Origin of the sequence: Streptomyces sp. 5K101 (assembly GCF_046506645.1) — a bacterium.
Classification (GTDB): domain Bacteria; phylum Actinomycetota; class Actinomycetes; order Streptomycetales; family Streptomycetaceae; genus Streptomyces.
This window is the reverse complement of the sequence record NZ_JBKFFO010000002.1, coordinates 340057-455399: the sequence shown is the minus strand read 5'-3', so window position 1 is coordinate 455399 and position 115343 is coordinate 340057. Positions and strand designations below refer to the sequence as shown.

88 protein-coding genes and 3 pseudogenes (1 of these 91 running past the window's edge) are annotated in these 115343 nt (G+C 72.2%); 38 read left to right on the top strand and 53 right to left on the bottom strand.

Translation table 11 applies throughout. The annotated features are described in order from the left end of the window. From ACLB9X_RS05025 to ACLB9X_RS05015, 3 genes are all read left to right on the top strand, one after another. On the top strand, positions 1 to 1229 hold the 3' portion of the coding sequence (locus tag ACLB9X_RS05025; RefSeq protein ID WP_410358986.1) for a carbohydrate ABC transporter permease. 103 nt of this gene lie to the left of the window's left edge; the window shows 1229 of its 1332 coding nt (coding positions 104-1332); its start codon lies beyond the left edge, outside the window; the stop codon is at positions 1227 to 1229. Then, complete coding sequence (locus ACLB9X_RS05020) at positions 1226 to 2155, top strand: carbohydrate ABC transporter permease (RefSeq protein WP_410358985.1); 930 nt, start codon at positions 1226 to 1228, stop codon at positions 2153 to 2155. Before ACLB9X_RS05025 ends, ACLB9X_RS05020 begins: the two co-directional genes overlap by 4 nt. Positions 2156 to 2405: 250 nt before the next feature. After that, a complete protein-coding gene (locus ACLB9X_RS05015) occupies positions 2406 to 4625 on the top strand; it encodes an NADP-dependent isocitrate dehydrogenase (RefSeq protein WP_410358984.1) in 2220 nt (739 codons plus the stop codon). 192 nt (positions 4626 to 4817) lie between these two features. On the opposite strand, the gene ACLB9X_RS05010 is transcribed toward ACLB9X_RS05015, so the two are convergent. Further along, on the bottom strand, positions 4818 to 5741 hold the full coding sequence (locus tag ACLB9X_RS05010) for a glutamate ABC transporter substrate-binding protein (RefSeq protein ID WP_410358983.1): 924 nt from the start codon (positions 5739 to 5741) through the stop codon (positions 4818 to 4820). Positions 5742 to 6125: 384 nt separating this feature from the next. Here ACLB9X_RS05010 and ACLB9X_RS05005 point away from each other — a divergent pair, with 384 nt between their 5' ends. Further along, positions 6126 to 6515 (top strand): hypothetical protein, encoded by a 390-nt coding sequence (locus ACLB9X_RS05005; protein ID WP_410358982.1) that lies wholly within the window; start codon positions 6126 to 6128, stop codon positions 6513 to 6515. A 135-nt stretch (positions 6516 to 6650) separates the two neighbouring features. On the opposite strand, the gene ACLB9X_RS05000 is transcribed toward ACLB9X_RS05005, so the two are convergent. After that, positions 6651 to 9101, bottom strand: coding sequence for a SpoIIE family protein phosphatase (locus ACLB9X_RS05000; protein ID WP_410358981.1), 2451 nt, complete (start codon positions 9099 to 9101; stop codon positions 6651 to 6653). Positions 9102 to 9244: 143 nt separating this feature from the next. On the opposite strand from ACLB9X_RS05000, the gene ACLB9X_RS04995 reads away from it, so the two are divergent. Both ACLB9X_RS04995 and ACLB9X_RS04990 read left to right on the top strand, forming a co-directional pair. After that, positions 9245 to 9718 carry a VOC family protein gene (locus ACLB9X_RS04995; RefSeq protein WP_410358980.1) on the top strand — a complete coding sequence of 158 codons (474 nt, stop codon included), beginning with the start codon at positions 9245 to 9247 and terminating at the stop codon, positions 9716 to 9718. A gap of 129 nt (positions 9719 to 9847) precedes the next feature. After that, positions 9848 to 10795, top strand: coding sequence for a hypothetical protein (locus ACLB9X_RS04990; RefSeq protein WP_410358979.1), 948 nt, complete (start codon positions 9848 to 9850; stop codon positions 10793 to 10795). Between the two features lie 38 nt (positions 10796 to 10833). Here the strand turns inward: ACLB9X_RS04990 and ACLB9X_RS04985 are convergent, their stop codons facing one another. Then, complete coding sequence (locus tag ACLB9X_RS04985) at positions 10834 to 11031, bottom strand: hypothetical protein (protein ID WP_410358978.1); 198 nt, start codon at positions 11029 to 11031, stop codon at positions 10834 to 10836. A gap of 341 nt (positions 11032 to 11372) precedes the next feature. Here ACLB9X_RS04985 and ACLB9X_RS04980 point away from each other — a divergent pair, with 341 nt between their 5' ends. Beyond that, positions 11373 to 13787, top strand: coding sequence for a SpoIIE family protein phosphatase (locus ACLB9X_RS04980; protein ID WP_410358977.1), 2415 nt, complete (start codon positions 11373 to 11375; stop codon positions 13785 to 13787). 127 nt (positions 13788 to 13914) lie between these two features. On the opposite strand, the gene ACLB9X_RS04975 is transcribed toward ACLB9X_RS04980, so the two are convergent. Next, positions 13915 to 15201, bottom strand: coding sequence for a Tm-1-like ATP-binding domain-containing protein (locus ACLB9X_RS04975; protein ID WP_410358976.1), 1287 nt, complete (start codon positions 15199 to 15201; stop codon positions 13915 to 13917). Between the two features lie 223 nt (positions 15202 to 15424). On the opposite strand from ACLB9X_RS04975, the gene zwf reads away from it, so the two are divergent. The 6 genes from zwf (at position 15425) to ACLB9X_RS04945 (ending at position 24864) form a co-directional block, all read left to right on the top strand. Next, positions 15425 to 16960, top strand: a complete 1536-nt coding sequence (gene zwf / locus ACLB9X_RS04970; protein WP_410358975.1) for a glucose-6-phosphate dehydrogenase — start codon at positions 15425 to 15427, stop codon at positions 16958 to 16960. Further along, positions 16957 to 17901: a glucose-6-phosphate dehydrogenase assembly protein OpcA gene (opcA, locus tag ACLB9X_RS04965; RefSeq protein WP_410358974.1), complete on the top strand. Its 945-nt coding sequence runs from the start codon at positions 16957 to 16959 to the stop codon at positions 17899 to 17901. The genes zwf and opcA overlap by 4 nt, the downstream gene beginning before the upstream one ends. A gap of 586 nt (positions 17902 to 18487) precedes the next feature. Next, positions 18488 to 18706: a type A2 lantipeptide gene (locus tag ACLB9X_RS04960; RefSeq protein WP_410358973.1), complete on the top strand. Its 219-nt coding sequence runs from the start codon at positions 18488 to 18490 to the stop codon at positions 18704 to 18706. Between the two features lie 152 nt (positions 18707 to 18858). After that, positions 18859 to 19665 (top strand): HlyD family efflux transporter periplasmic adaptor subunit, encoded by an 807-nt coding sequence (locus tag ACLB9X_RS04955; protein ID WP_410358972.1) that lies wholly within the window; start codon positions 18859 to 18861, stop codon positions 19663 to 19665. Then, on the top strand, positions 19662 to 21956 hold the full coding sequence (locus ACLB9X_RS04950; protein ID WP_410358971.1) for an NHLP family bacteriocin export ABC transporter peptidase/permease/ATPase subunit: 2295 nt from the start codon (positions 19662 to 19664) through the stop codon (positions 21954 to 21956). Before ACLB9X_RS04955 ends, ACLB9X_RS04950 begins: the two co-directional genes overlap by 4 nt. A 1-nt stretch (position 21957) precedes the next feature. Then, positions 21958 to 24864, top strand: a complete 2907-nt coding sequence (locus tag ACLB9X_RS04945; RefSeq protein ID WP_410358970.1) for an NHLP bacteriocin export ABC transporter permease/ATPase subunit — start codon at positions 21958 to 21960, stop codon at positions 24862 to 24864. A 54-nt stretch (positions 24865 to 24918) separates the two neighbouring features. Here ACLB9X_RS04945 and ACLB9X_RS04940 read toward each other — a convergent pair whose 3' ends face one another. Together ACLB9X_RS04940 and ACLB9X_RS04935 are read right to left on the bottom strand one after the other, a co-directional pair. Beyond that, on the bottom strand, positions 24919 to 25329 hold the full coding sequence (locus ACLB9X_RS04940) for a hypothetical protein (RefSeq protein WP_410358969.1): 411 nt from the start codon (positions 25327 to 25329) through the stop codon (positions 24919 to 24921). Between the two features lie 329 nt (positions 25330 to 25658). Continuing rightward, positions 25659 to 26582 carry a MurR/RpiR family transcriptional regulator gene (locus ACLB9X_RS04935; RefSeq protein WP_410358968.1) on the bottom strand — a complete coding sequence of 308 codons (924 nt, stop codon included), beginning with the start codon at positions 26580 to 26582 and terminating at the stop codon, positions 25659 to 25661. 134 nt (positions 26583 to 26716) lie between these two features. On the opposite strand from ACLB9X_RS04935, the pseudogene ACLB9X_RS04930 reads away from it, so the two are divergent. Together ACLB9X_RS04930 and ACLB9X_RS04925 are read left to right on the top strand one after the other, a co-directional pair. Further along, positions 26717 to 29259: pseudogene (locus tag ACLB9X_RS04930) on the top strand (SpoIIE family protein phosphatase). Next, on the top strand, positions 29256 to 30086 hold the full coding sequence (locus ACLB9X_RS04925) for a uracil-DNA glycosylase (protein WP_410358967.1): 831 nt from the start codon (positions 29256 to 29258) through the stop codon (positions 30084 to 30086). Before ACLB9X_RS04930 ends, ACLB9X_RS04925 begins: the two are co-directional and overlap by 4 nt. Here the strand turns inward: ACLB9X_RS04925 and ACLB9X_RS04920 are convergent. From ACLB9X_RS04920 to ACLB9X_RS04905, 4 genes are all read right to left on the bottom strand, one after another. Then, on the bottom strand, positions 30022 to 32148 hold the full coding sequence (locus tag ACLB9X_RS04920) for a xanthine dehydrogenase family protein molybdopterin-binding subunit (protein ID WP_410358966.1): 2127 nt from the start codon (positions 32146 to 32148) through the stop codon (positions 30022 to 30024). The two genes, ACLB9X_RS04925 and ACLB9X_RS04920, sit on opposite strands and share 65 nt — an antisense overlap. Further along, positions 32145 to 33140 carry an FAD binding domain-containing protein gene (locus ACLB9X_RS04915; RefSeq protein ID WP_410358965.1) on the bottom strand — a complete coding sequence of 332 codons (996 nt, stop codon included), beginning with the start codon at positions 33138 to 33140 and terminating at the stop codon, positions 32145 to 32147. Before ACLB9X_RS04915 ends, ACLB9X_RS04920 begins: the two co-directional genes overlap by 4 nt. After that, the gene (locus tag ACLB9X_RS04910; protein WP_410358964.1) at positions 33137 to 33712 is read right to left on the bottom strand and encodes a (2Fe-2S)-binding protein; all 576 of its coding nucleotides are present in this window, start codon (positions 33710 to 33712) and stop codon (positions 33137 to 33139) included. The genes ACLB9X_RS04915 and ACLB9X_RS04910 overlap by 4 nt, the downstream gene beginning before the upstream one ends. Positions 33713 to 33841: 129 nt before the next feature. Continuing rightward, a complete protein-coding gene (locus ACLB9X_RS04905) occupies positions 33842 to 35461 on the bottom strand; it encodes an FAD-dependent oxidoreductase (RefSeq protein WP_410358963.1) in 1620 nt (539 codons plus the stop codon). A 165-nt stretch (positions 35462 to 35626) separates the two neighbouring features. On the opposite strand from ACLB9X_RS04905, the gene ACLB9X_RS04900 reads away from it, so the two are divergent. Together ACLB9X_RS04900 and ACLB9X_RS04895 are read left to right on the top strand one after the other, a co-directional pair. Continuing rightward, positions 35627 to 35779, top strand: coding sequence for a hypothetical protein (locus tag ACLB9X_RS04900; RefSeq protein ID WP_410358962.1), 153 nt, complete (start codon positions 35627 to 35629; stop codon positions 35777 to 35779). Between the two features lie 46 nt (positions 35780 to 35825). After that, positions 35826 to 36185: a hypothetical protein gene (locus tag ACLB9X_RS04895; RefSeq protein ID WP_410358961.1), complete on the top strand. Its 360-nt coding sequence runs from the start codon at positions 35826 to 35828 to the stop codon at positions 36183 to 36185. 71 nt (positions 36186 to 36256) lie between these two features. On the opposite strand, the gene ACLB9X_RS04890 is transcribed toward ACLB9X_RS04895, so the two are convergent. The 4 genes from ACLB9X_RS04890 to ACLB9X_RS04875 form a co-directional block, all read right to left on the bottom strand. Further along, the gene (locus ACLB9X_RS04890; protein ID WP_410358960.1) at positions 36257 to 36964 is read right to left on the bottom strand and encodes a DUF6766 family protein; all 708 of its coding nucleotides are present in this window, start codon (positions 36962 to 36964) and stop codon (positions 36257 to 36259) included. Positions 36965 to 37051: 87 nt separating this feature from the next. Continuing rightward, positions 37052 to 37465 carry a hypothetical protein gene (locus tag ACLB9X_RS04885; RefSeq protein WP_410358959.1) on the bottom strand — a complete coding sequence of 138 codons (414 nt, stop codon included), beginning with the start codon at positions 37463 to 37465 and terminating at the stop codon, positions 37052 to 37054. A 4-nt stretch (positions 37466 to 37469) separates the two neighbouring features. Then, positions 37470 to 37862 (bottom strand): DUF6479 family protein, encoded by a 393-nt coding sequence (locus tag ACLB9X_RS04880; protein ID WP_410358958.1) that lies wholly within the window; start codon positions 37860 to 37862, stop codon positions 37470 to 37472. 138 nt (positions 37863 to 38000) lie between these two features. Further along, positions 38001 to 39029 (bottom strand): LacI family DNA-binding transcriptional regulator, encoded by a 1029-nt coding sequence (locus tag ACLB9X_RS04875; protein WP_410359146.1) that lies wholly within the window; start codon positions 39027 to 39029, stop codon positions 38001 to 38003. A gap of 400 nt (positions 39030 to 39429) precedes the next feature. On the opposite strand from ACLB9X_RS04875, the gene ACLB9X_RS04870 reads away from it, so the two are divergent. Genes ACLB9X_RS04870 through ACLB9X_RS04845 form a run of 6 tightly spaced genes read left to right on the top strand, consistent with a single transcriptional unit; the run spans position 39430 to position 49011 of the window. Beyond that, positions 39430 to 40728 (top strand): ABC transporter substrate-binding protein, encoded by a 1299-nt coding sequence (locus ACLB9X_RS04870; protein ID WP_410359145.1) that lies wholly within the window; start codon positions 39430 to 39432, stop codon positions 40726 to 40728. Between the two features lie 24 nt (positions 40729 to 40752). Beyond that, complete coding sequence (locus tag ACLB9X_RS04865) at positions 40753 to 41724, top strand: carbohydrate ABC transporter permease (protein WP_410358957.1); 972 nt, start codon at positions 40753 to 40755, stop codon at positions 41722 to 41724. Next, positions 41721 to 42581: a carbohydrate ABC transporter permease gene (locus ACLB9X_RS04860; protein WP_410358956.1), complete on the top strand. Its 861-nt coding sequence runs from the start codon at positions 41721 to 41723 to the stop codon at positions 42579 to 42581. The genes ACLB9X_RS04865 and ACLB9X_RS04860 overlap by 4 nt, the downstream gene beginning before the upstream one ends. Before the next feature lie 36 nt (positions 42582 to 42617). Beyond that, a complete protein-coding gene (locus ACLB9X_RS04855; RefSeq protein ID WP_410358955.1) occupies positions 42618 to 43901 on the top strand; it encodes a glycoside hydrolase 5 family protein in 1284 nt (427 codons plus the stop codon). A gap of 30 nt (positions 43902 to 43931) precedes the next feature. Continuing rightward, positions 43932 to 45950, top strand: a complete 2019-nt coding sequence (locus ACLB9X_RS04850) for an endo-beta-N-acetylglucosaminidase (RefSeq protein ID WP_410358954.1) — start codon at positions 43932 to 43934, stop codon at positions 45948 to 45950. 28 nt (positions 45951 to 45978) lie between these two features. Continuing rightward, positions 45979 to 49011, top strand: a complete 3033-nt coding sequence (locus ACLB9X_RS04845; protein WP_410358953.1) for an alpha-mannosidase — start codon at positions 45979 to 45981, stop codon at positions 49009 to 49011. Between the two features lie 99 nt (positions 49012 to 49110). Here ACLB9X_RS04845 and ACLB9X_RS04840 read toward each other — a convergent pair whose 3' ends face one another. Further along, a complete protein-coding gene (locus ACLB9X_RS04840; protein WP_410359144.1) occupies positions 49111 to 50484 on the bottom strand; it encodes a tannase/feruloyl esterase family alpha/beta hydrolase in 1374 nt (457 codons plus the stop codon). A 114-nt stretch (positions 50485 to 50598) separates the two neighbouring features. Beyond that, entirely contained in the window at positions 50599 to 52068 is a 1470-nt protein-coding gene (locus ACLB9X_RS04835; RefSeq protein ID WP_410358952.1) for a PHB depolymerase family esterase, read from the bottom strand. Positions 52069 to 52325: 257 nt separating this feature from the next. Here ACLB9X_RS04835 and ACLB9X_RS04830 point away from each other — a divergent pair, with 257 nt between their 5' ends. Both ACLB9X_RS04830 and ACLB9X_RS04825 read left to right on the top strand, forming a co-directional pair. Then, complete coding sequence (locus tag ACLB9X_RS04830; protein WP_410358951.1) at positions 52326 to 53606, top strand: streptophobe family protein; 1281 nt, start codon at positions 52326 to 52328, stop codon at positions 53604 to 53606. 219 nt (positions 53607 to 53825) lie between these two features. Next, the gene (locus ACLB9X_RS04825) at positions 53826 to 54305 is read left to right on the top strand and encodes an ATP-binding protein (protein WP_410359143.1); all 480 of its coding nucleotides are present in this window, start codon (positions 53826 to 53828) and stop codon (positions 54303 to 54305) included. A 219-nt stretch (positions 54306 to 54524) separates the two neighbouring features. Here ACLB9X_RS04825 and ACLB9X_RS04820 read toward each other — a convergent pair whose 3' ends face one another. Further along, positions 54525 to 54758, bottom strand: a complete 234-nt coding sequence (locus ACLB9X_RS04820) for a hypothetical protein (RefSeq protein ID WP_410358950.1) — start codon at positions 54756 to 54758, stop codon at positions 54525 to 54527. Between the two features lie 867 nt (positions 54759 to 55625). On the opposite strand from ACLB9X_RS04820, the gene ACLB9X_RS04815 reads away from it, so the two are divergent. The 5 genes from ACLB9X_RS04815 (at position 55626) to ACLB9X_RS04795 (ending at position 62115) form a co-directional block, all read left to right on the top strand. Then, the gene (locus ACLB9X_RS04815) at positions 55626 to 56003 is read left to right on the top strand and encodes a hypothetical protein (RefSeq protein WP_410358949.1); all 378 of its coding nucleotides are present in this window, start codon (positions 55626 to 55628) and stop codon (positions 56001 to 56003) included. Between the two features lie 58 nt (positions 56004 to 56061). Next, positions 56062 to 57465, top strand: a complete 1404-nt coding sequence (locus ACLB9X_RS04810; RefSeq protein ID WP_410358948.1) for an NADP-dependent succinic semialdehyde dehydrogenase — start codon at positions 56062 to 56064, stop codon at positions 57463 to 57465. 3 nt (positions 57466 to 57468) lie between these two features. Then, positions 57469 to 58434: an LLM class F420-dependent oxidoreductase gene (locus tag ACLB9X_RS04805; protein WP_410358947.1), complete on the top strand. Its 966-nt coding sequence runs from the start codon at positions 57469 to 57471 to the stop codon at positions 58432 to 58434. A 154-nt stretch (positions 58435 to 58588) separates the two neighbouring features. Further along, on the top strand, positions 58589 to 60577 hold the full coding sequence (locus ACLB9X_RS04800) for a hypothetical protein (RefSeq protein ID WP_410358946.1): 1989 nt from the start codon (positions 58589 to 58591) through the stop codon (positions 60575 to 60577). After that, complete coding sequence (locus ACLB9X_RS04795; protein ID WP_410358945.1) at positions 60574 to 62115, top strand: hypothetical protein; 1542 nt, start codon at positions 60574 to 60576, stop codon at positions 62113 to 62115. The genes ACLB9X_RS04800 and ACLB9X_RS04795 overlap by 4 nt, the downstream gene beginning before the upstream one ends. Before the next feature lie 54 nt (positions 62116 to 62169). Here ACLB9X_RS04795 and ACLB9X_RS04790 read toward each other — a convergent pair whose 3' ends face one another. The 22 genes from ACLB9X_RS04790 to nagB form a co-directional block, all read right to left on the bottom strand. Beyond that, a complete protein-coding gene (locus ACLB9X_RS04790; RefSeq protein WP_410358944.1) occupies positions 62170 to 63048 on the bottom strand; it encodes a peptidoglycan-binding protein in 879 nt (292 codons plus the stop codon). 25 nt (positions 63049 to 63073) lie between these two features. Next, the gene (locus tag ACLB9X_RS04785; RefSeq protein WP_410358943.1) at positions 63074 to 64621 is read right to left on the bottom strand and encodes a DUF6519 domain-containing protein; all 1548 of its coding nucleotides are present in this window, start codon (positions 64619 to 64621) and stop codon (positions 63074 to 63076) included. Positions 64622 to 64667: 46 nt separating this feature from the next. Further along, the gene (locus ACLB9X_RS04780; RefSeq protein ID WP_410358942.1) at positions 64668 to 66821 is read right to left on the bottom strand and encodes a hypothetical protein; all 2154 of its coding nucleotides are present in this window, start codon (positions 66819 to 66821) and stop codon (positions 64668 to 64670) included. Between the two features lie 22 nt (positions 66822 to 66843). Next, the gene (locus tag ACLB9X_RS04775; protein ID WP_410358941.1) at positions 66844 to 70614 is read right to left on the bottom strand and encodes a putative baseplate assembly protein; all 3771 of its coding nucleotides are present in this window, start codon (positions 70612 to 70614) and stop codon (positions 66844 to 66846) included. Beyond that, positions 70611 to 73790 carry a putative baseplate assembly protein gene (locus ACLB9X_RS04770; protein ID WP_410358940.1) on the bottom strand — a complete coding sequence of 1060 codons (3180 nt, stop codon included), beginning with the start codon at positions 73788 to 73790 and terminating at the stop codon, positions 70611 to 70613. The genes ACLB9X_RS04775 and ACLB9X_RS04770 overlap by 4 nt, the downstream gene beginning before the upstream one ends. Next, positions 73787 to 74164, bottom strand: coding sequence for a GPW/gp25 family protein (locus ACLB9X_RS04765; RefSeq protein WP_410358939.1), 378 nt, complete (start codon positions 74162 to 74164; stop codon positions 73787 to 73789). Before ACLB9X_RS04765 ends, ACLB9X_RS04770 begins: the two co-directional genes overlap by 4 nt. Then, positions 74161 to 74511 (bottom strand): hypothetical protein, encoded by a 351-nt coding sequence (locus ACLB9X_RS04760; RefSeq protein ID WP_410358938.1) that lies wholly within the window; start codon positions 74509 to 74511, stop codon positions 74161 to 74163. Before ACLB9X_RS04760 ends, ACLB9X_RS04765 begins: the two co-directional genes overlap by 4 nt. Before the next feature lie 50 nt (positions 74512 to 74561). Beyond that, a complete protein-coding gene (locus tag ACLB9X_RS04755; RefSeq protein ID WP_410358937.1) occupies positions 74562 to 75089 on the bottom strand; it encodes a phage baseplate assembly protein V in 528 nt (175 codons plus the stop codon). Positions 75090 to 75148: 59 nt separating this feature from the next. Beyond that, positions 75149 to 76288 carry a hypothetical protein gene (locus ACLB9X_RS04750; RefSeq protein ID WP_410358936.1) on the bottom strand — a complete coding sequence of 380 codons (1140 nt, stop codon included), beginning with the start codon at positions 76286 to 76288 and terminating at the stop codon, positions 75149 to 75151. After that, positions 76281 to 76655: a hypothetical protein gene (locus ACLB9X_RS04745; RefSeq protein WP_410358935.1), complete on the bottom strand. Its 375-nt coding sequence runs from the start codon at positions 76653 to 76655 to the stop codon at positions 76281 to 76283. Before ACLB9X_RS04745 ends, ACLB9X_RS04750 begins: the two co-directional genes overlap by 8 nt. 5 nt (positions 76656 to 76660) lie before the next feature. Next, positions 76661 to 77350 (bottom strand): hypothetical protein, encoded by a 690-nt coding sequence (locus tag ACLB9X_RS04740; protein WP_410358934.1) that lies wholly within the window; start codon positions 77348 to 77350, stop codon positions 76661 to 76663. Positions 77351 to 77432: 82 nt separating this feature from the next. Further along, positions 77433 to 78521: a HEAT repeat domain-containing protein gene (locus ACLB9X_RS04735; protein ID WP_410358933.1), complete on the bottom strand. Its 1089-nt coding sequence runs from the start codon at positions 78519 to 78521 to the stop codon at positions 77433 to 77435. After that, positions 78518 to 84889, bottom strand: coding sequence for a DUF4157 domain-containing protein (locus ACLB9X_RS04730; RefSeq protein WP_410358932.1), 6372 nt, complete (start codon positions 84887 to 84889; stop codon positions 78518 to 78520). The genes ACLB9X_RS04735 and ACLB9X_RS04730 overlap by 4 nt, the downstream gene beginning before the upstream one ends. Then, positions 84886 to 85182 carry a hypothetical protein gene (locus ACLB9X_RS04725; protein WP_410358931.1) on the bottom strand — a complete coding sequence of 99 codons (297 nt, stop codon included), beginning with the start codon at positions 85180 to 85182 and terminating at the stop codon, positions 84886 to 84888. Before ACLB9X_RS04725 ends, ACLB9X_RS04730 begins: the two co-directional genes overlap by 4 nt. Then, positions 85173 to 87362: an ATP-binding protein gene (locus tag ACLB9X_RS04720; RefSeq protein WP_410358930.1), complete on the bottom strand. Its 2190-nt coding sequence runs from the start codon at positions 87360 to 87362 to the stop codon at positions 85173 to 85175. The genes ACLB9X_RS04725 and ACLB9X_RS04720 overlap by 10 nt, the downstream gene beginning before the upstream one ends. 33 nt (positions 87363 to 87395) lie before the next feature. Continuing rightward, the gene (locus ACLB9X_RS04715; RefSeq protein WP_410358929.1) at positions 87396 to 88205 is read right to left on the bottom strand and encodes a DUF4255 domain-containing protein; all 810 of its coding nucleotides are present in this window, start codon (positions 88203 to 88205) and stop codon (positions 87396 to 87398) included. Further along, complete coding sequence (locus ACLB9X_RS04710) at positions 88202 to 88921, bottom strand: hypothetical protein (protein ID WP_410358928.1); 720 nt, start codon at positions 88919 to 88921, stop codon at positions 88202 to 88204. Before ACLB9X_RS04710 ends, ACLB9X_RS04715 begins: the two co-directional genes overlap by 4 nt. Next, positions 88914 to 89651, bottom strand: a complete 738-nt coding sequence (locus ACLB9X_RS04705; RefSeq protein ID WP_410358927.1) for a hypothetical protein — start codon at positions 89649 to 89651, stop codon at positions 88914 to 88916. Before ACLB9X_RS04705 ends, ACLB9X_RS04710 begins: the two co-directional genes overlap by 8 nt. A gap of 25 nt (positions 89652 to 89676) precedes the next feature. Then, complete coding sequence (locus ACLB9X_RS04700; RefSeq protein ID WP_159694533.1) at positions 89677 to 90201, bottom strand: phage tail protein; 525 nt, start codon at positions 90199 to 90201, stop codon at positions 89677 to 89679. Between the two features lie 36 nt (positions 90202 to 90237). Further along, positions 90238 to 92088: a phage tail sheath family protein gene (locus ACLB9X_RS04695; RefSeq protein WP_410358926.1), complete on the bottom strand. Its 1851-nt coding sequence runs from the start codon at positions 92086 to 92088 to the stop codon at positions 90238 to 90240. A gap of 785 nt (positions 92089 to 92873) precedes the next feature. Beyond that, positions 92874 to 93446: a transglycosylase SLT domain-containing protein gene (locus tag ACLB9X_RS04690; protein ID WP_410358925.1), complete on the bottom strand. Its 573-nt coding sequence runs from the start codon at positions 93444 to 93446 to the stop codon at positions 92874 to 92876. A 540-nt stretch (positions 93447 to 93986) separates the two neighbouring features. Continuing rightward, entirely contained in the window at positions 93987 to 94772 is a 786-nt protein-coding gene (gene nagB, locus ACLB9X_RS04685; RefSeq protein ID WP_410358924.1) for a glucosamine-6-phosphate deaminase, read from the bottom strand. 126 nt (positions 94773 to 94898) lie between these two features. Here nagB and ACLB9X_RS04680 point away from each other — a divergent pair, with 126 nt between their 5' ends. After that, entirely contained in the window at positions 94899 to 95501 is a 603-nt protein-coding gene (locus ACLB9X_RS04680) for a hypothetical protein (protein WP_410359157.1), read from the top strand. 155 nt (positions 95502 to 95656) lie between these two features. On the opposite strand, the gene ACLB9X_RS04675 is transcribed toward ACLB9X_RS04680, so the two are convergent. The 3 genes and pseudogenes from ACLB9X_RS04675 to ACLB9X_RS04665 all read right to left on the bottom strand — a co-directional run. Then, entirely contained in the window at positions 95657 to 96622 is a 966-nt protein-coding gene (locus ACLB9X_RS04675; RefSeq protein WP_410358923.1) for an alpha/beta hydrolase, read from the bottom strand. Positions 96623 to 96871: 249 nt separating this feature from the next. After that, positions 96872 to 97057, bottom strand: a complete 186-nt coding sequence (locus ACLB9X_RS04670) for a DUF6381 family protein (protein ID WP_410358922.1) — start codon at positions 97055 to 97057, stop codon at positions 96872 to 96874. Between the two features lie 199 nt (positions 97058 to 97256). Then, positions 97257 to 97616, bottom strand: a pseudogene (locus ACLB9X_RS04665) (M24 family metallopeptidase); the annotation flags it as partial. Between ACLB9X_RS04665 and ACLB9X_RS04660 the strand changes: the two are divergent. Further along, complete coding sequence (locus tag ACLB9X_RS04660) at positions 97519 to 97788, top strand: hypothetical protein (RefSeq protein ID WP_410358921.1); 270 nt, start codon at positions 97519 to 97521, stop codon at positions 97786 to 97788. The pseudogene ACLB9X_RS04665 and the gene ACLB9X_RS04660 overlap by 98 nt on opposite strands. A gap of 184 nt (positions 97789 to 97972) precedes the next feature. On the opposite strand, the gene ACLB9X_RS04655 is transcribed toward ACLB9X_RS04660, so the two are convergent. The 9 genes and pseudogenes from ACLB9X_RS04655 to ACLB9X_RS04615 all read right to left on the bottom strand — a co-directional run. Beyond that, complete coding sequence (locus ACLB9X_RS04655) at positions 97973 to 98653, bottom strand: maltokinase N-terminal cap-like domain-containing protein (RefSeq protein ID WP_410358920.1); 681 nt, start codon at positions 98651 to 98653, stop codon at positions 97973 to 97975. Between the two features lie 131 nt (positions 98654 to 98784). Then, positions 98785 to 100455: an AMP-binding protein gene (locus tag ACLB9X_RS04650; protein ID WP_410358919.1), complete on the bottom strand. Its 1671-nt coding sequence runs from the start codon at positions 100453 to 100455 to the stop codon at positions 98785 to 98787. After that, on the bottom strand, positions 100452 to 102425 hold the full coding sequence (locus ACLB9X_RS04645; protein WP_410358918.1) for an FAD/NAD(P)-binding protein: 1974 nt from the start codon (positions 102423 to 102425) through the stop codon (positions 100452 to 100454). The genes ACLB9X_RS04650 and ACLB9X_RS04645 overlap by 4 nt, the downstream gene beginning before the upstream one ends. A gap of 54 nt (positions 102426 to 102479) precedes the next feature. Further along, positions 102480 to 103856: a methylaspartate mutase gene (locus ACLB9X_RS04640; protein ID WP_410358917.1), complete on the bottom strand. Its 1377-nt coding sequence runs from the start codon at positions 103854 to 103856 to the stop codon at positions 102480 to 102482. Continuing rightward, complete coding sequence (locus tag ACLB9X_RS04635) at positions 103853 to 104269, bottom strand: cobalamin B12-binding domain-containing protein (protein ID WP_410358916.1); 417 nt, start codon at positions 104267 to 104269, stop codon at positions 103853 to 103855. Before ACLB9X_RS04635 ends, ACLB9X_RS04640 begins: the two co-directional genes overlap by 4 nt. A 129-nt stretch (positions 104270 to 104398) precedes the next feature. After that, a complete protein-coding gene (locus ACLB9X_RS04630) occupies positions 104399 to 104533 on the bottom strand; it encodes a hypothetical protein (protein WP_410358915.1) in 135 nt (44 codons plus the stop codon). Positions 104534 to 104551: 18 nt separating this feature from the next. Beyond that, positions 104552 to 104815, bottom strand: a complete 264-nt coding sequence (locus tag ACLB9X_RS04625) for a cupin domain-containing protein (protein ID WP_410358914.1) — start codon at positions 104813 to 104815, stop codon at positions 104552 to 104554. A 221-nt stretch (positions 104816 to 105036) separates the two neighbouring features. After that, the gene (locus ACLB9X_RS04620; protein ID WP_410359142.1) at positions 105037 to 105708 is read right to left on the bottom strand and encodes a LysR family transcriptional regulator substrate-binding protein; all 672 of its coding nucleotides are present in this window, start codon (positions 105706 to 105708) and stop codon (positions 105037 to 105039) included. A gap of 57 nt (positions 105709 to 105765) precedes the next feature. Continuing rightward, a pseudogene (locus ACLB9X_RS04615) lies at positions 105766 to 105933 on the bottom strand (LysR family transcriptional regulator); the annotation flags it as partial. Positions 105934 to 106583: 650 nt separating this feature from the next. On the opposite strand from ACLB9X_RS04615, the gene ACLB9X_RS04610 reads away from it, so the two are divergent. Beyond that, positions 106584 to 107150 carry a DoxX family protein gene (locus tag ACLB9X_RS04610; protein ID WP_410358913.1) on the top strand — a complete coding sequence of 189 codons (567 nt, stop codon included), beginning with the start codon at positions 106584 to 106586 and terminating at the stop codon, positions 107148 to 107150. A 76-nt stretch (positions 107151 to 107226) separates the two neighbouring features. On the opposite strand, the gene ACLB9X_RS04605 is transcribed toward ACLB9X_RS04610, so the two are convergent. Beyond that, on the bottom strand, positions 107227 to 107823 hold the full coding sequence (locus ACLB9X_RS04605) for a CGNR zinc finger domain-containing protein (protein ID WP_410358912.1): 597 nt from the start codon (positions 107821 to 107823) through the stop codon (positions 107227 to 107229). Positions 107824 to 107910: 87 nt separating this feature from the next. On the opposite strand from ACLB9X_RS04605, the gene ACLB9X_RS04600 reads away from it, so the two are divergent. The 4 genes from ACLB9X_RS04600 (at position 107911) to ACLB9X_RS04585 (ending at position 111707) form a co-directional block, all read left to right on the top strand. After that, the gene (locus ACLB9X_RS04600; RefSeq protein WP_410359141.1) at positions 107911 to 108480 is read left to right on the top strand and encodes a carboxymuconolactone decarboxylase family protein; all 570 of its coding nucleotides are present in this window, start codon (positions 107911 to 107913) and stop codon (positions 108478 to 108480) included. A gap of 219 nt (positions 108481 to 108699) precedes the next feature. Next, on the top strand, positions 108700 to 109245 hold the full coding sequence (locus tag ACLB9X_RS04595) for an HPP family protein (RefSeq protein WP_410358911.1): 546 nt from the start codon (positions 108700 to 108702) through the stop codon (positions 109243 to 109245). A gap of 37 nt (positions 109246 to 109282) precedes the next feature. After that, the gene (locus tag ACLB9X_RS04590) at positions 109283 to 109897 is read left to right on the top strand and encodes a pyridoxamine 5'-phosphate oxidase family protein (protein ID WP_410358910.1); all 615 of its coding nucleotides are present in this window, start codon (positions 109283 to 109285) and stop codon (positions 109895 to 109897) included. 385 nt (positions 109898 to 110282) lie between these two features. Then, positions 110283 to 111707 (top strand): vanadium-dependent haloperoxidase, encoded by a 1425-nt coding sequence (locus ACLB9X_RS04585; protein ID WP_410358909.1) that lies wholly within the window; start codon positions 110283 to 110285, stop codon positions 111705 to 111707. A gap of 177 nt (positions 111708 to 111884) precedes the next feature. Here ACLB9X_RS04585 and ACLB9X_RS04580 read toward each other — a convergent pair whose 3' ends face one another. Further along, complete coding sequence (locus ACLB9X_RS04580) at positions 111885 to 112271, bottom strand: ArsR/SmtB family transcription factor (RefSeq protein ID WP_410358908.1); 387 nt, start codon at positions 112269 to 112271, stop codon at positions 111885 to 111887. 122 nt (positions 112272 to 112393) lie between these two features. Here ACLB9X_RS04580 and ACLB9X_RS04575 point away from each other — a divergent pair, with 122 nt between their 5' ends. Then, a complete protein-coding gene (locus ACLB9X_RS04575; protein WP_410358907.1) occupies positions 112394 to 114385 on the top strand; it encodes a heavy metal translocating P-type ATPase in 1992 nt (663 codons plus the stop codon). Positions 114386 to 115343 lie beyond the last annotated feature (958 nt).

The window sequence follows — 115343 nt, the reverse complement described above, 5'->3', positions numbered from 1 at the left end:
TCCTCGGTGCGCTCGTCGTCTACCCCGTCTGCTTCTCCGTCGGCCGCAGCCTGTTCGACGCGAGCGGGGACCGGTTCGTGGGCGCGGCGAACTACACCGAGATGTTCAGCGATCCGGCCACGCTCAGGGCCATCCGCAACAGCACCATCTGGGTCGTCGTCGCACCCGTCCTGCTGACCGGCCTCGGGCTGATGCTCGCCGTGCTCACCGAGAAGGTGCGCTGGGCCACCGCGTTCAAGCTGGTGCTCTTCCTGCCCATGGCCGTCTCCTTCCTCGCCGCGGGCATCGTCTTCCGGCTCGCCTACGAGCAGGACCCGGACCGGGGCGTGATCAACGCCGTCGTCGTCGGCGTCCACGACGCCTTCGAGGACCCGGCGGCGTACCCCACGGCCAGGGCCCGCGAGAACCAGGGCCTCGCCGGCGGCGCGGGCGGCCCGTACACCACCGAGGAGGCCGTGCACCCGGGACGGACCGTGACCCTCGGCTTCGTGGGCGTCGCCCCCGACGCCATGCCGGCCGGGGCGAAGGCCGCGGCCGTCAAGGAGCCGGGACCCGACGCGATCGGCGGAGTCGTCTACCTCGACTTCGCGCCGGGCGGCGGCGGTGCGCAGGGCAAGGTCGACCCGGCCGAGAAGGGCCTGCCGGGCATGACCGTCGAGGCCGTACGCGACGGGACGACCGCGGCCACCACGACGACGGCCGCGGACGGATCGTTCCGCTTCGCCGGCCTGGACGACGGCGCGTACACGCTCCGGCTGCCCGCGTCGAACTTCGCCACCCCCTACGAGGGCGTGAACTGGCTCGGCCCCGCCTTCGTGACGCCGGCGATCATCGGCGCCTACCTGTGGGTGTGGACCGGCTTCGCGATGGTGCTGATCGGCGCCGGCCTCGCCGCGATCCCGCGCGACGCGCTGGAGGCGGCCCGGATGGACGGAGCCACCGAGGGCCAGATCTTCCGCAAGATCACCGTGCCGCTGCTCGCACCCGTGCTCACCGTCGTCTTCGTGACCCTGGTGATCAATGTGATGAAGGTCTTCGACCTCGTCTGGATCATCGCGCCGGGACCGGTCCAGGAAGAGGCCAACGTACTGGCCACCCGCATGTGGCTGGTGTCGTTCGGCGGCGGCAACGACCAGGGGCTCGGCAGCGCGCTCAGCGTCCTGCTCCTCCTGCTCGTCGTCCCCGCGATGATCTTCAACGTCCGGCGGTTCAGGAGGAGCGGAGCATGAGCGGCCACAGCACCATCGAGCGCCCGCCCCTGGCCGAGGCTCCCGTCCCCACGGCGGTCCCGGCCGCGCCGAGCCGCCCCGGTCGGCGCGGCCGCCTGGTCAGGTGGCTGAACAGCGGGATCGTCCAGGCCCTGCTGATCGTCGTGGCCCTGGTCTGGATCACGCCACTGGCCGGGCTGTTCCTCTCGTCCCTGCGCTCGGAGCGGGACAACGCGTCCGACGGCTGGTGGACGGCGCTCGCCGACCCCTCCCAGCTGTCACTGGACAACTACACGGCGCTGCTGGAGGACTCCGGCATCACCGCCGCCTTCTGGAACACCGTCCTGATCTCCGTGCCCACCACGGTCCTGGTCGTCGGCATCGCCGCACTCGCCGGGTACGCCTTCGCCTGGCTCGACTTCCCGGGCCGTGACGCGATCTTCCTGGTGGTCGTCGGGCTGCTGGTGGTCCCCGTCCAGATCGGGCTGCTGCCCGTGGCCAAGCTGTTCGGCGCCATCGGACTGTTCGGCACGATCGCGGGCGTCGTCCTGTTCCACGTCGCCTACGGACTCCCGTTCGCGATCTTCCTGTTGCGGAACTACTTCGCCGAGATCCCGCGCGAGATGCTGGAGGCCGCCCGCATGGACGGCGGCAGCGAGTGGCGCATCTTCTCCCGCCTCGTGTTGCCGCTCGGCCGGCCGGCCCTCGCGAGCCTCGCCATCTTCCAGTTCCTGTGGGTCTGGAACGACATGCTCGTGGCGCTGCTCTTCGCCGACAGCGGATCCCAGCCGCTGACCGTCGCCCTGCAGTCCCAGATGCGGCAGTTCGGCAGCAACATCGGCGTGCTGGCCCCGGGCGCGTTCCTCTCGCTGGTGGTCCCGCTGGTGGTCTTCTTCGCCTTCCAGCGGCACTTCGTGCAGGGCGTGATGGCCGGGTCGGTCAAGTAGGACCGTCAGAGGCCGGCGTCGTCCGCCGCCGGGCGGACGACGCCGGCCCCCGCATGCGCCGGCCCCACGTGGGCGCGGGCGGATGGCCTCGGCCCCCGCGTGCGCTCGCCCTACGCGGGCGCGGGCCGGTCGGGACCGCCACCCTCCGGGGCGCCGATCACGACCGTGACGAGGCCCCTGTCGATCAGTGCCCGATCACGAGATATCTTGATGTCGAGCAATGTTGCAGACGTGGAGAGCGGAGCACCCGGTGACTGACTCGACCATCATCTATACGCACACTGACGAGGCGCCCGCCCTGGCGACGTACTCGTTCCTGCCCGTGGTCCAGGCGTACGCCTCGACGGCCGGTGTCACCGTGGAGACCCGTGACATCTCGCTCGCGGGACGGATCATCTCCCAGTTCCCCGAGTACCTCGAAGAGGGCCGGCGCATCGACGACGCCCTCGCCGAGCTGGGCGAGCTGGCCAAGACGCCGAGCGCGAACATCATCAAGCTGCCGAACATCTCGGCCTCGATCCCGCAGCTGAAGGCCGCCGTCGCCGAGCTCCAGGAGCAGGGCTACGCGCTGCCGGACTACCCGGACGACCCGAAGACCGACGAGGAGCGCGACATCCGCGCCCGCTACGACAAGGTCAAGGGCAGCGCCGTCAACCCGGTCCTGCGCGAGGGCAACTCCGACCGCCGCGCCCCCGCCTCGGTCAAGAACTACGCCAAGGCGCACCCGCACCGGATGGGCGCGTGGACCGCCGACTCGAAGACGAACGTCGCCACCATGGGCGTCGACGACTTCCGCTCCACCGAGAAGTCCGCGGTCGTCGCCGAGGACGGCACCCTGCGCATCGAGCTCAAGGGTGACGACGGCTCCACCACCGTGCTGCGCGAGTCCGTCCCCGTCCTCGCGGGCGAGGTCGTCGACGCGTCCGTCATGCGCGTCGCCGCGCTGCGCGAGTTCCTCACCGCCCAGGTCGCGCGCGCCAAGGCGGAGGGCGTGCTGTTCTCCGTGCACCTGAAGGCCACGATGATGAAGGTCTCCGACCCCATCGTCTTCGGCCACGTCGTGCGCGCCTTCTTCCCGAAGACCTTCGCGCAGTACGGCGAGGCGCTCGCCAAGGCCGGTCTCACCCCGAACGACGGCCTCGGCGGCCTCTTCAAGGGCCTCGAGGCCCTGCCCGAGGGCGCCGAGATCAAGGCGTCCTTCGACGCCGAGCTCGCCGAGGGCCCGGCCCTCGCGATGGTCGACTCCGACCGCGGCATCACCAACCTGCACGTGCCGAGCGACGTCATCGTCGACGCCTCCATGCCGGCCATGATCCGCACCTCGGGCCACATGTGGGGCCCCGACGGCCAGGAGGCCGACACCCTCGCCGTCCTCCCGGACAGCAGCTACGCGGGCGTCTACCAGGCCGTCATCGACGACTGCCGCGCCAACGGCGCCTACGACCCGGCCACCATGGGCTCCGTACCCAACGTCGGCCTGATGGCACAGAAGGCCGAGGAGTACGGCAGCCACGACAAGACCTTCGAGATCCCGACCACCGGCACCGTGCGCGTCGTCGACGCCGACGGCAACGCCGTGCTGGAGCAGGTCGTCGGCGCCGGCGACATCTTCCGCATGTGCCAGACCAAGGACGCCCCGATCAAGGACTGGGTGAAGCTCGCGGTCACCCGCGCGCGCGCCACCGGCGACCCGGCCGTCTTCTGGCTGGACGAGGGCCGCGCGCACGACGCGCAGCTGATCGAGAAGGTCACGGCGTACCTGTCGGAGCACGACACCGAGGGCCTGGACATCAGGATCCTGTCCCCGGTCGAGGCGACCAGGTTCTCCGTCGAGCGCATCCGCCGCGGCGAGAACACCATCTCCGTCACCGGCAACGTGCTGCGCGACTACCTGACCGACCTGTTCCCGATCCTGGAGCTGGGCACCAGCGCCAAGATGCTGTCGGTCGTCCCGCTGATGAACGGCGGCGGCCTCTTCGAGACGGGCGCCGGCGGCTCCGCCCCGAAGCACGTGCAGCAGCTCGTCAAGGAGAACTACCTGCGCTGGGACAGCCTGGGCGAGTTCCTCGCGCTGGCGGTCAGCTTCGAGCACCTCGCGACGACCACGGGCAACGCCCGCGCCAAGGTCCTCGCCGACACGCTGGACCGTGCGACCGGCACCTTCCTCAACGAGGACAAGTCGCCCAGCCGCAGGCTCGGTGGCATCGACAACCGTGGCAGCCACTTCTACCTGGCCCTGTACTGGGCGCAGGAGCTGGCCCGGCAGACCGTCGACGGGCGGCTCGCGGAGGCGTTCGGGCCCCTGGCCAAGACGCTGAGCGAGCAGGAGCGGACCATCGTCGACGAGCTGATCGCCGTCCAGGGCTCCCCGGCCGACATCGGCGGCTACTACCAGCCCGACCCGGCCAAGGCCGCGGCCGTGATGCGTCCCTCGGCCACCTTCAATCAGGCGCTCGCCACGCTCGGCTGACGCCGCCGCACCCCGATCCGCCCCGGCCGGCACCGCGCCCAGCCGGGGCGGACCCGTTGCCGGGCGCGGGCGGCTGTGCGCCTGCGACGGGGCGGCTCGTGCGCCACGACGGCGGCCGCACGACGAAGGGCAGCCGCACGACGAAGGGGCGGCCACCCGATGACCGGGTGGCCGCCCCTTCGTGACGGTGTCTCAGTAGCGTTCGACGAGCGGGGTACCGGCGTACTTGGAGCCCGACAGACCCAGCGTCGCGTCGTACGCCTTCTCGTGGTCGCCGCTCGCGTCGTGCGCCTCGATGGAGTCCGACACCGCGTTGCGCAGCGCCTTGTCGTCCTTGGCCATCCCGATGCCGTACGGCTCCTCGGTGAACGGGTTGCCGACGACCTTCAGCTTGTCCGGCGCCTGCGCCGCGTAGCCCATGAGGATGGCGTCGTCCGTGGTCACGGCGTCGACGTCGCCGTCGAGGAGCCGCTTGACGCACTCGCTGTACTTGTTCGTCTCGACGGTCCGGGTGTTGTACTCGGGCTTCTGGATCTCCCGCAGGGCGGTCGCGCCCTTGACCGAGCAGACCGTCTTGCCCTGGAGGGAGTACGGGCCGCCGATGGTGCGGTCGTCCTTGCGGACCAGCAGGTCGGCGCCGGCCATGAAGTACGGGCCGGCGAATCCGACCTTCTTCTTGCGCTCGTCGTTGATGGTGTACGTGCCGACGTACAGGTCCACCTCGCCGTTGGCGATGGCCGCTTCACGGCTGCGGGTGTCGATCGTCTTGAACTGGATCAGACGGGGCGCGAAGCCGAGGTCCGCGGCGACCATCTTGGCGATCTCGATGTCGAAGCCGGACCGCTGGCCGTTCTCGTCCTGGTAGCCGAGGAAGGGCTGGTCGTTCTTGACGCCGATCACGAGCTTGCCGGCCTCCTGCGCCCGGGCCAGGGTCGGGGAGTCGAACGAGACGTCCGTGGCGACCTTGTAGGTGGGCAGCTTGGGCTGGTCCAGGGAACGCGTGCTGCTGGACGGAGAGTCACCGGGGGAACTCTCCTCGCCGCTGCAGGAGGTGGCGGTGAGAGCGACCGCGATCACGGTGATCGCCGCGAACGTGGCCGGCTTACGGGACTTCATGGTGCGACATCCTCTGTTCCAACGATCCGGGGGAGCCTGTGACGCCCGTGGGGGCTGCGTGTTGCTCCCGCACCGAGACCGTGGTCCCTGATCCGCCGCTCTCGATTGTGAGGACCCTAGAGAAGGGGGTGCGGGTTCGTCACCACATCTGAGCTGAAATTGAGGATCACGGTCCGGACACGGCGGGGTGAAACCGGGGCGAACCGTGATGTCAACGGCGCGGTGGTCGGGGTCAAGGAGACGAGTCGCGCCATCCCGGGGAAAGCGCTGGTCGGAGGGTGTGGGCGGGGGGTGGTTCGCCCGGTTGTGGTGTGGCGTGTTGCGGCGGCGTCCGCCGGGCCCCTAAATGAGGCAAATCCCAAAAACCCCCGGATCGGATGGCTCATGGTGCTCACCCACACGCTCGACCGTGGCGTACTGGTCGTCACGCTCCACGGCGACGTCATGATCAGCGACCGCGCCACGGTGTCGCAGCAGCTCGCAGAAGTCGTCCGGTCCCATCTGCCGCGAGCCGTGGTGATCGAGCTCCGGACGTCCGTGATCAGCGCGGCGGCGCTCAGCGCCGTGCTGCGGGCGCACCGGCAGTGCGGCCAGGCGGGCATGACGCTGTCGGCGGTGGCCACGGTGGCGTCGGCGCGGCGGCTGCTCAAGGCCGGTACGGACGGCTCCGGCCTGCGCGTCTTCGCCCGCCGCGCCGACGCCGTCACCGCGGCGCTCACGCCCACCCTTCCCCCCACGCCGACGCCCCCGACGGCCACCCCGGCCCCGGCGTGACGGGCGGGGCCGGCGGGAGGCGATGCCGCGCCTCCGCCGCGACGCCGTCGGCGGCTGCCGTCTCCGTAGCCGCGCTGGGTGTCGTGGCGCGACCGTCGTGCGGCGGCCGCGCGGCCGACGGCGCGCGCGTCGGGGTCACAGGACCGGGCTGCCCGGTGTCGGGGGGAGCAGTTGCTCCGTCCACACCGTCTTGCCCTCGCGCGCATGCCGCGTGCCCCAGCGCTCCGTCAGCTGGGCGACGAGCAGCAGGCCGCGGCCGCCCTCGTCGGTGGAGCGGGCGCGCCGCAGGTGGGGGGAGGTGCTGCTCGGGTCGCTGACCTCGCAGATCAACCGGTGATGGTGGATCAGCCGCAGCGTCACCGGGCCCCCGGCGTAGCGGTACGCGTTGGTCACGAGCTCGCTGACGATCAGCTCGGTCGTGAACACCAGCTCCTCCAGGCCCCACACAGCCAGCTGGTCGGCCGTCAGCCGACGGGCCTTCGAGGGCGCCGTGGCCTCCGCGGTGAGCTCCCACGTCGCGACGAGATCCGGCGAAAGCCTGCTCGTGCGTGCCAGCAGGAGCGCCACGTCGTCACTCGGCCGGGCGGGCAGCAGCGCGTCGACGACATCCTCGGCCATGTCGTCCAGCTGCCGCCCGCCGGACCCGCCGAGCACCGCGCACAGGCGGGCGATCCCCGCCTCCATGTCGTGCTCCTCGCCCTCGACGAGCCCGTTCGTGTAGAGCGCGACCACACTGCCCTCCGGCAGCGTCAGTTCCGCGGTCTCGAACGGCAGTCCGCCGAGGCCCAGCGGCGGCCCGATGGGCAGCTCCGGAACGGTCACGGCACCGTCGGGACCCACCACCGCGGGCGGCGGATGCCCGGCCCGCGCGATGCAGCACTGCCGGGCCACCGGGTCGTACACCGCGTACAGGCAGGTCGCGCCCACCACTTGCTCCCCGGCCGCTCCCTCGTCGTCCGGCTCCTGCTCGCCGGCGAGACGGGTGACGAGGTCGTCGAGATGGGAGAGGACCTCGTCCGGTTCGAAATCCAGGTCGGCCAGGGTGTGCACCGCCGTACGCAGACGCCCCATGGTCGCGGCCGCGTTGATGCCGTGCCCCACCACGTCGCCGATGACGAGGGCCACCCGCGCACCGGACAGGGGGACCACGTCGAACCAGTCGCCGCCGACCCCGGCCGCGCCGCCGGCCGGACGGTAGCGATGGGCGACGAGGACCGCGGGATGCTCCGGCATTTCCCGCGGCATCAGCCGCCTCTGCAGGGCCAGCGCCGTCCTGCGCTGCTGTGTGAACCGGCGTGCGTTGTCGATGGACACGGCGGCCCGCGCGGCCAGTTCGCCCGCGAGCGTCAGGTCGTCCTGCTCGAACGGCTCGGGCAGCCGGGAGCGCCACAGGCTCATGCACCCGAGCACGAGACCGCGCGCGGTGAGGGGCACCACCATCAGCGAGTGCACTCCGCGCCGCGCCGCGGCCTCCGCGCGGCCCAGACCCGCCAGCGCCTTCGACAGGTCGACGAAGGGTTCGAGGACGGGACGCCGTCCGGACAGGCAGCGCGCCTGCGGTGTGCCCGGAGCGAAGGTGGTGAGCGTGCCCACCGGGAACATGATCCCTTCGGATTCGGGTTCGACGCTGTGCAGCGCCGTCCTGCGCACCGCGTCTCCCCTGCTGTCCGGAACCGGCTCCTCGCCGCGGCTGACCTGTTCCAGCAGGTCGACCGAGACGCAGTCGGCCAGTCCCGGCACGGCCGCCTCCGCGAGCTCCGAAGCGGTCGTCCCCACGTCCAGCGTCGTGCCGATCCCCGCACCCGCGGCGCTGAGCAGCGCCAGCCTGCGCCGGGCCCGGTAGCGGTCGGTGACGTCCTCGACCAGCTGGGTGACTCCGAGCACCCGGCCTGTGGAGTCCTCCAGGCGGAACGCGGACACGTCGACCATCCGCTCTCTGGCGGGCGCGGCGAGCAGCCGGCAGGACTGCTCGGTGAAGATCAGCGGCTCGCCGGTGTCCAGCACCTCCCGCAGCCGGTCGTCCACCGTGTCCGCGTCCGCGCGGACGAGGAAGTCCCCGATCCGGAACCCGCGCGCCTGCTCCGCCTCGATGCCGCCGATACGGGCGATCGCCCGGTTGATGCGCAGGATGGTCAGATCGGTGTCGTGGACCGCGAGCCCGATCGGGGACCTGCGGAAGAGGCCGTCCATCACCGAGCGGTCGATCTCCCACTGAACGACCTCGGCCGCCGGGGCACCGACCAGGAACCACTCCGTGTCCCCGCCGTCCCGCGTCACGAACCGGGCGCGGACCCCGAAACCGAGGGTGCGCCCCTCCTTGACGCGTACGGGCACCACCCCGAACCAGCCCCGGTCGCGCACGCACGCCGCCGCGCCCTCCAGGACGACCGCCTCGTCCTGAGGGTCCACCAGCAGTTCGACGGCGTCCCGGCCGAGGGCCTCGCGGGCCGAGTAGCCGAGCAGCGCCTCGGCGCGGTCGCTCCAGCCGGTGACCCGCCCGTGCGGATCCAGCACCACGGAGACTGCGCGACCCAGCGAGAACGGGTCCTCCGGGCTCTCACTGATCAGCGTCACGGATCCGGTCATCGCTTCCATCCTCCGCCGGGACCACGGGCCGCGCACTCGGTGACCCTTCCGGGAGGTCCGGCGGCGGGCGACGATGAGTTCCGGACGGCCGGGCGGTCTGAACCGTCACGGAACCGTCCGACCCACCCGGTCAGGAGAACGACATGCCCAGGATCACGCCCAATCTCTGGTTCGACACGCAGGGCAAGGAGGCCGCCGAGTTCTACGTCTCGGTCTTCCCCAACTCCCGGATCACCCACGTCTCCTACTACGGAGAGGCGGGTCCGCGTCCGGCCGGGACCGTGCTGACCGTGGACTTCGTGCTCGACGGCCAGCCGTACACCGCGATCAACGGCGGTCCCGAGTTCACCTTCGACGAGGCGGTGTCCTTCCTGATCGACTGCGCCGACCAGGAGGAGGTCGACTACTACTGGACCGCGCTGTCCGAGGGCGGGCAGGAGGGCCCGTGCGGGTGGCTCAAGGACAAGTACGGGCTGTCGTGGCAGGTGGTGCCGGCCGTGCTGGAGGAGCTGCTGAGGGACCCCGACGCCGAGCGCGCCCAGCGGGTGATGAAGGCGATGCTCTCCATGGGCAAGCTGGACGTGGCGGCCCTGCGCGCGGCGGCCGACGGAGCCTGAGCGCGGTCTCCCGGAGGCGCGCATACGCCGCACCGCACGGCGTCGGTACGGCGAACCGAGGGCGTGGGCCATCCTGGTCGTGAGCCCTTCCGGACGAGGGCAGGGGGCGACGGGGCCGCAAGGAGGACCGTGGACCTTCAGAGCATCCTCGACGAGCTGTACGGGCTGCGCCCGCAGGACTTCACCGCGGCGCGCAACGCGCGTGCGGCCGAGGCCCGCAGGGCCGGGGACGCCCGCCTCGCGCAGCGCATCAAGGCGCTGCGGCGCCCCACCGTCTCGGCCTGGGCGGGCAACCTCCTGGTGCGCCGCGACCCGGAACGGGTCCAGCCGCTGCTCGGCCTCGGCGAGGGCCTGCGCAGCGCCCACCGCGGCCTCGACGGCGAGCAGCTGCGCGAGCTGAGCCGGCAGCAGCACCTCCTGGTCGCCGCGCTCGCCCGCGAGGCACGCGACCTGGCCGCGGCGGAAGGGCAGCAGGTGGGGGAGGCCGCCCTGCGGGAGATCGAGGGCACCCTGCACGCCGTGCTCGCCGACCCGGCGGCGGCCGAGGAATGGGCGGCGGGCCATCTCGACCGGCCGCTGACGCCGCCCGTGGGATTCGCGGCCGCGGTGGCCGGCCCCGGCGTCGTGGCGGACCGCGCCCGCGCGCCCGAGCCGGGCGGGAAGGCACAGGCCGAGGCCGGGGAACGCACGGCGGGTCGGCGTGAGCGGGAGCGGCGCGCGGAACGGGACGAGGCCCGTCGGGCACAGGAGGACAAGGCCCGTCGCGAGGAGCGGGAGCAGGCCCGTAGGGCGGCCGAATCGGCTGAACAGGAAGCGCGTGACCGCGAGGCGGAGCACGCGCGGGCCGCCGAGGAGAGCGAGCGCGCGGAGGCACGGACAGCGGGGGCGGCCGAACGGGTCGAGGCGCTGACCGAGGAGCTGACAGAGGCCAGGTCTGACCTGCGCGCCGCAGAGAAGGAGGCCCGCGCGGCACGCGACCGGGCCCGTACGGCGGACGCCGCGGCGTCGTCGGCGCGCCACCGGGCCCGCCAGGCGTCGCGGGACCTGGAGCGCCTGTTGACGTCGGGCAAGGGATGAGCCCGGCCGTCCGGGCCCGCCCCGGCTCGCCGTCCGCCTCAGCGCTCGCGCATACGCCGGGGGCCGGGGCCGCCGGCCTCCTCGGACGCGCCGAGCCCGGCGTCGTCCGCACCCGGCTCGGGGTCGTTCGCCAGCTCGATGCGGGTGTGCTGCTGCCGTGACCGCAGGTAGTCCTGCACCTCGTGCTTCATCTCGTCGTCCTTGCGCGGGCTCACGCGGTTGCTGCCACGCTCCATGGAGAGCGCACCTCCTTCGTGCCGTCGTTCTCTGCCCGGCCCGTACCCCAGGGCGACGAACCCCGACGAAACGCCGTGGCATCTGCCGGCCGTACCGGGACCGGGGGCCCTACGCGGTACCCGCCGAAACGCCGATCATGCGCGTGTGCCGCGCGCATTTTCGACGCACCGGCGCGTCGCCGCGTTCGCCGAGCGGCGGCGGGGCCGTTGGAGTTCAATGAGAGGCGCGTGGCACGAGCGCAGAGCCGTCGCCGGACACCGGCCGGGACGGGGCGCCGCCCGAGGCCGGTCGTGCACCGGCACCGGGCAGGGACCGACGGCCCCCTGGGAGTGATCGACGAGTGAGCACCAGCGGCCATGGCCCCGGCAGCGGACCGGACCGCCCGGAGGACGGCGCACTGCTCGTGCTCGACGACGCCGGTACCGTGCTCGCCTGCACGGAAGCCGCCGCCGAGCTGCTCGCAGCCCCCGCAGCCGGGATCGGCGGACGCGACGTCGGCGTGCTCTTCACCGAAGAGGGCGACTGGACACGACTGCGGGGCACCACGCCCGACGACCGCCCCCGCTCAATGCGTGCCTCGGTCCGCGGCCCCGCCGGTCCGGTCCCCGTGCAACTCGATCTGCTGCCGATCGACGGGTCGCTGCCTGCGCGGTTCCTGCTGCGGATCACCGCCGCGGAACACGCCGACCGGCGCGAGGAGAACGAGGCCCTCGTCGGCGCACTGTTCTCCCAGACGGGCATCGGGCTCGCCATCCACGACACGGAGCTGCGCCTGACGCGCGTCACCCCGCTGCCCGGAGACGTGCGGTTCTCGTCGGCGCGGCACGATCCCTCCGGCGGCGCCCTCGGGATGCGGCTCGGGGAGCTGCTGGTGGCCGAGGACGCCGAGGTCGTCGAGGACCGGCTCCGCCGTGTCGCCACGACCGGCGAGCCGCTCGTCGACTTCGTCACCTCGGCGCGGTTCGCCGCAGCCCCCGAACGCGAGCGGACCATCTCGCTGTCCGCGGTCAGGCTGCCGGGCGCCGAGGGAGCCGTGCGCGGCGTCGCCGTGACGTTCACCGACGTGACCGAGCACGAACGCTCCCGCAGACGCGCGGCACTCGTCGCCACGGCGGCCTCCGCGCTCGGCCGGTCGCTGGAGGTCTCCCGCAACGCACAGGTGCTGGCGGACCTGCTGGTCCCGGCGTTCGCCGACCTGGCCGCCGTGGACATCACGGAGACCGTGCTGGTGGGCGAGGAACCGGGCGCCTTCGCGACGGGGGCGCCGCTGTGCCGGGTCGCGGCCGTCGCGGCCGAGGGCGGATGGCCCGACGAGCTGTACCCGCCCGGCTCCGTCATCCGCGTACGGGGCTACGAGAGCGACCGGCTGCGGCTCGGGTCCGCCGTCATCGTCGCCGACCTGGCGGAGCTGCGGCCCAGGATCGCCGACGACCCGGACCGGGTGCGTCTCGTGCTCACCGACCGTGCCGCCTCGTACATGGTGGTGCCCCTGCAGGCCCGCGGGCACGTCCTCGGCGCGATCTCGGTCTGGCGGAGCGGCGACCGGGTCCCGTTCGACGCCGAGGACGCCGCCGTCGCGGAGGACATCTGCTCCCGGGCCGGGCTCGCCATCGACAACGCCCGCCGGTACACGCGTGAACGCCGCACCGCCGAGACCCTGCAGCGCAGTCTGCTGCCGCGCCCGCTGCTGAAGGTGACGGCCGCCGAGACGGCGGGGATCTACGTGCCCGGCAGGACGCTCGCCGGCACCGGCGGCAGCTGGTTCGACGTGATCACGCTCTCCTCGTCGCGGGTCGCCTTCGTCGCCGGTCACGTGCGCGGCCACAGCCTCAACGCGGCCGCCGCGATGGGCAGCCTGCGCACCGCCGTGCGCACGCTCAGCGATCTCGACCCGCCGCCGGACGAGCTGCTGACCCACCTCGACGACCTCGTCGTACGGCTGGCGGAGGACGAACAGTCGGGCGGCACCGAGGGCACCGTCCGCGGGGCGAGCTGCCTGTACGCGGTCTACGACCCGGTCAGCGCGCGGTGCACGATGGCCAGCGCCGGTCACGTGCCGCCCGTGCTGGCCCGGGCCACCGGCGGCGCCGCGCCGGTCGAGCTGCCGGCCGGCCCCGCGCTGGGCAGGGAGGGCGCCCTCTTCGAACCGGTGGAGGTGGAGCTCCGGCCGGGCGACCTCATGGCGTTCACCGCCGGATCGCTGTCCGCGGAGGCAGGCGGCGCGGGCCGGGTGACCACGTACCTGTGCGAGGAGGCCGTCGACGGGGCCCGGGCGGTGCCCGAGATCGGCCGGGAGATGCTCGTCCCGTTCCTGGCCGAGCCTCCGGACGACGACGCCGCCCTGCTGCTGGCCCGGGTGGCCGTCACCCCTCAAGAGGCCGTCGCCACCTGGGAGTTCCCGGCGGACGTGAAGGTCGTGGCGGACGCGCGGGCACAGGTCGCCCGCCGGCTGGCGCGGTGGGGCCTCGACGAACTCGTCTTCACCACCGAACTGATCGTCAGCGAGCTGGTCACCAACGCCATCCGGTACGCGGGCGGACCGGTCGGCGTCCGGCTCATCCGGGACCAGCGGCTGGTGTGCGAGGTGTCCGACCCCAGCCAGACCCATCCGCATCTGCGGCGGGCGCGCCTCACCGACGAGGGCGGCCGCGGACTCTTCCTGATCGCCCAGCTCACGCACCGGTGGGGGAGCAGGTACACCGAGTCGGGCAAGACCCTGTGGACCGAGCAGCTGCTGCCGCCGCAGCCGAACTGAGCCCGTGAACCGGCCGGGACGCCGGCACCAGCCAGGTGCGGCGTTCGGCATGGGCAGCCCGAGCCGGGGCCGCGTCGGGCCGCGATGCCGCGTCGGGCCCGCGATGCCCGGCCGGACACGGGCCCCGTCAGGTCCGGACGGCCGGGCGCTGCATGATCATCCGGTGCATGCGGTCCGCCGCCGCCCGGCCGAAGGACGCGTCGTTGATGTCCGCGTCGATGTCGGTCACCGTGACCGCGCTGCCCCGCAGCCCGGTCACCGTGACCGCGCTGCCCCGCAGCCCCTCCCGCAGCGCGCCGAACAGGGCCGCGTCCGCCGCCGGGTCGTGGTACGGGCCGCCCGGGCCGCCCAGGGTCGACAGGCCGCGCAGCGGGACGCACCCCTCGGCCGGGCCCGCGGCCGCACGGAGCTTCGCGGCGACCCGCCGGCCCAGCTCGGCGCACTCCTCCGCCGTCGTGCGGACCACGGTGATCGACGGGTTGTGCACCAGGACGTGGCGGTCGCGCATCGCGGCCGGAAGCGTGTCCGGCGGGCCGAACTTCAGCATGTCCAGCGCGCCCAGGCTCACCACCTGCGGCACACCGTGGTGCCCCGCGGCGGTGAGCCGGTCGGGTCCCGCCGACAGGATGCCGCCGGTCAGGTCGTCCGCCAGCTCGCTCAGCGTCAGGTCGAGCACGCCGGCGAACAGCCCCTGACCGGCCAGCGACTCCAGCGTCCGCCCGCCGGCCCCGCTGACGTGGAACACCAGGACCTCGTAGCCCAGCTCGGTCAGCCGCGCCCGGGCCGCGTCGACGCCGGGCGTCGTCACACCCGCCATGCTCGTCGCCACCACAGGCCGCTCGCCCGCGGCCAGATCGGCGGGGCCCAACGCCCGGCGGCCCGCCGCGAAACCCTTCGCCATGCCCACTGCCGCGTCGGCGGCGTTCGCGAAGACCGGCGCCGAGACCGAGTTGATCCCGGCGATGTCGACGACGCTGTACATCATCGTGATGTCCGTGGTCCCCACGTACGGCGACACGTTTCCCGCCGCCATCGAGGAGACCATCAACTTCGGTACGCCCAGCGGCAGCCCGCGCATCGCACGGGTCGCGATGGAGGTGCCGCCGCTGCCGCCGATCGCCAGGACGCAGTGCAGCCGGCCCGACGCGTACAGTCGCGCGACGGCCTCGGCCGCCCCGCGGGCCATCGCCGTCACGGCCGTCCCGCGGTCCCCCTGTGCACGCAGCGCGGCCGGATCCGTCCCGGCGGCGCGCGCCACCTCCTCGCGCGGGACGTCCGCGGCGAAGCGTGGCCGGCCGACCACCCCCGTGTCGACGACCACCACGTCGACCCCGCCGTCGATCAGCCGCTCGCGCAGCCAGCCGTACTCCTCGCCCTTGGTGTCCAGCGTCCCCACCAGCACAACTGTCGCCATGGCACGTACTGTTCGGCGCAACGGGCCCAGGGGCAAGAGCGTGTTGCGGGCGGGCGGACCGGCGGCCCGGCGCCGGGCGACGCACCGCGTGTGCCGCCGTTCGGGCCGCAGGGGAATGGATCGACGCGTCGCTGCGCTGATGTAGCCGCACAAGATCGGGCGAGATGCGATCCTCGGAAACGGAACGCACTCGAAGCCGTTCGCTCAAGGAGGCCTGACCCTCATGTCAGAGAACAGCGGCTGGGCGAATCCGCTGCGGGACCCGCTCGACCGGCGGCTGCCCCGTATCGCCGGGCCCTCCGGACTCGTGATCTTCGGAGTCACCGGAGACCTCTCCCGCAAGAAGCTGATGCCCGCCGTCTACGACCTCGCCAACCGCGGACTGCTGCCGCCGGGCTTCTCGCTCATCGGCTTCGCCCGCCGGGACTGGGCCGACCAGGACTTCGCCCAGGAGGTCCACGACGCCGTCATGGAGCACGCGCGCACGCCGTTCCGTGAGGAGGTGTGGCAGCAGCTGGCCGACGGAATGCGGTTCGTCCAGGGAGACTTCGACGACGACGCGGCCTTCGAGCAGCTGAGGGCCACGGTCGAGGACCTGGACAAGGCACAGGGCACGGGCGGCAACTTCGCCTTCTACCTGTCGGTGCCGCCGAAGTTCTTCCCCAAGGTCGTCCAGCAGCTCAAGGACCACGGACTCTCCGACGCGCCCCGCGGCTCCTGGCGGCGTGCCGTCATCGAGAAGCCCTTCGGCCACGACCTCGCCAGCGCCCGCGAGCTGAACGCCATCGTGCACGAGGTGTTCGCCCCGGACGAGGTCTTCCGCATCGACCACTACCTGGGCAAGGAGACCGTCCAGAACATCCTGGCGCTGCGCTTCGCCAACACCCTCTTCGAGCCCGTCTGGAACCGGTCCTTCGTGGACCACGTGCAGATCACGATGGCCGAGGACATCGGCATCGGCGGCCGTGCCGGCTACTACGACGGCATCGGCGCCGCCCGTGACGTGATCCAGAACCACCTGCTCCAGCTGCTCGCGCTGACCGCCATGGAGGAGCCGGTGTCCTTCGACGCCGCTTCCCTCGTCACCGAGAAGCTGAAGGTCTTCAAGGCCGTCAAGGTGCCCGACGACCTGGGCAGGCACACCGTGCGCGCCCAGTACACGGGCGGCTGGCAGGGCGGCGAGCGCGTCATCGGATACCTCCAGGAGGAGGGCATCGCACCCCGGTCGAAGACCGACACCTATGCGGCGCTCAGGCTGGAGATCGACAACCGCCGCTGGGCGGGCGTCCCCTTCTACCTGCGCACCGGCAAGCGGCTGGGCCGCCGCGTCACCGAGATCGCGGTCGTCTTCCAGCGCGCCCCGCACTCCCCGTTCGACTCCACGGCCACGGCGGAGCTGGGCGAGAACGCCCTGGTCATCCGCGTGCAGCCGGACGAGGGCGTGACCCTGCGGTTCGGCTCGAAGGTGCCCGGCACCTCGATGGAGCTGCGCGACGTGACGATGGACTTCGCCTACGGCGAGTCGTTCACCGAGTCCAGCCCGGAGGCGTACGAGCGGCTGATCCTCGACGTCCTGCTGGGCGACGCCAACCTCTTCCCGCGCACGGAGGAGGTGGAGGAGTCCTGGAAGATCCTCGACCCCATCGAGCGGTTCTGGGACGCGAACGGCTCCCCGGCCCAGTACGCCGCGGGCACCTGGGGACCGGAGGAAGCCGACGACATGCTCGCACGAGACGGACGGAGCTGGCGCAGGCCATGAAGATCGACCTCACGGACACCACCTCCAGCAAGATCAACAAGGCCCTGGTCCAGGCCCGCCGCGCCATCGGCACGCCCGCCGTCGGCATGGTGCTCACCCTCGTCATCGTCACCGACGAGGAGAACGCCTACGACTCCATCAAGGCCGCCGGCGACGCCTCGCGCGAGCACCCGTCGCGCACGCTCGTCGTCATCAAGCGCCATGCCCGCTCCCCGCGCGACCGCCACGACACGCGCCTCGACGCCGAGGTCCGTGTGGGCGGCGACGCGGGAGCGGGGGAGACGGTCCTGCTGCGGCTCCACGGCGAACTGGCGGACCGCGCCGACTCCGTGGTCCTCCCCTTGTTGCTGCCCGACGCGCCCGTCGTCGTCTGGTGGCCCGTCGACGCGCCGCCGGTGCCTGCCAAGGACGCCCTCGGCGCGCTCGCCCAGCGCCGTATCACCGACGCGTACGCGGTCGAGGAGCCGCTGCGGGAGCTGGCCGCGCGCGCCTCCGGTTACGAGCCGGGCGACACCGACCTGGCCTGGACGCGGCTCACCCCGTGGCGCTCCATGCTCGCGGCGGCGCTCGACCAGGCGCGGGCGGAGGTCGTCTCGGCCGTCGTGGAGAGCGAGGCGGAGAACCCCAGCGCCGAGCTGCTCGCCCGCTGGTTCGCCGACCGGCTCGGTGTGCCCGTCGAACAGGTCGTCACCGCCGGCCCGGTCGTCACGGCCGTACGCCTGCGCACCGCCGACGGCGAGATCCACATCGACCGTCCCGAAGGGCCCGTGGCCCGGCTCTCCATCCCGGGCCAGCCGAACCGCGTGCTCGCCCTGAAAGTGCGCACCACGGCCGAGCTGATCGCGGAGGAACTGCGCAGGCTCGACCCCGACGAAGCGTATGCCGCAGCCCTGCACGCCCGGATCACCCCGGCTGCACCCGAGATCACCGCGGGCGGCTGATTTCCCTCGCTTTTCCCCACGCCGGGTCCACCCGGTCCGGCATATCCGAAAATGCACCGGCCTTATGAACCGTAATGGCCCGGTGATCCGATTCACCGTCCGAGGGGCGCGGCACACGCGCCGCGCCCCTCGGTGCGTGAACGCCGCGTGACGCCCCGTCAAGTGACCTTCCCCTGTCGCGAATCTGCACAGCGACTGCGCAGGCACCACACCGTCTACTCGTCGTCAGCCCCGCCCTGACCAGCGATTATCTGACTCTGTGGGGGAATGTCCCCTTCGTCGTCGCGGCAGGGAGCGCACGCGTCGACGTCCGGCGAGGCGATCAGGTGAAGAACGTGGCACCGATTCATGGAGGGGCGTGCACGCGGCGGTAATACGACGACCCATTGCGGCGGGATCCCGGCTCCCGGTCGTCACCGCGATTGGCCGCTCAACGCGCTTACGTGTTTTGATCCTTCGCACCGCGGGATTTCATTGGGTTCCCGGATCCGGGAATCTCCCCACCCCGCTGGGCGGCCGGCAACACGCTCATTCCGTGCGACCGGGCGCTGTCAATTCGAAATATCCATCCGAAGGGAAGCTTCTCATGAACTTCGTCCCCACCCAGGAGATCTCCGACAGCGAGCTGGACAACGTGGCCGGCGGTCTGCACAGCGCCACGGTGAGCAACGCCGTCGCCGCCCTTGACACCATCGCCCCGGTCTCCGGCACCGTTGCCACCGCCACCGGTGTCGTCGAGGGTGCCACCGGCATCAACGCCGCCGCGATCACCGGCCCGGTGAACGGCCTCGTCGCCAGTCTGTAAGACTTCTCAAGGCTCGCCGGCCCGCTCTGCCGGCAGTGCCGAGCCGTGTGCCCCGGAACGATCCAGGCTCCGGGGCGCACGGCCGTGCGCAGTTTCCGGCCCCCGGAAAGTCCGGGGACCCGTACCGTTCAGGCAGTTGAGGGAAGAGTGTCGTGCAGTTCCGCCAACAGGCCCTTTCCAAGCTGCAGTCACCGGAGGACATCGACCTCCCGGTGCGCTTCGCGCGACCGCAGGGCCTCCTCGTCCTCGCCGTGACCGTCGCCGTCATGGTCGCCGCCGCCGTCTGGGCCTTCGCCGGGACAGTGACCTCCACCGTCTCCGCACCCGGCATCCTCACCCACGGCCAGGGCAGTTACGTCCTGCAGAGCCCGGTCTCGGGACAGATCACCGAGGTGCTGGCCGAGGAGGGCGACCGCGTCGGGGCCGACGCGCCCCTGCTCAAGGTCCGCACCGCGCAGGGCGACGCCGTCGTGCGCACGATCGCGGCCGGACGGCTCACCACCCTCGTCGCCGCGATCGGCTCCGTCGTCACCACCGGCAGCGACGTCGCCGCCGTGGAACGAGTCGACAAGCCGGACGACCCGCTGATGGCCGTTCTCTACGTCCCCGCGCAGAGCGGCGCGGCCGTGTCCCTCGGCGCCCGCGTCGACCTCACCGTCCAGTCCGTGGCGGCGCAGGAGTACGGCGTGCTGCGCGGCCGGGTCAAGGCCGTCGGCCGCACCGCCCAGACCCGCCAGCGCATCACCGCATTCCTCGGCAGCAGCCAGCTGGGCGAGCAGTTCTCCAAGGACGGCCAGCCCGTGTCGGTGCTGGTCGAACTGAAGAAGTCCCCCGGCACCGAGTCCGGCTACGACTGGTCCTCCTCGCAGGGCCCTCCGTACGCCCTCGAGTCCATGACCCTCGCCGGCGGCAACATCCACCTGGCCGCCCAGCATCCGATCGATTGGCTGCTGCCGTGAGCACACACCGCGACACCGTCCCCGCCCAGCGGCAGCTGCCGCCCGCGGGCCGCCGCAGACACCGCCCCGAGCCGGCCCCCGGCGGACGGCGCGGTACGCGCAGGGCCGCCCCGCCGCCCCGCCGGCAGCAGAAGCAGAAGCCCAAGCCCGTCCGCACGCCGACCGTCCTGCAGATGGAGGCCGTCGAGTGCGGTGCCGCCGCGCTCGCCATGGTGCTCGCGCACTACGGACGGCATGTGCCGCTCGAAGAACTCCGCATCGCCTGCGGGGTCTCCCGCGACGGCTCACGCGCCAGCAACATCCTCAAGGCCGCCCGCAGCTACGGCCTGGCGGCCAAGGGCATGCAGATGGAGGCCACCGCCCTCGCCGAGGTGCAGCCGCCGGCCATCCTGTTCTGGGAGTTCAACCACTACGTCGTCTACGACGGCACCGGCCGCCGCCTCGGCCGCCGCGGCGTGCACATCAACGACCCCGACAAGGGGCGCCGTTTCATGTCCGTGGAGGACTTCGACACGAGCTTCACCGGCGTTGCCCTGGTCTTCGAACCCGACCGCACGTTCACCAAGGGCGGCCGCCGGCCCGGGATCATGAAGGCCGTGCCCGCCCGGCTGCGCGGCACCACGGGCACCCTGCTGGCCGCGCTGCTGGCCAGCCTCCTGCTCGTCGCCGTCGGCGCGGCGGTGCCCGCGCTGAGCCGCACGTACATCGACATGTTCCTGATCGGGGGACAGACCTCGCTGCTAGGGCCGCTGTTCGCCTCGCTGGCGGCCCTCGTGGCGCTCACCGCCGTACTGACCGGCCTGCAACAGGCGAACCTGCTGCGCGGGCGCATCATCTCGTCCACGCTGGGCAGCGCCCGCTTCCTCAGACATCTGCTGAGGCTGCCCGTCACCTTCTTCGCCCAGCGCAGCCCCGCGGACCTGGTCCAACGGCTCCAGTCCAACGACGCGGTGGCCGAGACCCTGGCCCGCGACCTCGCGGCGGCGGCCGTCGACGGCGTCGTGGTCATCCTGTACGCCGTGCTGCTGTGGACGTACGATCCCCAGCTCACGGTCGTCGGCGTGCTCATCGCGCTCCTCAACGTGGTGGCCATGCGCATCGTCGTCCGGCTGCGGGCCACCCACACGCAGAAACTGCGCGCCGACAACGCCCGGCTCACCAACACCTCCTACACCGGTCTCCAGCTCATCGAGACGATGAAGGCGACCGGCGGCGAGGACGGCTACTTCCGCCGCTGGGCCGGCCAGCACGCCACCACGCTGGAGGTGCAGCAGCGCCTCGGCGTGCCGAGCGCCGTGCTGTCCGTCGTCGCGCCCACCCTGGCCACCCTCAACAGCGCGCTGATCCTGTGGATCGGCGGCCTGCGGGCCGTCGAGGGCCACATCACCATCGGCCTGCTCGTCGCGTTCCAGGCGCTCGTCGCCCGCTTCACCGCCCCCATCACGCGCCTCAACGGCGTGGCCGGGCGCATCCAGGACTTCGCCGCGGACGTCGCCCGGCTCAAGGACGTCGAGAACTTCCCCGTCGACCCGCTGTACTCGCGCGACGAGCCCGACCCGAGCACCCGCAGGCTCAAGGGCCACGTGACGCTGGAGAACATCTCTTTCGGCTACAGCCCGCTCGACGCACCCCTGCTCAGCGGCTTCTCCCTCGCCGTCGGGCCCGGCCGGCAGGTCGCCCTCGTCGGCGGCTCGGGCAGCGGCAAGTCCACGGTCTCGCGCCTGATCTCGGGCCTGTACACCCCGTGGGAGGGGACGATCCGGATCGACGGCGAACGGCTGGAGGACATTTCCCGCAGCGCCGTCGCCGCCTCCGTCGCCTTCGTCGACCAGGACATCTTCCTGTTCGAGGGCACCGTCCGGGACAACGTCGCGCTGTGGGACCCCTCGCTCACCGACGAGGCGGTGGTCGCCGCGCTGGAGGACGCCGCCGTCCTCGACGTCGTCCGGCGCAGGCCGGACGGCATCCACAGCCGCGTCGAACAGGACGGCCGCAACTTCTCCGGCGGGCAGCGCCAGCGCCTGGAGATCGCCCGCGCCCTGGTGCGCCGCCCGAGCATCCTCGTGCTGGACGAGGTGACCAGCGCCCTCGACGCGGAGACCGAGCGCGTCATCATCGACAACATCCGCCGGCGCGGCTGTGCGTGCGTCGTGATCGCGCACCGGCTGAGCACCGTGCGCGACAGCGACGAGATCGTGGTGCTCGACCACGGCACGGTCGTCGAACGCGGCCGGCACGAGGAACTCGTCGCCGCCCAGGGCGCGTACGCCGAGCTGGTCAAGGAGCACTGACGTGTCATCCGCACACCCGGACGCAGGCCACACCGCCGCCGCGGGGACGCCGGAGACGACCGACGCGGTGGTCCAGGCCTTCGGGGACCTCGGCGCGCCCGTCGACTGCACCGGCCTGCGCAGCCTCCACCTCGAAGGCCCGCAGGTCCTGTGGCTGGTGCTCGGCGGCTTCCTCGACCTGTTCGCGGTGGACGCCGTCGAACAGGGCCACTGGCACTTCCTCGGCCGGCTCGAACCCGGCACGCTGCTGCTCGGCCCGGTGGAGGGACCGCGCCACACCCTCGTCGGGCGCCCCTCGCAGGAGTGCGTGCTGCGCCGCATCGCCCTGCGCGAGCTGTACCGGGACCCCTACGGCCAGGACCCGTACGCGACCCAGGCCATCCACGTGCCCGACCCGTACGCAGCCCATGACCCGTACGCCGCCCAGGACCCGTACGGCCACGGAGCCTGGAGCCCGTTGGAGCACGCCTTCGCCCTCGGCGTGGGACGCAGCCTCGGCGTCCTGTTCGAGGCCCCGCTCGACGGCCGTCCCGCCGACGCGGGCATGACCGACGAGGACGTCCTGTGGATGCCCGTCGACCCGGGCAGCGTCCGCTACGGCGCCTCCTACAGCGCGGAGGCGGCGGCCGACCTGCTCGTCGAGGGCGCGATGTGGCAGCGGATGGTCAACCAGCAGTACCGGCTGCTGTCCGCCGTCGACCAGTGGATCGAACAGCTGGAGCGTGCCCACGAGGACCGCGCGGCGGCCGGCATCAAGGCGGGCGAGGACGTCCGCGCACGGGCCGACGAGGCGCTGATCGCCTCCATCGGCCGGCGCGGCGGCGCCCGCCGCACGGCAGGCGGGGACAGCGACGACGCCGTGTTCGCCGTGTGCCGCAGGGTCGCCGAGGCCGCGGGGATCACCCTCACCGAGCCCCCGAGAACCACCGACGACGAGGAACGCGTCAGCCCCGTCGAGCGCGTCGCGATCGCCTCCCGCGTCCGTACCCGGCCCGTACGCCTCACCGGCGCCTGGTGGCGCACCGACAGCGGCCCGCTGGTGGGGCACCGCGCCGCGTCCGGGGCACCGGTCGCCCTGCTGTGGCGACGGGGACGCTACGAGGCCGTCAATCCGGTCACCGGCACCCGCACCCGCATCGGCAAGGAGAACGCCGACGACTTCGAGCCGCGCGCGGTCATGTTCTACCGGCCGCTGCCCGAACGGCCCGCGAGCCTGTGGCGCCTGATGCGCTTCAGCCTGCGCGGCACCCGCATGGACGTGCGCAACCTGCTGCTCGCCGGCCTCGTCACGGTCGGCGTCGGCGCCCTGGTGCCGGTGGCCACCGGAAAGGTGCTCGGCGTGTACGTGCCGAGTGCCGAGACCGGCCTGATCGTTCAGATGGCGCTCGCGGTGATGATCGCCGGCGTCGTGTCGGCCGCGTTCATGCTCCTGCAGAACCTCACCATCCTGCGGATGGAGGGCCGGATCGAGAGCGCGCTCCAGCCGGCCGTGTGGGACAGGCTGCTGAGGCTGCCGACCCGCTTCTTCACCGAGCGCTCCACCGGCGAGCTGGCGAGCGCGGCGATGGGCATCAGCTCGATCCGCCGCGTCCTGTCGGGAATCGGTCCGGTCGCCGCGCAGTCGAGCACCGTCGGCGCCATGAACGTGGTCCTGCTGCTGTGGTACAGCGTGCCGCTCGCCCTCGCGGCCATGGGCATGCTGCTGGTGATCGGTCTCTTCTTCCTCGGGATGGGCCTGTGGCAGGTGCGCTGGCAGCGGCGGCTGGTGGAGCTCGGGAACAAGCTCAACAACCAGGCGTTCCAGACCCTGCGCGGGCTGCCCAAACTCCGCGTGGCCGCGGCGGAGAGCTTCGCGTACGCCGCGTGGGCGCGGGAGTTCGCCCGGTCCCGCGAACTCCAGCAGCGCGTCGGGCGCATCCGCAACCTCACCACCGTGATGGACGCGGTCTACCTGCCGCTGTGCTCGCTCATCATGTTCATGCTGCTGGCCGGCCCGGCCCGCGGCAGCATGTCGGCCGGTGACTTCCTCACCTTCAACGCCGCCGTGACGATGCTGCTGACCTCGGTCACCCAGCTGACGGGCGTACTGGTCTCGGCGGTCGCCGTGCTGCCCGTGTTCGAGCAGGTGCGTCCGATCCTCGACGAGACGCCCGAGGTGCGGGGCGCGAGCGCCCAGCCGGGCGTCCTGTCCGGTGAGATCGAGGCGCGCAAGCTGTCGTTCCGCTACACCGAGGACGGCCCCGCGGTGCTCGACGACGTGTCGCTCCAGGTGCGGCCGGGGGAGTTCGTCGCCGTCGTCGGCCCCAGCGGCTGCGGGAAGTCCACCCTGCTGAGGCTGCTGATCGGCTTCGACCGGCCGGACGCCGGCTCGGTGCTCTACGACGGCCAGGACCTCTCCGCCCTCGACCGCGCCGCGGTGCGCCGCCAGTGCGGCGTCGTCCTGCAGAACGCCCAGCCGCTGACCGGTTCGATCCTGGACTGCATATCGGGCGCCGAGAGCTTCTCCCAGGAGGAGGTGTGGGCCGCCGCCGAGATGGCGGGACTCGCCGAGGACATCAAGCGGATGCCGATGGGGCTGCACACCGTGATCGCCAACGGCGGTGCGATCTCCGGCGGGCAGCGCCAGCGGCTGATGATCGCGCAGGCACTGGTCCGCCGCCCGCGCATCCTGTTCTTCGACGAGGCGACGAGCGCGCTGGACAACGAGACCCAGCGGACGGTGATGGACAGCACCCGCAAGCTGAGCGCCACGCGCGTGGTGATCGCCCACCGGCTCACCACGGTCATGGACGCCGACCGGGTGCTGGTCATGTCCGACGGCCGGATCGTGGAGGAGGGCCGCCCCGCGGACCTGCTCGCCGACCCGAACGGGCGGCTGTACGAGCTGGTGCGGAGGCAGATGGCCTGACGGCGGCGGGGCGGGACGCCGGTCGGCTGCGATTCCCGGCCGGGAGCCGCGGGGCTACGACGCGCGCTGAACGGGTGTGCGCCTGCGCGGCGCGGGAATGGTGCCCTCCGCGCGCAGCGCGTCGGTGACGAGCCTGACGCCGCGCGCCAGGCGGTTCAGCTGGTCCAGCTCGACGGCGTACATCCGGATGCTGTTCTCGATGACCGCTTCCGCGAGGCCCAGTGTCGGCAGCTCGGCACGGGCCGTCTGGAGCGCCACGTGCACGGTGCGCACCTCGTGCTGCAACTGGAGCTGCGCGTGGCGCGCGAGCAGGACGGGGTGGCGGGTGAGCGGCGAGTATCCCGCGTATCGGGCCGGCAGCAGGTCGCGGAGCCACCGGGCGGCCGTGCGCTCCCAGTCGCGCGTCCCGGGGGCCTTGACCTGGCAGGGCCAGTCCGGTCCGAGGGCGGGGAAGGTCTGGGACATCGTCGTCGCTTCCGGGTCATGCCGACGGGCTCTGATCGAGAGGCTTGTGGCGGTCCCGGCCCAGGGGTTGACCGGGACCGCCAGGGGCATCCGCGGTACGGCGGGTGCCCGGATTGAACACCAGAGGCCGGTGCGAGGAGGGAGCACCGTCTCGGGATGTTCGGTTCACGGGGCAGGGGCGTGCTCGTGATCGCGAGGACCCGCTGCCAGGAGTAGTAAATATATATACCGTCGAGTAAGCAAGGGTATGAAAAATTTCATGCAACGACGGTCGTGAAAATGTCCGGGAAACACACGGGTCACACGGAAAGTCGTCGCCCGCCGGGCCGTCAGTCCTCAAGGAAGAAGTCGTGCTGCTCGGCGACCTGCTCGTACCCCTCCAGACGGGACTGGGTGCGCTCCGGATCCGCGTCCGCCATCGCCTGGAGCACGGCCGCCGACAGCACGCCCGGCGCCGAGTAGGAGTCGAAGACGAGCCGAGAGCCGGTGCCCGCCGTCAGCGACACATCGGCCTCGTCCACGAGCGGACCGAGCGTCAGGTCCGTGATCAGCGCGACGCGAAGTCCCGTGCTGCGCGCGGCCCGCAGCGCCGCGAGCGTCTCGTTCGCGTGCCGCGGCATCGCGTACGCCAGCACCCATGTCCCGCCCGCCTCGCGCGACTGCAGCAGCGCGTCGTAGGCGACGCTGCCGCCACGGGTCACCAGCCGCACATCGGGGTGGATACGGCGTGCCGCGTACGCGAAGTACTCGGCCAGCGACACCGAGATCCGCAGCCCCAGCACCGTCAGCGGCATCGAGCGGGCCAGCTCCCGGCCCACGTCCAGGACCCGGTCGGTGTCGGCGAACACCCGGCGCAGGCTCTCCAGGTTCGCGATCTCCGCGTCGACGGCCGCCTGGAGCTCGTTGCGGCGGAGCTGCTCGCGCGTCTCCTGGGCGCCCGCGACCGCGCTCAGCGCGATCGGCTGGAGCGCCTCACGCAGCGCCGGGAACCCGCTGTAGCCGAGGGATGTGGCGAACCGGGTCACCGACGGCTGGCTGACGCCCACCCGCTCGGCGAGGTCCGTGATCGACAGGAACGCGGCCTCGGTCAGGTGGTCGATCATGTACTGCGCGATACGGCGCTGTCCCGGAGACAACCGGTGGCTTCCGAACAGGGCCCGGACCCTGTCCGCGGGCGCGGCCTCGGGCACCGGCGACTGCCGGCCCGGGGTGATGGCCGCCGCCTGCGCACGCGCCTGCTGCCCTGATGGCACCGTGTGCCTCCTTGTCGTCCGGATCGGGCTCAAATCTAGCTCAACCGCCCGGAACCCAGGGCTGTCGCGATCCGGCCGCCCGCCCGGGGGCCACGGAGATGCGCAGCACGGCCGTCGGGGAGCATCCTGGCAAGGTGACCTGGAACGGTGCGGGCAGGCGCCACCCGTCCGGCCGGGCCGGAGCAGTACCCGCGGCGGCGGACGGGGGCGGCCGTGCGCCGGGGGAGCTGTCCATGGTGCTGGCCCAGGCGGAGGTGAGCGCGATCGAGGCCGTCGGCGGCTTCGCCGGCGGTCTCTACATGCGCTCCCGCAGCCCCGAACTGCTGCGTCTCGCCGTGCTCGCCGGCCTGCCCGCGAAACTGTTCCAGCACTGGGGCCGGATGCACGTGAACCGGCCCTTCCCGCACTCCGACGTCTACCGTTCGGGCCGGCCCGTCTACCTCCACGACGCGGAGGAGGCCATGCGCCGCTACCCGCAGCTCATGGCCGGCCTGCCCTTCCCCTTCGCCTCGCTGTACGTGCCCGTCACCCACGAGCGGGAGACCTTCGGGGTGATCGCCGTGGTGCGCCCCGCCACCCCCGGCCTCCCGGTCGACGAGGGCGACCGCCGCCGCCTCCACGAGGTGGGGGAGACCCTCGCCGCCACCCTCGCCGCCATGGAGACGGCCGGGCCGCGCATCGAGTGGGACGACGAGCCGATGCCGGTCACCCTGCCCTCCCTCACTGCCCCACCGGTACGGATCGGCTCCTTCGACTGGGACCTGGAGGCCGGCACGGTCACGGGCGACGAGGGCTGGTGCGCGATCCTCGGCACCACACCCGACCGACTGCCGGTCACCGTCGAGGCGGTGGCCGCGCGGATCGAGCCGGAGGACGCGTACGGGCTGTGGGCCCTGGCCCGGCAGGCGGCCGTCTCGCACAGGCCGGTCAGCCGCCGGATGCGGCTGCAGGGCGCCGACGGACGACCGCATCTGCTGGAGATCACCGGCCGGCGCGGCCGCCCGCGGGACGGGCCGCCGGGCACCCACCTGACCGGCTTCCTCATCGACCTGGGTGCGGGACCCGTCGTCGCCGAGGCCGCGGACCGGCTCCCGCACGGCGTCTGCAACGTCGACCGCCTCGGCCGGGTCACCTACCTCAACCACCAGGCCGAGACCCTGCTCGGCCTGCCGCGCACCGCACTCGTCGGCCGCGTGCTGTGGGAGGCGGTGTCCTGGTTCGGGCAGGCCGCCTACGAGGACCACTACCGGGCCGCGCTGCTGTCCAGCGATCCCGTGCACTTCGTCGTCGACCGGGGCGGGGACTGGCTGTCGGTCTCCCTCTATCCCGGGGCCGACGGACTGACCGTGGCCCTCAGCCCCGGTGACCACCCCCCGTACGCCCCGGAATCCCTCGTCGCCCCCGGCACCGGACTCGGCTCCCCGGCCGACCGGGCCGTCGCCCTGTACCGCCCGGTCGCGCTCGCCATCGCGCTCACCGAGGCGGTCACGGCCCGTCAGGTGTCCGCCGTGGTCACCGAGGAGCTGCTGCCGGCCTTCGGCGGCCGGCAGCTCGCCATCTACCTGCTGAGCAGCCGTCACCTCTATCTCGCCTGGGAGACCGGATTCCCCCGCGGTTTCCTCGACCGGTTCGACGGCGTCGCCCTCGACGCCAGGCTTCCCGGTGTCGAGACGCTGACCTCGGGCCGGCCCCTGTTCTTCGAGTCCATGCAGCACCTGGCCGCCGCCTATCCCGGCATCCCCCTCGACGCCCATGTCGGGGCCCGCGCCTTCCTGCCGCTGATCGCCTCCGGCCGGCCGGTGGGCTCCTGCATCCTCGGCTTCGACCAGCCCCGCGGCTTCAGCCCGGAGGAGCGCACGGTCCTCACCGCCCTCGCCGGACTCATCGCCCAGGCCCTCCAGCGCGCCCGGCGCTACGACTCCGAGGCCGCTCTCGCCCGCGGACTCCAGGACGCGCTGCTGCCGCACCGGCTGCCCGTGGTCGACCACCTCGACACCGTCGGCCGCTACCTCCCCGGCACCCAGGGCATGGAGGTCGGCGGCGACTGGTACGACGTCGTCGAGCGGGCCAGGGCATCGCCATCGTCATCGGCGACGTCCAGGGACACGGCGTCTCCGCCGCCGCCACCATGGGCCAACTCCGCAGCGCCGTCAGGGCCCTGGCCGTCAGCGGACACCGGCCCGAGGAAGTGATGAGCGGCACCAACCGGCTGCTCATGGACCTCGACCCCGGCCAGTTCGCCAGCTGCTGCTACATCGTCCTCGACCCGGCCACGGGCATGGCCCGTGCCGTCCGCGCCGGCCACCTCCAGCCCCTGCTGCGCCACCCCGACGGCCGCACGGACGTGCTCGACCTGCCCGGCGGGGTGGTCCTCGGCGTGGACGCGGACGCCGCGTACCCGGGCACCGACCTGCGGCTCGCGCCCGGCGCCGTACTCGCCCTGTTCACCGACGGTCTCGTCGAGCAGCCCGGCACCGACATCGACCAGGGCATCGAGAGCCTGCGCCAGACCCTCTCGGACATGGGCGCGTCCCCGCTCGCCGACACCGCGGACCGCCTGATCAACGAGGCACGGCGGAACGCCGACCGCCCCGACGACATCGCCCTCCTCCTCGCCGCCCGCTGGTCCGAGCCGTCGGACGCGTCCCCTCGGCCGACGGCCCGGGGCACCTGGTGACTGCCCGGCACGGGCGGCCCGCGCCGGGGAACGACGACGCCGGTGCCCCGGACTTTCCCGCCCGTACCGCGCCGCACTGCGCCGGCCTCGGCGAACTCGACGCGCAGGTCGCACGATGCCGGGCCTGTCCGCGTCTGGTCGCCTGGCGGGAAGGCGTCGCCGAGGAGCGGCGGGCGGCGTTCCGGGAGTGGGAGTACTGGGCACGGCCCGTCCCGGGGTTCGGGCCCGCCGACGCGGCCCTCGCCGTCGTCGGCCTCGCCCCGGCCGCCCACGGCGGCAACCGCACCGGCCGCATGTTCACCGGGGACGACTCCGGGGACGTGCTCTTCGCCGCGCTGCACGCGGCCGGGCTCGCGTCACAGCCCACCTCCACCCACCGCGGCGACGGGCTCACCCTGCGCGGCGTGCGGGTCACCGCCCCCGTCCACTGCGCGCCGCCGCAGAACCGGCCCACCCCCGAGGAACGGGACACCTGCCGTCCGTGGCTCGCCACGGAACTGGGGCTGCTGACCGGGCTGCGCGGCGTGGTCGTCCTCGGTGCCTTCGGCTGGCAGGCGCTGATGCCCGTGCTCGCCGCCGCCGGACACCGGCTGCCGCGCCCGCGCCCCCTCTTCGGGCACGGCGCCCATGTGACGCTGTCCGCCGAGGACGGACCGCGCGAGCTCCACCTCTTCGGCTGCTACCACCCCAGCAGGCGCAACGTGTTCACCGGGCGCGTCACCCTGCCCATGCTCGTCGAGGTGTTCCGCCGTGCCGCCCGCGTCACCGGCCTGGACCCGGCGCCACCGGCGTCCGGTGCAGATGCGCCAGGACTTTGTCCGGAGTGAGGGGCGGCTCCCGCAGCCGTGCGCCGACGGCATGGTGGACCGCGTTGCCGATAGCCGCCGCCGTGCCGACGATGCCGATCTCCCCGATGCCCTTGCTGCCCATCGGGTTGAGATGCGGGTCGTCCTCCTCGACCCAGTGCGCCTCGACCGCCGGCACGTCGGCACAGACCGGCACGTGGTAGGAGGCGAGGTCGCACTCGGCGAAGTCACCGAAACGTTCGTCCATGGTGCTTCCCTCGGTCAGCGCCATGCCCAGCCCCATCGTCATGCCGCCGACGAACTGCGAACGCGCGGTACGGGGGTTGAGGATCCGGCCGGCCGCGAACACGCCCAGCAGCCGCCGCGTCCGCACCTCGCCGGTCACCGCGTCGGCCTGCACCTCGGCGAACACGGCCCCGAACGCATGCCGCGCGTACGGCGGTTCCTCGGCCGTCTCCGCCTTCGTGTCGGCGGCGACCGTCAGCCCCTCGGCCGGCACACCGCCCGGCAGCCCGGCCAGCCGCGCCGCGAGCTGCGAAGCGGCCTTGTGCACCGCCCATCCCCACGACGCCGTACCCGCCGAGCCGCCCGCGAGCATCGCCGCGGGCAGTTCGCTGCTGCCGATGTCGACCCGTACCGCGTCGAGCGGTGCACCGAGAGCGTCGGCCGCGATCTGGGCCAGCACGGTCCGGGCACCCGTGCCGATGTCGGTCGCGTTGACGGCGATCCGGTACGTGCCGTCGGCGGCCGCGTACGCCGTGGCGCGCGAGGGAGCGATGTAGAAGGGATAGGTGCTCGCGGCGACGCCCGTGCCGAGCAGCAGACCGCCCTCCCGCCGCACGCCGGGCCGCGGATCGCGATCGTGCCAGCCGAAGCGGCGCGCCCCCTCGCGCAGGCAGGCGACGAGACCGCGGCTGCTGAAGGGGCGGCCGCTGTCCGGCTCCGTCTCCGGCTCGTTGCGCACCCGCAGCTCCACCGGATCGATCCCGGCCGCCTCCGCGAGCTCGTCCATCGCGGACTCCAGCGCGTACATCCCGGACGCCTCTCCCGGTGCCCGCATCCACGACGGCGTGGGCACGTCGAGGGCGGCGACCCGGTGCACCGTACGGCTGTTGGGGGAGGTGTACATGATACGGGCGGGCACCGCGGCCTGCTCCACGAACTCCCGCACCCGCGAGGTGTGCGTGACCACGTCGTGGTCCAGCGAGGTGATCACCCCGTCGGGACCGGCTCCGATCCGCACCCGGTGCAGCGTGGGCGCGCGGTGCCCGACCACGGCCGCCAACTGCCGCCTCGGCAGGGCGACGGTGACCGGCCGTCCCGTGTGGCGCGCGGCCATGGCGGCGAGCACCACCTGGGGCCGGGGCGTGCCCTTGGACCCGAAGCCGCCGCCCACGTGCTCGGAGAACACCGTGATGTCGTGCCGCTCCACCCCGAACATCCCCGCCAGGACGTCGCGCACGGTGCCGGCCCCCTGGCTCGAGTCGTGCACGATCAGCCTGCCGTCGCGCCACTCGGCGGTCGACGCGTGCGGTTCCATCGGGTGGTTGTGCAGCGCGGTGAGCGTGTACTCGGCATCCACCCGCACCTCGGCCGCGGCGAACGCGCCGTCGGCGTCGCCGCGTTCACGCGTGCCCGGATAGCCGCCGTTGACCTCATCGGGCGTGTACAGGTCCGGACGGTCGCGGGTCAGCCGTACGTCGTGGGCCTCGGTGGCGTATGTGAGGCGTACGGCGGCGGCGCCGGCGCGGGCGTTCTCCAGCGTGTCCGCCACGACGAGGGCGACGTACCAGCCGCGGTGCGGCACGCGGGCGTCCTGCATGAGGGAGAGCGTCGGGTCGTCGGAGGGCGTCAGCCGCGGCGCGTTCTCGTGGGACAGGACGGCGAGGACGCCGGGCATCGCGAGTGCGGCGCTGCCGTCGAGCGCCGTGACGCGGCCGCGGGGCACACCGGCGGCCACGGGCCAGGCGTGCGCCCGCCCCGCCGGACGGGCCTCGGCCGCGTAGCGGGCCCGCCCCGTCACCTTGTCGCGGGCCTCCCGGCGGACGGTGTCCGCGCCCAGGGCGCGGGTGGACAGCTTCATGACGCCTCCTGTGACGGCACGAGGCCCGACAGCACGTCGACGCCGACGTCGCCGGCGAGCCGCACCTTGAACGCGTTGTCGCGCAGCGGCTCGGCCGCGTCGAGCTCCGCCTCCACCGCGTGCTCGAACGACGCCGCGGTGGCCGGCGCGCCCAGCAGGCGTTCCTCGGCCGTCCAGGCCCGCCACGGCCGGTGCGCGAGCCCGCCGAAGGCGAGTGCCGCATGCCGGATCCGGCCGTCCTCGACGGCGAGGACCGCCGCGACGGACACCAGCGCGAAGGCGTACGAGGCGCGGTCGCGGACCTTGCGGTACCCGGAGCGGGCGCCCGCCGGCGGGGGCGGCAGCTCCACCCCGGTGATCAGCTCGCCGTCCTCGATCACGGTGTCCCGGTCGGGCCGGTCGCCGGGCAGCCGGTGGAAGTCCGTGACGGGGACGGCACGTTCGCCGCCGGTGCCGCGCAGCCGGACCGAGGCGTCGAACGCGGCGAGGGCAACCGCCATGTCGGAGGGGTTCGTCGCGACACAGTGCTCCGAGTGCCCGATGACGGCCAGATCCCGGTGCACCCCCTCCCTGGCCGGGCATCCCGTCCCCGGCACCCGCTTGTTGCAGGGCTTGGACACGTCCTGGAAGTACGTGCACCGGGTGCGCTGCAGCAGATTGCCGCCGGTCGTCGCCGCGTTGCGCAACTGGCCCGACGCACCGGCGAGCAGAGCCTGCGACAGGGCCGGATAGCGGGTGCGCACGGCCGGGTGGGCGGCGAGGTCGCTGTTGCGCACCGTCGCACCGATCAGCAGGCCCCCGCCGGGCGTGTCGTCGACCGTGTCCAGCGGCAGCCGCCGGACGTCGACCAGCACGTCGGGTGCCGTGACGCCGAGCTTCATCAGGTCGACGAGGTTGGTGCCGCCGGCGAGGTACTGGGCGCCGGGACGGGCGGCATACGCCGCCACGGCCTCCTCCGCGCTGGTCGCGCGGACGTACACGTACGGCTTCACGGCTTCGCCTCCCCGACGACGTCCTCGACGGCGGCCACGATGTTGGTGTACGCACCGCAGCGGCACAGGTTGCCGCTCATCCGCTCGCGGATCTCCTCGCGCGTGAGCGGGACGGGGCCGCCGGTGTGGTCACGGGCCGTCACATGGGACGGATGACCGTCCGCGGCCTCGGCCAGCATGCCGACCGCGGAGCAGATCTGGCCCGGCGTGCAGTACCCGCACTGCAGGGCGTCGCGTGCCACGAACGCCTCCTGGAGCGGATGCAGCCGCCCACCGTCGGCCAGCCCCTCGGCGGTGGTGATCCGCGACCCGTCGTACGCCACGGCGGGCAGCAGACACGGCAGCATCCGCCGGCCGTCGACCAGCACCGTGCACGCCCCGCACTGACCGTGGTCGCAGCCCTTCTTCGGCCCCGTCACGTCCAACCGCTCGCGCAACGCGTCCAGCAGGGTCGTGCGGTGGTCGAGGGCGATGGTGTACGCGACGTCGTTGACATGAAGGGTGAGGACGGAGCTGTGGGTGTCCGCCGCACCGGCCGTCCCTCCGCCCCCCTGTGGGCTGCTAGGATCCACGCCTGGCACCTTTCCGTGTCGCGTCCGCCGCACCGCGGGCCGCCGGTCGTCGGTTCTTCCAGCCTGTGGCGGATCGCGCCGTCGCGCTCGCCGAGCGACGTCGAGGACGCGCTGCCCGTGCGGTCCGGCTCAGGGCTGCTCCGTGTCCTCGGTGCCCGGCGCGTGCGGTTCCTCCGTGCCGTCGGCGCCGGTGGTGCCCTCGATGTCGCGCTGTTCGAGCGGGCGTACGGCCGGACCCTGGAGCACCGACCCGTCGACGCCGAACCGGGAGCCGTGGCAGGGGCACTCCCACGTGCGTTCGACTGCGTTGAACGACACCAGACACCCCAGATGGGTGCAGCGGGCCGACACGGCGTGGCACACGCCGGTGTCGTCGCGGTACACGGCGCTGCGCCGCCCGGCGAGCCGGACGACCGCTCCGGTGCCGGGCGGGATGTCGTCGGCCGAGTCCACGTGCGTGGTGCGCAGCCGGTCGCCGACGAAGTGCTGGGCGACCTCGGCCTGCTGGGAGAGCATGGTCGGCGCCTCCCGCAGGGCGCTCCACAGCCGGCGCGGGTCGTACAGCCGCGTCCACGGGGGAGTGACGGCGCAGATCAGATCGGTGATCAGCCGTCCCGCCATGACACCGCTGCTCATGCCCCATCCGCCGAAGCCGGTCGCCACGAAGGTGTGGCGGGCGCCCGGGTGGAAGGCACCGACGAGCGGGACCGAGTCGCTGGGGTCGTTGTCCTGCGCGGCCCAGCGGTAACGCGTCTCGGTCACCGGGAAATGCGTGTGCATCCAGTCGTCCAGCCGGCGGAACCGCTCGGCCGCGTCGGCGGCGCCGGGCGTGAAGGACTCGCCGGTCACGATGAGCAGCCGATGGCCGTCGTCGAGCGGCGCGGTGCGCACCGACCGCTTGGTCCCCTCTTCGCAGATGTACAAGCCGCCCGGATCGCGGTCGGCCGGCACGGGACCGGCCACCACCAGCTCCCGGCGCGGCGACATCCGGGTGAACAGCAGCGCCCGGTCGAAGACGGGGAAGTGGGTCGCCACGACGACGTCGCGTGCGGTGACGGTGTACCCGTTCTCCGTGGTGACCTGGCACGGCGTGCCCTCCCGCAGCCCGGTCACACGCGTGCGCTCATGGACGGCGTTGCCGTACGCCGTCAGGTCCGCGGCCAGCGCGAGCAGGTACTTGCGGGGGTGGAACTGTGCCTGACCGTCGATCCGCACGGCGCAGGCCACCGTGAACGGCAGCCCCGTCGTCTCGACGTACGAGGCGTCCAGGCCGGCCGCCCGCGCCGCCTCCGCCTCGGCGCGCATCGCCGGGCGCTGCGCGCTGTCGCGGGAGTAGGTGTACGCGGGGAGGCGCTCCAGCTCGGAGTCGACACCCAGTTCCGCGCAGATCTCCGCCACGCGCTCGACCGCTTCCTGCTGCGAGCGTGCGTACAGCTCGGCGCCCTCCGCGCCGCGCGTGCGGCGGAGCCGGTCGTACCGCAGCCCGTGCTGGGCGGTGAGCTTCGCGGTCGTGAAGCCGCTGACCCCGGAGGCGATGCGGTCCGCCTCCAGGACGGCGACCGAGCGTCCCGCCCGCGTCAGCTCCCAGGCGGTGCTGAGGCCGGCGATCCCGCCGCCGACCACGACGGCGTCCACCGTGGTGTTCTTGGCCAGTGGCGGATACGACGTGCTGTCCGTGGTACGCAGCCAGTGCGACTCCGTGGTGCGCGGCGGAGAACTGGGGGGCGGGGTGCGGGGGTCGTTCGACATGCCGTGCGAGTGCCCCGGGCGGCGCGGCCGAAGCATCCCCTCCGCGGCCTTTCGCCCGCCCGTCACGACTGCCGCGCCGCGTTCCGGGTACCCGCAGGTCACACGAACGTGAGACACCGTTCCGGCCAGGTCGCCGGTAGCGAGGGAACAGAGGAGGTGTCAGCCGTGGACCCTCACGCCGACACCGAACCGATCAGCAGCGAGATCCCCGAGCACGAACGGGTGCGCACCTGTCTGCCCGCCGTCGTTCTGCAGGGCGCGGAGACGGAGCGGGGCGAGGGCGGCACCGAACTGACCATCGTCCGGGGCGAGGACTGACCGGGCCCCGGGAGAACCGACCTGACTGCGTTGGGAGGCGCGGGCCATGGACGGAGCCGGACTGTCGCAGCGGGAGCGCGCGATACTGGCCGGGATCGAAGAGCACCTGCGGGCCGACGCGCTGCTCGACCGCCGCCTCAGGACCATGCGCCCGGGGCTGTCGTTCACCGAGGCCCGGGGCGTGCTCCGCGGGCGTCTGCTCGCCGTCGGCACCGGTCTCGGGGCGGCCGTGACGGCGGTGCTGCTGGTGATGGCGGCATCGTCCTCGTCGCCCGCCCTGATCTGGGCGTTCGCCGCGACCTGGGTGGTGACGCTGACCGGGTTGGGTCTGCTGGTCTGCCGGTGGTCACGGGGGCTCGCCGCCGGTCACCAGGAGCCGGACCGCCCCGACGGCGGGAAGGACTGAGCCCGGAGCGGTACGGCTCCGGGCCTCGGCGTCAGCCCCTGACACCCGTCGCGCTCGCCAGCCGTCTCGCGTCAGCCCTCGACGCCTGTCGCCTCGTGGGACGACCCCACCGGCTTCGACTCCGGTGAACCCCGCTGGCGGAGATAGACCGACAGGATGACCATCGAGGCCACCGCCAGCAGCTCCGACTGCCAGTTCTGCAGGGTGCGGTCCCAGAAGTCGGCCGACATGACGTACTGGCCCCAGCTCATCGGCGCCTGCAGCCCGCGCAACTGCTCCTCGTTGAAGGCGACCAGGCCCGTGATCGACTGGGCGGCCCACGAGGCGATGAAGATCGTGCCCATGACCAGGCCGAGGGAGCGGGAGTACAGCGCCTGGCGCAGGTCCCCGACGAAGGCCGAACGGGGCGAGTCCGGCCGCGCGAAGGGGCCCATCCGCTGCTCCCGGTCCGATTCCGTGCCCGCCTTGTGGAGCTGCTTGGACTCCGGCGAGCCCAGCTGCAGCAGCCAGACGGTGAGGAAGATGAACAGGAAGAACTGCAGGTACTCCGACTGCCAGTTCTCCGTCACGTCCACCGCGAACCGCGACGAGGCGATGTACTGCCCGAGCCCGATCGGGTGCAGGTGCTCGGCGACGAGCTCGCTGTTGAACTTGGCGTGTCCCGCGAACGCCTGGCCCACCAGCGTGAGCAGGAACGCCGTGCCGAAGAACAGGGTCAGACCGTTCTGCTGCAGGGTCCTGAGGAAGGCGCGGCGCGCGGCGGCTTGCTGGGCGGTCAACGGTGCAGCACCCCCAACGCGATGAAGTACGCGAGCCCCAGCCCCACCACGGCGAGGCAGAGGACGAACAGAAACCGTGTCACCCGCTCATTCCCCCTTCACCTCGCAGCTGTAGGGCAGGCCGCCCGTCCGGGGCTCGCAGCCGGCCGCCGTGATCCGCCAGCCGTCGGGGAAGACGGACAGGAAGAGGGTGTCGTGCCGCAGGACCACCAGGGCCTGACGGCCGTAGACGTCGACACGCTCGACCGCGCCGCCCGCCGGCACCCCGGCGTCGCTCAGCGCCGCGGGGCACGCCGTCTTGGCGGAGTCCTCGAGCTCCGCCACGGTCCCGGGGGCGAGGACGGCGCACGCGCGCTCGGCCTGTCCCGCCTGGAGCGCCGCCTCGAACCGTTGGACGGCACGGGAGGCGGCGCTCTCGCGCTCGGTGACCGACGCGCACCCGCCCAGTACGAGGAGCCCCGCCGCCGCGGCGGCGGGGATCAGGAACGGCCGTCTCGGCACCGGGTCAGCCGCCGTGGCCGCCGCTGCCGAAGGCGCCACCGCTCTGGTCGGAGTCGCGCGGCGGCTCCTTCTCGGGCGCGAGCCTGGACGGCATGTTCCCGTAGCCGTGCAGTTCGTGGGGGGTCAGGCGCCCGGGAGCCTGGTGGCCCTGGGTGGGGTCCACCTCGTCCGGCTCGAGACGGCTCTCGTAGTGGGTCTGGTGCTCGGGCGGAACGGGCTGCTCCTCCCGTGCCGGGGGAGCGTCGCGCCGCCTTCTGGCGCCTACCTGCCAGACGATCCAGACCAGCAGGACCAGCAGGCCGATCACGACAAGGAGGAAGACGATGACCGCCACCGCTCCCTCCTCCGCGGCGAGCACCGTGGCGGCGTCCTGAGCCGTTTGCATGTAAGTGGCCATGACCATCGGGTACCCATTCTGGCTGTCTTATGAGCCAGTATGGACCCGGACGCCCTAATTGATGCCGCGGGGCGGAGCCCCTGTGTCAGGGCCCACGGGATGCGCCGGCTGTGACGGTCCGGTCGGCAGTCGGGGGCGTCAGCCGTGGACAGGAGCCGTGCTCTCGCGTTCGACCGGAGCCGTGCTCTCGCGTTCGATCAGCTCGGGCAGCGGCACCTGCACCGAGCGCGCCGTTCCGCCGTCGAGCAGCGCCGTCAGCTCCTGGGCCGCGATCCGGCCGAAGACGACCGGATCGCGGGAGAGGGCGGTGAGGAAGGGGTGCACCATGCGGCAGAGCACGGAGTCCTCCCACGACACGATCGACACGTCCGCGGGCACGGCCAGGCCCAGGCCCGCCACGACGGCGGCACCGGCGGCGGCCATCACGTCGTTGTCGTAGACCAGCGCCGTTGGCGGGGCCTCGGACGCCAGGACGCGCCGGGTGACGGCGGCGCCCTCCGTGTCCGAGTAGTCCGTGGTCACCGACCGCACCTCCGTCAGACCCCGCCGCTCCGCCTCGTCGCGCAGCGATCGGATGCGCCGGTCGGTGTGGGCCAGCGAGGGCAGCCCCGCGATGTGCACGATGCGGTGGTGGCCCAGCTCGTGCAGCCGGCCCACCACGTGCGCCATGGCGCCGCTGTCGTCGGCCCGCACCTCGGAGAGGTTCGGGTGCCGGTCGGGCAGCCCGCCGATGACGACGCCCGGCAGCCCCAGCTCGTCGAGGAGGGCCGGCCGCGGGTCGTCCGTCCGGGGATCGACCACGAGTACGCCGTCCACTCGGTGCTCGGCCCACCAGCGGCGGTAGACCGCGCACTCGGCGGTCACGTCGTCGACCATCTGGAACAGCAGGCCGAGCTGACGCTCCGCCAGTACCTCCTGGATGCCGGAGATCAGCTGCAGGAAGAAGGAGTCCACGCCGAGCGTGGTCGCAGGGCGGGCCACGACCAGGCCGACGGTCGCCGCGCCTTCCCCCGACAGGGCGCGCGCGGCGGTGCTGGGGCGCCAGCCGAGCTGCGCGGCGACGCGGCGGACGCGGTCGCGGGTGATCTCCGAGACGCCCGGGCGGTCGTTGAGCGCGAAGGACACGGCGCTCTCCGAGACACCGGCCCGCTGCGCGATGTCCTTCATCGTCGGCCGCCGGGCGGGAGTGCGCCTCGGCTGCGGAGTGTCCCCGGCGGACGGGGTGTTGGCAGCCACCCGGACCCCCTTCCCAAGTCTCCGTGCCCGCGGGGGCAGGCCGGTACGCGGGCATCCTATGGGCTGCGCCCGGGCCGGTCACAGCAGGTGCGGGTCGATCACTAAAGCGCTTGAGTCTCACTACTCTAAAGCGCATTAGTCAATCTCGGCAAGAAGGGCACTGGATACCTTCTGACCTGCTCTGATGTCCTCACAGTGGAATTTGTTCGACGAATCTGTTGACTTTCTCCGCCGCCCCCTGCAAGGTCTGCTGGGCGCGCAGCCGGCCGCCGTCTTCGAGCCGGCCGCCGTGTCCCTCATGCGTCTGTGCCGAGCAAAGGAGCCGTTCACCGTGCGCATCAACCGCAGGGCCTTCGCCGCTGCCGCCGTCATCGCCGTCGTCCTGCCGCTGAGTGCCTGCGGCGGCGGTTCCGGTCCGGGCGCGGCCGACGGCTCGGGCAGGATCGAGGGCAAGGTCGAAGGCGAGATCACCTTCCAGACCTGGAACCTCCAGGCCAACTTCAAGGACTACTTCAACGGCCTCATCGCCGAGTTCGAGAAGCAGAATCCGGGCACCGACGTCAAGTGGGTCGACCGGCCGGCCGAGGGCTACGCCGACAAGATCAGCGCCGACGCGGCCGGCGGCACCCTGCCCGACGTCGTCAACGTCTCGCCCGACCTGGTCGCCCCGCTCGCCAAGGCCGGCCTCGCGCTGGACCTCGACAAGGCGGCGCCGCAGTACAAGAAGGAGTACCTGCCGGGCGCCTGGCAGGCCCACGAGGTGCCGGGCGTCGCGGGCACGTACGCCTTCCCCTGGTACCTCAACACCGGTCCGCTCTTCTACAACAAGCGGCTCCTCAAGGAGGCCGGACTCGACCCCGAGAAGCCGCCGACCACCTACGGCGAGGTCTTCGACTACGGCCTGAAGATGGCCGAGAGGAGTAACGGCAAGGTCGCCACCCTCGCGAACGTGCCCACCATCGAGGACTTCGGCCGCTACGGCGTCCCGCTGATGAACCAGGAGGGCACCGGCTTCGCGTTCAACGACCCCAAGGGCGTCGAACTGCTCACCCGCTACAAGGAGTTGTTCGACGCGGGAGCCCTGGACGCCCAGGCCCTGACCGCGACCCCCGAGTCGGCCGGTCACAAGTTCCTCACCGAGTCCGTCGCCATGAACCCCGGCAGCGCGCTCGACCTCGGCAAGTTCAAGAAGGAGGCCCCGAGCCTCTACCGGAACATCGGCATCACCGACCAGATCACCAGCACCGGCAAGGCCAACATGTACGTCATGGGGGTGATGGTCAACGCCCGGACCGAGCGGAAGCCCGCCGCCGTCGCCTTCGCGCACTTCGTGACCGACGCGACCCGCCAGATGGACTTCGCGAAGCAGGTCGCCATCTTCCCGAGCACCGCCGGCTCGCTCGACGACCCGTACTTCACCGAGGAGGACGGCACCGACGAGACCCGGGTGCGGATCGCGGCGGCCAAGTCGCTGAAGACCGCGGTCAATTACACCCCGGTGCTGTTCAGCGAACAGATGAAGACCGAGCTGCGTAACGCCGTCGCCCGCGCCCTGCAAGGGAAGCAGAGCCCCCAGGAAGCGCTTGACAACGCTGTCAAGGCATGTGACCGGCTGCTCGCGCAGAGCTGACCGACCGAGCCGACCGACACCGCCATGAAGACTTCCACCGCCTGTGAGGCGATCTCGTCCGACCCGGCCGCGTCCGGCCCGGCGCCCGGGAGCCCCGGCTCCCCGGAGCGCCGGCCCGGGGGGCCCGTCCGCCGCCATCTGCCGTCCAGCCCCTGGCTGTTCGCGGCGCCCGGCCTGCTCGTCGTCGGCGCGTTCGTCCTCTATCCGTTCCTCAGCACCCTGGTCAACGCGTTCACCGACCGGCGCACGCTCGTCCCCGGCCGGTTCGTGGGTCTCGCCAACTTCCGCGAACTGCTCGACGACGAGATGTTCTGGATCGGCCTGCGCAACAGCACCCTCTACGTCCTCGGTGTCGTGCCCGCGCTGGTGATCCTGCCGCTGCTCCTGGCGATGCTCGTGCAGCGCCACATCCCCGGCATCACCTTCTTCCGATCCGCCTTCTACACCCCGGTCGTCGCCTCCATCGTCGTGGTCGGCCTCATCTGGGTGTGGATGCTGGACGACCGCGGGCTGGTGAACGCCGTGCTGGAGGCGGTGGGCGTCGGCCGGATCGGCTTCCTCAGCGACCAGTGGCTCCTGCTGCTGAGCGCCATGGCCGTCACGGTCTGGAAGGGCCTCGGCTACTACATGATCATTTACCTGGCGGCGCTGGCCGACGTCCCGCGCGAGCTGCACGAGGCCGCCGCCGTCGACGGAGCCGGGCCCGTACGCCGCTTCCTGTCCGTCACCGTCCCCGCCGTCCGCTCCACCATGGTCCTCGTCGGGGCGCTCTCCGCCGTCGCCGCCTTCAAGGTCTTCTCCGAGGTCTATCTGATGGCCGGGCCCGCCGGCGGACCCGCGGGCGAGGACACGACCCTCGTCATGCTCGTCCAGCGCGTCGGCACGGGCCTGTCCGGACGCGTCGGCTACGCCTCCGCCCTCTCCGTCGTGGTCTTCGTCGTCACCGTCGCGCTCATGCTCCTCGTACTGCGCGCCGACCGGAAGGAGGACGCGTGAGCAGCCGGGGCATCACCGACGCCGAGGGCAAGCGCATCCCCGCCGCCCAGCTCCTCCTGCGCTACGTCCTGCTGCTCGCCGTGCTCGCGCTGACCGTCGGGCCGTTCCTGTGGCAGCTGTCCACCTCGCTCAAGGGCCCGCACGAGGACATCTTCAGCTCGCCGCCGCGATTCCTGCCGAGCGACCCGACGTTCGGCAACTACACGCGCGTCGCCGAGACCATCCCCGTGTGGGACTACGCCGTCAACTCGCTCAAGGTCGCCGTCGCCAACGTCGTCACCAACTGCGTCGGCGCCGCCCTCGCCGGCTACGCACTCGCCCGGCTCAGGTACCGCGGCCGCAGGGCGGCCACCCTGGCGTTCGTCCTCGCGATGCTCGTCCCGGTCGAGGGCATCATCATCGCCCAGTTCACCACCATGCGGGACCTCGGTCTCCACAACACCCTGCTCGGTGTGCTGCTGCCCGGCTCGATCGCCGCGCTGAACGTCCTGCTGATGCGCAACGCCTTCCTCAACGTCCCGCAGGAGGTGGAGGACGCCGCGCTCGTCGACGGCGCCAACGTCTGGCAGCGGTTCGTGTGCATCGCGCTGCCGTCGGTCCGGGGCACCCTCGCCGTCGTCGCGATCTTCGCCTTCATGGGCGCCTGGGACGACTTCCTGTGGCCCCTGATCGTGCTCAGCGACCCGGAGAACTTCACCCTCACCATCGGCCTCAACTACCTGCACGGCACCTTCGCCAACGACGAACGGCTCGTCGCGGCGGGCACGATCATCGCCGTGCTGCCGCTGATCGTCCTCTTCGCCTGCCTCCAGCGGTTCTTCTTCCGCGGCGTCGGCGAGGGCGCCGTCAAGGGCTGACCGACACCACGACGAGACTTGGGACACCGCCTCTCCATGAGCTCCGCCCCCCTGCGCTTCGGCGCCAACTACACGCCCAGCGAGGGCTGGTTCCACCACTGGCTCGACTTCGACATCGACGCCGTGTGCGCCGACCTCGACTCCCTCGCCGGCCTCGGCCTCGACCACATCAGGGTCTTCCCGCTCTGGCCGCTGTTCCAGCCCAACCGCACCCTCATCCGTCCGCGCGCCGTCGAGCAGCTCGTGCACCTCGCCGACGCCGCCGCCGAACGCGGCCTCGACGTCAACGTCGACGGACTGCAGGGACACCTGTCCAGCTTCGACTTCCTGCCCGCCTGGACCCGCACCTGGCACCGGCGCAACATCTTCACCGACCCCGATGTCGTCGCCGGACAGGCCGCCTACCTGCGCACCCTCGCCGAAGCCCTCGCCGACCGGCCCAACTTCATCGGCATGACCATCGGCAACGAGATCGCCCAGTTCGCCGCCGGGCCCCACCCCGACCCCGACCGCGTCACGCCCGGGCAGGCCGGCGACTGGCTGGAGCGGCTGCTCGCCGCCTGCGAGGAGGGCGCGCCCGGCCGGATGCACCTGCACGCCGAGTACGACGCCTCCTGGTACCAGGACGACCAGCCCTTCACCCCCGCCCACGCGGCCCGCATCGGCCCCGTCACCGCCGTGCACTCCTGGGTCTTCAACGGCACCGCCCAGCGCCACGGCCGCACCGGCACCGCCACCGAGCACCACGCCGCCTACCTCATCGAACTGTCCAAGGCATGGGCGCTGGACGCCCGCCGGCCCGTATGGCTCCAGGAGGTCGGCGCGCCCGCGCCGCACATCCCGGCCGAGCACACCGCCGCCTTCACCGAGGCCACCGTCGCGAACGCGCTGGACTGCCCGGACGTGTGGGGCGTGACCTGGTGGTGCTCCCACGACGTCTCCCGCTCCCTGGCCGACTTCCCAGAACTCGAGTACAGCCTCGGCCTGCTGACCAACGACCGGCAGGTGAAACCGGCCGGGCAGACCATCGCCGGCATCACCGAGGCATGGCGCGGCCGCGCGCACCGCCCCGCGCCCCGTACGACCGCCCTCGTCGTCGACGCCGGCGACGAGGACACCGCGCCCCGGCGCTCGGTGTGCGCCCCGGGCGGCCCCGTCTTCGAGGCGTTCGCCCGCCTGACCGCCGACGGCGCACGCCCCACCACCGTCCTCGCGAGCCGCGTCGGCGACCGGACGCATCTCGCCATGCGCGGCATCACCGAGGTCGTCACCCCCGAACAGGCCGGCGTCACCCCCGCGCCGGTCAGCACCGCACCGTAAGCCGTCCACGACACGATACGGAGCACCGTCATGACCCCCCGCCTGAGCAGACGAGCCGTCCTCGCGGCATCCGCGGCCGCCGCCCTCACCCCGGTCTCCGTGCCCGGCACGGCCGCCGCCGCGAAGAAGAACGAGCTCGGCGCGCCCTACGCCTCCTACTGGTACCCCGACTCGCTGCCCTCCGGCAGTCCCGGGGACGGCATCACCTGGCGCAGCCTGAAGTCCTGGCGGGCCGAGCAGGACACCGACCTGCCCTTCAACAGGTCCGCCGTCCCGCTCGCGCGCCGGTTCACCCCGACCCCGGTGAACGGCACCGCGCGCGCCGGTCAGGCCCGCATCCAGTCCCTCGTCTCCTTCGCGCCCACGGCGTCCAACCCCTCCCAGGGCGCGCCCACCGCCGACTACTACGCCACCACCCACTGGGGTTACGTCGACGAGCTGGTCTTCTGGGGCGGCTCGTCGGGCGAGGGCCTGATCCTCGCGCCCAACGCGCCCGTCGTGGACGCGGCCCACCGCCACGGCGTACCCGTGCTCGGCAACGTGTTCCTGCCGCCCGTCGCCTACGGCGGTCAACTCCGCTGGACCCGCGACCTAGTGCAGAAGGACGCCTTCGGCCGCTACCCGCTGGCCGCGCAGCTCGTCGCGGTGGCCGTGGCGTACGGCTTCGACGGCTGGTTCGTCAACGCCGAGACGAGCGGCGGCAACCGGGCGCTCGCGACCGACATGCGGGGCTTCCTCGCCGAGCTGAAGCGCCTCGGCACCGCGAAGGGCCTGCGCGTCACCTGGTACGACGCGATGACCGTGGACGGGTCGGTGGACTGGCAGGACGCCCTGAACGACCGCAACCGGCCGTTCTTCGAGGCCGCCGACTCCATGTTCCTCAACTTCAACTGGACGCGCGTCGACCTCACCTCCTCCGGGCAGCTGGCGCAGCGGATGGGCCGCAGCCGGTACGCGCTGTGGGCGGGCGTCGACGTGGAGGCCAGCGGCTGGAACAAGTCCGTCGACTGGGACGCCGTCCTCCCCGAGGACACGGACGACGTCGTCTCGCTGGGCTTCTACCGGCCCGAGTGGACCCTGGGCCATCTGCCGGCCGGCCGCACCCCGGCCCAGTTCCACGCCGCCGACGACCGCTTCTGGAGCGGCCGTTCGCTCGACCCGGCACGGCCGGACACCTCCGACACCTGGCGCGCCCCGGCGCTCGCCGTCGCCGACCGCTCGACGGTCGCCGCCCTGCCGTTCGCGACCACCTTCAACACCGGACACGGCCTGCGCTGGTACGAGGCGGGCCGGGCGGTCTCGGACACCGCGTGGAACCACCTCGGCCTCCAGGACCGCATGCCGTCCCGCCAGTGGGTCGTGCGCACCGAGGGGACCCGGCCGGCGGTCGGGTTCGACTTCGCCGACGCCTGGCACGGCGGCAGCAGCCTCCGGGTCGACGGCGCCCTCGACGCGCCCGCCGTGCTCGACCTGTACGCGACCCGGCTGCCGCTCGCCGCGGACACCGTCGTCGAGCTCACACACCGTGCCGACGCGGGCGAGGTCGCCGTCGAACTGGCCGTCGCCACGGCGGAACCCGCCGGACCGGGCCGGCCCCACCCGTACACCTACCTCCCCGCGGGCACCGCCGGACCCGGCTGGACCACGCGGACCGTACGGCTCACCGGCCTGACCGGGACCGTGCACGCCCTCGGCGTACGGCTCACCGGCAGCGGCGGCCCGGTCGCCTGGCGGCTCGGCGCCCTGGCCGCGCGCGACGCCGGGACCGTACCCCGGCCCGCCGCCCCCACCGCCCTGCGCGTCACCGACGCCTCGGCCGCGGGCCTGCGGTTCACCTGGCGGCCCGCGCCTGGCGCCGTGCGCCACTACACCCTGCACCGCCTGCTGCCCGACGGGACGCGGCGCTTCCTCGGCGCCACCTGCCAGCGGGCCTTCTTCGTCCCCGGCCAGAAGCCCGAACAGGGCGAACGGGCGGCCCGGTTCGAAGCCCGCGCGGTGGGGGAGCTGTACAGCGTGTCCACCGCCGCGACGACCGACCACCCCTGGTAGATCACCACCGACCCCCGGAGCACCCCTCATGCATGACGACCGCACCCTCGTCGAGGCGCGCCTGAGGCGCGTCCTCGACGAACGCATCCGCCCCGCCGTGTACCCCGCGTCCGTGCCGCTCGACGTCGCGGTGTGGAACGCGCCGGGCGAGCCCGTCCCGGTCGCCGAAGGACTCGCCGCGACGCCCGCGCCGATCGCCGTGGGCGACCGGTGGGGTGCTCCGTGGGGCACCAGCTGGTTCACCGTGACCGGGACCGTGCCGGCCGAATGGGCCGGCCGCACGGTCGAGGCGATCCTCGACCTCGGCTTCGACGAGAACATGCCCGGGTTCCAGTGCGAGGGTCTCGTCTACCGCCCCGACGGCACCCCGGTGAAGGGCCTCAACCCGCGCAACCAGTGGGTGCGCGTCGGCGCACCGGTCACCGGCGGTGAAGAGGTCCGGCTGCACCTCGAGGCGGCGTCCAACCCCGTGATCCTGGACTACCACCCCTTCGTGCCGACACCGCTCGGCGACAAGGAGACGGCGGGCAGCGAACCGCAGTACCGGCTCGCCCGCATGGACCTCGCCGTCTTCGACGAGACCGTGTGGCAGCTCGTGCTCGACCTGGAGGTGCTCGGCGAGCTGATGCACGAGCTCCCGGCGGACGGCCCCCGCCGCCACGACATCCTGCGCGCCGTGGGCCGCGCGCTGGACCGCGTCGACCTCCAGGACGTGAACGGCAGCGCCGCCGCCGCCCGCGCCGAGCTCGCCGGAGTGCTCGCCACCCCGGCCGAGCCCTCCGCGCACCGCATCAGCGCCGTGGGCCACGCCCACATCGACTCGGCGTGGCTGTGGCCGCTGCGCGAGACGGTCCGCAAGGTGGCCCGTACGACGTCCAACATGACGGCACTGCTGGAGGACGAGCCGGACTTCGTCTTCGCCATGTCGCAGGCGCAGCAGTTCGCCTGGATCAAGGACCACCGGCCCGAGGTCTACGCCAAGATCAAGAAGGCGGTCTCGGACGGCCGGTTCGTGCCGGCCGGCGGCATGTGGGTCGAGTCCGACACCAACATGCCCGGCTCGGAGGCCATGGCACGGCAATTCGTGCACGGCAAGCGGTTCTTCCTCGACGAGTTCGGCGTCGAGAACGACGAGGCATGGCTGCCGGACACCTTCGGCTTCGCGGCCGGGCTGCCCCAGATCATCAAGGCAGCGGGCTCCAAGTGGCTGCTCACCCAGAAGATCTCGTGGTCGCAGACCAACACCTTCCCCCACCACACCTTCCTGTGGGAGGGCATCGACGGCACCCGCATCTTCACGCACTTCCCGCCCGTCGACACCTACAACTGCTCGATGAAGGGCAGCGAGATCGCCCACGCGGCCAAGAACTTCAAGGACAAGGGCGCAGCGAGGCACTCGCTCGCGCCGACCGGCTGGGGCGACGGGGGCGGCGGCACCACCCGCGAGATGGTCGCCAAGGCGGCCCGGCTGCGCGACCTCGAAGGGTCGGCCACCGTGACGTGGGAGACCCCCGCGGAGTTCTTCGCCAAGGCCGAGGCGGAGTATCCCGCTCCGCCCGTGTGGGTGGGCGAACTCTACCTGGAGCTGCACCGCGCCACCCTGACCAGTCAGGCGAAGACCAAGCAGGGCAACCGGCGCAGCGAGCACCTGCTGCGGGAGGCCGAGCTGTGGGCGTCGACCGCCGCCGTACGGACCGGATTCACCTACCCTTACGAGCAGTTGGACCGCATCTGGAAGACCGTCCTGCTGCACCAGTTCCACGACATCCTGCCCGGCTCGTCCATCGCCTGGGTGCACCGCGAGGCGGAGAAGACCTACGCGGCCGTCGCAAAGGAGCTGAACGGCATCGTCGACGCGGCCCAGCGGGCTCTCGCCGGGGACCCGGCGGCCGGCGGCGAGCTCGTCTTCAACGCCGCCCCGCACGAGCGCCACGGTGTCCCGGCCGGCGGCGCGGCGGCACCCGCCACCGACGGCACCGCGACGCTGACCGAACGCGACGGCGGCGGCTTCGTCCTCGACAACGGCCTGCTGCGGGTGGAGATCGACGCCCACGGCCTGATCGTCTCCGCGTACGACATCGCCGCCGAGCGCGAGACGGTCGCCCCCGGCCAGGCGGCCAACCTGCTCCAGATCCACCCCGACTTCCCGAACATGTGGGACGCCTGGGACGTCGACGCGTTCTACCGCAACACGGTCACCGACCTGACCGACACCGACGACGTGTCCCCGGTCGACGCCGGCGCGTCCGCAGCCGTGCGTGTCGTCCGCAGCTTCGGCGCGTCGAAGGTCACGCAGGTGCTCACGCTCACGCCGGGGGCGAAGCGCCTCGACATCGACACCGAGGCCGACTGGCACGAGACGGAGAAGTTCCTCAAGGCGTCCTTCCCGCTCGACATCCACGCCGAGCGGTACGCATCGGAGACCCAGTTCGGCCACTTCCACCGGGCCACCCACACCAACACCAGCTGGGAGGCCGCCAAGTTCGAGGCGTGCAACCACCGCTTCGTCCACATGGCGGAACCGGGCTGGGGCGTCGCACTCGTCAACGACTCCACGTACGGCCACGACGTGACCCGCACCGTCCGCGCGGCCGACTCCGGCACCACGACCACCCTGCGCATGTCCCTGCTGCGCGCGCCCCGCTTCCCCGACCCGGAGACCGACCAGGGCGTGCACCGCTTCCGCCACGCCCTCGTGCCGGGCGCGTCGATCGGCGACGCCGTCCGCGAGGGCTACCGCATCAACCTGCCCGAGCGGCGCGTCGCGGGTGACTCCGAGGTCGCACCGCTGGTCACCGTCGACAACGACGCCGTTGTCGTCAGCGCCGTGAAGCTCGCCGACGACGGCAGCGGCGACGTCGTGGTGCGGGTGTACGAGTCGGCGGGCGGCCGCGCGAGGGCGCGGATCGTCCCGGGCTTCACGGTGAGCTCGGTCACGACGACGGACCTGCTGGAGCGCCCGCTCCCCGACACGCGGCGGTACGAACTGGCGGAGGGCGCAGTGCGGTTGCACCTGCGCCCGTTCGAGCTCGTGACGCTGCGGCTGACGCGCGGCGCCTGACAGCCGCGCGCACGGCCCGCCGCCTCGCGCTCCCAAGGAGCCGTGAGGCGGCGGGCCTGAGCGCAGACGGACCGGCAGGCTACGCCGAACAGGCCCTTGTCACCCGTCCAGCGAACAGCGGCTCAGCAGATCGCGTCCGTCGCCCTCGCCTGACCTCGGCAGCGGAACGGTACGGCTGGGCGCGGGCGGCCTGCCCTCGCCGATCCAGTCCTCCAGAGCCGTGAACGCCGAGCGGTGGCAGGGTGTCAGGGGCCGCAGCCGGTCCGGGAAGGCGTCGTAGAGCGAGTCCACATGCGTGCCGCCCTCGACGCGGTAGTAACGCAGCAGCTTCCCGCGGCCCGCGTCGCGGACCATCCGCGCGTACACGTCGGAGTCCTTCGCGATGGGCAGCAGCACGTCGAGCGTGCCGTGCAGCGTGATCATCGGCTTGCCGATCCGCCCGGTCAGCGCGATCCGTTCGACCGCGTCGGACACCTCGCGGGGCCGCTCCCCGTACACGTAGTCGGCGTCGCACGCGGGCGTGCCGGGGGCGCAGAACGGGGTCCCGGCCTCCGTCGCACCGTCGAAGTGCGGATCGAGCTCCTCGCGGTAGATGCGCTGCGTCAGGTCCCAGTAGTGCCGGTGGTGGAACGCCCACAGGAACTCCGACCCCGCCGGGTATCCGGCCGCCAGCATCTCGCGGTGCGCCCGCTCGGCCCCCTGGCCGCCCGTCGCGTACACGGGATAGCCGCGCAGCGCCGGCGGCAGGAACGTGAGCAGGTTCGGGCCCTCGGCACGCCAGAGATTGCCCTCCCAGTCCACCCCGCCGTCGTACAGCTCCGGATGGTTCTCCAGCTGCCAGCGCACCAGGTAGCCGCCGTTGGACATGCCCGTGGCCAGGGTGCGCGACGGCGGCCGGTGGTAGCGCTGGGCGACGACCGCGCGGGCCGCCCGGGTCAGCTGGGTGACCCGCTCGTTCCACTCGGCGATCGCCTCGCCGGGCCGGTCGCCGTCACGGTGGAACGCCACGCCGGTGTTGCCCTTGTCCGTCGCGGCGAACGCGTAGCCGCGGGACAGCACCCAGTCCGATATGGCCCGGTCGTTGGCGTACTGCTCCCGCACACCCGGCGAACCGGCCACGACCAGACCGCCGTTCCAGCGGTCGGGCAGCCGGACGACGAACTGGGCGTCGTGGTTCCAGCCGTGACTGGTGTTGCCCGTCGAGTCGTCGGGGAACCAGCCGTCGATCTGGATGCCCGGCACACCGCTCGGCGTGGTCAGGCCCGCGGGAGTGAGCCCGGCCCAGTCCGCCTGGTCGGTGTGGCCGGAGGCGATGGTGCCGGCCGTCGTCAACTCACCCAGACACGCAACCTCCTGGTGGCCGGCGCCCGGCACGCGCAGGGCGCCCATCCGGGCGCAGTGCCCGCCGCCGGAGTCCGGGGCGGCCGCGGCCGGGACGGCGACGGACCCGACGAGCAGGGCGGTCAGGGCCATCGCGCGCGCGGCCCGGTGGGACAGCGCGTGCGCACGGCGGCTCGGGCGGACGGATGCGGTGCGTGGCGGCGGGGCGGACAGCACGGACGGGCCTCCTGGGGTCGGGGGAGCGGGTCAGGGACAGGAGCCGTCGGCGACGACGAAGTAGCCGGCCGGCGACTCCTGGAGCGTGTGGGTGACGAACGTGTTGTTGAGGCCCATGTACTGGCCGGATCCCCTGGCGTAGGCGTAGCCACCTGCGGTGGTCGCCCGGCCCGCCTGGACGTGCGCGTAGTTGCTGCTCGTCCAGCAGGCAGCGGCCTGCCCCGTGGTCGTCGCCGTGACCGCGCCGGAGCGGGCGCCCTCGACTCCCTGCGCGTCGCGCGCGGCCACGCTGTAGGCGTACGCGGAGCCGGCGGCCAGACCCGTGTCGGTGTACGAGGTTCCGGCGGGAGCGGCGATCCGGACGCCGTCGCGGTACAGGGCGTACCCGACCGCCCCGTCGACCGCGTCCCAGCGCAGGGACACCGAGCTGTCGTCGGCTCCCGTGGCCGCGAGCCCGTCCGGTGCGGGCAGACCGCCCGGGTCCGGATCGCCGCCGCCCGTCAGACCGAAGAACTCGCTCACCCACAGGCTGGAGCAGATCGAGTCGATGAAGTGCGGTGTGCCGGTCGCGCCGCACTGCTGGGGGCCGTCGCCCGGATCCACCGGCGTGCCGTGCCCGGTCGACGGCACCCGGTCCACCTCGACGGCGACCTCACCGCCGTCCAGGTACTGCTCGCGCCGCGTCCCGTTCGGCCCGATGACGCCGGTCCGGTCGGGGACCTGGCCGAGCCCGTGCACGGCCGTCCACTGGTCCCTGAGTTCACCGGCGTTCACCGGGGCGACCGTGGTGTCGTCGTCCCCGTGCCAGATCGCCACCCGCGGCCACGGCCCGGTGTACACCGGGTATGCGTCGCGCACCCGCTGGGCCCACGCCGCGGGCGTCCGGTCCGTGCCGGGGCTCATGCAGGTGAACGGTCCCGTGTCCCTCGTGCAGTCGTACGGGATGCCGGCGATCACCGCGCCCGCCTCGAACACGTCCGGGTAGGCGGCGAGCATGACCGCGGTCATCGCGCCGCCGGCCGACAGCCCGGTGACGAACGTGCGGGACGGGTCGGCGCCGAAGGCGCTCTCGGCGTGCGCGACCATCTGCCGGACGGAGGCGGCCTCGCCCTGCCCGCGGCGGTTGTCCGCCGCCTGGAACCAGTTGAAGCAGCTGTTCGGGTTGTTCGACACCGCCGTCTGGGGCAGCACCAGCAGGAAGCCGTGGCGGTCGGCGAAGGCGGCGAGGCCCGAGTTGTCGGCGTAGACCTGGGCGCTCTGCGTACAGCCGTGCAGGGCTACGACGACCGCGGGCGCGGCCGGGAGGGAGGCGGGCCGGTGGACGTACATCGCCAGATTGCCCGGGTTGCCGCCGAAACCGGTGACGCGTTCCAGGGGGACGGCCGCGTGCGCGGCGGGAACGGGAACGGCCGACAGCCACCCGAGCAGCACGGCGAGCACCGCGACCAGCCGTCCGGCGGACAACGGGCCCCGCGTTCGAGGAGTCTTGTGCGGCGACATCCGGACCTCCCGCGGTCGGTGATGCCGCTCACCGTAGAAACGGCCGCACGCGGGAGGAATGGTGAGGCGGCCCATAGCCCGGCTCGCCGCCGACGGCTCACCGCCCCTTGCGCCGGGCCCAGTTGTGCGCTATCGATCCCCTGGCCGGGTGGTGCCACTCGGCCGAAGGTGTGAGACACCTCGGCCACATCGGGCCACGGGTGCGCGGTCGGCCCACCCGGGGCGCGCGGCGGTCCGGGCCTGCTTAGCGTGGCAGCGTGAGTCAGCAAGCAACGACGAAGCCGGCCGGCACGGCCCGCGCTGCCCACGGCTGGCCCCACGCGCTCCTGGCCGTTGTCGCCGCTCTCGTGGCCATGGCCGTCACCGCCGCGCTCGGGCTGTGGGCGGCCGGTGCGGCCGACCTGCCCGACGGCGCCTTCGTCGACGTCCTGGCGGCCACGGTCGTCATGGCCGTCGGCGGCTCCGTCGAGATCTTCGGCGAGGCCGGGTCGATCGCCGAGACGGACGCCTCCCTCACGGCCGTGCCCCTGTCCGTGACGGTCGTCGGGGCCCTCACCATGGCCGCCGGGTTTCTGCGGCCACTGCGCCACCGGGCCGTCGCCTCCGCGCCCGAACTCGCGGGCTGGGCCCTGCGGTTCGCCGTGTTCTGGCTCCTCGCACTCGTCGGTCTCGCCTTACTGGCCCGCCACACCTTCACCATCGCGTTCGAGGACCCCACGGGCGGCCTGATCGAGGACGCCTTCGACCTCACCCCCCGCGTCGGCTTCCGCGCCGAGGTGCCGCAGACCCTGGTCATCGGACTGCTGTGGCTCCTGGGCGTACTCGCCCTGGCCCTGCTCGTCTCCCGCGGCGCGCCCCTGCCCGCCCGTCTGCTGCGCTTCCAGGAAGCCGTGCGCCCCGCCGCGTACGCCGTGGTCGCCCTGCTGCTCGCCACCCTCGCCATCGGCATCGTCATCGGCCTCGTCGTCGCCGCGACCCGGGGCCACCCGGCCGACACCTTCGCCCTGATCCTCCTCGGGCTGCCGAACCTGATGTGGCTGGCGTTGACGATCGGCCTCGGCGGCTCGTGGGAGGGCACCGTGCAGGGCCCGTTCGGGCTGCCGATGCCGGGACTCCTGGACGAGGTGCTGCGCAACGGGGACGTCGCCACCCTGGACCTCGGTGTGCTCACCGAACGCGACGGCCGGGCCTGGTGGCTGCTCGTCGGCGCCGCGGTGCTCGTCCTGGCCGCCGCCGTCCTCATGGCGGTGCGCTCACCGGCCCGGACGCGGCCCGCCGAGCACGCCCTGCACATGGCCGTCGCGCTCGCGCTCACGGTCCTGAGCGTCTGCCTGCTCGTGCGCCTCACCGCGCACTTCGGTCTGTCCGTCATCGGCCTCGGTGACCTCGGCGGCGACCTCGCGGGCGAGGTGTTCCTGCGGCCCCACCTCTGGCAGTCGGTCGGGCTGGGCGCCGGCTGGGGGCTCGTCGCCGGGTTCGCCGGGGGCCTGCTCGCCTCGCGACTCCCGCGTCGCGGCGAGGTCCCGGCCGAGCGGTGAACGAGCGTTCGACGCGCACGCCCGCGGGTGCGCTCGGGCGTCGTTGCGCCGGGCGGGCGCCCGCCGCGCGTGTTGCGGGTTGCACCGGCTGCAGGCACCCTGATGGTGACCCATAAGCGACAATGGCTCACTCTTCGTACTCGGGGGCCAACCTGCGAATGAGGGCCGTCGCGGTGAGGAGCCACGGACATGAATGTTCCGGTTGCCTGCGACTACAGAATGGAAGTGGCGGCATCGTCAGAGCGCATTCCCCAGATCCGGCGCATTCTCGCGGCGCATCTGAGGTACTGGAGCCTTGAGCACCACGTGCATCCCGTCTGCAGCGCCGTCGACGAGCTCGTCGACAACGTCGTGCAGCACGTCAGCGGCGACAAGACCTGCGTGGTCGAACTGCGCTGGACCGGTCGCCGGCTGATCGCGTCCGTCTCGGACCGGGACCGGCGCCTGCCGCCGGTGCGGACCTCCTCCCCGTCGCGGGGAGGGCTCGCCAAGGTCGCCAGGCTCAGCGACAGCTGGGGGACGTGCGGCACCGAGGAGGGCAAGGTCATCTGGTTCAGCAGGCGGGTCAAGGAGGCCGAGCGGATCCTGACCGGCCCCCGTGCCCCGAGGCGGCCCGTCGTCGAGTTCAAGCCGCTGCCGCTGGCCCTGCCCGTGCACCGGTCCGACGCGCCTGCCTTCGAGGTGGAAGCCGTGCGGTGACACGTCCGCGGTCCCTCACCGGCGCGCGTGCGGTGCACGCGCGCTCCGGCGACGGGCCGACGGACGCCGACATGCCGTCACGCCGGTCACTTTGCGCCATACGCCCTCGCATGCGAATTCCCCGTCCGGCGAGACGGACCGCGACAGGCCGGCACCCCGTGCGGCCGGTCGCGGGTACGCGCACCCGGGACCGGCCGCACGGGCGAACGGGCCGCCGTCTCAGGCTGCGCTTCTGTCCTGCCCGGCGGCCGCGTGCAGGTCGGCCACCAGGCGGAAGAATCCGGCCTCGTTGCCTGCCAGTCCGACCGCGCTGAGCGCCTCGTCGGCCTCCGCCATGGGGGCGGACAGCACCGGAAGCGCCGTCGGGGCCCGGCGGGGATCGGCGAGCACGGCCCTGGTGGTCTGCAGAAGCCGTACGTACGCCTGCGCGGCGGCGAGCTCGGGATCGTTCATCTCGCGGTTCCCCTCGTGAAGGTGTCGGACCGTCAAGCATGTCGTGCCGCACTGACAACGCCCTTGTGCCGAACGTATGGAGGTGCCGCCGACGCGGCTGACGGGGGTGCCCGAAGGCGGTCAGCGCCTCGGTGACCGCCGGGCCGAGATGGTGCCGCCGGTGTCCCGAGGGACCCGCTTCGGCGGCCCGCGGCGGGGGCGGACCCTCAGCCCCGTGCCGGCGCGGAGGCCGTGTCCCGGCAGCGTCACGTCGTGCTCCACCGCCGTGCCCGCCCGTGCGCACACCGCCGTGTACGCACGGAGGCGTGCCAGGACGCCCTGCCCGCGGCAGTAGCTTCCCTCCGGGCGGCGCGGGGAGCACGTACCGCACTCGGGTGTCCGTCACCGCCAGGCCCGCCTGGCGGCCGGACCGGTCGATCGGCATCACGTGGGCGTACGCCGGCGGCGTGCCCTCGGCGTTCCGCACGTGGCCGTGGAAGCCGGCCGGCAGGTCGGCAGCGGCAAACGCGGGACCGGCCGCGAGCAGCCGCGGGCGGCCGGCCTCCTTGCGCGACGCAGGAACACCGCGTACACCGGCCCGGAGCCGGCACGGCGCCCACGGCGATCAGGAACGCCGGCCGGAAGCCGAGCATGCTCGGCACCTCGACGGCGCCCGCGCGCACCGAGGTGTGGGCCGGCACCGGCGCACCGGCATCGTCACCCGCCGCCTGGGTACCCGACGCCCCCGGCGGCCGTCCCCCACCGCCCGGACCCGGCCCGCTCGCACCGCCGCAGCCGGGGAGCGAGGCTTGAGGAGACGGGAAGGGCCGCGCCGGCCGGCGCGGGAACACCGGCCCCACGGGACAGGAACGGAAGGCGGGAATCACGGTGAACACTGCACAGGAGCACACGGAGTCGGTCGTCGTCACGGTCACCGGCTGCTCCAGCGAGGACGCGGACGCCGTCTTCCGTGCTCTCGGCCGCGCGTACCCCTCGGACCGCGACGAGTCCGAGGTGCCCCGGCACGTCAAGGAGGGGCACGAGACCGTGTGGACGACCACGTTCGACGTGTCCCACCCCCTCGGCACGACCGAGCCGGTACGGCTCGCGGCACCCGTGACGGTCGAGATGCAGGGCGGCTACTGGGCCGTGGACCGCATGAAGGAGATGCTCGCGGCCAGCTTCGACGTCAAGGAGGAGGGCATGGCGGCCGGCGACCAGGAGAAGGACGTGCAGCTGCGGCTGACCAGCGGCATCCATCAGTGACCGGCCCGGCCGCACGCACCGGCGACCCACCCGGCACCCGAGCCCACGAGGACAGTCCATGCCCATCGCCACCGTCAATCCCACCACCGGGGAGACGCTCGAGACCTTCGACGCCTTCGGCCCCGAAGAGATCGACCGGCGCGTCCAGCTCGCCGCCGACGCCTTCGCGCGGCACCGCACGACCTCCTTCGCCGAGCGGGCCGGCCTGCTGAACCGCGCCGCCGACCTGCTGGAGCAGGACCAGCAGGGCATCGCCCGCACGATGACCACCGAAATGGGCAAACCGCTCGCCGCCGCCCGGGCCGAGGCGGCCAAGTGCGCCAAGGCGATGCGCTGGTACGCGGCCCGGGCCGAGGAACTCCTCGCCGACGAGCACCCGCCGGAGGCCGACGTGACGGACTCCGGAGCGGCCAGCGCCACCGTGCGCTACCGGCCCCTCGGCGTCGTCCTCGCCGTCATGCCGTGGAACTTCCCGCTCTGGCAGGTGGTGCGCTTCGCCGCGCCCGCCCTGATGGCGGGCAACACGGGGCTCCTCAAGCACGCGTCCAACGTGCCGCGGACCGCCCTGTACCTGGAGGACCTGTTCCGCCGGGCCGGCTACCCGGAGGGCTGCTTCCAGACGCTGCTGGTGGGCCCGGACGCCGTCGAGAAGATCCTGCGCGACCCGCGCGTGGCCGCCGCCACCCTGACCGGCAGCGAACCGGCCGGACGCTCCGTCGCCTCCGTCGCCGGCGACGAGGTCAAGAAGACCGTGCTGGAACTCGGGGGCAGCGACCCGTTCATCGTCATGCCCTCGGCCGACCTGGACCGCGCGGTCGCCACCGCGGTCACCGCCCGCGTGCAGAACAACGGCCAGTCCTGCATCGCGGCCAAACGGTTCATCGTCCACGCCGACATCCACGACGCCTTCCGCGACCGGTTCACCGCCGCGATGCGCGACCTGACCGTGGGCGACCCGATGGACGAGTCCACCGACGTCGGCCCGCTCGCCACCGAGAAGGGCCGCGAGGACCTCGAACAGCTCGTCGACGACGCGCTCGCCCGGGGCGCCACCGCACAATGCGGCGGCCGGCGCCCGCCCGGCCGCGACCGCGGCTGGTTCTACGAGCCCACCGTGCTCACCGGCGTGACCGACGCCATGCGCATCCACCGGGAGGAGGCGTTCGGACCGGTGGCCACGCTCTACCGCGTGGCCGGCGCGGACGAGGCCGTCGCCCTCGCCAACGACTCGCCCTTCGGGCTCAGTTCCAACGCGTGGACCCGGGACGAGGCCGAGATCGAGAGGTTCTCGCGGGACCTCGAAGCGGGCGGCGTCTTCTTCAACGGCATGACCGCCTCCCACCCCGCCCTGCCGTTCGGAGGCGTGAAACGGTCCGGCTACGGACGCGAGCTGTCCGGGCACGGGATCCGGGAGTTCTGCAACGTCACCACGCTGTGGCACGGCAAGGACAAGGAGGCGTAGCGCATGGTGCGCATCGGATACACGATGATGACCGAGCAGGCCGGGCCCCGTGAGCTGATCGGCCATGTGGCCGGGGCCGAGGCGACCGGCTTCGACTTCTCCGTCATCTCCGACCACTACTTCCCCTGGCTGGACTCCCAGGGCCACGCGCCGTACGCCTGGACCGTCCTCGGCGCAGCCGCCCAGGCCACCTCGACGATCCCGCTCATGAGCTGCGTGACCTGCCCGACGACCCGCTACCACCCGGCCGTCGTCGCCCAGAAGGCCGCCACCGTCCAGCTGCTGTCCGAGGGACGCTTCCGCCTCGGCCTCGGCTCCGGCGAGAACCTCAACGAGCACGTGGTGGGCGGCGGCTGGCCCAGCGCGCACGAGCGCCTGGAGAAACTGGAGGAGGCCACGGACATCATCCGCAGGCTCCTCGACGGAGAGCACGTCAACCACCACGGACCCCACTTCGACGTGGTCGACGCCAAACTGTGGGACGTGCCAGAGCAGCCCGTTCCCATCGGCATCGCCGTCTCCGGCGACAGCTCCTGCGAGGTCGCCGGGAACTACGCCGACCTGGTGATCGCCACCGAGCCGAACAAGGAACTGCTCGACGCCTTCGACCGGTACGGCGGCGCCGGCAAACCCCGCGTCGGCCAGCTCCCCGTCTGCTACGACACCGACCGGGACGCGGCCGTGGCCCGCGCCCACGACCAGTTCCGCTGGGCGCTCGGCGGCTGGCGGGTCAACGCCGAACTGCCCGGCCCGAAGTCCTTCGAGCAGGCCACCGCGCTCGTCACCCCCGAGGACGTCGCCGGACAGATCCCCTGCGGCGACGACGTGGACGCCTTCGTCGACGCCGTACGCCCGTACGCGGAGGCCGGATTCACCGAGGTCGCCCTCGTCCAGATCGGCGGGGACCGGCAGGGGCCGTTCCTCGACTGGGCCGGGAAGAAGCTGCTGCCGGCGCTCCGCGAGCTCTGACCTCGGCGCGCCCCTGCCCGCGTCACGGTCGAGCGGCAGCCGGCACTGGCGTCCACAACCCCCTGCCGAGCGGGCGTACGTCGGGTAAATTCCCTCTGTGCACGGCGAGTTGATCTCATGACGCGCGGCTGGCAGGGGGAGGCGGGGGAGCGCCATGGGCGGGAGACTGTACGGTCAGCAGGCCCTGCAGGAGGACTTCGTCCCCCGGCTGGTGGGACTGCACCCCAAGAACGCCTATCAGGTCGCCTTCGCCTATCCCAAGGGCGCGCCCGTGGTGCGGATCGTCGGCGGGCGCGGCAGCGGCAAGACCGCGCTGCTGGGGGCCGTCCACGACGCGTACAACGGCCGGGTGCCGCTCGCGCGGGTCGACCTCGGCGCCCCCGGATTCGGCGAGCCGGGTGTCGCCGAGCTCCGCGACGACGAGGTCCCCAACGCCTCCCACATCACCCACCTGCTGTATCTCCTCGCCTACAAACTCGGCCTCGACGTCCGCCACTTCGGCCGGCCCATGGCCTTCCCCAGGCTGTCGCTCGGCCTCCTTGTCGTCACCGCCTGGCGTCCCCTGAACAGCGACGAGACCGATGTGCGGCCCCCGGACCTGCGGCGGGCCGAGGCCGACCTGCGCACCTTCATCACCGCCGATGACCCCGACGTACGCCGCCGCAGGGAGAGCCTCGGCCGCTGGTTCGACATCGTCGCCGACAACCTCCCGCAGGTCCTGTCCGCCGTCCCCGGCCTCGACTCCATCGCCGGAATCGTCCTCGACACCGCCCGCCGGCAACTCGTCAAGAACGAGCCGGACAAGGGCGCGCTCGCCTGGTGGGGCGCTCGGCTGCACCGCTCCCAGGGCTACCAGGGCGACTCCCTGCAACGGCTGTTCCAGTTCGTGCGCGGCTTCCGCAGGCTCGACGACCGCCGGCGCACCGCCGAGCAGCACCTCGTCGCGGCGCTCCTCGACGACGTCGACGCGGGCTACGGCAGACTGCGCCGGCTCAACAGGAAGCCCAGACCGCTGCTCCTCCTCGACAACGCCCACACCGACGTCGGACTTACCTTCCTCGGCCTGCTCGACGCCGGCTACGACACCCCTTGCAAGGACCCGACACGGCCCGTCACCCTCGCCACTCTCCTCGGCAGGGGCGAGGAGCATCCGCTGCTGGGCGAGGTCGGCGGCGACGCCGTGCCGCGGCAGCGGCCCCTCGTCCTCGCCATCCCCGCCGTCGAACCGGCCCACATCGCCGAGATGCTCAGCTCCGTCGACTACCCCGACCACCTGCCGCGCCTCGTCGCCCGCTACAGCGCAGGCCGCGCCGCCGCCGCCCGGATCCTCGCGGACACGGCCGTCCGCCGCGTCCAGGAGACGGGCACGCTGCGCAGCCGGGACCTGCTCGACGACGCCGCACCCGCGCTCCTCGCCAAACTGCTGCCCGACCCCGTGCTGCGGGACCGTCTGGTGCTGCTGTCCGCCGCGGCCGATCCGGGCACCCGGCGCGGACTGTGGACCTTCGCCCACCCCGAGGACCACTCCGACGACCTGGTCGCCGTCCGCGTCCGCGAGGCCGACGACTACCGCGCCCGCTCCTGTCTCGACGGCGACCGCGCCCTCGACCTGCTGCTGCGGCACCGGCTGGCCGCCACCACCACCCACGAGCGCTGGCGCGACACGCAGCTGCGCCTGCGCTCCCTGTGCGACCCGCGCGGCGACACCTATCTGCACCACACGCTCGCCCTCGGCCGCGTGGACGAGGTGGTGTGCGTGCTGCACCACCGGTTCACCGTCACCCCGCCCGCCGAGTGGCTCACCGCGCTCAACCTGATCTGCGCCGCCCCCCACCCCCGCGAGGGCTACGAGCCCCCGGCCGGCGGCCCCGCCCTGTCGTGCACGGCCTGCGGCAGCGACGCCCCCGGGCGGCACCACGAGGCCGTCGCCTCGCTGGTGCCCCTGCTGTGGCGGCTGTCCGACCCGCTCACCCTCGCCCCGCGCGAGGACGAACTGACCACCGTCCGCATCGCGTTGGAGACGCTGTACGGCAACAAGGCCGCGCACGGCCCCTACCGCGAGGCGTCCGCCGCCTGGCCGGCCCGGCTGAGAGCCGGCACCCAGGCCCCCGACCTGCCCGTCCAGGAAGGTGCCGCGTCATGACGTCGTTCCTCGCAAGACTCCCCGGCGGACCGCTGACCAAGGCGGCCGCTCTCGTCGTCGCCCTGGCAGTGCTCGGCGCCGCCGTGTGGACCGGCATCGTCGTCTTCGGGCCCGACCCGGCCTGCGGCAAGGGCATCGAGGAACGCGGCCCCGAGGGCGACCGGGAATGCACGGGCGTCACCGACGGCAGCTATGTCTTCGCCGCCAACCTCAAGGAGGTCAGCGCACGCATCAAGGCGGAGAACGACCGGATCGCGGACGAACCGCACGTCTCCGTCGCCGTGATGCTGCCCATGGCGCCCGCCCAGGGCTTCGAGCAGGAGAAGACCCTGCACGAGGTGCAGGGCGCCTACCTCGCCCAGTACCGCGCCAACCACGACTCCAACAGCAAAAAGCCGGCGATCCGGCTCCTGCTCGCCAACCCGGGCCGCAGCCACGCCCACTGGCGGCCCGTCGCGGAACAGCTCGGCGAGATGTCCGAGTCCACGACCGACAACCTCCGGGCCGTGATCGGCTTCGACGTCTCCACCGCCACCACCCAGGCCGCCATCGGCTACCTCACCAGGGAGCGCGGCATCCCCGTCGTCGGCGGCCCCATCACCGCCGACGACTCCGGCAACAGTCCCGAACGGCCCGACGCCTACCCCGGCCTCGCCCGGGTCGTGCCCACCACCACCGACCAGGCCAAGGCCCTGTCCCACTTCAACAAGGACATCGACCCCCAGCACACCCTGGTGGTCGAGGACATCCGCACCGGCGACAACTACGTCGACGCGCTCAAGCGGGCCTTCGCCGAACGCACTCTCGGATCGCCGCGCGCCCCCGAGCAGTACCGCGCACCCGACGAGTTCCACGACGAAGGCACCACCGCCAACGCCTTCGACCAGATGGTCGACACCATCTGCACGTCGGCCGCCAAGGTCATCTACTTCGCCGGACGCCCCGTCCAGCTGCGGCAGTTCGTCAACGAGCTCGGCAACCGCGGCTGCACCGAGAAGAAGTACACCGTCATCACCGGATCCGGCGCCTCCACGCTCTCCTCGGACAAGCTCCTCGACTGGGACACCTTCCGCAAGGGCGTCACCCTCCAATACGCGGCCGTCGCCCACCCCGACGCCTGGACCGGCCCACAGGCGCCCGCGACCGGCGGCTCCGCGGCCGCCTACCGCACCCTCGCCCAGCTCGCACACAGCAAAGAGGTCGGCGACATCGGCCCGGTGGAACTCACCGACTCACGGACCATCACCTTCTACGACGCCGGCCTCACCGCCGTCACCGCCATCCGGATGCGGGACGACGGCGACCCCGTCGTCCCGGCTCTCAGCCGCATCAGCGACGCGTGGCTGCGGCTGCACGGCATGGGCAAGGTGGACGGCGCGAGCGGCTGGATCTGCCTCGACAACTACGGCAACCCCTACAACAAGGCGGTCTCCGTCGTGGAACTCGCACCCGACGCCCCCGGCCGCATCCGATTCGTCGGACTCGCCTGGCCGACCGGCAGGCCCACGCCCGCCGACTGCACCGCGAGCCGCACCTGACACAGGGCGGCGGCCGCCCACCCCCAGGGGTGTGCGGCCGCCGACACGGTCACGTCAGACGTTGGGCACCTTCAGCTTGTCCCAGCTCGTCCTGCCCGGGATGCCGTCCGCGTCGCTGCCCGAGTAGCCGAGCTTGCGCTGCCAGGCCGCGTAGGACTTGCGGTCGGCATCCGTCCACTCCGGGCCCGGCCCCACCTCGTAGCGGCCGCAGCCCTCGGCGACCAGCCGCTTGCCCATCGCCGTGATGATCGGGCTGCGCCGGCCCGCCTGGAAGAACGCCGCACCCGGGAACGGCTCGTACCGCGGAGCCGGCGGCGGCGTCGCCGGGCCGTCCGGACGGCCGCCCAGCCGCTCCCTGATCCGGCTGCGCATCGAGTCCATCGTGAACCCGCGCGGATCGACCTTCCCCGGCTGCCACTCCTTGTGCCCTATCACCGAACGGTGCGTCCAGCCGTGCGCCCGGCATATCGCCGCGGCCGCCTTCTCGACGGCCTCCAGCTGCGCCGCCGGCCAGGGGTCCTTGCCGTCACCGAGGTTGATGCACTCGAAACCGTAGAAGTACCGGTTGCCGTCGGTGTTGGCCTCGTTGTCGGGGGGCAGCGACGCCGACTCGTTGACGACCGCGCGCAGGACGTCGTCGTCGCCGAGCCCGGCATGGTTGGCGCGGCCGTTGCCGACGAGGTAGACCGTGCCGTCCTTGGCGATCACACCGTGGCACAGCGGTCCCGGCAGGCTGGAGTGGCCGTTGTAGCAGAGTTCGACGGAGCTCTCGGTGCCCCTCGTCACCGTGTGATGGATCATCACGCCGTTCACCGGGCCCCAGGGCCCCTTGTGGTTGCGGTTGTGCGTACGCCAGCTGCGGTGCTCGACCACGCGCAGTCCCTCGTTGCGCAGCGCCTTCAGCAATCTGTCGGCCGACAGCGGTGTCGCCATGGTGATGCTCCTTCCCGGGAGTCCGTCAGTTCTCCGGCCGTCCCTGGTCGTCCTGCCCGGTCTCCGCGCCCGCCGAACCGCCCTCGGCGGCACGCTCCGCGGCCACGGCCTCCTCCTCCGCGCTCGCCTCGGCCGCCAGCGCCTGCGCGTCCGCGGCCGGGATCGGCGCCGCCAAGGAGCCGAAGGACAGCCGCAGATCGGCGACCGACCCCTCCCCGAGCACCCACGCCAGCGGCGCGTAGTGCACCTCGACACCCTGCGGCGCACCCAGCAGCGGACGCCGCGCACTGTCCGTCGGCCACTCCACATCGCCCGTCGCCGTACGCGCCGCCACGGTCCAGAAGTCACCGGACCGGTAGGCGCGTCCGGGCTCGAAGTACACGAACACCCCGTCCTCCAGGGGCAGCCAGACACCCTCCTCGATCCGCAGCGCCCCGCCGCGCGCCTTCGCAGCGCCGCCCTTGCCCCGGCCCGCGGGCGGCCGGTGGTCCCAGCGCCGCAGATACGGGTGCAGCTCGGGACGCCGGCCCACCGACGGGTGCGGCTCGTCCGACAGCCGGACCCGGCGGCCGGGCAGGTCCAGTTCCTCGACCCGCAGCAGCGGCAGCGGCTCGCGGCGGCTGGTGTACGCGGTGTCGGCGAACTCGACCCAGTCACCCACGTTCAGGTCGAGCTTGTCGTCGCCGCCGAGGGACGCCAACGCGACCCATGTGCCGTCGAGTTCGTCGACCGGGAAGGTTACCGAACCGTTCTCCCGCGACCACTTGAACGTCGCGTCCTTCGCCGCCCCGCCCTCGTGGATCTCCACCCGGTACAGCTGGTTCTCCGGTCCCCGGTAGCGGGCGTCGGGCGGCACCGGACACGGGTCCTCGTCCGCGCGGTCCGGGCGCTCGCTGCGCGCCGCCATCCGCGCCGTCGGAGCCTGCGCCCCCGCCCACGTGTCGAACGCGGCCCGTACCTGGTCCTTCGTCGCCCCGTCCGCCAGCTTCAGCTCGGAGCCCGGCACCGGAACCACCTGCCAGACCACCTTCACCCGCGCCGCGGTGTCCGGCATGGCCGAGCCGAGCGCCACCTCCCGCAGCAGCGGGTCCTCGGCGGCGGTCACGACCCGCTCCCACACCTTCAGCGTCGCCAGGTACGGGAACTGCGTGGGCAGCCGGTCACCGGGCCGCTCCGGGTCCCGGTAGCCGTCCGGCTGGTCCCAGTACGACCAGGTCGCAGGCGGCGCCGGACGGTCGGCGGCCTCACCGTCGGCGGTCGGTTCCGTGACCGGCACGCCCGGCGCGGGACGCGTCGCGTCGACGAGGATGCCGTCCACGTAGTACCGGCCGCCGCCGATCGCCAGATCGTCCAGCTCCCGGCTGCCGCCGAGGAACTGCACCGCGAAACCGGTCGCGCCCGCGGGGCCGCCGTGCTGCCCGATCAGGTCGCGTGCGACGGTCCGGGCCCGGTGCAGCTGGATCGCCGTCTGCTCGTTGGCGTCCGCGTCCAGCTGGACCCGGCCCTGCTGGGCGAGCACCGCCGAGTAGTGCCGCTCCGGCCGGAAGGTGACGCGGGAGATGTCTGCGTGCATGAGTTGGGGTCCCCCTCGGGAAGTTCAGGCAGTCGTGAAAGTCGTGTCAGGTGACGGGGATGATCCCGGCGTCCGTACCGGCCGGGGTGTACTCGGCGAGCCGGGCCCGCAGGCTGTCCTCGCGCTGCGGTTCGTACAGGTCGTGGAAGACGCCCATCTCGGAGCCGTCGTCGGCGCCGCGCCGGATCTCCGGCGGGCACACACCGGCGAGCCGGCCGTACGCGGGCGTGCCGTACCGCTCGCTCGCGAAGAGCGGACGGACCGGCTCACCGCCCGCCGGGTCCGGCTGGCAGCGGTGCCGCCGTGGGGTGCGGGAGCCGGGCGGCACGTACGAGTACCGCAGGCAGCCGATGCCGCGCCGGGCGACGCGCATCCGCCCGGTGAAGACGCTGTTCTCGCCGATCTCCACGGCATGCGTGTGCACTTCGCCGATCACCGTGGTGCGGTGTGCGTGCAGCACCGCGTGCGCGAGCCGGCAGTCCGGAGCGGACAGCGCCGCACGGTCGTGACCGGTCGCGTCGAGGATGCTGTCCCTGATGTGGAGGGACAGCGGATCGTGGCCGACCTCGTCCCCGATGACCTCGATCGTCCCCAGGATGCTGTGCTCGATCTGCACACACGCAGTCGTCCGCTCCAGCACCAGGCTCGGCTCCTCGGGGGAGTGCGGGTCGCACTCGGGCTCCAGCGACCAGCCCGGGACCAGCGTGCAGTGCCGCAGCACCACCGCGCCCACCGGGCCGCTCACATGCAGTCCGCGGCCGGTGACCAGCAGACCGTTCAGCACGATGCGCGGCGCCTCGGCCCCGCAGTCCTCCTCGCGCGCCCGGATGTTGAGCGCGTCGGGACGGTTGCTGTACCAGTCGAGGAGACGTATGACCGGACGGCAGCCCTCCGCCGCCCGCAGCTCCAGCCGGTCGCCGCGCTCCAGATCGAAGTCCAGCTGCTCCTGGTACGCACCGCTGTGCGTGATCTCGATGACGCCCTCGGGCCCGCACCGGCCCGCCCTGCGGTCCTCGCGCCACTCCTCGTACGCGTCCATGATCTTCTGGTGGCCGCCGCCGGGGCCCACCCGGTAGACCTTCGCCGCCGGTGAGGTGTCCCGTTCCCGCGGGTACTCGCCGCCGCCGATGTCGTCGCCGAAGGCGTGGTGGTACGTCACCCACACGCCCTGCCGGGGCGCCGAACGCGACCCGAACGCGATGCGTCCCAGCACCGGGTCGACCGCCACCTGGCCGCGCCGCGGCCGGTAGCGCCACTGCGACAGGTCCGCGACCACGATGTCCGACATCGGCACCGGTTCGTCCTGGCCGTCCCGCCAGATCGTGAAGCTCTTGCCCGGCCCGTAGTAGTCCGCGAGCCGGTCGGCGAGCTGCCGGCGCCGGATGCACGCGGGCACGTTGTCGATCGTCGCGATGTGCGTCGCCGACGGCTCGGGGACCGGATTGGTCACCAGCGGGGTGTCGTTGCCGAGGATCGAGAACGTGTACAGACTGCGCGCACGGTCGATGCAGTAGGCCGGGGCCCGGTCGAGGTGGTACGGCTTCAGCCGCCACACGAACAGGCCCACCCCCGCGGGCGTGTACCCGCCCGTGCGCCGCGCCGAGCCCGCCCTGCGCACGTCCACCGTCCGCGCGGTGCTCCCGAACGGGCCGCCCGCCAGTTCGAGTTCCACGCCCTCCCGTACGTCGGCGAGCCGGCCGCGCCCGGCCCGGCGGACGTCGGCGGCAGCCGGTCCGGAGCCGTACAGCTTCACCGGCTGGTGGTGGGAGACGAGCCGGGAGAACTCCACGGCACGCGCCGGCCACCCCCCGATCTCCTGCGCCAGCTCCTCCAGCAGGTGCAACGTGCCCTTGCGGCGCCGGTTGGCGACCGTGGCCGCCACGTCCCGGCGCGGCGCGAGGGCCTCGGCGAGAGCGCCGCGCGAGGCGTCCCGGCCCGCGTCGCCCAGCCCGTCGGTGCGCACCCTCTCGTAACCGGGCAGCGGCCGGTAGCCCACCAGGTCGCCGATGTACGGGAGCACCCAGGGCGCGGCCGTCTCGACGAACAGGTCCTCGTAGCCCTGCTCCACCCGGTCGCGCACCAGGTCGGCCTGCTCGGCGATCACCGCGAGGAGCGCCCGCAGTGGTTCTCCGGCCTCGGCGTCCCGGAGCCGGTGCCACTGGGGGAGCAGCTCCGCGAGCCCGTCCGGTTCCCTGCTCATGCGGCGCTCCTTTCGTGCGTGTTCATGCGGTGACCTCCGTGAGAACGAGCGTGTCCGCCACGTGCGGGGACAGCAGGACGAGCTGGGCCGGGCGCACCCCGCGGAAGACGCACACCGCGCGCCCCTTCGCCAGCCGCCGGGTGTCGGTGATGTCCGGGTTGAGGCGCAGCAGTTCGGACAGCGGGATGCCGTGCCGGGCCGCCACGTGGGTCAGGGTCTCGCCCTCGTCGGCGGTGACCCGGTGCACGTCCTCGTCGTACGCGGCGAGCCGTGCCGGGACCGTTGGGCGCACCTCGGCGAGCCCCTCCGCGAGGCGGGTCAGGCCGTCGGGCGTGACCGACGCCGGGACCCCGCCGAAGACGTCCACGTCGACGAAGTCGACGCCCGGCACCCGGTGCGCCGTCGCCAGCACGTCGGACAGCCGGGCGGGACTGCCCAGTTCGCGCCGGCCGGGGCCGAACTCCCGCAGCAGGGCCTGCCGCAGCGCCGGCTCCACCACCTGCCAGCTGTGGTCCGGCGCGACCTTCACCTTCGCCGCGATCAGCAGCAGCACCAGCTCCCGCACGTCCACCCGCACCGGCAGCCGCGAGTCGCCGTACTCGGCCAGCGAGGAGCGCAGGGCGCGCAGCACGTCAGAGCCCTCGTCGACCGGGATGTCGTCCACCCCGGCGACCGTCACGTGCAGCACCTGCCGGCGGCCGTCGAAGACCTCCCGCGCCACCGCCCGGCCGATCCCGGCCCGTGACCGGGCGAAGTCCTCGTAGTCCGCGACCGACACGAGCCGGTCGAGCGCGGACACCGCGAGCGGCACCGTGCGGCGGGTCAACGAGGGCCCGTCGGCGTCCGCACCGCCCGTCGCGGGCTGCGGATTGGTGACCCCGGTGACGCCCAGCGGCCGCGTGACGGCCTGGGTGATGCGGTTCGCCCTGACGTTGGCGGCGCGGCCGGTGCCGAAGCGGTAGCGGGCACGGACGTTCTCGCTGCCGCTGGGCAGACGCGCACCGTGCACCCCGTCGCCGAACGTCACCGTCGTACGGCCGTCGGCCGTCGTGCCCGTGACGTACACCCGCTCGGTGGGGCCGCGCCCGGCGAGACTGTCGACCTCGTGCCACAGCAGCCCGTCGACACGGACCTCCAGCACGGGCGTCGCCCCCAGGGGAGTGTCGGCGGGCAGCCAGGTCATGGGCGACTGCCACAGGGCGAACGTCTGGTTGGGCCGGTTCGCGTCGCCGCTGCCGATCGGCTCGTCACGGCTCTCGCCGTGCGTTGCCGGCACCACGTTGCCCAGCACGCGCACCGTGTCGCGGCGGTAGCGGTGGGCCAGCTTCGACGTCAGCGACAGCCGCGTGTGCACGTGGTCGCCGGGCAGACGCCGATCGACGACCTGTTCCACATCCGCGATCACCACCAGTTCCGTGCCCATGACCCCCGAAGCCGCCGAGGACTGCGGCAGCACGTCCGTCCGCTCCCCGGACACCACCAGGTGCCGGCCCGGCCGCAACCCGTCGTACAGCTCGGCGAGTTCGATCTCGTCGCCGTGCACGTCCTCGCCGAGCGGCTCACCCGCGAGCCGCAGGGCCTGACCGCCCGCGTGCACCGTGGTGTCGCGAATGTTGGACAGCAGCACGTCGTGCTCGTCGAGCCACGGGTCGGCCAGCGTCAGCTCCGTGCCCCGGCCTGTGATGCCGTAGTTGGTGTACACAGCCGTGCGCACGGCCGTCACCCGGGTGGTGACGAAGCTCAGCCGCGGATCGCCGGGGATCCCGTCCGGCCCCGCCGCGCCCTTGCGGGGACGCCCGATCGCCACCCAGCTGCCGACGGTCACCGAGTCCTGCACCGAGTCCAGCGGCAGCACGTGACGGTTCGCCGGCTCCGGCACGGTCGCGATGCCGACGACGACGTTCGCCGGCTCACTGCCCACCGTGTAGCTCACGGTCAGCTCCATGCCCCCGTGCCGGACCTGGCGGCGCTCGCCCGGGGCGAGCCGCCAGTTCACCGGCTCGCCGTTCTGCACGGCCACGTGCACGCGGCCGTCCTCACTGGGCCGGGACACGAACAGCGTCCACTCCGGCAGGCCGTCGGACAGCTGTGCCGTCACGCCCGGCTCCTGCGAGTCCGCGGGCCGCCTGCTCAGCCAGCTCAGATCGTGGTCCTGGCCCGACCGCGTGCGCAGCGCGATCCGGCCGGGCCCCAGCTCGAACGACTTCTCCGCCGGCAGGTTCTCGGCCACCTGGACCGACGACCCCGTCTCGGTGTGCTGGAACTCGGCACGCTGCGGCATCCGGCCCGACGGGTCGTACACGATCCGCATCGTCGTCAGCGCCGCGCCGGTCAGCGGCCAGTCCGCCTGCCGGACCACCCGGCCCCGCTCGTCCTGCACCGGCCGCAGCGGAGCCGTCGCACCGAACGGCGCCGCCGTCACCCGCATCGCCTGCAGCTCCGTCAGCAGCGCGGGCGAGGTCGGGGCGGACCGCCGCCACGCCGCGTACATCCCGTCGGCCACCCGGGGGTCGAGCGCCGACAGCAACTGGGCGCCCAGCTCCGAGCCCGCCGCCGGGAGCCGGTCCGCGGGCAGCGCCCGACCGCCCGTGCCCGGCCGCACGTCACGAGTCCGCAGCGCCGGCAGCACCGCCCCCAGCGCCCGCAGGGCGGCGGCGCCGCCGGACACCTCATCCTCCGGACGCGGCGCCGGCCGGGACGGCTCCAGATCGGCCGCCCGCTCGCGCAGCTCCCCGACCACGGCCTCCAACTGCTCGAACCAGGCCGCCACGTCCTCGTACGCGGCGGCCACCGCCTGCGCCTCGGCGAGCCGTTCGTGCGGACCGGCGAGGAGCGACGCGAACGCGGCCGGTGTCGTGACGGTGTCGAGGCCGGCCCGCAACGGGGCCAGCACCTGAGCGTCGAACTCCTCGATGTACCGGCTGACCGGACGCGGATTGGGGTTGTCCGGCGCGGGATCGCCGTCCTCCGTGGCCCGGTCGTCCTGCGTGATCCACCGGCGCAGCTCGTCCACCAGCTCGCCGAGCGTCGGCGGCGCGGACCGCGGCAGCGCGACGGCGGTCACGTCGTCGTCGCGGTCCACCCGGGTCCTCGCGACCGGCAGCAGCAGCCGCTGCCCCGCCGGCCCGCCCTCCTCACCGGCGAACACGAACAGCAGCCGGTCGCCCGTGTTCAGCCCGGTGGACGTGCCTGCGAGGAAGATCTCCGACCGCCGCCCGAGATCCTCGGGCGTCAGCAGCGAGGGCCTGCGCCGGCGCACCGCCAGCTCGTTCCACGCCGCCCGCGCCACCAGGTCCTCGCTCGTCTCGAACACCTGCGACTGCTCGTCCGAGGAGGTGGGCACGCTGTTGCTCCGCGCGCCCCGCGGGATCACCACCGAGAGATCGGGCTCCCGCGGATCCCGGTCCAGGGTGTACGCGAGGTGCGTGTCCGCCGCGATGCCCGGCCGCGGCCGGTGCCCCACCAGCCTGCCCAGCAGCGCCGGCGACCGGTGCTCGTTCGCGGTGCGCAGATACGCCTCGTCCGCGATCCGCTCCGAATGGAACGTCAGCAGATCACCGACGACCGCCCACGCGTCCAGCAGCCCGATCGCCGGATCGTCCGGCGTACGGACCGTCAGCCCGCGCAGCGCCGGGTAGGCGGGCGAGGCCAGCCGGTCCAGCATGGCTGCCAGGAACGAGCCGTACTCGCCCACGCGGTAGTCCAGCGCGTCCCGGCCCGGAGGGTTGTACAGGGCGCGCGGGGCGCGGCGCTCGTCGTGGCCGCCGCAGCCGCAGCCGCACGTGCCGCTCATCGCGCACCTCCGCCGATCTCGATGGACAGCAGCCCGTTCTCGGGCCGGTCGGGGTCGTTGTCGCAACGCGCGATCTCCAGCGGGCCGAGCCGCAGCACGCCTGCCTCCAGTGCCGTGTCGTCACTCTCGTGTGCGGGCCCGGCGTCGAAGAGCCGGGCCAGCCTGGTCACCCGTACGCTCTCCACGCCCCGTACGGCCGCCGCCGCGGCGACCAGGCGGCTCAGCCGCACCGGTTCGCCGAACGACAGCGCGTCGGGGTGGAAGAAGCCGAGCCGCCCGCCGGGCAGCCGCCGGCTGCCCAGCAGCCGGTGCAGCTCGGCGAGGATCTGCCCGTGCTGGTGGCCGGGCGCCGCGCACACCTGCAGCGCGATGTCCAGCGGCACCATGCGCGCCGGGCCCACCACCAGGTCGTGACCGATCCGCCGGTACGCCTCCAGCGCGTACGCCACCGAGTCGAGCAGCCGCTGCGACGGTTCGCCCGCGCCCAGGGCGTCCACGGCCACATGGGCCTCCTGCACACTGCCCGTCCAGCGGATCTCCGCAGCCGCCCGCTGCACGCCCGGCAGCGCCGACGCCAGCGCGGCGTAGTCGTCGGCGGTCACCGCGCGCAGCCGCGTACGCCGCAGGTCCAGCGGTGCGAGCTGCCGCACCTGCTCCATCGGCTCGGGCTCGGTGCCGCCCACCGCGGGAAGCGGATTGCGTACCTCCGCCACCGGCATCACCTCGCCCGCGTCCACCGCCCGCGGATCCCGGCACAGCACCAGGTGGTTGATGGCCTCCGCGCCCACGTTGCCGGCCGTGCCGCCGCCGAGCCGGTAGTGCAGCTCCAGCCGGGCGCCCGGCCGCGGCCGGGCCCCGTGCCGCCCGTCACCGAACCGCAGCGCGATCCGGCCGTCGTCCTCCAGCTCCCCGACGACGTGCCGGTCCCGCTTCCCACTCGCCAGCAGGTCACGCCGCGCCGTCCACTCCTCGTCCCGCTCCGCGTCGACGACCCGCACCGCGGGCACCGCCTGACGCGGGTCCTGGACGAGGGCCGCCGCGGGGCCGCGCAGCTCCGGCTCGTCCGGGTGCAGCCCCGCCGCGTACGCCGGACCCCACGTGTGCGCGACCTCCCAGGCGATCCCGCCGTCGAGAACCGCGCCCGCCCGGGCCCGGGCCGTCAGCACTTCCAGCCGGCGCAGCTTCGCGGCCAGCAGCCGCTCGCTGCGGTGCAGCAGCTCCCGCAGGGCGGGCACCGGCCGGCGGCGCAGCTCCAGCCGTTCGAGCACCGCCAACCCGAACAGCACGGTCAGCTCGGCGATCTCCGCCTCGGACAGACCGTCGCGGTCACGGGCGCTGCGCCACAGCTCCACCAGTCGCTGCCGCACCCGCTCCGGAATCGCCGACAGCCGGGCGGCCTGCCCGCCCGACACGTGCGCCGGCAGCGGGAACGGCACCGACTGGACCACCGGGGAGCGCTGCAGCACCGGACGGAACCGCGGGCGGATGCCCGGATACACGACCTGCGCCAGCAGCGTCTGAAGCGCCTCCGCCTGCTCGTACGCGGTGCCCGGCACGACCTTCTCGCGCCGCCGGCCCGCCAGTTCCAGACCGAGACCGGCCCGGCCGGTCTCGGTCTCGCCGACGACCGCGAACAGCTCTCGTATCTGAACTGCCGTCAGCAGCCTGCCGTCCCGGGTCTGGTCCAGCCGCGCACCGATCAGGTCCGCGACCGCATTGCCCGCGTCCCGGTCCGGGCAGCCGAAGCCGGACGGTTCGCACGAGCCGAGGACGGCGGGCTCCGCCGGCACGGTCACCGTCTCCGCCGTGCCCTCGCAGAACGTCAGGGAGCGCCCGTGGTCGACGAGCACGACGTTGCCGCGCGCCACGCTCACGTCGGCCACCGGCTCGCAGTCCCTGCCGCCCCGCGTGGACAGGCACACCGGGAACGTGAGCGCGTCCTCCTGCGCCCACGTGACCTCCAGCACCGGCTGGTCGCACAGGGCGTCCACCACCGGGGTGACGGAGGTGAGCCGCACCGCCTGCCGGTGCGACGGGTCGGCGTCACCGGGCGTGCCCGAGACCGGCCCCCGCACCTCCTCGATCAGCAGCAGGTCGCCCGGCGCGAGACACAACTCCCTGACGGAGCACTCCTCGTCGGCCCACGCGTCGCGCAGCGTCGCCGACGTCGCCCCCTTCGGCAGCGAGCACACCTCGCCGCCCCAGGTCCAGAACCCGATGGTGTTGTGCGCCGGGCGCAGCACCAGCGGCTCGGCCGCCACGACCGGCTCGAACACCTCGACCGACCCGCGCTCCCCGAGGACCGCCAGATCCCGGTCGTCGATCACCGTGCCGATCTCCGGCCGGTCCCTCGGGCCGAGGCGCGCGACGTCGACCGCGGCGAAGCGGAACGTGCCCGGCGGCAGGGTCACATCCCGCGCCGCCTCGACGGTGACGAACGCCCGGGCGTTGCAGCCGTCGTGCATCGGATAGTCGATCAGCCGCACATGCCGGCGCACCGACACCCGCCGCCGCGCGGTGTCCAGATACGCCTCCGTCGCCACCGCGTCCTGCTGGTAGCTGATCCGGTCGGCAATGTGCGCCAGCAGCTCCACCAGCGTGACACCGAGATCGGCCGGGTTGCGCTCCACCCAGTCGGGAGTGGTCAGCGCGAGCCGGTCCAGCATCAGCCGCCGGATCGTGTCGTAGTCGCGCGCCGTGTAGTCGACGACGGGCGCGGCCGGGAAGTCCGGCGGACAGTCGTCCGGCTCGTCCTTGCAGTCGAACGGCGTCGGGCAGTCCGGCCGGAAAGCGAACCCGGCCGAGAAGTACCGCTGGTCGAAACCGGGGAACGGCTCCCTCCCCGGCCGCCCGTAAGGATCGGTGTCCACCACCGACAGCCGGTACCGGCTCGTGTCCCCCGTGCGGTCCAGCGTCACCAGCAGCCGGTCGTCGAGCTCCGGGTCCTCCTCCCGTTCCACGACGACGTCGACGGCCTCGATCCCGGTCACCCGCCGCCCGCCGTCGATGCGGATGTTCTCGGGGCACAGCCCGTGCGGCGCCTTGCCGAGGAACGTGACCGTCAGCGTCAGCCCGTCGTCCCCCACCTCCACCGCGTCCACGCCGCCGAGCTGCGCCGCGCGCACCCTCCCCCGCCTGCCGTCGCCGCGGCAGACCAACTCCTCCACGCCGCTCATGCGGGCCAGCTCCCCTCGAACACCTCGTCGCGCAGGCTCCCGGTGGCACGCACCGAATAGCGCAGATACACCCGGACCACGTTCTCCTCGCTCACCACGTCCAGCGACTCCACCTCGATCAGCTCACCCAGCCAGCGCTGCAACGACGCCTGCACCGACAGCTCCAGCGCGGAGGCCAGTTCGGGGCTGTTCGGGGTGAAGACCAGGTCCAGCAGCCCGCAGCCGAAGTCGGGACGCATGACCCGCTCCCCGGGGCTGGTGAACAGCAACTGCTCGATCAGATCGCGCACATGCTCGTCGTACGCGGCATGCGCGGTACGCCCCCGCCGGTCGCCGCGGAACGGGAACGCGATGTCACTGCGTACGGCCCTCATCGGCACATCACTCCCTGTCGTCCGGCGGAGACGGCCACCGGTCCCTGCGGCACGAGCGCGGCGCCCAAGCACTGCGCGGCCGTGGTGTCCAGGAGCACCGGCACGCCGTCCACCAGCACACCCCCGGCGTGCGGATCGAAACGGGCGCTGGTGCAGGGCTGCGGCACACCGTCCACGGTGTGCGCGCAGCCGGTCACGGCGAACACGTCCGAAGCCGTGTGGACGGGATGCCCGTCGACGCGCACCGCGCCGGCCGGCGACGCGGCGAACACCCGGCCGCCGTGCGGACAGTGCATCGCCGAGGCGGTGCTGATGCAGAGGCCGGAGTTCCCGGAGTGTCCGGACAAGACGTCTCTCCCCGTTGTGTCGTCACTGCCGCGCGTGGTCACTGCCGCGGTCACTGCTTGCCCGGCACGATCAGCCGGCCGTCGTTGATGTTGACCTCGGCGCCGTTCAGGACGACCGACGCGCCCTGGCCGTTGGCGATGGTCACGCCCTTCTCGTCGACCTGGATGTACGCCCCGGTCGCGGCCTGGAGCCGGATCCCGTTGCCCCCCGGCACGTCACCCATCACGAACTTGTGCTGGTCGGAGGTCTGGATCACCACGTTCTGGTGCGCCGGGCCGCCCGTGAGCGCGTCCGGCGGAAGTTCACCCCTCTCCCCGTACCAGCACCCCGTCCAGATCGGGTAGCTCGGGTCCCCCTGCTCGAACTCCACCCACACACCCGCTCCTTCGGCGGGCACGACGTACTGACCCGACCCGCGGCCCGTGAACGGCAGACAGGGCAACGCCCACGTGGAGGTCTCGCCTCCCAGCACGTCCGGCACGTTCACCGTGATGCGGCCGATCTTCAGCGGGTCGTCGTTGCTCACCACCCGCCCCCGGAACTTGCCGAGGAACCGGTTGTTCCCTCCTGCTGCCATGCGCTGTTTCCCTGATCCTTCCTGCGGCCGGTCCCGTGCTTGTGGTCCTGTGGCCGCTGCTACGGCCGGACCGTGCTGCTCCGGGCGATCAGTCCCTCACGCGACAGCGTGAAGTTCTGCTGGTACGAGCCGGGCCTGATGTTGTGGGTGACCGACTTGACGTAGTAGTCGCCGTCGTACGTCACCCCGGCGCCGCGCACCCCGACCAGCTCGCGCGGCCGCAGGATGTACCCGTGCCGGTTGACGTCGAGCGACCCCGAACCGGAGATCGCGTCGGCGGACAGCGCGGCCCGCGCCAGCAGCTCCGCCTGCGCCTGCTCGGACTCCTTCTTCGCCGTGCCCGACAGCGTCCGGCGCTTGAGCGCCGGCGTCGCCCGCCGCCCGAGCGGCGGGCGCAGCGGCCCGATGTCCGGCTGCGGCAGCAGCACCGAGTCGCGGGTCGCCGGGTTCTGCACGCGGGCCTGCGGCTCCTCCCGCGCGGTCCCGTCGTACGCGAACGTCAGCTGGTCCACAGTCGAGTTGACGTCCATGTTGACGTTCAGCGCGTGCTGACGGTCGCCGATCCGCTTCTCCGGACCCCACACCGCCGTGGAGACACCGGGCCGGGGGCCCGGCTCCAGGTAGAAGACGAAGCCGTTGGCGCGCGCCAGCTCGTTGACGTAGGCGAGGTCCGTCCCCGTCTGGTACTCGACCCGCAGCTGCTCGCGCGGCGGCTGCTCGATCTTCTCCTGGAACACGCGCGGCTCGATGCCGTAGTCCGCGTACTTGGCGAGGATGCGGCCCACCCGCTGGGACGGACGCAGATTCGGATAGCGGTCGGTGCGCTCCTCGAGATCCATCAGGATCGTCAGGTCCTCACCGGTGACGGTGAGCGTCGAATGCCCCGGCTCGTTGCTGGCGCCGACCTCCTGTCGCACGACGAGGCCGTCCAGCAGCACCTGCGCGGTCCCCTTCACGCTGACCGAGAGGATCACCCTGGTCTTCGGATCGAAGAACCCCTCGGGCAGCAGTCGCCGCGACAGCGCGCCCCGCTTGGTGAGGTCGAACGCCAGCTGGAAGCCGCTGCGTTCGCCGGCGGTCGCCGTGATCTGCGCCGACAGCAACGCCTCCATGACCTCCGGCGGCGCGGGCCGGGTCAGGCGCGGCCCCGTCTCGAGGGTGATGTGAACGGGCCCCCGCCCGACGGGCTGCTCAGACATACCGGTCTCCCGGCACCGGGAACCCGCCGGCGTGCGGGACCCGTATCTCCCGGCCCGCCTCGGCGGTCAGCTCGGCCGGGTCCAGCACGGGATTGGCGTCCGCGATCTGCCACCACTGGCCGGGGTCGCCGATGTACCGCTGGGCGAGCAGATCGGGACGGTCGCCGCTGCTGACGGTGTGCGGCGCGGTCTCGTCGCCCGTCGAGTCGAGGGGGGGCAGCAACCGGCGTTTGGCGTACCGCACTTCGGTGCCGTCCGCCGCGCGGTGCACTCCGATCTCCGCGTCGTGGTACCGGCTCGACCGTGGGTAGGGGTGGGCGCCGGGAATCGCGTCCAGGGCATTCTCGTACGGCTCGATGTCTGCCATGTCCTTCAGCTCCTCCCCATGACGCCGCCGCGCCCGCCGATCCCCAGCGCGGCGAGCCCCCCGCCGCTGCGCGCGGCCCGGGCGAGCCGCTCCTTCTGCGCCAGATGCGCCATGTACAGATCGGCCCCGCGGTGCCCGGCCGGCAGATCGCTGACGCTGAGCACCTTCATGCCGATGCTCAGCGAGGCCCGGATCGGATTGAGGTTCACGTCGAACGCGGACTCGTTGACGGACAGTTCGGTGAGCCGCACGGGCATGACGCGCTTGCTGCCCCAGGTGAAGAGAGTGAGCGGCATCTCGATGGGACTGATCTCGATGGTCCCCTTCTTCGTCAGCCGGGAGGCCTCCCGCAACTGCGCGGTCGTCGGATGCACGAGCATCTCGAGGGTCGCGAGCTCGGGATGGATCCCGTCGGGAGCGGCGACCTCGAACTGGTCGGTGGCGTCGATCTCGGCGGTGAACTTCCAGGTCTCCTGCGCGGGCCCCTTGAGCCGCAACGCCTCGTTCCGGTCCCCGTTCCCACTCCCGCCCCCGCCGGCATCACCGGTCCCTCCGGCGGCCTGTGGCGAGAGACTGCGCTCGAGGGTGTCGGGGTTGAACTGAAGCACGATGATGCGCTGAGGCGTGCCGCGCTCGGGGTCGACGACGACGATGCCAGAGCGGATGGGCTTGGGAATGTCGGGGTAGCGGGTCACAGGTTTCTCTCCTGTCTTCCGTTGCGAAGGCGCTGCTGACTGCGCATGCATTGGTGGGATCGATGTGTTTTACATGGGGCGCTCAACCGCACGGGATTTCCTGGAGATGCCCCCATCGGTAAAGAGCACCCAGTGCGAATCGCCTTTCGTTCACCAAGTGCGCCAACTCCTGCTGCTGCTCCCAAAGAATCGCGCCCTGCACGTCAATTCCTGTCCTGTTCTGCAACTCATCGGTGAGCTGTCCGATGAGCCACGTGTCGTCACTGTGCCTCAGCGTCTCGACCAACTGGGTGATGTCGACAGGACGACCGGCTCGATAGCAGATTCCCCTGCTCATGGCTGACGCAACGGGAGCCCACTCGCGCCGCGCCACATTCAGTTGGTCCACATCTCTGGGCTCTGTTCCTAGAAGTCTCCACAGGTACGACATGGCGGTCTGACTCACGTCGTGTTCATCGGATTGCGCCATGGCCTGAAGGGTCTCGTAGCTTTTCAGGTCACCCAGGAGGAAGAGTGGTTTCGCGGCCAGTACGGCAAAAATAGGAGATGGGTCGCGCGAGACTGTGGCAAGCGTCTCGATCATGCCGTCAGTGACTGCCACCTCCAGAGCCTGAACAGCTTCCTCCTGTGCTTCGGAGTCAGGATTTGACGCAATTTCGAGCAAGAGGGGTGCACGTGAATGATCGCCGTGTTTGGCCAGTGCTACCACTGCCTTGATCAAGAGGGACTGCGGCTCTTCCTCTTCAGCCACCCGCGCAGCTTGGCGGTCGACCGTCTCTCTGAGTGCAGCCAGCACGTCGCTATCGGCATGAGCTCCCAGTGCCGAGGCCGCCAATGCTCGCCGAGTCTCGAACCTGTCCTCGTCTGTGAGGATCTCGACGAGGTGCTGGATTGCCGCCTGATTTCCTGATGCGCCTACTGCTTCCATGGAATATCTGGCGAGCGGGAGGGAGTCGGATTCCAGATTTCCTAGGTGGACGGAGACTGCTTCCGGGCTTCGGTTCCGACGGATCACCTCGGCCAGTCCTGGACTGTTATAAGGGTCGACTGCGAATGCTGTGACGACCTTGTCAAGGACAGTGGCCCCCAGGCCGAGCAAGCGCCGGATGGCGACCGCGGCGTTCTTTCCGCCTGGTTGTGCCAGACGGAGGAGTTCCTCAGTGCTACTCACGATTTCCGGCTCTCTTCTTCCTTGTCCAGTTGGGCAAGGATCTGCTCTTTGGTCGTCTCGAACCATGTGGTGATGGGGTGATGATCTTCCTGGATGATGTAGATCATGTTCTGTACGTCGTTGCCGCCTCCCCAATTGGTAGGATTGATGTGATGCTCCTGCCAGCCGACCGCACTTCGGGGCGTGCCGCCCTTGCCATTGAGATAGAGGTCTCGCCAATCCATTCCCCAATACCTCTTCTCAATAACTGCCTTCGCCCAGTTTTCATCGTGCCTGTTGTTTCTTGGGACGGTCCGGTCGGTTGGCTTACCGTTCTTCTTGATCTCCCGCTTTTCTTTGTCTTTCTCTTCTCTTATGTAGCTCCGCCATTCCTCTTTGCGTTCTTTCACGGCTCCTTCGTTGTCCCGGCCTGGCTCTACGTGATACTTCCCTTTGGGGCGGGGTACGCTTGTCGGACGGTTGAAGTGGATGTTGGCTGGATGCCAGACGTTGGCCTGTAGTGGGGTGTAGCTCACCCATTTCCAATTCGGGAAATTGCTGTAATCTCCGACGAAGGATTTGGGTGCCGTTCTTGTTGCCTTGAATTCGTTCTTGTATTTCTTTTCCTTCTGGGGCTCGTCGTAGTCGACCCGATCGCCTGACTTTGCGTCTCGTTGCTGATGGACAGTCTCGACGTCTTTGGGGCCGGGATTCAGAGTTGCGCGGATCGTTATGTCGGGGGGGCCGGTTCCTTCGAGCTTGGACAAGCGGTACCAGAGGCGCATTTCAGTGAGCATCGCCTGGAATGAACTGTCGGGCATTCCATGCTTGGTTTTCGACTTGATGCGCGGCCGGATACGGGCGATGATCTTGTCCAGTCGGTCTTCCTTCGACTCCTTCGAGTTCTCGTCCTTCTTTGTCCGGTCCTTGTCCGACGTGGACTTGGGCCTGCCTGGGCCACTCCTGTCCGGCCTTGACCTGGGACGGGCAGGAGTGGCTGTGCCCGTCCTGGGCTTGGTCTTGCCGTCGCCGTCCTTGTCCGTCTTCGGCTTGCCGGGCGCGTCCTTGTCGTTTTTGGGCCGGCCCGGACCTTCTTTGTCGTCCTTCGGCTTGCCCGGCCCCTCCTTGTCGGTCTTCGGCTTCGTCGGGGCCGTGTCCTTGGGCTTTGTCGGGTCCGTGTCCTTCGGCTTCGACGGGTCCGTGTCCTTCGGCCGAATCGGATCCGTGGCCTTCGGAGGCGTCGGAGTCTTGTCCGTGGGCTTCGGCTGGGGCGTGGTGTCCTGGTCGTTCTTCGGGCCGGTCGGAGCGTCCTCTTTCGGCTTGGGCGTCGGGGCCGTGTCGGGCTTCGGCTTCGGCGGGGGAGCCGGCGTCGGCTTCGGCTTGGCGGGCGGGGTCGGGCGGGTGTCCGGCTTCGTGCCGTCCGCGTCCTTCGGCTTGCCCGGGCCCGTCGGCTTCTTGCCGTCCGTCGGGGTCTTCTGCGTACCCGGCCCCGGCTTACCGGGAGCAGGCGGGTTCTTCGCGGGGCCGGGCTCCCGGCGGGGCGTCGTCGGCCGCGGAGACGGCGTCGTCGGGCGGGCCGGCGCGGCGGGCGCCGGCTGGTCCTTGCCCGGGCCGCCCTTGTCACCGGGCACCGCCGGCGTCGCGGCCGGGGTCTTGCTCGGCCCCTTGTCCTTGCCGAGGTTCGCCGCCACGCCCTTCAGGCGCTGCCCCACCTTCGTCACGTACTTGCCGATACCGCTCAGCAGCGCTTCATAGGCGAGTTCGAGCAGCGCCACGATGCCCGCCGCCACCGCCTTCGCGAAGAGGACGCCCGCGCCGCCCTGGCGGACGGCCTTCAGCCAGGTGATGACCGCGCCGATCGCACGCAGGATCTCACCGAGCGCTCCGATGGCGACGCGAATGGCGTCGATGACGGCCATCGCCCAGCCCGCACCGGGGATCAGCTTGGCGATGACCTTGGTGATCACGATCTCGCCGATGATGAACGGGAGTTGGGGGACGATCGCGTCCCACGTCTCCTTGACGATCTGTTCCAGGGTGATGCCACCCTTGATCAGTTTGTCCAGGATGGCCTTGGGGACGCCGATGATCTCCTCGATCTTCGACTGGAACCACGACTTGACGGCTGCCTGGACCTCCCGGAACAGGTGGTTCTTCGCGCCGTCCACCGCGGAGTTCTTGGCGCCGCTCAGCCAGCCGCCCGGGTCGGAGAGGAAGTCGACGGCGATGAGCATGAAGTCGCCGAGCGCGCTCAGGAGTTTGGCGGCGAAGTCCAGGACCGTCTTGATCGCGTCCACCACGGCCTTGATCACGTCCTGCAACATCTTCTTCAGGATGTCCAGGATGCTGCTCAGCAGCTTGCCGATGGCGTCCAGCAGATCGCTGATGATCTGCTTCAGCATGTTTGCGAGCTTGTTGACCAAAGCGATCGCGGCCGCGATCAGATCGGTGATGAACTTCCGGATGCGGTTCGCCAGCTCGATGACGGCCCGCACCATCGCCTTCGCGAACTCGATCAGGTCGTTGATCAGGTTCTTGATCGTGTCGACGATGAACTTGCGCGCCTCGTTGATCCAGCGCTCGACCGTCTCCTTGAAGTTCCTGATGAAGCCGATCACCGCGTCACGCGCCGCCCGGATGACCCGGACGATCGCGTTCTTGATCTCGATGACCTTCTGCTTGATCCAGTCGAAGGCCTTGGTGACCCAGTTGCCCGACTCCTGGACGCTGTCGTCGCGCTGCTTCTCCGCGTCCCTCTCGGCCTTGGTGTTCTCGTCCTTGATCTTCTTGTCGCCGTCCTCCTTCTCCTTGGTGACGTCCTCGTCGGTCTTCTCTTCCTTGTCCTTGACGTCCTTGCGGACCTTCTCGTGCCGCTCGGTCTTCTTCGTACCGAGCTTCTTCAGCTCCGCGTCCTGCTCCGTACGCCAGTCGGCGCGCTGGGCGGTGACGTCGCTCATCGCCTTCTCGCGCTCGCCCGCCTGGCTCTCGGTGTTGGACGCGATCTCGGCGTCGACCTTCTGCTTGTGCTTCTGCTGCGAGTCGCGGAAGTCCCTGTCCTTGGTCTGCCGCCCCTCGGACATGCCCTTCTGCCCGTCGCTGAACGCGGCCTGGAACTGCGGCCCGCGCTCGTGCTCGGCCACCTCGGACGCCGCCTCCGGCGGCACGACTCCGGTCGGCGCCCCGCCCGCCGGTGCGCCGCCGCCCTTGCCGCCCTGGCCGCCGGGGACCTTGGCCTGCATCTGCTCCTTCGGAGCATTGGGGTGGACTTGGTCCTCACCCATGGCACGAGCGGAGTCGTCCCGGGCCGTGGTGACGGCCTCCTGGCCCTTGGCGTCCACGGCGGAGCCCTGCTCGCCGGCCGTCTGCTCGGCCGCGCCCTGCATCTCGACGCCCGGTGCGTTGCCCGCCTGGGCCTGCTTGAGCGCCTCGTCCTTGGTCGGCAGCCCGGCGAACTTGGCCGCCAGCTCCTGCGCGTCGACCTCGAAGCCGACCCAGCTCAGCACCTTGCCGATGCCGAAGCCGAGGGCCATCTTGAAGGTGTCCCAGCCGCCCGGCTCCTCGGCCTTCTCCGCCTGGATCTGCCCCTCGGGCTCCTTGGCGCCCGTGACCTCGGCCTTCTCGTCCTTCGGGGCCTCGGACCTCTGCGCCGGGTCCTGGGAGTACTGAGCCGGCGCGTCGGCCTTCGGCTTGCCCTCCAGCGTCTGCGGAGCGCCCGCCGGACGCTGCATCGAGGGCGGCGCCGCAGCCAGCGCCTTGTGCTCGTCGCCGACCGTGCGGTCGACGGACCCGCTCACGCCGCCCATGGCCTGGAGTGCGATGTGCGGCTTGAGCTGTGCAGCCGTCGCCAGGCCCGCCTCCGGGGCCACCCCCGAGAGATTGGGGGCCGGCGCGGAGTCCTTCTTGCCCTTCGCCGGTACGGACGCCTTGCCGCCTCCGCCTCCGCCGCCACCTCCGCCACCGCGCGGCGTCTTGGGGGCAGGCGCCTGCTTCGGCGCGGACTCCCGCCTCGGCGTCGCGGCCCCGGACTTCGGGGCCGGCGCGGCGGCCGGGGCCTTGGGGGCCTTGACCGGCTCAGGAGCGGCGGGTGCCGGCGCCTCGGGCGCCGGGGGCTCCGCAGGCGTCGGCCGACCACCGTCCGACGACCCGCTCTGCGTCCCCGCGGCGGCATCGCTCGTCGCGACGCCGGGCCTGTCCGCGTTGGACCCGCCGGACACATGGGAGTCCCGTGCGGGCGAGGAACCCTGCGCGTCCGCCGCGGGCTCGCTTCGGCCCGCGGGAGCGGAGTCCGCCGTCCTCTGCTCCTGCTTGGCCGCGGACCCCGGCCCCGCGGCCGTACCGCCCGCCGCCTGCGGCGAGGACTTCTCCTGCCCGGCCCCCGCCTTGTCGGCGGCAGGGGTGCCCTTCTCCTCCTTGGCGGCCGCCTCCTTGCTGTCGCTGCCGTCCTCGGACTTTCCGGGTGCCTCCTGCACCGCCGTCTGTGCGGCGACGGGCCCGGCCTTCGGATCGGCTCCGCTCTTCGGGTCCTTCGACATCGAGCCCGGGGCGGGCGGCGTCGAGGCGGCCTGTTCCAGGGCGAGAGCACTGGACGTGGCGGGGGCGCTTTCCTCCAGCTCGGGCTCCGGCTCCGCACCGGCCTGCGCGTCGTCGGGCTCCGCCTCCGCGTCCTGCTCGGCCGCCGCGTCCTCGGCGTCCTCCGCGTCCCGCTCGGCCTGCACCTTGTCGGCCTTGGTCACCGGGGGAGCGGGGAACGAGGGGACCGCCGGAGCGGCGGACGACGACGGGTCCAGCGTGTCCGCGGTCGGCACCCCGGACACGTCGAGGTCCTGCTCCGGAAGGAAGTCCTCGGGCTGGAGCTTGATGTCCCAGGCGCTCTTCTCGCCGCCCCCGACCTCGACGTCCGACTCGCTGCCGGAACCGAACGGGTCCTCCTCGGCCTTCTCCTCCGGGTCGAGATCCTGGTTGCGTACGCCGTCGAGCCTGCTGAACGGGCCCGGGTCCTGGGTGCCCTTGCCCGACACCGCCGGCGAACCAGCCGGCCTCTCCTGCCCGAACCTGTCCTCGGGCTTCACCTGACGGCCCGCCACGAGCGCGTCGACCGCGCCCGGACGGTTCCTTGCCGCGGACTCCTCCTCGCTCGCGGCCGGGGCCTCCTGCTGCTCCGGAGCCTCCCTCTCCTCGGTGCCCGCGGACTTCTTCTCACCGCCCTGTGCCTGCCCGCCCTCGGACTTCCCGCTGTCAGAGGCCGTTCCGCCAGGAGTGGACGCCGGCTGCCGCGCCTCGGGAGCCTGAGCGGCACCCCCGCCGTCGGCCCCGCCGCCACCGGAACCGTCCGGCTCCTGCGCCTGTTCGCCACCGCGTGGAGCCGTGCCACCGCGTGGGGCTTCGCCGCCCTGCGGCGTCGTCCCGTCCTCCCGCGTCCCGCCGTTCTGCGGCGTACTGCCCGCGGCACCGCCCGTGCCGGTCTGCTCCTTCTCCGGGCCCGGTGCGACCTGTGGCCGGTCCGTCTCCTCCTGCCGTTCGTCGGCCGACTGCCGTTCCCTCTCGCGCTCGAACGACACCTCCTCGAAGAGATCGGACTCGACGGCCGGCGCGTCGAGCGAGCTCTGCTCCAGCTGCTCGTCCGTCTCCTCGTCGATCTCGATCTCGTCGACGAGGTCGAGCACCCGCTCGTGCTCGGAGCTCAGCAGCCGCGTCTCCAGCCGGTCCAGGACGGCGTCCTGCAACTCCTCGGGCAGCCGCGCGAGTTGCATACGGGTGCGCTTGGAGCGGTCCTCCGGGTCGCCGCGCAGCGAGCGCACGACCGAGTTCGCCAGGCGGTCCACGAGCGTCGCCGGATCGATCTGCTCCAGCCGGTTCCGGTCCGCGTCCACCGTTGCGTACCGCAGCCAGCCCGGCGTCGCCCGGCCCTCCTCGACGGCGGTTGCCGGCTCTCCCTCCCGTACAAATTCCTGCGCCGCCGACTCCGCCTCGCGTTCCGTCGCCTGCTGCGGCAGGCTCACCGCGCCCAGGTCACGGCCCGCGCGCAGCGCGCCGAGACCGTGCGGGTTCTGCACCGTGTGCAGCAGCTCGTGCGCGAGCAGCCGCCGGCCGTCGGCCGTACCGGGCCGGTAGGCGCCCTCACGGAAGAAGATGTCCTGGCCGACGGCGACCGCGTCCGCGCCCAGCATCTGGGTCAGCGCGCCCGCGTCCCGGTCGGTGTGCAGCCGTACGCGGCCGAAGTCGTGCCCGAGCTGCTCCTCCAACTCGCGCCGCACGCTCATGTCGAGCGGCTGGCCCGCACCGCTGACGATGTTCTTCGGCTCGGGCGCGCGCGAGACGGACCGGTCCTTGCGCTTGCGGCGCTTGGCGGACTGGTCCGGCCTCGACTCCTGGGAGTGGGCGGTGCTCATCGTGTCACCTCGCCCCTGCCCGCCAGGCCCGTGTGCACGGCGCGCGCCAGCTCCTGGCCCAGCCGGCGTGCCGAGGCGGTCGCGGGCAGCGGCGGCAGGCCCGCCAGGCCGTCGAGCGCACGGCCCCCGTCCGCGGCGATCGGAACGCCCCGTTCCCGCACCAGCCGGGCCAGTTCGGCCTGGAAGGCCGCCGACACCCGCTCCGGGTCCACGCCCCGGCCGAAGCCGTCGAGCACCAGCTCACCGATGTCCACCCGCACCGCCGTCTCGCGCGGTGCCTCGTTCAGACCCATCCGTGGACCTCCGAGGGTGTCAGGGAGCGGTCCAGCTTGAGGTACTCCGTGCGCGCCGCCTCGAGCATGTGCCGCATCTGCAAGCGGTCGCCGTCCTCGGCGGCGAGGAACGCCCCCGACAGCGCGATGTTGCGGATGGAGCCGCCCGCGACCGTCAGCCGCGCCAGCAGCTGCGGGTCGACGTCCTTCATCGGGGCACGTGCGGGCAGCACACGGCGCCAGATCTCCGCGCGTTCGCTCTCGCCGGGGAACGGGAAGTCGACGACGAAGCGGATACGGCGCATGAACGCCGTGTCCAGCGCCTGCTTCATGTTCGTGGTCAGGATCGCGAGACCGCGGTACGCCTCCATCCGCATGAGCAGGTAGCTCACCTCGAGGTTGGCGTAGCGGTCGTGGCTGTCCTTGACCTCACTGCGCTTGCCGAAGAGCGCATCGGCCTCGTCGAACAGCAGCAGCGCGCCGCCGCGTTCGGCCGCGTCGAAGACCCGGCGGAGGTTCTTCTCCGTCTCGCCGATGTACTTGCTGACCACCTGCGACAGATCGATGATGAACAGGTCCAGGCCGAGTTCCTTCGCCATCACCTCGGCGGCGAGCGTCTTGCCGGTGCCGGAGCCGCCGGCGAACAGCGCCGTGACGCCGAGTCCGCGGCGCAGGGTGTCGGCGAAGCCCCACTCCTGGTAGACGGTGGGGCGCTGCCGTACGTGCGCCACGATCTCGCGCAGGGTCCTCAACTGCCGGTCTGCGAGGACGAGATCGCCCCAGTCCGCCTGGGGCTCGATCCGCCGCCCGAGTTCGTCCATCCCCATCCGGGCCTCGGTGAGACCGGCGCGCCAGGCGAGGCCCGTGGCGTCCAGCTCGTCCTCGCCGGGCAGGTCGCGCGCGACGGCCGCGCCGGCGGACCGCACGAGGTGCGGCGGCAGCGAGAACTGGGCGACCAGGTCGCGCAGATCGTCCTCCGACACCTCCGGTATTCCGGCGAAGGCGTCGGTCCAGACGCCGAGTTGCTCGTCGGCGTCCAGCGGCGGTACGACGACGCGCTCGCCCCGCGTACGCGCCGTCCGGCGCGGCTCGGGGCCCGACACGACGAGCGGTACGGCCGCGCTCTCGACGAACGCGTCGACCGCCGACGCCTGCTCGTGGTCCAGGTCGCCCACTTCGAGCAGCAGCGCGGCTGGCAGCAGGACCGCCTCCCGCTGCCACAACCGGGCCAGCCTGTCGCGCTCGGCGGCGCCGGTGGGGATGTCCTCCGCGGCCATCTCGTACAGGCCGAGCCCACGGCGGCGGGCGGCCGTGGCGGCGATGTCCGCGCGGGTGCGCATGTCCCCGCCGACCAGTTCGACGCGCAGCGGCGCACCCGCCCAGCCGGCCGCGACGCGCTCGGCCGCGAGGTCGTAGGAGGCGGGCAGCGAGTCCGGTACGGCGGCCCGGCGCAGCATTCCGTGCAGCCGGGCGTCCAGATACGGCGAGCCGGCCAGGAAGTGCAGGATGCGCTCGTCGATCCGGAGGCGGGAGGTGGTCAGCCGGGTCTCGTCGTCGAGTTCGACGATGCGCCAGCGCCGCAGGGGGGAGACGGGCGTGAGCGCGCTCCAGTGGGGGTCGCGCAGGGCGGCGAGGGCGAGGGAGAAGGTGGGATACGCCCGCTCCGGATCACCGCAGGCGGCGGCGCACCGGGGGCCGGTGGTCGGTTCGAGCTCGGCGGCGGCCGTGAGCAGCACGACGTCGCGCTCGAACGGACTGAGCCCGAAGCACGCGACGAGCGCGTCGAGCGCGGCGGGTGCGGGGGCGACGGCGGCCATCGCCGCGCCCCCGTGCACGTCACGGCGACGCCGGGCCCGGCTGCCCTGGGCGTCGGCATCTGCGAGCCCGGCACCCACACGACGATCGCCCTCGCCACCCCGACCGGGCGCACCTTCGCGTGCGGTGGGCCCTGCCGTGGCGCCGCCCGCGGCGGTGGGCCCTGCCGTGCCGTCGCCGGGCACGGCGCTGTCCGACTCGTCGGCCGGCGCGTCGCCGTGCGCGCCTTGTCGGCGGGCGGGGCCGCCAACTCCACCGGCCCCGTTCCCGCCGCGCTCCGCGCGGCCTACGCGGCCCGCGCGCGCGTGTGCGTCGACGAGGGACAGGACCTCGTGGATCGCCGACGTCAGCGCGTGGGCCTCCCCGGCTCCCTCGTACGTACCCATGTCTTCACCCGCCCCCGTGGTCGGCACTCCGGCTCAGCTCTTTCCGCCCTGCTTCGGCACACCGGGCCCACCGGCCTTGCGGGCCCGCGGCGTCGCGGCCGTCCGCTTCACCGGTGCCGTGCGCGCGGTCCGTTTGGCCGGTGCCTGCTTCTCGGGTGGCGCCGCGGGCTCGGGGGAGGCCGTCTCCTCGGGAGCCGGCGGCTCCACGGGGCCCGGCGGCACCGGTGCGCCGGGCGCACCGAACGGCAGCACCTTGACCGTGCGTTCCTCAACCGGCTTCGCCGGCGTGGGCTGCTCCCGGCCCTCCAGCAGCACGAGCGACGCCTGGTAGGCGACCGACAGCGAGTACGGCGTCTGGTGCAGCATCCCCCAGAGCTTCGACGTCTCATCGATGTCCATCACGATCGGCGAGAAGCGCACCTTCTGCGGCGACTCGGCGAGGTCCGAGCCGGCCAGGTGCGGCCGCTCCGCCGCCAGTTCGATCACGTCCTTGGGCAGCACGGGGATCTCGTGCAGGGTACGGACCACGCACCCGATGAGCCGCTGCCCGACGAGCTCCGCCTCCTCCCCGTACGCGCTGATCAGGTAGTGCAGGTCCAGCGCGGCCGCCGCGCGCTTGCGCAGGGTGCCGTCCGCGGCGCGGGTCGGCAGGTCGGCGTTGCGCATCGAGGGGTTCGGCGTCACCTGGTACAGGAACACCGTGATGGTCGGTTCGGCCGGCGGCTCGTTCGGCGGCTTGCGGGTCTCCACCTTGACCGCGATGTCCATCTCCGGGCCGAGGTTGCTCTCGATGAGCAGGGCCAGGGCCTGGGTGACCGTCGCGACGGCGAGTGCGTTGCTCATGGTCGGTCCTTCCTCTCGCCGCGCGACAGGTAGTCGTCCAGGGTCAGTACGGGCCCGGGCCTGCCGCCCCGCCCGGCGGGCCGCCGGTCGGCCGCCTGCGACGGCGCCGCCGCGCTGACCTCCAGCCGTCCGATCTGTACGTGCACGACCCGTTCCGCGGGCTTCTGCCCGCGCCGCCCGGCCGCTCCGAGCGCCGCGCCGCGCACCGCGGCCGCGTCGGACCGGCGGGGCACGGGGACGGCCGCCGGGGCAGCCGTCACGGGAGCGGCGTGCGCCCGCGCCGCCGGGGCCGCGGACCGCGGGGCCACGTCACCCGTGTCCCGCGCCGCGCGGTCACGGCGCGCGGTACGCGGCGCCTGCTCCGCCGCCGGCCGTACCGGCGACGGCACGGGCGCGGCGGGCCGCAGCAGGGGCTCCGGGGCGGGCCGGACGGGCACCGGATCCGCTTCCGGGCCCCGCACCCGCTCCGTGCGCACCAGCGTGCGGTTCTCCGTCCGTACGTCGTGCTCGTGCCGCACCGTCGCGGCGGGGGCGGGCGGCGGCACCTGCGCCGTCGGGATCAGGGCCGCCGGCTCGTCCGGGTCCGGCGGCCCGTACCGCAGCGCCTCCACGCGCTCGAACGGACCGGGCAGCCGCGGCCGCACCCGAGTGGGCGCGCCGGCCGCCGCGCCCACCGGCGTGTACCGGGCCAGCAGCCGGTCGAAGTAGTCAGACATCTGCGCACAGCTCCAGGTAGTAACGACGCCGCAGCGGGCTGAGCGCCAGGATCTCCGGCTCGCTCCACCCGTAGGCGGAGGCGAGGAGATGGACATCGAGCAGCAGATCGCGGGCCCAGGTGTCGAGTTCGGTCCACAGATAGGAGGTGATGTCCAGCTCGGCCGGGGTGGCCTCGCCGCACTCGGGGCAGGCGACGTTGAGCGTCACGTCAGCCGTCGGGTCGGCCTCCGCCGCCTTCTCGGCGATCAGCTTCTCCACGCGTTTGGGGAGGAGCGATGCCAGCTCCTCGGGCGCGACCGGTTCGCCGCCCCGCAGCGCACGGACCGTGCAGCCGGTCACCAGCCTGCGGCGCGCCTCGCCCGGACCGGACGCCGTCGCGGCCGCTGCGAGGTCGGCGACGGTCGGCAGCCGGAACTCGACCGCCCACTCGCCCTCCGCCACGCTCAGCGGCCCCTCGGGCAGCGCGCTCCGCGCACCCAGCACGCCCGTGTCGAGGTCGAACTCCATCGCCTCGCCGCACGCCCCGCACTCCACCCGCACCTGCATGCGCTCGCCGAACAACGCCCGGCGCAGCGCGAACAGATCCGCCTCGCGTTCTCCGACCGGCACCGACAGCAGCTCGTCGGCGGTGGCCGCCGGGCGGGCGGCCCGGTGCAGCAGCAGCGATCGCTCCGCCGCCCGCTGCGCCAGGCCGGCCTCCCAGACGGCCAGCAGCTCGGTGGGTCCCACCCCGACTCCCCGTCGCGCCCGGCGGTCAGGCCGGGTGCGTGAAGGACGGTTCGACGGGCTCCGGCACCTCGTAGTCCCGCTCCCAGCCCTCGCATTCGAGCTTCACGCTCTGGATGGCGACGGCGTTGGCGTTCGCGTCGAGCTCGCCGAGGACCTGGTACTCGCTCACCCAGGCCCGGTACAGCTTGTGCGAGACGGCGACCTGCCCGGCCTCGTTGAGGACCTGGATGATGATGTCCTTGCGGAAGTCCCGCAGCGACACCTCCGAGCCGAGGCCCGCCCCGACCTGCCAGACCTTGTTGGCCCAGCGGTCGAACTCGGGGTCGTGGGTGACACCGCGCTCCAGCGTCACCCCCTCGAACTCGGAGCGGCCCGGGGACTTGCGCGGCGAGCTGGGGTCGCCGCCGTGGCGGTGCTTGACCACCTCCGTGGTGCGCTTGAGCGGACTGATCTTGCTGATGCCCGCGACCGTTCGACCGTCCCACAGGACCAGGAACTTGAAATTCTTGTAGGGGTCAAAACGATGGGCGTTTACCTGGAACTCAGCCATCGGTTTCCTTTGTGTTCCTCTTCCTCGGGCCTGCGACTACGACAGGTCGAACTGGCCGGCCATCTGCTGGATCTTGACGATCACGAACTCCGCGGGCTTGACCGGAGCGATTCCGATCACGACATTCACCACACCGCGCTCGATGTCGGCTTCGGTGGTGGTGTCCTTGTCGCATTTCACGAAGTACGCCTCGCGGGGCGTGCCGCCCTTGAAAGCGCCCTGCCGGAACAGGTCGTTGAGATACGCCGACGCCTTCAGCCGGATCTGCTGCCACAGTTGCTCGTCGTTGGGTTCGAAGACGACCCACTGCAGGCCGCGGTACAGACTCTCCTCGATGTGGAGCGCGAGCCGGCGCACCGGCACGTACTTCCACGCGCTCTCCAGCGCGTCCGCACCCGCCAGCGTCCGCGCACCCCACACCAGGGGTCCCACGACGGGGTAGGTGCGCAGGCAGTTGACGCCCAGCGGGTTCAGCAGGCCGTTGTCACGGTCCGTGAGCCGTACGGTCAGCGAACGCACTCCGGCCAGGCGTGCCTCGGTGCCCGCGGGCGCCTTCCACACGCCGCGCTCCCCGTCCGTGCGGGCGATGACCCCCGCGACGGCGCCGGACGGCGGGAAGGCCCGCTGCCGGCCCGTGAGCGGGTCGGTCAGCTGCAGGTGCGGGAAGTACAGCCCCGCGTGGTCGCTGCGCACGCTGTCGAACGCGCCGATGCCGGCGCGCGCGGCGTCGACGCTGCCCCAACTGGAGGGCGAGTCGACGAGCAGGAAGATCCGCCGCTCCCGGCACAGCTGCTGCGCCGCGGAGACGACGGTGACCATGTCCTCCGTCGACTCGTAGGCCGCGAGCTCCGGCAGCGCCAGCAGATTGACGTCGTCGACGTCCCGCAGCGCCTGCAGACCGGTCTTGTCGGCCTCGCTGCCGATCAGGTCGCGCGGGCCGGGGGCGTCGCCGTCCTTGCCGCCCTGGAGTGCGAAGACCGGCGGGTTGACCGAGGCCTCCAGCCCCAGGTCGTTGGCGCATTCGCCGACGAAGCGCACGACGTCGTCCGGATCGAGGGACCCGGCGACGACCTGCAGCCGCCGTCCGAACGCGGTGACCTCGGCGCCGGCGTAGGCGTGCTTGCCCGGAGCGTCGGGCAGGGCCCGCAGCTTGCGCTCCAGCAGCAGGGCCAGCTCGGTGACGTCCGTGGGCGGCTCGCCGTCGCGGTCGGGCTCGTAGAGCGTGAACTCCCGCTCCACGTCACCGATCTTGACCTTCAGTTCGACGTTCAGGTCCGGCAGGTCGGCGGCGAACGGCCTGGACACCGTGCCCGAGGGGTCGGGCCGGTCCTCGTCGAGTGCCTTCACCCGTACGAGGGAGGACCCGGCGTTCACGACCGTATCGACGAAGCGGCCGTGCCCCGAGTGCATCGACAGGCCGGTGAACGACTCCCGGGCGTCGCCGCGGGCGTCCAGGACATGCAGGTTGAACGTCTTGTCCGGGGTACGGGTGTCGTGGTCGACGGCCACCCGCAGGCCCGAGCCCCATACGCCGGGCTCCTTCGCGTGCACCTCCAGCACCGGGCACTCGCTGCGCCCCTCGGTGGACTCGAGCGTGACGCAGGCCTCCTCGCCGCTGCCGGCCCTGGCCACGCGGACGACGACCGCGACCGTGCCGCCGTTGCCGAAGAACTGGTGCACCGCGTAGCCGACAGCGCTCAGGGCGGTCAGACCGCCGAAGCGGCGCTCGAAGTCCGCGAAACTGGTGATGCGGACCGGTTGGTTGAGCGGACCCCGGCGGGTGTGGCCCACGAACGCGGTCACCGACGTGGTGACCGAGGCGATGGTACGGACGCTGCTGGGAAGTTCTTCGATGTATACGCCGGGATAGCCCATGTGCGTCGGCATTCCCCCTCCATTCCCTTTGCGCACCAAGAGATGGGAGAGGACGTGAAGCAGATGTCCGGGCATGCCCGGACACAACGAACGAGCTCTTCACTTTCCCCCGCCACACACCCCGTGCGATATCGGTCTCAGGGGCCATACGCATGCGCATGCGTATGTGGCCCCTGGTGCATGAGTGCCTGTGCCTCTGCGAGTCTGGTTCGTCCCTCAAGTGCCGGTCAAGGGACCGATTCGGTCATCCACCCGAACGCAATCGTGAATGAAGCGGTCGGTTAATCGGCATGGTCAGCGCCATGTGGGTGAACGGATATGGAGGGTGATTCACAAGCACTTCACATTGTTCCGGCGGCCGTGGACGGAATCCGGCCGATCGAAAAAAGCTCCGGCGCGCCGCCTTGTGTCCTCGATGCGGCGGATTGTGGCGGAATTCCGTCCGGAGCGGCTGCGCCGGCCCGCGTGCGCCCCCCGGAAGCGCTCCTCCTGCGCCCGAATCGGCTTTCCCGGTCTGGCCACATCACACTCAACCGTTCCGACGTGCCGACCGGATCACACCGCGGGACGCCGCCGGAGGGAAGCGGCTGTCCGCACGGCCGGAAAGCGATCATCCCGTGGGGCGGTGCGAGGAGTTCCTTCCCCGCAGTGGCTGTCGGTCCGGGGATGCCGGGCGGACAGCGTCACCTCGGACGCGACGGCGTGCAGGAAGCTGCTCCCCCACGACGACGCGGCCCCGCCCGAGGGGGCGGGGCCGCGAGTGCCGAACGGTCCGGCAGGACGGTTCAGAAGGCGGATCAGTAGGCCGAGTCGACGTTGTCGATGGAGCCGTACCGGTCGGCGGCGTAGTTGGCGGCCGCGGTGATGTTGGCCACCGGGTCGGTCAGGTCGTGCGGCGTGCCGTCGACGTGGTAGGCGTCGAAGGTCGGCTGGATGACCTGGAGAAGGCCCTTGGACGGCGTGCCGTTCTGCGCGTTCACGTCCCAGTTGTTCTGGGCGTTCGGGTTGCCGCTGGACTCCCGCATGATGTTGCGGTGCAGGCCCTCGTAGGTGCCGGGGATGCCCTCGGACTTCATGATGTCCAGCGCCTCCTTGATCCAGCCGTCGAGGTTGTCGGGGTAGACCTTCTTGGCCTTCTTCGCGTTGTCCTTCTTCGGGTTGTCCTTCTTGGGCTTGTCCTTCTTCGCCGGTGCGAGCTCGGCCGTCGCCAAAGTGGCCTTCGACGCGCCCTCCGTGACCGGAGCGGCCTGTGCCGACGAGGGAACCAGGGTGAGCGCGAGTGCTGCGGCGCCCGCCGTGGCCAGGCCGGTGACAGAGAGCTTGCGGAAGCGGGCGGTGCGGGTGGCGGTGGTCTGCGTGGCGGCGGTCATGCGGAAGGAACTCTCCAAACGGGGGACGTCATGGGGAGGCCGACCACGGTGGCGATCGGCGGGCGGCGGAGAAGGTCTCCGCCGGGGCCGGAGCGGTCGACCGGGCGGGTATTCGCCCGGTCCCGGCGCTGGCTCCCCGGAACGTCAGCCATGGTTAGGGGCGGTTCGGGACCGGTGCAAGAATGTGACCTACTACCCCACTACAGAGCAATGTCGTGGAGAGGCACTTCTGTCGCATTTGCCCCGGGGGTGCCAGGGGTCTGAGGTCCACTACCGCCTTTAGGACGTGACGTGGCTCCTATGCGCGGCATCACAAGAAGGGCGGTGCTGAGGGGTAGCTGCGCTACTCGCAGTGAGCGTGCGTTGCGGCCGGCGCGCTGCCGGAGTGGCCGGCGATGCACGCGCCGGCCAGGGCGAATACGGGTCGCCTGGGTGGCCCGCGGTGGGCGGCGGCCGGCCGGGGCGCGTGCGGGCCGCCGAAGCCGGAAAGGAGCGGGCCCGGCCGATCCGGCCGGGCCCGCCCCTTCTTCACCTGCGGGCTTACAGCCCCTGCCACTCCGGCTTCGCCGCGTACGTGGCCCGGAAGTAGTCGGCGAGCTTCAGGCCGGTGGCCGCGGCCTCGTCGACCACGACCGTCGCGTGCGGGTGGAGCTGGAGGGCGGAGGCGGGGACCAGGGCGGACAGCGGGCCCTCGACCGCGAGCGCCACGGCGTCCGCCTTGGCCTTCCCGGTCGCCAGCAGCACCAGGTGGCGGGCCTCCAGGATGGTGCCGATGCCCTGGGTGATGACGTGGTGGGGGACCTGCTCGATGTCGCCGCCGAAGAAGCGGGCGTTGTCGACGCGGGTCTGCTGGGTGAGCGTCTTGATCCGGGTGCGCGAGGCGAGCGAGGAACAGGGCTCGTTGAAGCCGATGTGCCCGTCCGTGCCGATGCCCAGCAGTTGGAGGTCGACCCCGCCGGCCTCCGCCAGAGCGCGGTCGTACGCCAGGCAGGCCGCCGCCACGTCGTCGGCGGCTCCGTCGGGGCCCAGGAAGGCGGCCTCGCTCAGACCGAGCGGCTCGACGACCTCGCGCAGGACGACGGACCGGTAGGACTCGGGATGCCCGGCGGGCAGGCCCACGTACTCGTCGAGCTGGCAGATCCGGGCGCGGGAGGCGTCGACCTCCTTCGCCGCGACCTTGGCCCCGAGGGCTTCGTAGACCGGCAGCGGGGTCGACCCCGTGGCCACGCCGAGGAGAGCGTCGGGCTTGCGTCGCAGTAGGGCGGCCATGGCTTCGGCGATGAGCTCGCCGCCCGCGGCGGAGTCCGGGACGATGACAACTTCCACGAAGATCCCTGTCTCTGAAGCACTCAGTGGTGTAGACCAATCTACCCGGCGGGAGGGATCCTGTCTCCCGGAGAGGGCGGTTACGCGCCGGTAATCCGGCGGGTGGGGCGGGCGTCCCGTCGACGCATGGCTGCGCCGCGTGTCCACGAGAACACGCCCGAGCCGGCGAACGAGCGCAGCGCGATGCACGCACCGTCAGAACAGCGGCAGCTGCCCCGGGAACTCCGGCACGAAACTGCCGTCCAGCGACGGCTGGAGCGCCGGGGCGACCGGCGCCTGACGCCGCGAACCAAGGCAGGAGACCAACTCCGCGCCGGCACGGGCGCCGGCGGGGTCATGACGCGCGAACCGTCCCGCCACGACGGCGATCTCACGGCGGCGGCGGCCACCGGCAACGCGGCCGGCTACTGGTTCGCCGGCTTCTTCCTGGTGAGCACGTTCTTCCGGCCCGCCGGCGCGTACTTCACCCAGCTGCGCCGCCGCCTCGGCGTGCTGCTGAAGGACGTGACGCACCCCCGCGACGACGTCGTGGAGCTGCGCGCGCAGGTCGCCCGCCTCCATGCCGGGACGAGGGTCCTGGAGGAGAAGGCCGAGGAGCAGTACCGCGCCATCGCCGAACTGCGGCGCTCGGTCGACGCGTTGGGCGTGTCGGTGTTCGCGCGGGCCGCGAGGCCGATAGGAGGATCGCCGCGATGGGGCGCGAGTTCGAGTCCGCCGTCAACCGGCTGACGGACAACGAGGAGATCATCACGGGACTGAAGGCGTTCCTCCGCATGCTCCGCACGCCCGAGGCGACGGGGACGTGACCGCTCAGCCCACGGCGACCCGCCGGGCGCACGCGACGACGTACCCCTCGTAGCCTGTGCTGGAGTGGCAGGACTGGGTCACGCGGTGCCGAGGGCCGTGCGCAGGGTGGTGACGGCCTGGTGGATGGCGGCTTCGGCGGCGTGGGTGTCGCGCAGGGCGTTGAGCATGACGAAGTCGTGGATGATGCCCTGGTAGCGCACGGCCGTGACGGGAACACCGCCTTGGCGGAGCTTGCTCGCGTATGCCTCGCCCTCGTCGCGCAGCACGTCGGCCTCGCCGGTGATGACCAGGGCCGGGGGCAGGCCCCGCAACTGGTCGGTGGTGGCGCGCAACGGTGAGGCGGTGATCTCGGCTCGCTGGTTCTCGTCGGTGGTGTACTGGTCCCAGAACCACTGCATGGCGTCGCGGCGCAGGAAGTAGCCTTCTGCGAACTGGTGGTAGGAGCCGGTGTCGAAGGCCGCGTCGGTGACCGGGTAGAAGAGCACCTGCTGTACGAGCGGTACGTCGCCGCGCTCCTTGGCCATCAGTGTCAGTGCGGCTGACATGTTGCCGCCGACGGAGTCGCCGGCCACCGCGATCCGCGTGGCGTCCAGGCCCTTGGCCGCGCCCTCGCGGACGATCCACTGGGCGACGGCGTAGTTCTGCTCGATGGCCACCGGGTAGCGGGCCTCGGGAGACAGATCGTATTCGGGGAAGACGACGGCTGCCCGGGCGCCGACGGCCAGTTCGCGCACCAGTCGGTCGTGGGTGTGGGCGTTGCCGAAGACCCAGCCGGCGCCGTGGATGTAGACGATCACCGGCAGCGTCCCCTCGGCGTCGGCCGGCCGGACGATGCGGGCCCGGACCGATCCGGTGGGGCCGCCCTGGACGGTCACCCACTCCTCGGCGATCTCCGGCTTGCCGATCTCACCGGACTGCACCTCGTCGACGGTCTTGCGGCCCTCGGCCGGACCGAGGTCGAAGAGGTACGGCGGGTTCGCGGTGGCCTCGGCGAAGGCGGCGGCGGCCGGCTCCAGCACCGGGCGGATGGTGGTCTCGGACATGGGGTGCTCCTGGAGGGTCCGTCCGTGCCGCCCTCGAAGGCCACGGTGGCGGACGGTCGTTCGGGGTGGGTCGGGGTATCCGACCGTGGTCGCGGGCAGCCACTGCTCCGCGCTCGCACGGAGGAAGACGGGGCTGGTCCCGGTGCCGGGCGCGGGCGGGTGCAAGCCGGACCGCGGTCTGCACGGTGATCGTACGACCGGCGGCCCCCGAGCGTCACACTGGACACCAGGGACCGCCGGCTGCGGCTGCTACATGGGGTCGACGTCCTCGCCCCTGCGGTCGGCCTGCTTGCTCTGCTCGCGGAGCCTGCGGGCCTGGTCCTTGAGCCGTCGGCGCTCGTCCGGGTCGGTCGCGCGTTCTGCGGCTTCCTGCAGGTCCTGCACTTTCTGACGCATCTGCTCGGCACGACCGCCGGGATCACGTGCAGCGCTCATGATCACTCCTTGATCTGGGGAAGAGCGGGCCACCTCAGCGAAGCAACGCCCGCGGGCCGGCGCATCCGGTACGGTCACCCACCGCGATCCCTGCAGCTCAGCAGCCGCCCGTACGCAACACGTGCCGGGCAACGCCGCCGTTACGTGGCGACCGCTCCGGCGTGCTCAGCGTCGCGGCGGTCCCCTGCCCGGAACAGGGCAGGGTCAGAATGCGGGGGCCCTCGTCGGTGATGGCGACCGTGTGCTCGATGTGGGCTGCCCGGCTGCCGTCAACGGTGTGCAGAGTCCAGCCGTCGGTGCCGGTGCGGTAGTCGTCGTGTCCGCCGGCCATGAGCATGGGTTCGATGGCGAGGGCCAGGCCGTGGCGGAGGGGGAAGCCGCGGCGGGGGCGTCCTCGGTTGGGGACGTGGGGGTCTTCGTGCATCCGGCGGCCGATGCCGTGACCGCCGAAGTCGTCGGGCATGCCGCAGCCTGCCTTCCGGGCGACGGCGCCGATGGCGTGGGAGATGTCGCCGATGCGGTTGCCGGGTCTGGCTGCGGCGATGCCGGCGTCGAGAGCTCACACGGCCGCGCTCCACTGCATCGATGCCGCCCCCACCGATGCCCTGTTCATCGACGACACCCCAGGCCACGTCGCCACAGTCCGATCGCTCGGTATGACCGGTCACGTGCACATGAACACCGAGGACACCCTCACCCGGATCAAGGGTTTCCTGCGATCTCCGCGCTGAGACTGGCACACGGCCCCGCGGCTTCATCATTCGTCGTCGCTCGTTACGCGAGGGACCTGTGTACTCTCCACCGGCCGGAAGCCGCTTCCCGTCGGACGCCGGGCCCACGGTGCTCATTCGACGCCCGGCGCCGCCCCGCGGTTATGGGGCCGGCCCCGAGCCCGGTCCGGACGCGGGAGCCGGTTCAGGGGACGACGGCCAGCAGGCCTCGGCATTCGGCGCCGTGTGGCAAGCGCCATCCGGCGGTGACGTATCCACGGGGAACCGTCCCGTCGGCGGGGGAATCCTCCGGGCGGAGGATGCGGGGCACCCGGATGGTGAGACGTCCGGTCGGCCCGCTCCGTGGGCCGGCCGCGGTGGTGGTCTCGACGGCGAGGTCTGTGCCGTCGGGGCCGTTGGTCACCACGGTGGAACTGACCAGAGCCGAGCCGATGGTCCCGGAGAAGTGACGGGTGACGGAGCGGTCAGCGGCGTTGCTGAGGCTCTGGGCCTGTGGCTCGGCGTGGCCCAGGACGAGGCCGAGCAGTTGCGTCACGAGAACCGGGTCGTGGGCTCCGTCGTAGATCCAGCGCCGTCCCAGCACTCCGTGCTCGGCGGTGCCGATGAGGGCGTGCTCGGCTCCGTCGAGTGGTGCCCCGCGGTAGCTGAGCGGCACATGGTAGGTGAGTGGTCGGTTGCCGGATCCGTCGGTGACCACCATGAACTCGATCCCGACCTCGCCCTGCGGGTCGTCGAGGCGGAAGCCGCCGGCGTTGGTCAGTTCGGGACGGCGCCCGGTACCTGCGTACCACGGCTGGACGGGCAGCCAGGAGGTGAGAAGCTCCAGCTTGCTGGGCGTCATGGTCGTGCGGTGGATGACCGCCATGTCTCCAAATCCCTCTCGTCGGCGTCGGCTTGGCTCGTTACGGTCTCACATGGCCCCGTGGCCCGGGGCGCTCTGGTGGTCCGTCCCGGCGGCGTTCGGTCAGGGCAGGCAGTACGCCGCCGGGACGGGGCTCAGTCGGCTGCCGTGGTGCGCAGGACGGCCCGGCGGGTCTTGCCGGAGGACGTCTTGGGCAGCCTGTCGGTGAAGGTGACGGAGTGAATGTGCTTTTCGGCGGGCAGACGGGCGTGGGCTGCGGCGAGTACGGCCTTGGCCGTCGACTCCTCCGGCGGCCATCCGGCGGCGGGCACCAGGAAGGCGTGCGGTACCCATTGCCCGATGGGATGCGGTGCCGGGACGACGGCCGCGTCGGCCACGGCGGGGTGGGTGCGCAGCGCATGTTCCAGTTCCAGGGGCGAGATCCGGTGGTCGAAGGACTTGAACATGTCGTCCGCGCGGCCGATGTACGTCAGGTAGCCGTCGGTGGACCGTGTCACCAGGTCACCGGTGCGGTAGTGCCCCTCGGCGAAGGCGGCGTCGGTGCGGGCCGTGTCGTCGTGGTAGCCGGCCATGACGCCGGCCGGCCGGTCGGTGAGATCGACGCAGAGCTCACCGATGGCGCCGTCCGGAACGGGCGTCCCGGCCTCGGGGTCGAGGACGGCGATGCGGTAGCCGGGCAGTGGCAGTCCCATGCGGCCGGGGGCGGCCGGCCGGCCCGGCGGGTTGCCGATCTGGGCGGTGGTCTCGGTCTGACCGTAGCCGTCGCGGATGTCCAGGCCCCAGGCGTCCCGAACGGCCCGGAAGGTGGCCGCATCGAGCGGTTCGCCGGCGCTCGTGGCCTCGCGCAGATGGGCGGGTGCTCCGGCCATTCCATGCGCGACGAGTGAGCGCCAGACGGTCGGTGGTGCACAGAAGCCGGTGACCGGGTGCCGGCGGAGGGCATCGAGGATGTCCGTGGGGGTGTCGGCGCCGGGGACGAGGGTGAGGATGGTCGCTTCGGCGTTCCACGGGACGAAGAAGGAGCTCCAGGCGTGCTTGGCCCAGCCCGGGGCGGAGATGTTGAGGTGGAGGTCGCCGGGGCGCAGCCCGTTCCAGTACATGCCGGAGAGATGGCCGACCGGGTAGCTGAGGTGGGTATGGCGGACGATCTTCGGCCGGGAGGTGGTGCCGGAGGTGAAGTAGTAGAAGAGGGTGTCGTCGGACTGCGTGGGCTCGGGGGGCCGGAAGACAGGGGTGTGGCCGTGGGAGTCGTGGTAGTCGAGCCAGCCCACGGGAGGGGGGCCGACGGTGATTCTGGTGACCGACACGCCTGCCGCGGCGTCGACCCGGTGGGTGAGCCGGCTCTCGGCGATGACGTGACGAATGTCCGCACGGCCGATCCGGTCGGTGAGGTCGTCGACGGTGGCAGTGGTGTAGGTGGGGACCACGACCGCGCCGATCTTGATGGCGGCGAGCATGCTCTCCCAGAGTTCGACGCGGTTGTCGAGCAGCAGGAGGACCGGGTCACCACGCCGTACGCCGTGGGCGCCGAGCCAGCCGGCGAGCTGGTCGGACCGCTGGGCCAGCTGGTGGAAGGTCACGGCCTGGTCCTGGCCGCGCCCGGTGATCCGCAGCGCGGTGCTGTGGTTGTCCCGTGCGATCGCGTCGAACCAGTCCACGGCCCAGTTGAAGTACTCGGGCCGTGGCCAGCGAAATCGCCGGGAGGCGCCCTCGGGGTCGTCGCGGTGGGCCAGCAGGAGGTCACGGGCCCGGCGGAACTCCCGGCCGGCCGGTGACATGCCGCCCGGCGGCAGGGCGGCCTTCATCGCTGGGCCGCGTGGGCTCGGGCCGGGGCCGTACGAGGCCGGGCCGGGTCGGCGAGGAGGTCGGCGGCGATGGCGTCGGCGTCCTTGTAGAAGAGGGTGCTGACGCCGGGCCGGCTGCTGCCGACCTGGGTGAACCAGCGGGTGTGCTCGGTGGGGATGCCGATGGCGTAGAGGTCGGTGAGGACCTTGCCGTCGCGGTCGATGACGTGGAACGGAGCGGGAGTGACGGCCATGCCTCCGCTGTCGAGACGCTGGCCGTGGACGAGGTCCTCGACGACGTATTCGCTGACGATGCCGTCGTCGAGGAGCCGGCGCATGAGCGCAGAGGTGTCCCGGGCGAGGGCGGGGGTGGGGATACGTGCCTCGATCAGGGCGGTCAGGTGGTGGCCGGAGCCGTCGACCCGGGGCGAGTGGATGTGGAAGCGGCCGGCCTGCTCGTCGGCGGTGAAGCGGGCGTCGGGGCCGGCGATGTCGACGAGGCCGGCTTCGATGAGCGCGAGCAGCTGCTGCACACGCTCGCGGGGCGGCCCGGCCGAGAGCAGCGCGTTGACCGGAAGGAAGTCGGTGAGGAAGGCGTGCCGGTGGGACTCGGGCAGCAGGCCGCCGTAGTCGACCGCCTCACGCACGACATTGCGGATGTCCCGCAGGACGTCGAGGGCGGCCTTGAGCGGGCCGTCGTGGTTTCCGAGCTCTGCTTGGTCGAGGTCGTACCTGATGTACCGGAGCAGTTCGCTGCGGAAGGCGGCGGGGGAGGAGAAGTGCCGGTGGGCGAACGGCCGGGCCAGCCGGAAGATGTCGAGCGGTTCGACGTCGGGCAGGCCGGTCTCGGCCAGCAGTGCCCGGACTGCCTGCGGGTCGCCGGCCGCGGCGAGATGACGACGGGCGAACGCCGCCGCGGTGGCCTCGCCGAGACGGGTGCGCACGTGTGTCGTGCAGTAGACGTGCTCGACCTCGCGCAGCAGCAGCGGCAGCACGTCCTGGGCGAAGTCCAGTCGGGGGCTGCCGCTGACCTGTTCCCGGTGGTGGCGCGCGTCGGCCAGCGCCGCGCGGGTCAGGAAGCGGGCCGCGTGGCTGTACTGGGGGCTCTTCTGGTTGCGGCCACGGGCCGGGATGGGCAGACCACTGCGGGATGCGGCGACGATGTGCGGTTCGGCACCGCTCGGGCGGTAGGTCAGCGAGCCGTCGGTCGCGGTGACGAAGGTACCGCCACGGCCGACGGTGAGGCTGAGCATGACGTCGTAGAAGGACAGGCCCATGCCGCGGATCCCGACCGCCGTCCGGGGCGGGACGGCGGCGAGGGAGAGGTCCATCTCGGCGGCGGAATCGGCGGCCACATAGTGCAACTGCGGGTGGCGGGTGGCGAAGTCGAGCAGTTCCTGCTCGGCGGCCGTGGGGGCGTTGGTGGGGTGGCCGGTGGCGAGGACGACCCTGTCCACGGTCAGACTGCCGAGGCCGAGGCCGAGGCCGTGGTCGAGTTCGAGGTGGTAGCCGCCCGCGGGGCGCGGGCCGAGGGCGGTGATCCGGGCGTGTACGGGCAGCAGTACGGCGCCGGGCGGCACATGGCTGCGGATCGTGTCGAAGACGAAGCGTAAGTACTGGCCGTAACGCTGCCGGGAGGCGTAGTCATCCGGGCCGAGGGGCTGCTCGCCGTGGGTACGGGACCGCTCGGCGGCCCATTGGCCGAGCGAGGGCCCGGCGCCGGGCCGGGCGGGGCCTCCGTCCGGACCGCCGGAGTACATGGTGACCTGGCCCACGACCGTGTTCATGGTGAACCAGCCGGGCTGATCGGTGCGCCAGACGCGGCCCGCGCCGACCTCGACGGCGTCGATCGCGTAGATGCGCACCGGATGGTCGGATGGGCCGCGGGTGTTGAGGCGGTGCACGAGGCGCTCGAGGACGGATATGCCCCGAGGCCCGGTGCCGATGACGGCGATGGTGAGCGGGCTCGCGCGGTGGGCGGCTCTGGTCACGGTGGTTTCCCTTGCTTGCCGAGATCGGGCTGGTGGTGGCGGTGGCGGCGCCCGTCAGGGGTCTGCCGAGATCGGGCTGGTCGTGGCCGTGGCGGCTGCCGGCCGGGCAGGGTCGGGTGCGGACAGGTGGCGGGCGCGCAGGCGCTGCGCAGTGAGCGCCTGTCGGTCGAAGGCCCCCTGGACGTGGGAGAGCATGCCGAGCAGGTCCTGGGCCCGCAGACGGGGCGTGCCGGCGGGCCGCGGGACCGTCAGCGGCATGTGGCCGACGGCCAGCCAACGAAGCCGGCCGTGGGTGTCGATGTAACTGCGGGCCCGCTGGGCGTTGTCGGCGTGCAGGCAGTACGGGACGTCGAGGATGCCGCGCCTGAAGGCTTCGGTCAGTGCCCGCCCGATGTCGGGGTGCAACTCGAGCACGGCGTTGATCAGTGCGCTCGCCTCGTGGTGGACGGCCAGGCCGAGTTCCGGCTCGCCCTCCTGGTCGTCTGCCGCCGGGGCGGCGGCGCGGGGCACGGCTCGTGCGGCGGCCCAGGCTTCCTCCAGGGCCTCCACGTTGTCCTCGATGGTGGGGATGCGGTGTGCCTCGGCGGGGGTCTTGACGATGAGCCGCTCGGTGCCCGTGTGCGCGGCCAGCCGGGCACTGCGGCGGAGCAGCTCCAGGGCGCCGTGGGCGGTGCGCGGGAAGACCCCCATGTAGGTGTAGAGCACGACGTGCCAGTCGGTGTCGGCCAGATGCTGGGCCGCCAGCCGGCGCAGGGCGCGGACGGCGTACATGTCCTGGGTGTCGTCGGTCTGCTGGGCGTAGCTCAACGAGATGCTCCGCAGGCCGTGTTGACGGAAGAACAGTCCTTCCAGCACCGACAGCGCCACCAGGAGGGACGGTGGGCACAGCTGGCCCAGCATGCAGCCGCCGAAGCTCTCCATGTGAGCACCGGAAACGCGGTGTGCGAGGAGTTCACACGCCTCCGCCCACGCGCGGACGGCCTCGCCCAGCGGAGTACGGCTGTAGGGAAGGCAGTAGGAGACGGGCCCGCCCTCGGTCGCGTCCAGGCCCGCGTCGACCAGAGCGCGGACCACGCCGAGGGGCAGCGGGGTGCCGTGGCGGACCTGGATGGGCAGGCTCCCGGCCCACGCACCGGCGATCATGGCGCGGGTGGCGCCGGCCCCGTGGGCGACGATCGGAAAGCCGTTGAGGTCGGCGCCCGCGGCCAGGGCCCGGCGGGCGGAGTCGTGGTCTCCCACGCGGGTGTAGCTGTCGAGGGTGATCGTGCCGACCGTACGGGCCCGGGCACGGGCGACCGCCCGCAGCCCGGAGCCCATCCCGGTGAGCGTGGGAAAGCCCATACGGGGCTGGACGAGGAGTTCACCGGCGTCACGGGCCTGGGCGACTGCGGTGGCGAACCGCCCCAGACGGACCGGGGGATGGGCGCTCATGACGCGACGCAGCCGGAGACGAGTGCCCTGGGGTTCTCCAGATACCGCTGGAACTCCTCGACGCCACCGGACTCGTCGAAGACGGCGTCGAAACCCGCGGCGAGCAGGCCGGCGCCCAGGGCCCCGTCACCCGGGCCCTGGGTGCCGAGCTTGCCGCCGATGACGACCGGTAGGTCCGCGAGGTCGGCCTCCGCCCGGAGACGGGCGATGAGCCGACGGCCGTCCAGGTAGCCGTGGCCGTTCACGCTGCTGATGACGACGAGGTCCGGGCGCAGCCGCCGGCACTCGGCCAGCAGCAGGTCGTCCGGGACGCAGGCGCCGAGGTTGGCGACCTCCGCCCCGGTCTCCTCCAGAAGGAGCTGCAGGAACACCAGGTTCCAGGTGTGGGAGTCGGAGGAAACGCTCGAGACCACGACACGTCGCGCAGGCGGTGCGGGGCGTACCGGTGTTGAGGTGGGAAGGACGGGGGCGGGCATGGCGGAGCCTCACAAGCTCGGTCGAACGGGACGGCTGGACGAGAGGGGCTGGACGAGGCGATCGGTTCAGGCGCCGGCGGCCGCGCCGACGGGGCGGATGGCCCGCTCGGGGGTACGGGCGGCGGCGGGACGGGTCCGGATGGCCAGCACGGTGCAGCCCGTACGGCTGGACATCTGGTGCTGCGTCCCGGGTCCCTCCACGACGAGGTCGCCTTTGGCCTAGCTGGCGCCGTCGCTGTGGTCGAGCGTGCCGTCGAGGACGAGCATCAGCTCGAAACCGAGGTGCTCGTGGTAGTCGCCGTGCGCGCCGGCCGGGAAGCGGAGCAGCAGGCCGACCGAGTCCTCGCCCTGAGCGGCGTCCGGCGCCCAGAGAACGTGGTGCTCGACGCCCACGCGTCCGGGCTCCTGCCACGCCACCCAGTCCACCTCGTCGATTTCGAAGCCATTGCGAAATACATTCTGGATGTACTGGACGCCGTTCATGCGACTCTCCCGGTTTCGAAAGGACTGTTCGATTGCGTATTCGCGCTCCTCACCCTACGGTCGTGTTCCGCCGCTTGTTTTCGGTAAGAGCCGATAACAGAAATCGGCTTTTTCGAGATCTCCGGCGCGGTGCCGAAATCCGGGGAGCCGGAAAGACGTCGGCCGGTGTGCCGTCCCGTGGGGGACGGCACACCGGCCGGTGAATGCCGTACAGCGGTCCGTCAGACTCCAAGGGCCTGTCTGGCGGCGGCGCCGGGAGTCTTGCGGACCAGTTCGAGGAAGGCGGAGACGGCCGGCGGCAGCCATGTCGTGCCGGCCCACAGGGCCTGGACGTAGGCGTCGGTGCGCGGCAGGTCCTCGACCACGGCCAGGCCCTCCCATCCCAGGTCCTGCTCGACGGCCACCTCGGGGACCATGGCGACGCCCAGTCCGGCCCTGGCCAGGCTGATGGCGCTGCGGGTGGAACCGGCCTCCATGATCGGCGGGTTGATACCGCGCTCGGCCCTGAGGTGGTGCAGCAGGACCTCCTGGGAGACGCAGTCGGGGTCGACGACGAGCACCCGTCCGACCTCCGGGTCGGAGCCGGGGGCCGGCAATGGGTCCCCGACCGGCACGAGCGGCACCTTGAACAGGGACTGCCGGCTGATGCCGGGGACACGCGGAACCTCATCGGCCGGATCGATGGTGAGCGTGAGGCCGATGTCGACCTCGCCGGTGGCGACCGCGGTCTCGACCTCGGTGGCGGTCATGACTTTGGGGGAGACCTGAACGCCGGGATAGCGGTACCGGCACTCACGGACGAGCTCCCCCATCTCGTACTCCATGAGCAGCGCGGTCGACCCCACGACGACGCGCCCGGTGGCCTCCCCGTTGGCCTTGAGCGCCGCGGACATTTCGTCCACGACGGAGAATATGCGGCCGACGTATAACTGGAATACTTCCCCGGCCGCGGTCAGGCGGACCCCGTGCGGAAGTCGCTGGAACAGTGATACGCCCACGCGATTCTCAATCGTGCGGATATGTGCGGTGACGCTCGACTGGGCATAGCCGAGATTCCTGGCGCTTTTGGTGAGACTTCCCGTTCTGGCGACTTCCCAGAAGGTTCTCAGTTGGTACATCGTCAAATCCATTGCTCTCCCCCCATGGCAAAGGCCACCCACCCCCATTCTAATGAATGAGGTGACATCTTGCCGTTAGGGATGCTGGCATGGGGAACGTGCCCTTGGCAATACGCGACTCGCGGGCGACGCTGGACCGCACGGGTCCGTATCAATCACCTTCAGTGACAGTGCGCTTTCGGAGGATCGGCCCTCCTGTGGGGGCCAGGTGCGGAGGCCGGGATTCCCTCCTTAGCTATGGCGAGGAGGGCCGGACCGACGGAACGCGGGCCGGCAGATGTCACGCAGCATCACGGTCCGCCGGATTGGCCGGATCGGTACTTCCGGCGCGCGGGCAAGTGTTCACGGGACCGTTGGGTCTGCGACACGGGGGCCGGGGTCATCGCGTAGGCGGATCGGCCGGACCGATGGCAGGCATCCAGGACTCGAGCGGCGGAGACCTCAGTGGCTGACTAGCGTCCTGGAGGCGAAGGACGCGCGGCCCGCCCGCGACCGGTCCGCCGCCGCCGCCGTCCGGCGGACGCGCTGGTGGCCGATACCCGGCCCCGCCGCCGCCTCGTGACCTTCCCGCGGCCGCACGGGCGTATCTGCCGTCGGCCGCTCTCCTGCATTCCGGCTTACACATCCCGAACGACCGAAGGACGGGTCGCATGAACTCTGCCCTGGAACGTTCCCGCCGACGCGTGGCGGCGGGAACGGAGGCCCTCGCCGCGCGCTACCGCCCCTTCAGTGACGTCGCCCTGCGGATCAGCGTAGGAGTCGTCTTCACCTGGTTCGGCATCCTGAAATTCGTCCCGGGCACGAGCCCCGCGGAGGACATCGCCACCCGGTGCATGGGAGTTCTCTCGTTCGGGCTGGTGCCTGCCGAGGTCAGTCGGCCCCTATTGGCCGTCATGGAAGTCGGCATCGGCCTCGGTCTGATCACCGGATGGCTGCTGCGCACGGTGCTGGCGGTGTTCTTCGTCCACATGGCGGGCGTGTTCGCCACTCTGGTCATCGCGCCGGATGTGGTGTGGGCCCATGGCTCACCGCTGCTGCCCACGATGGAAGGGCAGTACATCATCAAGAACATCGTGCTGGTGACGGCGTGCCTGGCGGTCGCGACCCGCCACGGATCGCGCACCGGCACCCCTGGCGCTCCGCCGGCCACGGCCGCTCCGCGCCGCGTGCTGTCCGGTGCCGGGCCGGCCGGGCGAGGAGTTCCGCCGGCCTCCTGAGCGGTGACGGCAGCGCAACGCCGGCCCCGGGAACGGCCACTCGGCCGATTCCCGCCGGAGGGCCGGCGTTGCGGTGTCAGGGGGTCTTCCGGGTCCGCTCGTAGTGACGTGCTGCCCGGGCGCGGTTGCCGCAGGCCGCCGAACACCACTCCCGCCGCGGGTGGTCCTTGAGGAAGTAGAGCACGCAGCCCGGTGCGTGACAGGCCCTCAGCTGTGCGATGTCCGAACCGCCGAACAGGTCGACGGCTTGCTGGGCGATCTCGGCACGAGCTGTCGCCAGCCGGTCGACCGATCCGCACGCCAGTGCCCGCGGTCCCCCGCCCCAGGACAGCTCGCGCCAGCGCGGCGCCGCCCGCACCTGCTGGTTGACCGTCTCGACCGCCTCCTGCGGTGCGTCGCCACCCCCGACGGCGACGCCGGTCAGGGTGCGGATGGCATCCCTGAGGGCGCGGGTGGCCGCCAGGTCCCGGTCGTTCGTGCGCAGCAGGTCCCTGTCGTCGAGCGGCACGGCGAACCGGTGCCGGTTGTCCCGGAACCAGGCGGCCACGTGCTCGACCGTCTGCAGCCCGTCGACCAGCTGGCCACGTACCGCATACGTGGCGTTTCCCAGTTCGATCGGCAGCGGCTCGCCCAGCGTGGGGGCGCCACCGCCCTGAAGATCTTCCAGTTTCACCCCTTGATGGTAAGGCCGCCTTGCAACCGTAAGAAGTCTGTGTCATGGTTCTAACGTCAGAGACGCGAAGCAACCGTTACAAGTGTGATGGTTGTCGATTCCCCGGAGGACCACATGTCCCGCCTGCCGATCATTGAGCCCGAGACCGCCCAGGGCTCCGCGGCCGAGCTCCTCGCTGCGGTCCAGAAGGCCCTTGGCGTCACCCCGAACATGACCAAGGTGATGGCCAACAGCCCGGCCGTGCTCAAGGCCTACCTCGAGTTCTCCGGAGCGCTCGGCGCCGGCACCCTTCCGGTCGGCATCCGCGAAGGCATCGCGCTCGCCGTCGCCCAGGAGAACTCCTGCGACTACTGCCTTTCCGCACACACCTACATCGCCACGAACCTCGCCGGCCTGAGCGAGGCGGAGGCGGCGGGCGCCCGCCACGCCAAGTCGGGCGACGCCAAGACCGCCGCCGTTCTCAAGCTGGCCACCGCCCTGGTCCGCACGCGCGGCAGCGTGGAGGAGAGCGACCTCAAGACCGCCCGCGAGGCCGGTCTGAACGACGCCGAGATCACCGAGGTGATCGGCAACGTGGCGCTGAACGTGTTCACCAACTACCTCAACAAGGCCGCCGAGGTCGACATCGACTGGCCGGTGGTCAGCCACGCCGGCTGAGTAGACCGGGCCGAGAGGGCGCGCGGCCCGCGGCCCGTGGCCGGAGGCCAGGCGCGCCCCGGCGGCGGCCCGGCCGCGCGCGATTCCGCGGGCGACCGGGCACCCCCGGGCCCGGTCGCCTCTTCCCCCGCCCGCGAGTGCCGCCGTTCCCTCCCGTGCGGCGGTACTCGCGGGCACACCCCTTCGCTCCGTCCCGCCCACCCTGCTGGAGAAGAGTCGATGTCCGACCAGACCGTCACGGCCACCCCCGCGACGCCCGACGCGACGACCAAGAAGCGACGCTTCGCGAGCCGAGCCCCCCAGCGGCCGGCCCTGGCCGTCATCGCCGTCGCCACCACAGGTTCCGTGCTCGCCCTGCTCGCCCTTGTCGGGCTCGGCGCGCTGCTGGACCAGGTGTGGCTGATCCCCCCGCTGGCGGCCAGCGCCGCCCTGGTCTTCGGCGCACCCGCACTTCCCCTGGCCCAGCCGCGGAGCGTGATCGGCGGTCAGTTGCTCTCCGCGCTCACCGGATTCGCGGTGCTGGCCGTGGCAGGTGATTCCGCCTGGGCCGCGGCAACGGCCGGCGGCCTGGCCCTCGGCGTCATGGCCCTCGGCCGCACACCGCACTCGCCCGCCGCCGCCACCGCGGTGATCGTCGTCGCCCAGGAGCCGTCAGCGATTCCGTTCCTGCCGGTCCTCGCGGGCGCGACGGTCGTCCTGGTCGTCGTCGGCATTCTCGTCGGGCGTACCGGCGTGACACCGCGCTACCCCACGTACTGGTGGTGACCACCGCCATCGGCGCCGTCCAGCCCAGGAGGCCGCAGTGACCAGCCGCTACGCCCAGCTCGCGTTCACCCCTTCCGTCCGTGCCCGACAGCAGCGGCACGGCAGCCGCACCGCATACGCCCGGATCGAAGCGGGGCCGGCGCAGGCAGACCGGCTCAGCGGCGACGAGATCGAGTTCATCACCACCAGAGACAGCTTCTATCTCGCCAGTACCGGCGAGAGCGGCTGGCCCTACGTACAGCACCGGGGAGGCCCGCCGGGCTTCCTGCGGGCCATGGACGACACCACGCTCGCCTTCGCCGACTTCCGTGGGAACCGGCAGTACATCACCACCGGCAACCTCCAGGGCAACAATCGGGTGGCCCTCCTGCTCATGGACTATCCCCAGCGCATCCGGCTGAAGATCCTGGGCACCGCCGTCACCGATGACGACCCCGGCCCCGAGCTCCTCCGGGCCCTGACGCCGGCCGACTACCGTGCCGTCGTGGAGCGGGTCGTCCTCATCACCGTCGAGGCGTACGACTGGAACTGCCCGCAGCACATCACTCCCCGCTACACAGCGCAGGAGATCGAGGACGCGCACGCGCACCTCTACCGGCGCCTCGCCGAACTCGAGGCCGAGAACGCCGCCCTGCGTGCCACCGTGCAGTGACACCGGCATCACCCCGAAGGGGGCTCCGCGCCGACGCGCGGAGCCCCCTTCCGTCGTGATCGCGCGGGAATCCGGTCGCGAGGAAACGGCCGCGAGGAAACGGCCGCGAGGAAACGGCCGCGAGGAAACGGCCGAAGACCGGTCGCGAAGACTCGGGGGCGCCAACACGGTCGCGAAGAAGCGGTCATACCGTGCCCGGGACGTGGCTCCATCATCAGTGCCGATTCCTCGCATCGAGGAGGCTCCCGCCAACTGTCCTGGCCGGCAACTAGCTTCATCTGCGGGACGGCGGCCGACGCACCTACCGGCAGCAGCCTCCCACACCCCGCACACGCCGACCGGCGCGCGGGTACGCCCTCACACGGATCTTGGAAAGGACATCGGCATGCCCAAGTCCAACGGCTCGCGCCGCCGCGCAAGGACCGCCCTCATAGCGGCGATCGCCATCGGCAGCCTCGCTGCCCTCGTCCCCGGCCAGGCAGCTGTCGCCGAGGAAACAGAGGTGCCCGGCTACTACACCGTCAACCCGGTCGAGTCGGTCCCCGCAGAGGTCGCCGACAAGAAGGGCCCCGACCACGTCCTGTTCTGGGAGCGGGCCATGCTCCAGGCCACCCGCGAGGCGGGCGGCATCGCCGGCCCGATCACCCGCGGCGGCGCCCTGCTGAACATCTCCGTCTACGACACCGTCAACTCCATCTACCCGGTCGGCAAGCCCTACCTCAGCCGCTCCCGCGACCTGTACCGCCAGTACGGGGCTCTCGACCCGGCGATCGACTACGCCGCCTACACGGCCCTGAAGGAGGCGTTCCCCACCGTCAACCTGGACGACGACCTCGCCGCGGCCCTGGCGCTTCCCACCTCCGCCACGGCCAGGGACCGGGAGCTCGGCAAGATCCAGGGCACGAAGATCGCCAAGGCGCTGATCAGCCACCGAGCCACCGACGGCTCGGCGGACACCACTCCGTACGTGCCGAACCTGGCGCCCGGCCACTGGCGTCCCACCACGCCGGGCGTGCCTGCCGGCGGCCCGAACTGGGGCAAGGTCAAGCCCTGGGTGATCGCGTCCTCCGACCAGTTCCGCCCGGCCAAGCCCGGCGGCCACGAGACCGCCGAGGCCCTGCTGTCCAGTGACATCTACGCCGACGCCCTGAACGAGGTGAAGACCCTCGGCAGTGCCAACTCCACCGTACGCACCGCCGACCAGACCCAGATCGCCCGGTTCTGGGCCAACGACGTCAACGGCAGCTACAAGCCGACGGGTCAGCAGTACGACCACACCATGGTCGTCCTGAACAAGTACAAGCCCAAGGCCAGTTCCTTCTACACCGGCAAGCTCTTCGGCGTCCTGTCCATCGCCCTCGCCGACGCGGCCATCGTCGCCTGGGACGCCAAGTGGAACACCGACTTCGACCTCTGGCGCCCGCAGAGCGCCGTCCAGAACGCCGACAACGACTACAACGCCAAGACCGTCGGCGACCCCAACTGGCTGCCCACGTCCAAGGACGCCAACGGCGTGCACTTCTCGCCGCCGTTCCCGGCCTACCAGTCCGGCCACTCCACCTTCGGTGCGACCTGGGCCGGGATCATGAAGAACTGGTTCGGGACCGACACCATGCCCTACGAGGGCACCACTGACGACCCGAACGCCCGCGGCGTCACCCGGCACCTCAGCTCCTTCAGCTCCGCCGCCGCCGAGAACGCCATCAGCCGCGTATACAACGGCGTGCACTTCCGGTTCGACACGGTCGCGGGAGTGAACGGCGGTAAGAAGGTCTCCTCCTACGTCTGGAACGCCCGCCCGCTGGGCTGATCCCTCGCACACAGTCCGTCCCCGCCACTCCCGACACCGTGGGTGATCCGGGGCGGGCGTGACGTCGGCCTTCATGACCCGTTGAGGTCGTGAAGGCCGACGTTGTGCTTGGGGCGGGTGTCGGTGTCGCTGCACACGAGGCCGGCCGGCTGGTCCTCCGGGCTTCCCGGCAGGGCGTCAGGCGCGGTCGGCGGTGTCCTCGGAAGCGTCCGGCTCCGGCAGGTCGCGGGCTCCCAGGCGCAGATGCTCGATGTGGTAGACCGCCTCGTCCAGGAGCTGGGCGACATGCGTGTCGTACAGGCTGTACTCGATCCGGCGGCCCTGGCGGGTCCCCGTGACCAGACCGAGGGCGCGCAGCAGGCGCAACTGGTGGGAGACCGCCGACTGTTCCATGTCGACCGCATCCGCGAGTTCCGTGACTCCGCAGGGTCCCTGGCGCAGGCGCGTGAGGATCATCAGCCGCGAGGGGGTGGCCAGGGCCTGGAGAGTGGCGGCGATCGTCGCCGCGGAGTCCGCGTCCAGGTGCGCGGCCGGTGTGATGCCGCCGCTGACTCCGTGTCCCATGCAGCACATCGTAGCCGTGGTGTCAGGCGTACGAATGAATACCTCTTCATGTGTTCCGCTATCGTGAGGGGTGTCAGCCCAGACGGCTCCGCCCTGCACGGAGCCCCGAAAGAGGTGTCCCGATGGTTCCCCCGACCTCGCCGACCACCGCGCCCGCGCCCGCGACCACCGCACGGCCGGCCGCGCCGCCCGCACCGCCGGGCCGGCCGCGGACCCGGCTGTTCGCCCTGGCCGAGGTCCGCTGGGCCGCCCTGTCCGCCGCCGCGTTCCTCTGCGCCCTGCCGCTCGACCTCGCCGGCGCGCCCGCCTGGGCCTGGGGACCGCTGTACGCCCTGTGCTACGCGGCCGGCGGCTGGGAACCCGGCCTCGCGGGCCTTCAGGCCCTGCGGGAGAAGACCCTCGACGTCGACCTGCTGATGGTGGTCGCGGCGATCGGTGCGGCGGCCATCGGGCAGTACCTCGACGGCGGTCTCCTCATCGTCATCTTCGCCACCTCCGGCGCGCTGGAGGCGCTCGCCACCCGGCGCACCGCCGACTCCGTCCGCGGACTGCTCGACCTCGCCCCGGCCCGTGCCGCACGCCTCGCCGGCGACCGGCCCGAGGAGTGGGAGACGGTCGACGTCGCCGACCTGCGGGTGGGCGACACCGTCCTCGTACGGCCGGGGGAGCGGCTGCCCGCCGACGGCACGGTCCTTGACGGCGCGAGCGAGGTCGACCAGGCCACGATCACCGGCGAACCCCTGCCCGTGGACCGCCGCGCCGGTGACACCGTCTACGCGGGCACCCTCAACGGCACCGGCTCCCTGCGCGTCCGCGTCGACAAGGACGCCGCCCGGTCGGTCGTCGCCCGCATCGTCGCCATGGTCGAGGAGGCGAGCGCCACCAAGGCGCCCACCCAGCTCTTCATCGAGAAGGTCGAGCAGCGGTACTCGACCGGGGTCGTGCTCGCCACGCTCGCCCTGGTCGCCGTGCCGCTCGCCTTCGGCGCCGACTTCACGAGCACCCTGCTGCGCGCGATGACCTTCATGATCGTCGCCTCGCCGTGCGCCGTCGTGCTCGCCACCATGCCGCCGCTGCTGTCCGCCATCGCGAACGCCGGACGCCATGGAGTGCTCGTCAAGTCCGCCGTGGCGATGGAGCGTCTGGGCGAGATCGACCGCGCCGCGCTCGACAAGACCGGCACGTTGACGGAGGGTTCGCCGCGCGTCGCCGAGGTCCGTGTGCTGTCGGACGCGGGTGTCACGGAGGACCGCGCGCTGGCCCTCGCCGCGGCCGCCGAGGTCCACAGCGAGCACCCGCTCGGCCGCGCGATCGTCGCGGCCGCGCGTGAACGCGGGCTACGGCTGCCCGTGGCTGCGGACTTCGTATCGACTCCCGGACGCGGCGTCTCGGCGGGTGTCGACGGCCGTACGGTACGCGTGGGAAGCCCCGCCGCCCTGCTCGCCGAGGACTGCGCGGCGGCCGTCGAGGTCGAGGCGGAGGGCCGTACGGCCGTCGTCGTCGAGGCCGACGGGGTGCCGGTGGCCGTGCTCGCCGTCGACGACCGGCTCCGGCCCGGGGCGCCGCAGGCGGTCGCCGCCCTCGCCCGCCTCACGGGCCGCACGCCGACGTTGCTGACCGGCGACAACGCCCGCGCGGCCGGCCGGGTGGCCGGCGAGGCGGGCATCGAGGACGTACGGGCCGGGCTGCTCCCCGAGGAGAAGGTCGCCGCCGTGCGCGGGTGGCAGGAGGCGGGGGAGAGGGTGCTGATCGTCGGCGACGGCGTGAACGACGCGCCCGCGCTCGCCGCCGCCCACACCGGCATCGCGATGGGCCGCGCGGGTTCCGACCTCGCCCTGGAGAGCGCGGACGCGGTGGTCGTACGGGACGAACTGGCCACGGTCCCGGCCGTGGTGGCCCTCTCGCGCCGCGCCCGCAGGCTGGTGGTGCAGAACCTCGTGATCGCGTCGGTGTGCATCGGCGTGCTGGTGGTGTGGGACCTCGCGGGCCACCTCCCGCTGCCCCTGGGCGTGGCGGGCCACGAAGGCTCGACGGTCCTGGTCGCCCTCAACGGCCTGCGCCTGCTGCGCGAATCGTCCTGGCGCGAGGCGACTTCGGGGTGGATTCCCGGGTGAGCCGTCGGCTTATGAGGTCGATCATCGCGACGTGGATTATGGCTTCGGGAGGAGGCAACCGCCGTGGCTCTGAGGTGGACGACGACGCTCTCGCCTGGCGAAACGGTGATCACCTGTTTTTCGAACCAGGCAGACGCCGGCTGATCGCTGTCCAGGTCCAGCTCCATCCGGAGCGGCTCCTCGCCCCTTCCCAGCCCGACTGTGACGAACGTCCCCGTCAGCACATTCGTCCTTGCACGGACCTCGGCACGCATGCCGGTGACGACTGCCGGGAGTTCCGCTCCCTGGAACGTGATACGCCGCTCGGTGACATTGACCTCGGCGCCTCCGCGGTCGTAAAGGTACCGATCGATCGCTCGGTACCCATCTCTCGGGGATCGCTTCGATCGAGCTGCCCTGGTAGCGCATTCGGCGTCCGCTGGGGTCAACGGATCGGGCAGCGCCCAACAGGCGCCGATTGGCTCGACCTGCAGGTGCCGCGGCTTTGCGATGTTGATGTCCACCGCACGGCGGCGAAGGATCCGGGCGACCAGACTGGGCGTTGCCAGAATGCCGGCGAGGCCCGCGGTGGCCAGGGCGGCGACCGTCCACGTCCATCGGTTGGGACCGTCCTCACGCCCAGTTGACGAACAGTCCGAGAGCAACTGTTGCCACCGTCGTCGCTGCCAGCCCTGAACCCAGCCCCGATCCCCGCACCGCGATCCCTCCGTTCACCAGCTCGCATCAGCACCGTACTGGCAGCAAGCCGTGCTGAAGGCGAATACCAGTACTCACCGCTTCCGGTAGTGGCCGCCCCCGGCAGGCAGTAGCGGGTCTTCCGAGAAGTCAGAGTGGGGCGACATGCACCGATCCCCCGCCAGGACGGCCGCTCGGTGCGACTCGCCCCTGAGCCCCACGCGTTCTCGCCAACGTGACGCCGGAAAACCGGAACGTTCAGATGCTCGCCCACGGAACCATG

What these genes read in the sequence shown, in the direction of transcription:
- ACLB9X_RS05020 (WP_410358985.1), top strand. Translation starts at nt 1,226, where the DNA reads ATGAGCGGCCACAGCACCATCGAGCGCCCGCCCCTGGCCGAGGCTCCC.
- ACLB9X_RS05010 (WP_410358983.1), bottom strand. Translation starts at nt 5,741, where the DNA reads ATGAAGTCCCGTAAGCCGGCCACGTTCGCGGCGATCACCGTGATCGCG.
- ACLB9X_RS05005 (WP_410358982.1), top strand. Translation starts at nt 6,126, where the DNA reads ATGGTGCTCACCCACACGCTCGACCGTGGCGTACTGGTCGTCACGCTC.
- ACLB9X_RS05000 (WP_410358981.1), bottom strand. Translation starts at nt 9,101, where the DNA reads ATGACCGGATCCGTGACGCTGATCAGTGAGAGCCCGGAGGACCCGTTC.
- ACLB9X_RS04995 (WP_410358980.1), top strand. Translation starts at nt 9,245, where the DNA reads ATGCCCAGGATCACGCCCAATCTCTGGTTCGACACGCAGGGCAAGGAG.
- ACLB9X_RS04985 (WP_410358978.1), bottom strand. Translation starts at nt 11,031, where the DNA reads ATGGAGCGTGGCAGCAACCGCGTGAGCCCGCGCAAGGACGACGAGATG.
- ACLB9X_RS04975 (WP_410358976.1), bottom strand. Translation starts at nt 15,201, where the DNA reads ATGGCGACAGTTGTGCTGGTGGGGACGCTGGACACCAAGGGCGAGGAG.
- zwf (WP_410358975.1), top strand. Translation starts at nt 15,425, where the DNA reads ATGTCAGAGAACAGCGGCTGGGCGAATCCGCTGCGGGACCCGCTCGAC.
- opcA (WP_410358974.1), top strand. Translation starts at nt 16,957, where the DNA reads ATGAAGATCGACCTCACGGACACCACCTCCAGCAAGATCAACAAGGCC.
- ACLB9X_RS04960 (WP_410358973.1), top strand. Translation starts at nt 18,488, where the DNA reads ATGAACTTCGTCCCCACCCAGGAGATCTCCGACAGCGAGCTGGACAAC.
- ACLB9X_RS04940 (WP_410358969.1), bottom strand. Translation starts at nt 25,329, where the DNA reads ATGTCCCAGACCTTCCCCGCCCTCGGACCGGACTGGCCCTGCCAGGTC.
- ACLB9X_RS04920 (WP_410358966.1), bottom strand. Translation starts at nt 32,148, where the DNA reads ATGAAGCTGTCCACCCGCGCCCTGGGCGCGGACACCGTCCGCCGGGAG.
- ACLB9X_RS04905 (WP_410358963.1), bottom strand. Translation starts at nt 35,461, where the DNA reads ATGTCGAACGACCCCCGCACCCCGCCCCCCAGTTCTCCGCCGCGCACC.
- ACLB9X_RS04895 (WP_410358961.1), top strand. Translation starts at nt 35,826, where the DNA reads ATGGACGGAGCCGGACTGTCGCAGCGGGAGCGCGCGATACTGGCCGGG.
- ACLB9X_RS04880 (WP_410358958.1), bottom strand. Translation starts at nt 37,862, where the DNA reads ATGGCCACTTACATGCAAACGGCTCAGGACGCCGCCACGGTGCTCGCC.
- ACLB9X_RS04875 (WP_410359146.1), bottom strand. Translation starts at nt 39,029, where the DNA reads ATGAAGGACATCGCGCAGCGGGCCGGTGTCTCGGAGAGCGCCGTGTCC.
- ACLB9X_RS04865 (WP_410358957.1), top strand. Translation starts at nt 40,753, where the DNA reads ATGAAGACTTCCACCGCCTGTGAGGCGATCTCGTCCGACCCGGCCGCG.
- ACLB9X_RS04855 (WP_410358955.1), top strand. Translation starts at nt 42,618, where the DNA reads ATGAGCTCCGCCCCCCTGCGCTTCGGCGCCAACTACACGCCCAGCGAG.
- ACLB9X_RS04850 (WP_410358954.1), top strand. Translation starts at nt 43,932, where the DNA reads ATGACCCCCCGCCTGAGCAGACGAGCCGTCCTCGCGGCATCCGCGGCC.
- ACLB9X_RS04845 (WP_410358953.1), top strand. Translation starts at nt 45,979, where the DNA reads ATGCATGACGACCGCACCCTCGTCGAGGCGCGCCTGAGGCGCGTCCTC.
- ACLB9X_RS04840 (WP_410359144.1), bottom strand. Translation starts at nt 50,484, where the DNA reads ATGGCCCTGACCGCCCTGCTCGTCGGGTCCGTCGCCGTCCCGGCCGCG.
- ACLB9X_RS04835 (WP_410358952.1), bottom strand. Translation starts at nt 52,068, where the DNA reads ATGTCGCCGCACAAGACTCCTCGAACGCGGGGCCCGTTGTCCGCCGGA.
- ACLB9X_RS04825 (WP_410359143.1), top strand. Translation starts at nt 53,826, where the DNA reads ATGGAAGTGGCGGCATCGTCAGAGCGCATTCCCCAGATCCGGCGCATT.
- ACLB9X_RS04820 (WP_410358950.1), bottom strand. Translation starts at nt 54,758, where the DNA reads ATGAACGATCCCGAGCTCGCCGCCGCGCAGGCGTACGTACGGCTTCTG.
- ACLB9X_RS04810 (WP_410358948.1), top strand. Translation starts at nt 56,062, where the DNA reads ATGCCCATCGCCACCGTCAATCCCACCACCGGGGAGACGCTCGAGACC.
- ACLB9X_RS04805 (WP_410358947.1), top strand. Translation starts at nt 57,469, where the DNA reads ATGGTGCGCATCGGATACACGATGATGACCGAGCAGGCCGGGCCCCGT.
- ACLB9X_RS04800 (WP_410358946.1), top strand. Translation starts at nt 58,589, where the DNA reads ATGGGCGGGAGACTGTACGGTCAGCAGGCCCTGCAGGAGGACTTCGTC.
- ACLB9X_RS04795 (WP_410358945.1), top strand. Translation starts at nt 60,574, where the DNA reads ATGACGTCGTTCCTCGCAAGACTCCCCGGCGGACCGCTGACCAAGGCG.
- ACLB9X_RS04790 (WP_410358944.1), bottom strand. Translation starts at nt 63,048, where the DNA reads ATGGCGACACCGCTGTCGGCCGACAGATTGCTGAAGGCGCTGCGCAAC.
- ACLB9X_RS04785 (WP_410358943.1), bottom strand. Translation starts at nt 64,621, where the DNA reads ATGCACGCAGACATCTCCCGCGTCACCTTCCGGCCGGAGCGGCACTAC.
- ACLB9X_RS04780 (WP_410358942.1), bottom strand. Translation starts at nt 66,821, where the DNA reads ATGAGCAGGGAACCGGACGGGCTCGCGGAGCTGCTCCCCCAGTGGCAC.
- ACLB9X_RS04775 (WP_410358941.1), bottom strand. Translation starts at nt 70,614, where the DNA reads ATGAGCGGCACGTGCGGCTGCGGCTGCGGCGGCCACGACGAGCGCCGC.
- ACLB9X_RS04770 (WP_410358940.1), bottom strand. Translation starts at nt 73,790, where the DNA reads ATGAGCGGCGTGGAGGAGTTGGTCTGCCGCGGCGACGGCAGGCGGGGG.
- ACLB9X_RS04765 (WP_410358939.1), bottom strand. Translation starts at nt 74,164, where the DNA reads ATGAGGGCCGTACGCAGTGACATCGCGTTCCCGTTCCGCGGCGACCGG.
- ACLB9X_RS04755 (WP_410358937.1), bottom strand. Translation starts at nt 75,089, where the DNA reads ATGGCAGCAGGAGGGAACAACCGGTTCCTCGGCAAGTTCCGGGGGCGG.
- ACLB9X_RS04750 (WP_410358936.1), bottom strand. Translation starts at nt 76,288, where the DNA reads ATGTCTGAGCAGCCCGTCGGGCGGGGGCCCGTTCACATCACCCTCGAG.
- ACLB9X_RS04745 (WP_410358935.1), bottom strand. Translation starts at nt 76,655, where the DNA reads ATGGCAGACATCGAGCCGTACGAGAATGCCCTGGACGCGATTCCCGGC.
- ACLB9X_RS04730 (WP_410358932.1), bottom strand. Translation starts at nt 84,889, where the DNA reads ATGAGCACCGCCCACTCCCAGGAGTCGAGGCCGGACCAGTCCGCCAAG.
- ACLB9X_RS04725 (WP_410358931.1), bottom strand. Translation starts at nt 85,182, where the DNA reads ATGGGTCTGAACGAGGCACCGCGCGAGACGGCGGTGCGGGTGGACATC.
- ACLB9X_RS04720 (WP_410358930.1), bottom strand. Translation starts at nt 87,362, where the DNA reads ATGGGTACGTACGAGGGAGCCGGGGAGGCCCACGCGCTGACGTCGGCG.
- ACLB9X_RS04715 (WP_410358929.1), bottom strand. Translation starts at nt 88,205, where the DNA reads ATGAGCAACGCACTCGCCGTCGCGACGGTCACCCAGGCCCTGGCCCTG.
- ACLB9X_RS04710 (WP_410358928.1), bottom strand. Translation starts at nt 88,921, where the DNA reads ATGTCTGACTACTTCGACCGGCTGCTGGCCCGGTACACGCCGGTGGGC.
- ACLB9X_RS04700 (WP_159694533.1), bottom strand. Translation starts at nt 90,201, where the DNA reads ATGGCTGAGTTCCAGGTAAACGCCCATCGTTTTGACCCCTACAAGAAT.
- ACLB9X_RS04695 (WP_410358926.1), bottom strand. Translation starts at nt 92,088, where the DNA reads ATGCCGACGCACATGGGCTATCCCGGCGTATACATCGAAGAACTTCCC.
- ACLB9X_RS04690 (WP_410358925.1), bottom strand. Translation starts at nt 93,446, where the DNA reads ATGACCGCCGCCACGCAGACCACCGCCACCCGCACCGCCCGCTTCCGC.
- ACLB9X_RS04680 (WP_410359157.1), top strand. Translation starts at nt 94,899, where the DNA reads ATGGCTGCGCCGCGTGTCCACGAGAACACGCCCGAGCCGGCGAACGAG.
- ACLB9X_RS04675 (WP_410358923.1), bottom strand. Translation starts at nt 96,622, where the DNA reads ATGTCCGAGACCACCATCCGCCCGGTGCTGGAGCCGGCCGCCGCCGCC.
- ACLB9X_RS04670 (WP_410358922.1), bottom strand. Translation starts at nt 97,057, where the DNA reads ATGAGCGCTGCACGTGATCCCGGCGGTCGTGCCGAGCAGATGCGTCAG.
- ACLB9X_RS04660 (WP_410358921.1), top strand. Translation starts at nt 97,519, where the DNA reads ATGCCGCAGCCTGCCTTCCGGGCGACGGCGCCGATGGCGTGGGAGATG.
- ACLB9X_RS04655 (WP_410358920.1), bottom strand. Translation starts at nt 98,653, where the DNA reads ATGGCGGTCATCCACCGCACGACCATGACGCCCAGCAAGCTGGAGCTT.
- ACLB9X_RS04650 (WP_410358919.1), bottom strand. Translation starts at nt 100,455, where the DNA reads ATGAAGGCCGCCCTGCCGCCGGGCGGCATGTCACCGGCCGGCCGGGAG.
- ACLB9X_RS04640 (WP_410358917.1), bottom strand. Translation starts at nt 103,856, where the DNA reads ATGAGCGCCCATCCCCCGGTCCGTCTGGGGCGGTTCGCCACCGCAGTC.
- ACLB9X_RS04625 (WP_410358914.1), bottom strand. Translation starts at nt 104,815, where the DNA reads ATGAACGGCGTCCAGTACATCCAGAATGTATTTCGCAATGGCTTCGAA.
- ACLB9X_RS04620 (WP_410359142.1), bottom strand. Translation starts at nt 105,708, where the DNA reads ATGTCCGCGGCGCTCAAGGCCAACGGGGAGGCCACCGGGCGCGTCGTC.
- ACLB9X_RS04610 (WP_410358913.1), top strand. Translation starts at nt 106,584, where the DNA reads ATGAACTCTGCCCTGGAACGTTCCCGCCGACGCGTGGCGGCGGGAACG.
- ACLB9X_RS04600 (WP_410359141.1), top strand. Translation starts at nt 107,911, where the DNA reads ATGGTTGTCGATTCCCCGGAGGACCACATGTCCCGCCTGCCGATCATT.
- ACLB9X_RS04595 (WP_410358911.1), top strand. Translation starts at nt 108,700, where the DNA reads ATGTCCGACCAGACCGTCACGGCCACCCCCGCGACGCCCGACGCGACG.
- ACLB9X_RS04585 (WP_410358909.1), top strand. Translation starts at nt 110,283, where the DNA reads ATGCCCAAGTCCAACGGCTCGCGCCGCCGCGCAAGGACCGCCCTCATA.
- ACLB9X_RS04580 (WP_410358908.1), bottom strand. Translation starts at nt 112,271, where the DNA reads ATGGGACACGGAGTCAGCGGCGGCATCACACCGGCCGCGCACCTGGAC.
- ACLB9X_RS04575 (WP_410358907.1), top strand. Translation starts at nt 112,394, where the DNA reads ATGGTTCCCCCGACCTCGCCGACCACCGCGCCCGCGCCCGCGACCACC.